The 112,690-nt window shown below is 62.5% G+C and carries 108 protein-coding genes, 3 tRNA genes and 2 pseudogenes (2 of these 113 running past the window's edge); 63 read left to right on the plus strand and 50 right to left on the minus strand.

The annotated features are described in order from the left end of the window. Positions 1 to 824 carry the 5' portion of a zinc-dependent alcohol dehydrogenase family protein gene (locus AC04SF_RS11425; RefSeq protein WP_488477863.1) on the minus strand. The gene continues 217 nt to the left of window position 1, outside the view, so the window shows 824 of its 1,041 coding nt (coding positions 1–824); it begins with the start codon at positions 822 to 824; its stop codon lies beyond the left edge, outside the window. 110 nt (positions 825 to 934) lie between these two features. Continuing rightward, positions 935 to 1,396 (minus strand): winged helix-turn-helix transcriptional regulator, encoded by a 462-nt coding sequence (locus tag AC04SF_RS11430; RefSeq protein WP_488477864.1) that lies wholly within the window; start codon positions 1,394 to 1,396, stop codon positions 935 to 937. 100 nt (positions 1,397 to 1,496) lie between these two features. On the opposite strand from AC04SF_RS11430, the gene AC04SF_RS11435 reads away from it, so the two are divergent. Continuing rightward, a complete protein-coding gene (locus AC04SF_RS11435; RefSeq protein ID WP_488477865.1) occupies positions 1,497 to 2,741 on the plus strand; it encodes an MFS transporter in 1,245 nt (414 codons plus the stop codon). 3 nt (positions 2,742 to 2,744) lie between these two features. On the opposite strand, the gene maiA is transcribed toward AC04SF_RS11435, so the two are convergent. Next, positions 2,745 to 3,395 carry a maleylacetoacetate isomerase gene (maiA, locus tag AC04SF_RS11440; RefSeq protein ID WP_488477866.1) on the minus strand — a complete coding sequence of 217 codons (651 nt, stop codon included), beginning with the start codon at positions 3,393 to 3,395 and terminating at the stop codon, positions 2,745 to 2,747. Between the two features lie 4 nt (positions 3,396 to 3,399). Continuing rightward, the gene (locus tag AC04SF_RS11445) at positions 3,400 to 4,095 is read right to left on the minus strand and encodes a fumarylacetoacetate hydrolase family protein (RefSeq protein WP_488477867.1); all 696 of its coding nucleotides are present in this window, start codon (positions 4,093 to 4,095) and stop codon (positions 3,400 to 3,402) included. A gap of 231 nt (positions 4,096 to 4,326) precedes the next feature. On the opposite strand from AC04SF_RS11445, the gene AC04SF_RS11450 reads away from it, so the two are divergent. Continuing rightward, complete coding sequence (locus AC04SF_RS11450; protein WP_115142973.1) at positions 4,327 to 5,010, plus strand: response regulator; 684 nt, start codon at positions 4,327 to 4,329, stop codon at positions 5,008 to 5,010. Positions 5,011 to 5,132: 122 nt separating this feature from the next. On the opposite strand, the gene AC04SF_RS11455 is transcribed toward AC04SF_RS11450, so the two are convergent. Together AC04SF_RS11455 and AC04SF_RS11460 are read right to left on the minus strand one after the other, a co-directional pair. Continuing rightward, positions 5,133 to 6,473, minus strand: a complete 1,341-nt coding sequence (locus tag AC04SF_RS11455) for a hybrid sensor histidine kinase/response regulator (RefSeq protein WP_488477868.1) — start codon at positions 6,471 to 6,473, stop codon at positions 5,133 to 5,135. 19 nt (positions 6,474 to 6,492) lie between these two features. Next, positions 6,493 to 7,629: an FIST signal transduction protein gene (locus AC04SF_RS11460; protein ID WP_096446853.1), complete on the minus strand. Its 1,137-nt coding sequence runs from the start codon at positions 7,627 to 7,629 to the stop codon at positions 6,493 to 6,495. A gap of 311 nt (positions 7,630 to 7,940) precedes the next feature. On the opposite strand from AC04SF_RS11460, the gene AC04SF_RS11465 reads away from it, so the two are divergent. From AC04SF_RS11465 to AC04SF_RS11480, 4 genes are all read left to right on the plus strand, one after another. Further along, a complete protein-coding gene (locus AC04SF_RS11465; protein ID WP_488477869.1) occupies positions 7,941 to 8,441 on the plus strand; it encodes a (2Fe-2S)-binding protein in 501 nt (166 codons plus the stop codon). Between the two features lie 106 nt (positions 8,442 to 8,547). After that, positions 8,548 to 10,899, plus strand: a complete 2,352-nt coding sequence (locus AC04SF_RS11470; RefSeq protein ID WP_488477870.1) for a xanthine dehydrogenase family protein molybdopterin-binding subunit — start codon at positions 8,548 to 8,550, stop codon at positions 10,897 to 10,899. 12 nt (positions 10,900 to 10,911) lie between these two features. Next, on the plus strand, positions 10,912 to 11,709 hold the full coding sequence (locus AC04SF_RS11475) for an FAD binding domain-containing protein (RefSeq protein WP_488477871.1): 798 nt from the start codon (positions 10,912 to 10,914) through the stop codon (positions 11,707 to 11,709). Positions 11,710 to 11,986: 277 nt separating this feature from the next. Then, the gene (locus tag AC04SF_RS11480) at positions 11,987 to 13,009 is read left to right on the plus strand and encodes an acyltransferase family protein (protein WP_488477872.1); all 1,023 of its coding nucleotides are present in this window, start codon (positions 11,987 to 11,989) and stop codon (positions 13,007 to 13,009) included. 1 nt (position 13,010) lies between these two features. Here AC04SF_RS11480 and AC04SF_RS11485 read toward each other — a convergent pair whose 3' ends face one another. The 3 genes from AC04SF_RS11485 to AC04SF_RS11495 all read right to left on the minus strand — a co-directional run bounded on the left by AC04SF_RS11485 (position 13,011) and on the right by AC04SF_RS11495 (position 14,813). Then, on the minus strand, positions 13,011 to 13,508 hold the full coding sequence (locus AC04SF_RS11485) for an SRPBCC family protein (RefSeq protein ID WP_488477873.1): 498 nt from the start codon (positions 13,506 to 13,508) through the stop codon (positions 13,011 to 13,013). A 61-nt stretch (positions 13,509 to 13,569) separates the two neighbouring features. Beyond that, positions 13,570 to 14,058 carry a GNAT family N-acetyltransferase gene (locus tag AC04SF_RS11490; RefSeq protein WP_488477874.1) on the minus strand — a complete coding sequence of 163 codons (489 nt, stop codon included), beginning with the start codon at positions 14,056 to 14,058 and terminating at the stop codon, positions 13,570 to 13,572. Then, positions 14,055 to 14,813 (minus strand): copper homeostasis protein CutC, encoded by a 759-nt coding sequence (locus tag AC04SF_RS11495; RefSeq protein ID WP_488477875.1) that lies wholly within the window; start codon positions 14,811 to 14,813, stop codon positions 14,055 to 14,057. The genes AC04SF_RS11490 and AC04SF_RS11495 overlap by 4 nt, the downstream gene beginning before the upstream one ends. A gap of 262 nt (positions 14,814 to 15,075) precedes the next feature. Between AC04SF_RS11495 and AC04SF_RS11500 the strand changes: the two genes are divergently transcribed. Continuing rightward, on the plus strand, positions 15,076 to 15,531 hold the full coding sequence (locus AC04SF_RS11500; RefSeq protein ID WP_488477876.1) for a carboxymuconolactone decarboxylase family protein: 456 nt from the start codon (positions 15,076 to 15,078) through the stop codon (positions 15,529 to 15,531). A gap of 93 nt (positions 15,532 to 15,624) precedes the next feature. On the opposite strand, the gene AC04SF_RS11505 is transcribed toward AC04SF_RS11500, so the two are convergent. Further along, positions 15,625 to 16,056, minus strand: coding sequence for a cupin domain-containing protein (locus AC04SF_RS11505; RefSeq protein ID WP_488477989.1), 432 nt, complete (start codon positions 16,054 to 16,056; stop codon positions 15,625 to 15,627). Positions 16,057 to 16,171: 115 nt separating this feature from the next. Between AC04SF_RS11505 and AC04SF_RS11510 the strand changes: the two genes are divergently transcribed. Further along, positions 16,172 to 16,339, plus strand: a complete 168-nt coding sequence (locus AC04SF_RS11510; RefSeq protein WP_202350095.1) for a hypothetical protein — start codon at positions 16,172 to 16,174, stop codon at positions 16,337 to 16,339. A gap of 65 nt (positions 16,340 to 16,404) precedes the next feature. Next, the gene (locus AC04SF_RS11515; protein ID WP_488477877.1) at positions 16,405 to 16,767 is read left to right on the plus strand and encodes a hypothetical protein; all 363 of its coding nucleotides are present in this window, start codon (positions 16,405 to 16,407) and stop codon (positions 16,765 to 16,767) included. Positions 16,768 to 16,930: 163 nt separating this feature from the next. On the opposite strand, the gene AC04SF_RS11520 is transcribed toward AC04SF_RS11515, so the two are convergent. Further along, positions 16,931 to 17,005, minus strand: a tRNA-Asn gene (locus tag AC04SF_RS11520). 234 nt (positions 17,006 to 17,239) lie between these two features. On the opposite strand from AC04SF_RS11520, the gene AC04SF_RS11525 reads away from it, so the two are divergent. Then, positions 17,240 to 17,500, plus strand: a complete 261-nt coding sequence (locus AC04SF_RS11525; protein ID WP_488477878.1) for a hypothetical protein — start codon at positions 17,240 to 17,242, stop codon at positions 17,498 to 17,500. 66 nt (positions 17,501 to 17,566) lie between these two features. On the opposite strand, the gene AC04SF_RS11530 is transcribed toward AC04SF_RS11525, so the two are convergent. Further along, positions 17,567 to 17,794, minus strand: coding sequence for a hypothetical protein (locus AC04SF_RS11530; RefSeq protein ID WP_488477879.1), 228 nt, complete (start codon positions 17,792 to 17,794; stop codon positions 17,567 to 17,569). A 224-nt stretch (positions 17,795 to 18,018) separates the two neighbouring features. Between AC04SF_RS11530 and AC04SF_RS11535 the strand changes: the two genes are divergently transcribed. From AC04SF_RS11535 to AC04SF_RS11570, 8 genes are all read left to right on the plus strand, one after another. Next, positions 18,019 to 18,092 (plus strand) — tRNA-Cys (locus tag AC04SF_RS11535). 91 nt (positions 18,093 to 18,183) lie between these two features. Then, positions 18,184 to 18,852: a protein-L-isoaspartate O-methyltransferase family protein gene (locus AC04SF_RS11540; RefSeq protein ID WP_488477880.1), complete on the plus strand. Its 669-nt coding sequence runs from the start codon at positions 18,184 to 18,186 to the stop codon at positions 18,850 to 18,852. Positions 18,853 to 19,035: 183 nt separating this feature from the next. Next, positions 19,036 to 20,421, plus strand: coding sequence for a TolC family outer membrane protein (locus AC04SF_RS11545; RefSeq protein ID WP_488477881.1), 1,386 nt, complete (start codon positions 19,036 to 19,038; stop codon positions 20,419 to 20,421). Positions 20,422 to 20,712: 291 nt separating this feature from the next. After that, positions 20,713 to 21,609: a PopZ family protein gene (locus AC04SF_RS11550; RefSeq protein ID WP_488477882.1), complete on the plus strand. Its 897-nt coding sequence runs from the start codon at positions 20,713 to 20,715 to the stop codon at positions 21,607 to 21,609. Between the two features lie 243 nt (positions 21,610 to 21,852). Next, a complete protein-coding gene (locus AC04SF_RS11555; RefSeq protein ID WP_488477883.1) occupies positions 21,853 to 24,636 on the plus strand; it encodes a valine--tRNA ligase in 2,784 nt (927 codons plus the stop codon). A 359-nt stretch (positions 24,637 to 24,995) separates the two neighbouring features. Then, positions 24,996 to 26,264, plus strand: coding sequence for an OmpP1/FadL family transporter (locus AC04SF_RS11560; RefSeq protein WP_488477884.1), 1,269 nt, complete (start codon positions 24,996 to 24,998; stop codon positions 26,262 to 26,264). A gap of 290 nt (positions 26,265 to 26,554) precedes the next feature. Continuing rightward, positions 26,555 to 28,279, plus strand: coding sequence for a dihydroxy-acid dehydratase (gene ilvD, locus AC04SF_RS11565; protein ID WP_488477885.1), 1,725 nt, complete (start codon positions 26,555 to 26,557; stop codon positions 28,277 to 28,279). Next, positions 28,266 to 29,117, plus strand: a complete 852-nt coding sequence (locus AC04SF_RS11570) for a tetratricopeptide repeat protein (RefSeq protein ID WP_488477886.1) — start codon at positions 28,266 to 28,268, stop codon at positions 29,115 to 29,117. The genes ilvD and AC04SF_RS11570 overlap by 14 nt, the downstream gene beginning before the upstream one ends. A gap of 50 nt (positions 29,118 to 29,167) precedes the next feature. On the opposite strand, the gene AC04SF_RS11575 is transcribed toward AC04SF_RS11570, so the two are convergent. The 4 genes from AC04SF_RS11575 to erpA form a co-directional block, all read right to left on the minus strand. After that, positions 29,168 to 29,485: a hypothetical protein gene (locus AC04SF_RS11575; protein ID WP_488477887.1), complete on the minus strand. Its 318-nt coding sequence runs from the start codon at positions 29,483 to 29,485 to the stop codon at positions 29,168 to 29,170. A gap of 84 nt (positions 29,486 to 29,569) precedes the next feature. After that, positions 29,570 to 30,364, minus strand: a complete 795-nt coding sequence (xth, locus tag AC04SF_RS11580) for an exodeoxyribonuclease III (RefSeq protein ID WP_488477888.1) — start codon at positions 30,362 to 30,364, stop codon at positions 29,570 to 29,572. A 7-nt stretch (positions 30,365 to 30,371) separates the two neighbouring features. Further along, positions 30,372 to 30,764, minus strand: coding sequence for a VOC family protein (locus AC04SF_RS11585; protein WP_488477889.1), 393 nt, complete (start codon positions 30,762 to 30,764; stop codon positions 30,372 to 30,374). A 4-nt stretch (positions 30,765 to 30,768) separates the two neighbouring features. Continuing rightward, the gene (gene erpA / locus AC04SF_RS11590) at positions 30,769 to 31,116 is read right to left on the minus strand and encodes an iron-sulfur cluster insertion protein ErpA (RefSeq protein ID WP_488477890.1); all 348 of its coding nucleotides are present in this window, start codon (positions 31,114 to 31,116) and stop codon (positions 30,769 to 30,771) included. A gap of 90 nt (positions 31,117 to 31,206) precedes the next feature. Between erpA and AC04SF_RS11595 the strand changes: the two genes are divergently transcribed. From AC04SF_RS11595 to AC04SF_RS11655, 13 genes are all read left to right on the plus strand, one after another. Further along, on the plus strand, positions 31,207 to 32,421 hold the full coding sequence (locus AC04SF_RS11595) for a deoxyguanosinetriphosphate triphosphohydrolase (protein WP_488477891.1): 1,215 nt from the start codon (positions 31,207 to 31,209) through the stop codon (positions 32,419 to 32,421). A gap of 62 nt (positions 32,422 to 32,483) precedes the next feature. After that, positions 32,484 to 34,241, plus strand: a complete 1,758-nt coding sequence (gene argS, locus AC04SF_RS11600; protein WP_488477892.1) for an arginine--tRNA ligase — start codon at positions 32,484 to 32,486, stop codon at positions 34,239 to 34,241. A 103-nt stretch (positions 34,242 to 34,344) separates the two neighbouring features. Continuing rightward, positions 34,345 to 37,737, plus strand: a complete 3,393-nt coding sequence (locus AC04SF_RS11605) for an SPOR domain-containing protein (RefSeq protein ID WP_488477893.1) — start codon at positions 34,345 to 34,347, stop codon at positions 37,735 to 37,737. A 151-nt stretch (positions 37,738 to 37,888) separates the two neighbouring features. Next, the gene (gene nagZ, locus AC04SF_RS11610; RefSeq protein ID WP_488477894.1) at positions 37,889 to 38,908 is read left to right on the plus strand and encodes a beta-N-acetylhexosaminidase; all 1,020 of its coding nucleotides are present in this window, start codon (positions 37,889 to 37,891) and stop codon (positions 38,906 to 38,908) included. Between the two features lie 63 nt (positions 38,909 to 38,971). Beyond that, positions 38,972 to 39,772 (plus strand): segregation and condensation protein A, encoded by an 801-nt coding sequence (locus tag AC04SF_RS11615; protein WP_488477990.1) that lies wholly within the window; start codon positions 38,972 to 38,974, stop codon positions 39,770 to 39,772. Beyond that, positions 39,769 to 40,536, plus strand: a complete 768-nt coding sequence (gene scpB / locus AC04SF_RS11620; protein ID WP_096446766.1) for an SMC-Scp complex subunit ScpB — start codon at positions 39,769 to 39,771, stop codon at positions 40,534 to 40,536. Before AC04SF_RS11615 ends, scpB begins: the two co-directional genes overlap by 4 nt. A gap of 179 nt (positions 40,537 to 40,715) precedes the next feature. Continuing rightward, a complete protein-coding gene (locus AC04SF_RS11625) occupies positions 40,716 to 40,937 on the plus strand; it encodes a twin-arginine translocase TatA/TatE family subunit (RefSeq protein ID WP_010909892.1) in 222 nt (73 codons plus the stop codon). Between the two features lie 30 nt (positions 40,938 to 40,967). Further along, complete coding sequence (gene tatB / locus AC04SF_RS11630) at positions 40,968 to 41,744, plus strand: Sec-independent protein translocase protein TatB (RefSeq protein ID WP_488477895.1); 777 nt, start codon at positions 40,968 to 40,970, stop codon at positions 41,742 to 41,744. Then, positions 41,741 to 42,616: a twin-arginine translocase subunit TatC gene (gene tatC / locus AC04SF_RS11635; RefSeq protein WP_095199903.1), complete on the plus strand. Its 876-nt coding sequence runs from the start codon at positions 41,741 to 41,743 to the stop codon at positions 42,614 to 42,616. The genes tatB and tatC overlap by 4 nt, the downstream gene beginning before the upstream one ends. 102 nt (positions 42,617 to 42,718) lie before the next feature. Then, positions 42,719 to 44,023 (plus strand): serine--tRNA ligase, encoded by a 1,305-nt coding sequence (serS, locus tag AC04SF_RS11640; RefSeq protein WP_488477896.1) that lies wholly within the window; start codon positions 42,719 to 42,721, stop codon positions 44,021 to 44,023. Next, the gene (gene surE / locus AC04SF_RS11645; RefSeq protein ID WP_096446758.1) at positions 44,023 to 44,781 is read left to right on the plus strand and encodes a 5'/3'-nucleotidase SurE; all 759 of its coding nucleotides are present in this window, start codon (positions 44,023 to 44,025) and stop codon (positions 44,779 to 44,781) included. The genes serS and surE overlap by 1 nt, the downstream gene beginning before the upstream one ends. Beyond that, entirely contained in the window at positions 44,778 to 45,431 is a 654-nt protein-coding gene (locus AC04SF_RS11650) for a protein-L-isoaspartate(D-aspartate) O-methyltransferase (RefSeq protein WP_488477897.1), read from the plus strand. The genes surE and AC04SF_RS11650 overlap by 4 nt, the downstream gene beginning before the upstream one ends. Before the next feature lie 179 nt (positions 45,432 to 45,610). Then, positions 45,611 to 47,158 carry a peptidoglycan DD-metalloendopeptidase family protein gene (locus AC04SF_RS11655; protein WP_488477898.1) on the plus strand — a complete coding sequence of 516 codons (1,548 nt, stop codon included), beginning with the start codon at positions 45,611 to 45,613 and terminating at the stop codon, positions 47,156 to 47,158. Between the two features lie 111 nt (positions 47,159 to 47,269). On the opposite strand, the gene AC04SF_RS11660 is transcribed toward AC04SF_RS11655, so the two are convergent. Beyond that, positions 47,270 to 48,160, minus strand: coding sequence for an NAD-dependent epimerase/dehydratase family protein (locus AC04SF_RS11660; protein WP_488477899.1), 891 nt, complete (start codon positions 48,158 to 48,160; stop codon positions 47,270 to 47,272). Between the two features lie 111 nt (positions 48,161 to 48,271). On the opposite strand from AC04SF_RS11660, the gene AC04SF_RS11665 reads away from it, so the two are divergent. Continuing rightward, positions 48,272 to 49,093 (plus strand): helix-turn-helix domain-containing protein, encoded by an 822-nt coding sequence (locus AC04SF_RS11665; protein WP_488477900.1) that lies wholly within the window; start codon positions 48,272 to 48,274, stop codon positions 49,091 to 49,093. Positions 49,094 to 49,099: 6 nt separating this feature from the next. Here the strand turns inward: AC04SF_RS11665 and AC04SF_RS11670 are convergent, their stop codons facing one another. Continuing rightward, positions 49,100 to 49,975 carry an ATP-binding protein gene (locus AC04SF_RS11670; RefSeq protein ID WP_202350107.1) on the minus strand — a complete coding sequence of 292 codons (876 nt, stop codon included), beginning with the start codon at positions 49,973 to 49,975 and terminating at the stop codon, positions 49,100 to 49,102. Positions 49,976 to 50,263: 288 nt separating this feature from the next. Here AC04SF_RS11670 and yajC point away from each other — a divergent pair, with 288 nt between their 5' ends. From yajC to AC04SF_RS11700, 6 genes are all read left to right on the plus strand, one after another. After that, the gene (yajC, locus tag AC04SF_RS11675) at positions 50,264 to 50,605 is read left to right on the plus strand and encodes a preprotein translocase subunit YajC (protein WP_027043763.1); all 342 of its coding nucleotides are present in this window, start codon (positions 50,264 to 50,266) and stop codon (positions 50,603 to 50,605) included. A 51-nt stretch (positions 50,606 to 50,656) separates the two neighbouring features. After that, positions 50,657 to 53,206, plus strand: a complete 2,550-nt coding sequence (gene secDF, locus AC04SF_RS11680; protein WP_488477901.1) for a protein translocase subunit SecDF — start codon at positions 50,657 to 50,659, stop codon at positions 53,204 to 53,206. Positions 53,207 to 53,232: 26 nt separating this feature from the next. Beyond that, the gene (locus tag AC04SF_RS11685) at positions 53,233 to 53,628 is read left to right on the plus strand and encodes an Mth938-like domain-containing protein (RefSeq protein ID WP_488477902.1); all 396 of its coding nucleotides are present in this window, start codon (positions 53,233 to 53,235) and stop codon (positions 53,626 to 53,628) included. A gap of 1 nt (position 53,629) precedes the next feature. Then, positions 53,630 to 54,481 (plus strand): phytoene/squalene synthase family protein, encoded by an 852-nt coding sequence (locus tag AC04SF_RS11690; protein WP_488477903.1) that lies wholly within the window; start codon positions 53,630 to 53,632, stop codon positions 54,479 to 54,481. 78 nt (positions 54,482 to 54,559) lie between these two features. Continuing rightward, positions 54,560 to 54,994 carry a hypothetical protein gene (locus AC04SF_RS11695; RefSeq protein ID WP_488477904.1) on the plus strand — a complete coding sequence of 145 codons (435 nt, stop codon included), beginning with the start codon at positions 54,560 to 54,562 and terminating at the stop codon, positions 54,992 to 54,994. Next, the gene (locus AC04SF_RS11700) at positions 54,994 to 55,944 is read left to right on the plus strand and encodes a sterol desaturase family protein (RefSeq protein WP_488477905.1); all 951 of its coding nucleotides are present in this window, start codon (positions 54,994 to 54,996) and stop codon (positions 55,942 to 55,944) included. The genes AC04SF_RS11695 and AC04SF_RS11700 overlap by 1 nt, the downstream gene beginning before the upstream one ends. Positions 55,945 to 55,949: 5 nt before the next feature. Here AC04SF_RS11700 and AC04SF_RS11705 read toward each other — a convergent pair whose 3' ends face one another. From AC04SF_RS11705 to AC04SF_RS11720, 4 genes are all read right to left on the minus strand, one after another. Then, the gene (locus AC04SF_RS11705) at positions 55,950 to 56,498 is read right to left on the minus strand and encodes a hypothetical protein (protein WP_488477906.1); all 549 of its coding nucleotides are present in this window, start codon (positions 56,496 to 56,498) and stop codon (positions 55,950 to 55,952) included. Positions 56,499 to 56,502: 4 nt separating this feature from the next. Then, complete coding sequence (gene trmFO, locus AC04SF_RS11710) at positions 56,503 to 57,912, minus strand: methylenetetrahydrofolate--tRNA-(uracil(54)-C(5))-methyltransferase (FADH(2)-oxidizing) TrmFO (protein ID WP_488477907.1); 1,410 nt, start codon at positions 57,910 to 57,912, stop codon at positions 56,503 to 56,505. A gap of 569 nt (positions 57,913 to 58,481) precedes the next feature. After that, positions 58,482 to 58,622, minus strand: coding sequence for a DUF1127 domain-containing protein (locus AC04SF_RS11715; protein ID WP_013895120.1), 141 nt, complete (start codon positions 58,620 to 58,622; stop codon positions 58,482 to 58,484). 49 nt (positions 58,623 to 58,671) lie between these two features. After that, positions 58,672 to 58,812, minus strand: a complete 141-nt coding sequence (locus AC04SF_RS11720) for a DUF1127 domain-containing protein (RefSeq protein WP_013531315.1) — start codon at positions 58,810 to 58,812, stop codon at positions 58,672 to 58,674. A gap of 236 nt (positions 58,813 to 59,048) precedes the next feature. On the opposite strand from AC04SF_RS11720, the gene AC04SF_RS11725 reads away from it, so the two are divergent. Beyond that, the gene (locus AC04SF_RS11725) at positions 59,049 to 60,167 is read left to right on the plus strand and encodes a DUF2157 domain-containing protein (protein ID WP_488477908.1); all 1,119 of its coding nucleotides are present in this window, start codon (positions 59,049 to 59,051) and stop codon (positions 60,165 to 60,167) included. Next, complete coding sequence (locus tag AC04SF_RS11730; protein ID WP_488477909.1) at positions 60,164 to 60,748, plus strand: GDYXXLXY domain-containing protein; 585 nt, start codon at positions 60,164 to 60,166, stop codon at positions 60,746 to 60,748. Before AC04SF_RS11725 ends, AC04SF_RS11730 begins: the two co-directional genes overlap by 4 nt. 10 nt (positions 60,749 to 60,758) lie before the next feature. Here the strand turns inward: AC04SF_RS11730 and AC04SF_RS11735 are convergent, their stop codons facing one another. The 3 genes from AC04SF_RS11735 to AC04SF_RS11745 form a co-directional block, all read right to left on the minus strand. Further along, complete coding sequence (locus tag AC04SF_RS11735) at positions 60,759 to 61,229, minus strand: hypothetical protein (protein ID WP_488477910.1); 471 nt, start codon at positions 61,227 to 61,229, stop codon at positions 60,759 to 60,761. Then, complete coding sequence (locus AC04SF_RS11740; RefSeq protein ID WP_488477911.1) at positions 61,180 to 61,548, minus strand: COG3904 family protein; 369 nt, start codon at positions 61,546 to 61,548, stop codon at positions 61,180 to 61,182. The genes AC04SF_RS11735 and AC04SF_RS11740 overlap by 50 nt, the downstream gene beginning before the upstream one ends. 357 nt (positions 61,549 to 61,905) lie before the next feature. Beyond that, a tRNA-Leu gene (locus AC04SF_RS11745) sits at positions 61,906 to 61,990 on the minus strand. A gap of 396 nt (positions 61,991 to 62,386) precedes the next feature. Between AC04SF_RS11745 and tig the strand changes: the two genes are divergently transcribed. The 5 genes from tig to AC04SF_RS11770 all read left to right on the plus strand — a co-directional run bounded on the left by tig (position 62,387) and on the right by AC04SF_RS11770 (position 67,461). Then, entirely contained in the window at positions 62,387 to 63,871 is a 1,485-nt protein-coding gene (tig, locus tag AC04SF_RS11750; protein ID WP_488477912.1) for a trigger factor, read from the plus strand. A gap of 164 nt (positions 63,872 to 64,035) precedes the next feature. Then, a complete protein-coding gene (locus AC04SF_RS11755) occupies positions 64,036 to 64,560 on the plus strand; it encodes a hypothetical protein (protein ID WP_488477913.1) in 525 nt (174 codons plus the stop codon). A gap of 152 nt (positions 64,561 to 64,712) precedes the next feature. Next, complete coding sequence (locus tag AC04SF_RS11760; RefSeq protein WP_488477914.1) at positions 64,713 to 65,093, plus strand: c-type cytochrome; 381 nt, start codon at positions 64,713 to 64,715, stop codon at positions 65,091 to 65,093. Between the two features lie 158 nt (positions 65,094 to 65,251). Further along, on the plus strand, positions 65,252 to 66,190 hold the full coding sequence (locus AC04SF_RS11765; RefSeq protein ID WP_488477915.1) for a heme o synthase: 939 nt from the start codon (positions 65,252 to 65,254) through the stop codon (positions 66,188 to 66,190). A 452-nt stretch (positions 66,191 to 66,642) separates the two neighbouring features. Beyond that, on the plus strand, positions 66,643 to 67,461 hold the full coding sequence (locus AC04SF_RS11770; RefSeq protein WP_488477916.1) for a DUF2189 domain-containing protein: 819 nt from the start codon (positions 66,643 to 66,645) through the stop codon (positions 67,459 to 67,461). A gap of 54 nt (positions 67,462 to 67,515) precedes the next feature. Here AC04SF_RS11770 and AC04SF_RS11775 read toward each other — a convergent pair whose 3' ends face one another. From AC04SF_RS11775 to AC04SF_RS11825, 11 genes are all read right to left on the minus strand, one after another. Then, positions 67,516 to 67,989: an aminoacyl-tRNA deacylase gene (locus tag AC04SF_RS11775; RefSeq protein ID WP_096446720.1), complete on the minus strand. Its 474-nt coding sequence runs from the start codon at positions 67,987 to 67,989 to the stop codon at positions 67,516 to 67,518. Between the two features lie 179 nt (positions 67,990 to 68,168). After that, the gene (locus AC04SF_RS11780) at positions 68,169 to 68,561 is read right to left on the minus strand and encodes a cytochrome C oxidase subunit IV family protein (RefSeq protein WP_488477917.1); all 393 of its coding nucleotides are present in this window, start codon (positions 68,559 to 68,561) and stop codon (positions 68,169 to 68,171) included. Positions 68,562 to 68,570: 9 nt separating this feature from the next. Further along, positions 68,571 to 69,293, minus strand: a complete 723-nt coding sequence (locus AC04SF_RS11785; RefSeq protein ID WP_027043745.1) for a heme-copper oxidase subunit III family protein — start codon at positions 69,291 to 69,293, stop codon at positions 68,571 to 68,573. A 10-nt stretch (positions 69,294 to 69,303) separates the two neighbouring features. After that, positions 69,304 to 70,008, minus strand: a complete 705-nt coding sequence (locus AC04SF_RS11790; protein ID WP_202350124.1) for a cytochrome c oxidase subunit 3 — start codon at positions 70,006 to 70,008, stop codon at positions 69,304 to 69,306. Then, on the minus strand, positions 70,005 to 71,774 hold the full coding sequence (ctaD, locus tag AC04SF_RS11795; protein ID WP_096446716.1) for a cytochrome c oxidase subunit I: 1,770 nt from the start codon (positions 71,772 to 71,774) through the stop codon (positions 70,005 to 70,007). The genes AC04SF_RS11790 and ctaD overlap by 4 nt, the downstream gene beginning before the upstream one ends. A 21-nt stretch (positions 71,775 to 71,795) precedes the next feature. Continuing rightward, entirely contained in the window at positions 71,796 to 72,680 is an 885-nt protein-coding gene (locus AC04SF_RS11800) for a cytochrome c oxidase subunit II (RefSeq protein WP_096446714.1), read from the minus strand. Positions 72,681 to 72,907: 227 nt separating this feature from the next. Then, positions 72,908 to 74,080, minus strand: coding sequence for an NAD(P)/FAD-dependent oxidoreductase (locus tag AC04SF_RS11805; RefSeq protein ID WP_488477918.1), 1,173 nt, complete (start codon positions 74,078 to 74,080; stop codon positions 72,908 to 72,910). A gap of 56 nt (positions 74,081 to 74,136) precedes the next feature. After that, positions 74,137 to 74,919 (minus strand): ABC transporter ATP-binding protein, encoded by a 783-nt coding sequence (locus AC04SF_RS11810; protein ID WP_488477919.1) that lies wholly within the window; start codon positions 74,917 to 74,919, stop codon positions 74,137 to 74,139. Beyond that, positions 74,916 to 75,635, minus strand: a complete 720-nt coding sequence (locus AC04SF_RS11815) for an ABC transporter permease (protein ID WP_488477920.1) — start codon at positions 75,633 to 75,635, stop codon at positions 74,916 to 74,918. The genes AC04SF_RS11810 and AC04SF_RS11815 overlap by 4 nt, the downstream gene beginning before the upstream one ends. After that, positions 75,635 to 76,348, minus strand: coding sequence for an ABC transporter permease (locus AC04SF_RS11820; RefSeq protein WP_096446706.1), 714 nt, complete (start codon positions 76,346 to 76,348; stop codon positions 75,635 to 75,637). Before AC04SF_RS11820 ends, AC04SF_RS11815 begins: the two co-directional genes overlap by 1 nt. Positions 76,349 to 76,520: 172 nt before the next feature. Continuing rightward, the gene (locus AC04SF_RS11825; protein ID WP_488477921.1) at positions 76,521 to 77,363 is read right to left on the minus strand and encodes a transporter substrate-binding domain-containing protein; all 843 of its coding nucleotides are present in this window, start codon (positions 77,361 to 77,363) and stop codon (positions 76,521 to 76,523) included. A gap of 239 nt (positions 77,364 to 77,602) precedes the next feature. Between AC04SF_RS11825 and AC04SF_RS11830 the strand changes: the two genes are divergently transcribed. Continuing rightward, positions 77,603 to 78,508 carry a LysR substrate-binding domain-containing protein gene (locus AC04SF_RS11830; RefSeq protein WP_488477922.1) on the plus strand — a complete coding sequence of 302 codons (906 nt, stop codon included), beginning with the start codon at positions 77,603 to 77,605 and terminating at the stop codon, positions 78,506 to 78,508. A gap of 158 nt (positions 78,509 to 78,666) precedes the next feature. On the opposite strand, the gene AC04SF_RS11835 is transcribed toward AC04SF_RS11830, so the two are convergent. Beyond that, positions 78,667 to 79,347 (minus strand): GntR family transcriptional regulator, encoded by a 681-nt coding sequence (locus AC04SF_RS11835; protein WP_183460182.1) that lies wholly within the window; start codon positions 79,345 to 79,347, stop codon positions 78,667 to 78,669. A gap of 220 nt (positions 79,348 to 79,567) precedes the next feature. On the opposite strand from AC04SF_RS11835, the gene AC04SF_RS11840 reads away from it, so the two are divergent. From AC04SF_RS11840 to AC04SF_RS11870, 7 genes are all read left to right on the plus strand, one after another. Beyond that, positions 79,568 to 80,695, plus strand: coding sequence for a sugar ABC transporter substrate-binding protein (locus AC04SF_RS11840; protein WP_488477923.1), 1,128 nt, complete (start codon positions 79,568 to 79,570; stop codon positions 80,693 to 80,695). A gap of 100 nt (positions 80,696 to 80,795) precedes the next feature. Further along, entirely contained in the window at positions 80,796 to 82,328 is a 1,533-nt protein-coding gene (locus AC04SF_RS11845; RefSeq protein ID WP_488477924.1) for a sugar ABC transporter ATP-binding protein, read from the plus strand. Further along, positions 82,325 to 84,406 (plus strand): ABC transporter permease, encoded by a 2,082-nt coding sequence (locus AC04SF_RS11850; protein WP_488477925.1) that lies wholly within the window; start codon positions 82,325 to 82,327, stop codon positions 84,404 to 84,406. The genes AC04SF_RS11845 and AC04SF_RS11850 overlap by 4 nt, the downstream gene beginning before the upstream one ends. Before the next feature lie 13 nt (positions 84,407 to 84,419). Beyond that, positions 84,420 to 85,226, plus strand: coding sequence for an SDR family oxidoreductase (locus AC04SF_RS11855; RefSeq protein WP_488477926.1), 807 nt, complete (start codon positions 84,420 to 84,422; stop codon positions 85,224 to 85,226). A 10-nt stretch (positions 85,227 to 85,236) separates the two neighbouring features. Beyond that, positions 85,237 to 86,184 (plus strand): 3-hydroxyacyl-CoA dehydrogenase, encoded by a 948-nt coding sequence (locus AC04SF_RS11860; RefSeq protein WP_488477927.1) that lies wholly within the window; start codon positions 85,237 to 85,239, stop codon positions 86,182 to 86,184. Beyond that, positions 86,181 to 87,143 (plus strand): 3,5-dioxohexanoate:acetyl-CoA acetone transferase, encoded by a 963-nt coding sequence (kce, locus tag AC04SF_RS11865; protein WP_488477928.1) that lies wholly within the window; start codon positions 86,181 to 86,183, stop codon positions 87,141 to 87,143. Before AC04SF_RS11860 ends, kce begins: the two co-directional genes overlap by 4 nt. Positions 87,144 to 87,191: 48 nt before the next feature. Further along, positions 87,192 to 88,070 carry an SMP-30/gluconolactonase/LRE family protein gene (locus tag AC04SF_RS11870; RefSeq protein WP_488477929.1) on the plus strand — a complete coding sequence of 293 codons (879 nt, stop codon included), beginning with the start codon at positions 87,192 to 87,194 and terminating at the stop codon, positions 88,068 to 88,070. Positions 88,071 to 88,088: 18 nt separating this feature from the next. Here AC04SF_RS11870 and AC04SF_RS11875 read toward each other — a convergent pair whose 3' ends face one another. The 9 genes and pseudogenes from AC04SF_RS11875 to AC04SF_RS11915 all read right to left on the minus strand — a co-directional run. After that, positions 88,089 to 89,405 (minus strand): M20 family metallopeptidase, encoded by a 1,317-nt coding sequence (locus AC04SF_RS11875; protein WP_488477930.1) that lies wholly within the window; start codon positions 89,403 to 89,405, stop codon positions 88,089 to 88,091. Continuing rightward, the gene (locus AC04SF_RS11880) at positions 89,405 to 90,364 is read right to left on the minus strand and encodes an ABC transporter permease (protein WP_488477931.1); all 960 of its coding nucleotides are present in this window, start codon (positions 90,362 to 90,364) and stop codon (positions 89,405 to 89,407) included. The genes AC04SF_RS11875 and AC04SF_RS11880 overlap by 1 nt, the downstream gene beginning before the upstream one ends. Further along, positions 90,361 to 91,308 carry an ABC transporter permease gene (locus tag AC04SF_RS11885; RefSeq protein ID WP_488477932.1) on the minus strand — a complete coding sequence of 316 codons (948 nt, stop codon included), beginning with the start codon at positions 91,306 to 91,308 and terminating at the stop codon, positions 90,361 to 90,363. The genes AC04SF_RS11880 and AC04SF_RS11885 overlap by 4 nt, the downstream gene beginning before the upstream one ends. Positions 91,309 to 91,354: 46 nt before the next feature. Beyond that, positions 91,355 to 92,341: an autoinducer 2 ABC transporter substrate-binding protein gene (locus tag AC04SF_RS11890; RefSeq protein ID WP_488477933.1), complete on the minus strand. Its 987-nt coding sequence runs from the start codon at positions 92,339 to 92,341 to the stop codon at positions 91,355 to 91,357. 34 nt (positions 92,342 to 92,375) lie between these two features. Next, positions 92,376 to 93,146, minus strand: coding sequence for an ATP-binding cassette domain-containing protein (locus tag AC04SF_RS11895; protein WP_488477934.1), 771 nt, complete (start codon positions 93,144 to 93,146; stop codon positions 92,376 to 92,378). 27 nt (positions 93,147 to 93,173) lie between these two features. Beyond that, positions 93,174 to 93,950 carry a glutamine amidotransferase gene (locus AC04SF_RS11900; protein WP_488477935.1) on the minus strand — a complete coding sequence of 259 codons (777 nt, stop codon included), beginning with the start codon at positions 93,948 to 93,950 and terminating at the stop codon, positions 93,174 to 93,176. Positions 93,951 to 94,009: 59 nt separating this feature from the next. Further along, positions 94,010 to 95,191: a carbohydrate kinase family protein gene (locus AC04SF_RS11905; protein WP_488477936.1), complete on the minus strand. Its 1,182-nt coding sequence runs from the start codon at positions 95,189 to 95,191 to the stop codon at positions 94,010 to 94,012. A 358-nt stretch (positions 95,192 to 95,549) separates the two neighbouring features. Then, positions 95,550 to 96,335 (minus strand): hypothetical protein, encoded by a 786-nt coding sequence (locus AC04SF_RS11910; RefSeq protein ID WP_488477937.1) that lies wholly within the window; start codon positions 96,333 to 96,335, stop codon positions 95,550 to 95,552. A 350-nt stretch (positions 96,336 to 96,685) separates the two neighbouring features. Beyond that, positions 96,686 to 96,850: pseudogene (locus AC04SF_RS11915) on the minus strand (JAB domain-containing protein); the annotation flags it as partial. Positions 96,851 to 97,403: 553 nt separating this feature from the next. Between AC04SF_RS11915 and AC04SF_RS11920 the strand changes: the two are divergent. The 7 genes from AC04SF_RS11920 to AC04SF_RS11950 all read left to right on the plus strand — a co-directional run bounded on the left by AC04SF_RS11920 (position 97,404) and on the right by AC04SF_RS11950 (position 106,081). After that, positions 97,404 to 100,295 (plus strand): ATP-binding protein, encoded by a 2,892-nt coding sequence (locus AC04SF_RS11920; RefSeq protein ID WP_488477938.1) that lies wholly within the window; start codon positions 97,404 to 97,406, stop codon positions 100,293 to 100,295. A gap of 78 nt (positions 100,296 to 100,373) precedes the next feature. After that, positions 100,374 to 100,781 carry a nuclear transport factor 2 family protein gene (locus tag AC04SF_RS11925; protein WP_488477939.1) on the plus strand — a complete coding sequence of 136 codons (408 nt, stop codon included), beginning with the start codon at positions 100,374 to 100,376 and terminating at the stop codon, positions 100,779 to 100,781. A 400-nt stretch (positions 100,782 to 101,181) separates the two neighbouring features. Then, complete coding sequence (locus AC04SF_RS11930) at positions 101,182 to 102,042, plus strand: alpha/beta fold hydrolase (protein WP_488477940.1); 861 nt, start codon at positions 101,182 to 101,184, stop codon at positions 102,040 to 102,042. Positions 102,043 to 102,128: 86 nt separating this feature from the next. Next, positions 102,129 to 103,757, plus strand: a complete 1,629-nt coding sequence (locus AC04SF_RS11935) for a GMC family oxidoreductase (RefSeq protein ID WP_488477941.1) — start codon at positions 102,129 to 102,131, stop codon at positions 103,755 to 103,757. Positions 103,758 to 103,787: 30 nt separating this feature from the next. Continuing rightward, positions 103,788 to 104,612: an alpha/beta fold hydrolase gene (locus AC04SF_RS11940; protein ID WP_488477942.1), complete on the plus strand. Its 825-nt coding sequence runs from the start codon at positions 103,788 to 103,790 to the stop codon at positions 104,610 to 104,612. Positions 104,613 to 104,704: 92 nt separating this feature from the next. Next, positions 104,705 to 105,205 (plus strand): DUF302 domain-containing protein, encoded by a 501-nt coding sequence (locus AC04SF_RS11945; RefSeq protein WP_488477943.1) that lies wholly within the window; start codon positions 104,705 to 104,707, stop codon positions 105,203 to 105,205. Positions 105,206 to 105,301: 96 nt separating this feature from the next. Next, positions 105,302 to 106,081 (plus strand): alpha/beta hydrolase, encoded by a 780-nt coding sequence (locus AC04SF_RS11950; RefSeq protein WP_488477944.1) that lies wholly within the window; start codon positions 105,302 to 105,304, stop codon positions 106,079 to 106,081. A 325-nt stretch (positions 106,082 to 106,406) separates the two neighbouring features. Here AC04SF_RS11950 and AC04SF_RS11955 read toward each other — a convergent pair whose 3' ends face one another. The 3 genes and pseudogenes from AC04SF_RS11955 to AC04SF_RS11965 form a co-directional block, all read right to left on the minus strand. Continuing rightward, on the minus strand, positions 106,407 to 106,820 hold the full coding sequence (locus AC04SF_RS11955; RefSeq protein ID WP_488477945.1) for an oxidoreductase C-terminal domain-containing protein: 414 nt from the start codon (positions 106,818 to 106,820) through the stop codon (positions 106,407 to 106,409). Then, positions 106,804 to 107,061, minus strand: a pseudogene (locus AC04SF_RS11960) (mandelate racemase); the annotation flags it as partial. The pseudogene AC04SF_RS11960 and the gene AC04SF_RS11955, both read right to left, overlap by 17 nt. Before the next feature lie 1,615 nt (positions 107,062 to 108,676). Beyond that, entirely contained in the window at positions 108,677 to 109,138 is a 462-nt protein-coding gene (locus AC04SF_RS11965; RefSeq protein WP_488477946.1) for a cupin domain-containing protein, read from the minus strand. Between the two features lie 126 nt (positions 109,139 to 109,264). On the opposite strand from AC04SF_RS11965, the gene AC04SF_RS11970 reads away from it, so the two are divergent. Together AC04SF_RS11970 and AC04SF_RS11975 are read left to right on the plus strand one after the other, a co-directional pair. Then, complete coding sequence (locus tag AC04SF_RS11970) at positions 109,265 to 110,818, plus strand: winged helix-turn-helix domain-containing tetratricopeptide repeat protein (protein ID WP_488477947.1); 1,554 nt, start codon at positions 109,265 to 109,267, stop codon at positions 110,816 to 110,818. A gap of 450 nt (positions 110,819 to 111,268) precedes the next feature. After that, positions 111,269 to 111,481, plus strand: a complete 213-nt coding sequence (locus AC04SF_RS11975) for a hypothetical protein (RefSeq protein ID WP_488477948.1) — start codon at positions 111,269 to 111,271, stop codon at positions 111,479 to 111,481. A gap of 1 nt (position 111,482) precedes the next feature. On the opposite strand, the gene AC04SF_RS11980 is transcribed toward AC04SF_RS11975, so the two are convergent. Next, positions 111,483 to 112,067, minus strand: a complete 585-nt coding sequence (locus AC04SF_RS11980) for a recombinase family protein (RefSeq protein ID WP_488477949.1) — start codon at positions 112,065 to 112,067, stop codon at positions 111,483 to 111,485. A 420-nt stretch (positions 112,068 to 112,487) separates the two neighbouring features. Here AC04SF_RS11980 and AC04SF_RS11985 point away from each other — a divergent pair, with 420 nt between their 5' ends. Further along, positions 112,488 to 112,690, plus strand: the start of a protein-coding gene (locus tag AC04SF_RS11985) for a DegT/DnrJ/EryC1/StrS family aminotransferase (RefSeq protein WP_488477950.1). The gene runs 928 nt beyond the window's last position; the window shows 203 of its 1,131 coding nt (coding positions 1–203); the start codon lies at positions 112,488 to 112,490; its stop codon lies beyond the right edge, outside the window.

Consider the following 112,690-nt stretch of genomic DNA (forward strand, 5'->3'; position numbering starts at 1 on the left):
ACTTGCGGGCGGGCATGCTCGCCCAGCATCAGGCCGACCTGCACATGGCGGCCGCGCCGGCGCAGATTGGCGATCGAGTTGAACGAGGTGGTCGGATGGCCGAGCGCGTCCATCGACATATGCGCGCCGCCATTGGTGATCTGCTTGACCGCCTTGACCACATTCGGCGTTGTCGACGCATTGATGGTGGCGACGGCGCCGATTTTTTTGGCGAACTCCAGCTTCTCGTCGGTGAGGTCGATGGCGATCACATTGGCGCCCATCGAACTGGCGATCATGATTGCCGACAGGCCGACGCCGCCGCAGCCATGCACCGCCACCCATTCGCCGGGCTTGACGCGCCCCTGGTCGACGATGGCGCGAAACGAGGTGACGAAACGGCAGCCGAGGCTGGCGGCAGTGGCGTATTCCATCTCCTCGGGCAGGCGCACCAAATTGGTGTCGGCATGCTCGATGCCGACATATTCGGCGAACGAGCCCCAGCCGGTAAAGCCGGGCTGCGTCTGGTGCTCGCAGACCTGGTGGTTGCCCGACGTGCATTCGAAGCAGCGGCCGCAGCCGACGGCGAATGGCACCGTCACGCGGTCGCCAGCCTTCCAGCGGCTCACCTGTTTGCCGGCGGCGACGACGACGCCTGCCAGTTCATGTCCCGGGACGTGCGGCAAGGTGATGCCGTCATCATGGCCCATCCAGCCATGCCAGTCGCTGCGGCACAGCCCGGTCGCTTCGACCTTGATGACGACGCCATCGGCAGCCGGCTTCGGATCGGGAACGGTCTGGATCGTCGGCGCTTCGCCGAATTTCTCGAAGACGACGGCTTTCATCGGTCACTCCACCCTGCGTACTGTCTGGGGAAACGATAGCCGATTCCCCGGCCGGTCAAGCGGAAATCGATTCCGCCAGCCTGGCCGGTCCGCCGAACCGGCCAGGGCGCTCAGCTGTTTTCCTGGTTGCGGAAATCGGCGAGCCTTGTGTCGCCGGGAACGAGCAGCCGTCCATCCTCGGCATGCACTTCCAGGCGCCTGATCGGCCGGCCGGTCTCGATGTCGACCATGAAAGTGTAGGGCTCGCCCGGTCCGGAGAAATAGGTTTCGCCCCATTGCCGCAAGGCTACCAGGACGTAGAACAGGCCGCGTCCCTTTTGCGTCAGCACATATTCATGGTGTGCGCTGCCGTCGGGGGCGGGCACCGTTTCCAGTATGCCGTGTGCAACGAGATTGCGCAGCCGCGCCGACAGGATGTTCTTGGCGACGCCGAGGCTCTTCTGGAACTCGCCGAAGCGGCGCAAGCCATCGAAGGCATCGCGCACGATGAGCAGCGACCACCAGTCGCCGATCGCGTCCAGCGGCCGTGCGATCAGGCAATCCGCTTCGTGGTGGCTCGTTCGTTTCACCATGGCAATCGTTGGCCCAGCGTTGTCATTTTGGTTGCAAGATAAAACTGTTCTGTCTATCCAGCAAGTGGTTTCAATTTGAAACCTATTTGCGGAGGGCGACATGAATGTGCTGGTGGTGAACAACGCAGCGTCAGGCGCGGAGCGGTCCGATGGGCCGCCGCAGGTCGCGCCGGCATCACCACCGGGACTGTCGAGAATGACCGCGCTGGTCTTCGCCATTGCCTGTGGCTTGAGCGTCGCCAATGTCTATTTCGCCCATCCGCTGCTCGACGCCATGGCGCATGATTTCGCCATCGCGCCGGCCTCGGTCGGCATCGTGGTGACGGTCACGCAGATCGGCTATGCGCTCGGCCTGTTCTTCATCGTGCCGCTTGGCGACCTGTTCGACCGGCGCAAGCTGATCGCCGGGCAGGCCATCCTTTCCGCGGTGGCGTTGATCGCGGTCGGCATCGCGCCAAATGCGGCGATGCTGCTGGCGAGCCTCGCGGTCGTCGGGTTGCTTGCCGTGGTGGTGCAGGTGCTGGTGGCCTACGCCGCCGACCTCGCTCTGCCGTCTGAGCGGGGGCGGGCGGTCGGCACCGTCACCAGCGGCGTCATAACCGGCATCCTGCTGGCCCGCTTCGTCGCCGGTGTCGTCGCCGACTTTGCCGGCTGGCGCTGGGTCTATCTTGTCTCGGCGGCGCTGACGCTGGTCATGGCGGTGGTTCTCTACCTGATCCTGCCGCGCCACGAGGCGGAGCGGCCACGCACATCCTATCCGCGCCTGCTCGGTTCGGTGGTGCTGTTGTTCGTGCAGGAGCCGCTGCTGCGCGTGCGTGCGGTGCTCGCCATGCTGATCTTCGCCACCTTCAACGTGCTGTGGGCGCCGCTGGTGCTGCCGCTGAGTGCCGCGCCATTTTCACTTTCGCACACCAAGATCGGGCTGTTTGGTCTTGCCGGCGTGGCTGGGGCACTGGGCGCGCGCTGGACAGGCAGCATCGTCGATCGCGGGCGTGGGCAACTGGTCACTGGGCTCAGCCTGGTGCTGATGGCGGCAGCCTGGCTGCCGATCGCCTTCATGGGCATGTCACTATGGCTGCTTGTCGCCGGCACCGTCATGCTGGACCTGGCGATCCAGGCCGTCCATGTCACCAACCAGAGCCTGATTTTTTCGCGCCGCCCGGATGCGCGCAGCCGGCTGGTCGGCGGCTACATGATTTTCTATTCGCTCGGCAGCGCGCTCGGCTCGATCGCCTCGACCATGGCCTATGGCGCCATGGGTTGGAGCGGCGTCTGTATGCTGGGCGCCGGCATCGGCCTGCTGGCGTTGCTGGTCTGGGCGCTGACGCTGCGCGTGGGCCGGTAGGCCTTACTCCGCGTCGATCTGGTTCTGCGGCGCGGCTTTCTGGAAGGCCGGCAGCGCCATGCAGGCGGCGTTGATGCGGGTGATCGTCGGGTAGGGCGTCAGGTCGACGCCGAAGCGGGCATTGCTGGTGATCTGTGCCGCCAGGCAGATGTCGGCGAGCCCAGGCATCTCGCCGTGGCAGAATGTTCCGGTCTGCGGCGACGAAGCCAGGATCTTTTCAAGCGGCTGAAAGCCTTCGTTCACCCAGTGGCGGAACCAGTTGGTGATGTCCTGGTCGCCGGCGCCGAACAGGGTGCGCAGCGAGGTCAGCACGCGCAGATTGTTCACCGGGTGGATGTCGCAGGCGATCATCTGCGCCAGCATTCTCACGCGTGCCCGGCCAAGCGGGTCCTGCGGCAGCAGCGGCGGTTCGGGATGGATCTCGTCGAGATATTCGATGATCGCCAGCGACTGCGTCAAAAGCGTACCGTCGTCGAGCACCAATGCCGGCACCAGCCCCTGCGGATTGACCGCTAGATAGGCCGGTTCCAGATGCTCGCCATGGCGCAGATGATGCGGGACGTAATCATAGCTCAGCCCCTTCATCTCCAGCGCGATCCGCGCCCGATAGGAGGTGGAGGAGCGATAGTAGTTGTGCAGGATGAGTTCGCTCATGCGCTCACTTCGGCTGGCCAATGGTCACTTCGATCGTGCCGATGCCGTCGACACCGCCGGTCATCGTCTCACCCGGCTTGACCGCGCCGACACCGGCCGGCGTGCCGGTGAAGATCAGGTCGCCGGCCTGCAATTCTACGCCCTCGCTGCAGATCGAGACAATGTCGGCGATTGGCCAGATCAGTTCGGTGAGATCGGCGTCCTGCCGGACCCTGCCGTTGACGGCGAGCCAGATGCGCCCTTTCGTCGGGTGGCCGGTCGTTTGTGCGGGCACCAGCGGGCCGCAAGGGGCGGAACGATCGAACGCCTTCGACCAGTCCCAGGGCCGCGCCGCCTTCTTGGCCTCGTCCTGGAGATCGCGGCGGGTGAGGTCGATGCCGACGCCATAACCCCAGACATGCTCCAGCGCCCGCTCGCGCGCAATGCGGAAGCCCGGCTTGCCGATCGCCGCCACCAGTTCGATTTCGTGGTGCAGATTGGCCGTCAGCGGTGGATAGGGGATGTCGGTGCCGGAATCGACCACCGCGTCGGCCGGCTTGGTGAAGAAGAAGGGCGGATCGCGCTCATCATTACCGAACTCGCGCGCGTGCGCCGCATAGTTGCGGCCGACGCAGAAAATGCGCCGCACGGCAAAACGCTCGGCCGACCCGTCGATGGCGACGGAAGGCGTTGGCGGCACGGGGAGGATGAAGGCGGTCATGGTGGTCTCTGTGTTGGATATCGGGTTGCCGGCGGCACCTTCGACCGATTTTGGGGACCGGGCAAGGCGTCGCTTTTCTTAAAGCACGGGCTTTGCCGGGGCTGTATAAGGAATTCAGGGGTTCCATCACTTTTGCAGCAGTGCATCCTATCAATTGGCGATAGACTATTTGCCAATAATCCGGCCATGGTCACAGGACTATGGTGTGGCGGGTAAACCGGAACGAGCCACATGACAGCATCCAACGATCGCGCCCGGTTCCTGATCATCGACGACCATCCGCTGTTTCGCGAGGCGCTGCACAGCGCGGTGCAGATGGCCTATCCGGAGGTCGACACGGTCGAGGCGCGCTCGATCGCCGAGGCGCTCGATCTCCTGGCCGACGCCAAGCCTTTCGACCTTGCGCTGCTCGATCTCTCGATGCCCGACGTGCACGGCTTCGACGGCCTGCTGCAGCTCAGGACCCGCTATCCGCGCCTGCCGGTGGTGATCGTGTCGGGCTATGAGGAGCCCAGGATCATTTCCGAGGCCTTGTCCTATGGCGCCGCCGGCTTCATCCCGAAATCGGCGCGCAAGAGCGATCTGGCCGCCGCCATCCGCTCGGTGATGGACGGCGCGATCTATGTGCCGGAAACCTATGAGGGCCAGCCGGCCGACGCCGACAGCATCGACCGCGCCGACATGGTCCAGCGCCTGTCCAAGCTGACGCCGCAGCAATTGCGCGTGCTGCAAATGCTGCGCCAGGGCCTGCTCAACAAGCAGATCGCCTACGAGTTGCAGGTCGGCGAGACCACGGTGAAGGCACACGTCTCGGAGATATTGCGCAAGCTCAATGTGTACAGCCGCACGCAAGCGGTGATCGAGGTTTCGAAGCTGGATAATGCCGAGCTTTTCAGGGATCAGGCGGGGTTTTGATTTTTACCCTCCCCCTTGTGGGGAGGGTCGATCCGCGAAGCGGAGCGGGGTGGGGGAGCTTGGCGCCGCACCCCACCCCGGCGCTGCGCGCCGACCCTCCCCATCAAGGGGAGGGTAAGCCCCTAAGCCAGCAAATGCGCCAGCAGCGCGCGCAGTTGCGCCGGCTTCAGTGGTTTGCGCATCAGTTCGATGCCGCCGGCGCGGGCTGCCTTGGCGACGGCCTCGGAACTGTCGGCGGTGACGATCAGCGCCGGCACGGCGCGGCCGAGATAGTCGCGGACTTCCGATATGGTCGCGGTGCCGAGATCGCCGCCGTCGAGATGCTGGTCGGCAATGACGATGTCGGGGACCCAGTCGGTGTCGCCGAGCAGGTCCAGCGCGTCGTCGGTCGAGGTCGCGGACCGCACCAGGCATTGCCAGCGCTCGAGCAGGAAGGTCATTGCCTCCAGCACCTCAATGTCGTTCTCGACCAGCAGCACCTTGGTGCCGAACAGGCCATAGCCCCGCGACCGTTCCAGGCTGGTGGCGCTGGCGATGGCGTCGGCGGGCGCGCCGATGCCGACGGGCACATCGATATGGAAGATCGTGCCGCGCCCGACCTTCGATGAGAAGGACACGGGGTGGCCGAGCGCGCCGGCCATGCGCCGCACGATGGCGAGCCCGAGCCCAAGACCGCCGCCGTCCGACTCCGCATTGGACGACGGAGTGCCGCGGTGAAATTCCTCGAACACCGCCTCGCGCTGGTCCTCGGGAATGCCGCAGCCGGTATCGGCGACATCGATGCGGATGGTGTCGCCGCGGTGCCTGGTGCCGACAAGCACGCCACCCGAGCGTGTATAGCCCAGCGCGTTGGACAGGATGTTCTGCAGAATGCGGCGCAGCAGCGTGCGATCGGAGCGGACCACGGCATTGACCGGCCGGAATTTCAGCGACAACCCCTTGATTTCCGCGACCGGCTGGAAATCCGAGCGCAGCGACGAAAACAGCGCCTCCAGGCTGACGTCGCTGATATCGGGCTGCACCACGCCGGCGTCGAGCTTGGAAATGTCGAGCAGCGTGCGCAGCAGGTCCTCCATCGTTTCCAGCGAGCGCTCGACCTGGCGCACCAGCTTCCTGCCTTCGTCGCTGGTCTGCACCTCGGCGAGCGCCGAAACGGAGAGGTGGGCCGCGTTCAGCGGCTGCAGCACGTCATGGCTGGCGGCCGCCAGAAACCTTGTCTTGGAGAGGTTCGCCAGCTCGGCATTTTCCTTGGCGGCGATGAGATCGATGTTCGACTGCTCCAGCCGCCGCAGCGTTGAGTGCAACTCGTCGGTGCGCGTGCGCACGCGGTTTTCCAGCGAGATCGCGGTCTGGAACAGCGAGAAGGCATTGCCTTGCTGGTCCATCGACCGCTCGACGCGGCTGACAAGGGCGGCGTTGATCTTCTTCAGCTTTTCGAGGTCGTTTATGTCCTTGAGCGGCATTTTGTTGTTCCGCGGCCCCCTATTCCGCCGCTTGCCGTTCGCCAAAGGCAATGCCGGTGAAGGTCTGGTTCAAATGCATCGACCGGTACTGTTCGCCATAAGTGCCGAAGCCGACGACATTGTTGACCCGGTATAGTTCCGAAATGTCACGAAAGACCTGCCGGTTGCGCGCATCGAGCCGGCGCAGCACGCAGTCGAAGCCGAGGATCAGGTCGATGCCGCCGAGGCGCTCCTCGACCTCGCGCAGGGCGGCGCGTGTCGATTCCACCATGTCCTTTGGCTGGGCGATCGACAGCACGACGCCATCGTCGATGGCGCAGAAGAACGACAGCGAGCCGTCGGCATGCATTCTCTGGATCGAGCGGCAGTAATATTCGCCGCCCACCTTCACCACCACCGGGTGCGAGGCGAAGCTCAACGGCGTCAGGGTCTGCGGAACGATGCCGACGGAGGCGGCATATTCCTCCGCCGCATTGGTGGCGTTGAACTCGCGCACGATGCGGTGATCGGCATCGGACGCCGTTACCACCAGCTTTTCGTCGGTCGGAACGAAATTGTCGGTCTTGAAGACGTGGAACGGAATTTCCGTGGCGATCAGCACGATGATGGCGCTGTCCGAGGTGACCCTGCCGTTCGAGATCAGGCGCGTCGTCTCGAATTTCAGATCGTCGCCGGCCGAGCCGCCGAGCAATGGTATGTCGTCAAGACCCCAGTGGATGGCCGAGCTGACCGCTTCCTCAGCATAGGATAGCCCGTCAATGAAGCAGAGCGCGAAGGTGTTCGTGGCCTGCTCGCCGCCCACCCGGACGCGCAGCCTGCGTCGCAAGGCCTCGACCTCGCCGGTGATCCTGTCCATGCCCGACGAGGACAAATTGTCGACCATGGCGCTGACCGCGGTAAAGGCGGCCGAGGGGAGCAGCATCGCCAGCATATGGCCTTCCTCGAGCCCCTGCGGCGTAATCTCGCCGGCGGTGGAGCAGCCGGCATGGTGCAGCCCCGGCGCGTAGGCTGAGAGTGCCCGCGACAGGGCGCCGGCCTCGACAAGGCTCTGGGAAAAGAACACGAGGGCAAAGCCGGCATTGATTGCGGCGGCCTCGCTGGCCACCGCGCGTGCGAAAACATCCGGGTCGGGCTCGTCCGTGGTAAGCGCCGACAAGCCGCAGGCGTAGCGCGTCCGTGAACTGGTCAGCGGCGTTCTCCCGCGTTTCCTCCGACGCTGTTTTTGTGCGCTGTTTTTGCAAGGCTTCTGGCGCGCGGGCGTCGAAGGATATTGTTGCTTTCAATCGGCGTTTTGGCAATGGGGCGAGGGGACTGCACCTTTGGCCCTGTCATGACCGAAAGTACAATGATCCGTCTTTTCCGTCGCGCTGTTTTTTGCAAGTTGTGCGGTGTACGAATAACGCATGGCCGAAGTGCCAGCGGCGCGTCGGCAGCGTGATGACCAAGGTTGATACCCAGGGAGGATTCATGTCGGACGTTTCGTTGATGGTGAATGGGAGGCGGGTCAGCGGGACCGCCGAGGATCGAACGCTGCTGGTTCACTTCCTGCGCGAGAATCTCGGCTTGACCGGCACGCATGTCGGTTGCGACACCTCGCAATGCGGGGCCTGCGTCGTCCATATCGACGGCAAGGCGGTCAAGTCCTGCTCGATGCTCGCTGTCCAGGCCTCAGGGTCGACAGTCGTGACCATCGAGGGTCTCGCCAACGGCGCCGACCTGCATCCCGTGCAGGCAGCCTTCAAGGAACATCACGGCCTGCAATGCGGCTTCTGCACGCCAGGCATGATCATGACGGCAACCGACATGATCGCCCGCCATCCCGAAGGCCTCGACGAGGCGACGGTGCGGGCCGAGCTGGAAGGCAATATCTGCCGCTGCACCGGTTACCACAACATCGTCAAGGCGATCCTCGCGGCATCGAAGACGATGGCGAAGGTGTCGAAGGGCAAAGCGAAACAGGCGGCGTGAGAAAACCAGTGAGCAGTGAGTAGTCAGTAGTCGGTCTCAACCGTCGACGATCCTCACTATTCACCTACTCACTACTTCCTACTCACTATTTCGGGAGGAATTTCTGATGGGCATTGAAGGTGTTGGCGCTCGGGTCGCGCGCAAGGAAGACAAGAGGTTCATCACCGGCGCGGGCCGCTATGTCGACGACATGGTGGTGCCTGGCATGAAGCATGCGGCCTTTGTGCGCAGCCCGCACGCGCATGCGCAGATCAAGAAGATCGACGTCAAGAAGGCTCAAGCCATGCCCGGCGTCATTGGCGTGCTGACCGGCAAGGAGCTCAAGGCGGACGGCATCGGCAACCTCATCTGCGGCTGGATGATCCATTCCAAGGACGGTTCGCCGATGAAGATGGGCGCATGGTCGCCGCTGGCCTTCGACAAGGTGCGTTATGTCGGTGACGCCGTCGTCATCGTCGTGGCCGAAACCAAGGGCCAGGCGCGCGACGCGGCCGAGGCGGTCGAGATCACCTATAAGGAATTGAAGGCTGTCGTCGACGCGACCAAGGCGCTCGAAAAGGGCGCACCGCAGATCCATCCCGAGGCCGAGAACAATCTCATCTTCGACTGGGAGATCGGCGATGCCAAGACGACCGACGCGGCGATCAAGGCGGCGGCGCATGTCACCCGCATGAAGATCGTCAACAACCGGCTGGTGCCGAACGCCATGGAGCCGCGCGCGGCGCTCGGCCATTACGACAAGGCCGAGGACCACTACACCTGCTGGACGACATCGCAGAACCCGCATGTCGCGCGGCTGGTGATGAGCGCCTTCTACAATGTCGCTCCGGAAAACAAATTGCGCGTGATCGCGCCCGATGTCGGCGGCGGCTTCGGCTCCAAGATCTACATCTACCCGGAAGAGATCGTCTGCCTGTGGGCCTCCAAGAAAACCGGCGTGCCGGTCAAATGGGTCGCCGACCGCACCGAAAGTTTTCTCTCCGACGCGCATGGCCGCGATCATGTCTCGACGGTGGAAATGGCCTTCGACAAGGACAACAGGATCACCGGGCTGAAGGTCGACACGATCGCCAATCTCGGCGCCTACATGTCGCTGTTCTCGTCCTGCGTGCCGACCTATCTCTATGCGACGCTTTTGTCGGGCCAGTATGACATTGCGGCCATCCACGCAAATGTGCGCACCGTCTACACCAACACGGCCCCTATCGATGCCTATCGCGGGGCAGGTCGGCCGGAAGCCACCTATCTCCTGGAACGCACGATGGAAGCGGCGGCGCGCGAGCTCGGTGTCTCGCCAGCCGAATTGCGGCGCAAGAACTTCATCACCTCCTTCCCGCACCAGACGCCGGTGATCATGAATTATGACGCCGGCGACTACGGCGCCTCGCTCGACGCGGCGATGAACGCTTCGGACTATGCCGGCTTTGCCAAGCGCAAGGCGGCGGCGGCCAAGAAGGGATTGCTGCGCGGCATCGGCATGAGCTGTTACATCGAGGCCTGCGGCATTGCGCCGTCGGCGGCGGTCGGCTCGCTCGGCGCCGGCGTCGGCCTCTGGGAATCGGCCGAGGTGCGGGTCAATGCCGTCGGCACGATCGAGGTGCTGACCGGCTCGCACAGCCATGGCCAGGGTCACGAGACGACCTTCGCGCAACTGGTCAACCAGCGGTTCGGCGTGCCGATCGATTCGGTTTCGATCGTCCATGGCGACACCGACAAGGTGCAGATGGGCATGGGCACTTATGGTTCGCGCTCGGGCGCGGTCGGCATGTCGGCGATATCAAAGGCGCTCGACAAGGTCGAGGCCAAGGCCAAGAAGATCGCCGCCCACCTGCTCGAGGCCGACGAGGGCGACATCGTCATCGAGAACGGCGCGCTGAAGGTCGCCGGTACCGACAAGAACGTGCCGTGGTTCCAGGTGGCGCTTGCCGCCTATACCGCCCACAATCTGCCGGCAGGGATGGAACCCGGGCTGAAGGAAACGGCCTTCTACGATCCGTCGAACTTCACCTTCCCGGCGGGCTGCTACATCTGCGAGGTCGAGATCGATCCGGAGACCGGCACGACCGAGATCGTCCAGTTCGTGGCGGCCGACGATTTCGGCAACATCATCAATCCGATGATCGTCGAGGGCCAGGTGCATGGCGGCATCGCGCAAGGGATCGGCCAGGCGCTGCTGGAGGGCGCCCATTACGACGCCGGCGGGCAGCTTTTGACGGCGAGCTACATGGATTACACCATGCCGCGGGCGGACGACCTGCCGTCGTTCAAGGTCTCGACCTCGAACACGCCATGTCCGGGCAATCCGTTGGGGATCAAGGGCTGCGGCGAGGCCGGCGCCATCGGTTCGCCGCCGGCCGTCATCAACGCCATCACCGACGCCATCGGCATCGCCGACATCGCCATGCCGGCTTCGCCGGCCACCGTTTGGGCCGCGATCCGCACCGCGACGAAGCACTGAGGAGGAACAACCATGTACTCGGTCAACTATCACCGTGCCTCCTCGGTCGCTGACGCCGCCAAACTCGTGAAGAGCGGCGACGCCAAGCTGCTCTCCGGCGGCATGACGCTCATCCCCGCCATGAAGACGAGGCTTGCGGCCCCTTCCGATCTCGTCGATCTGTCGCGCATCAAGGAAATGCAGGGCATCAAGGTGTCGGGAAAGACGGTCACCATCGGCGCCGCCACCACCCATTTCGACGTCTCCAACGATGAGAAGCTGCGGAAGGCCTGCCCGGCGCTTGCCCATCTGGCGTCGCTGATCGGTGATCCGGCGGTGCGCCACAAGGGCACGATCGGCGGCTCGATCGCCAACAACGATCCGGCGGCGGACTATCCCGCGGCACTTTTGGCACTGGGCGCCACCATCGTCACCAACAAGCGCGAAATATCAGCTGACAAATTCTTCAAAGGGCTGTTCGAAACGGCATTGAAGGATGGCGAGATCATCACGGCGGTCAGCTTCACGGCTCCGGCAAAGGCTGGGTACGAAAAATTCCGCAATCCGGCCTCGCGCTACGCGATCGTCGGCGTGTTCGTGGCCAAGGGCAAGGACGGCGTCAGCGTTGCTGTCACCGGCGCCGGTGACGATGGTGTCTTCCGTTCGAAGGAGATCGAGGCGGCGCTTGCCAAGAGTTTCGACGCTGCCTCGCTCAATGGCGTGAAAGTGCCGGCGAAGAATCTGATGACCGACATCCACGCTTCCGCCGACTACCGCGCCAACCTGATCGCGGTAATGGCCAAGCGCGCCGTGGCGGCAGCCAATGCCTGACGCGCGTTGGCGGTTGTGGACAAGGAAAGGGGCCGTCTCGGCCCCTTTTTCGTCCATGGCCGCCTATAGCGGCCCAGTTCCCTATAGAATCAGCGTAGCGCGTGATCCCTTTGCTTGAAGCAATTCCGGTCCGTGCTCGCCGGGAAACTGCGTCGGCGGCAATCTCGCACTTGCACAAACTTATATTGCACTGCAGTATGGGTTGGGGCGGGAATGCGAGCTGGGTTCGGACTGCGTACCGCCGTGCCCCTTCGCATGCCAATGCGAAGGGATCGGCATGTCCGAAATTTCCGCGACCCAGATGGTTCCGTCACGATCCGTCGTCGACAGATCGGCCCGGACAAGACTGGCCTATCTCGATGGTTGGCGCGGCCTGTCGATCGCCCTGGTGCTGATCGGCCATTTTTTCCCGGTTCCCGGAATCAATCTCGGCGTGCTCGGCGTTGAATTCTTCTTTGTGCTCAGCGGCCGGCTGATGGCCGAAATCCTGTTCATCGAACGCTACCCGCTGAAGAAGTTTTTCAAACGCCGCTTCTCGCGCATCTATCCGGCGCTTCTGGTGTTCGTCGTCATTGCCATGGTCGCGCTCTCCGGCACGTTCATCGCCTTCAAATGGAAGGCGGCACTGACGGCACTGACATTCACCTACAACTATGCCGGAATTCTCGTCACCCGCGCCGGGGCGCTGGACCATATCTGGTCGCTCTGCGTCGAGGAGCATGCCTACATCATCCTGGCGTTGATCAGCGCGCTCGTCTCCAGCCGTAACCGCGTCATTCCGCTGCTGCTGGTGCTGGCCTTGCTTGCCATGGCCAATGGCGCGATTTCGTACTGGGTGTTCAAGCTGGACTACGAGGCCACTTACTGGCGCACCGACGTGCACATCGCCTCGATCCTGCTGTCGGCCTCGATCTGCCTGCTCAAGGCCGAAGGCCGGCTGCCGGCGGTGTTGAAGGGGCCCTATGTCGCCCTGGCAGCGGCGGCTGGCGCGGTTCTGCTGTTCATCGACCCGGTGCCGACGCCGATCCACTATCTCCTGGCGGTGCCGCTGCTGGCGCTCGCCGTCAATGCGCTCGATTTCAGCACGCCGATTTTTTCCAGTTTGCTGTCGTCCTGGCCAATGGCGACGTTGGGTCTGTGGTCATACTCGCTCTATCTGTGGCAGCAGCCTTTCTACAAATTCGTCTACGAGCAAGGCAGCAACCCATGGCCGATGCTGGCCGCGGTGTTTGCCTGCGCGCTCTGCAGCTACTACCTCATTGAGCGGCCGGCGCGTGAATGGTTGAACCGCAACTGGTGATTCATGCCTCATCGCGCCGAGACACTGTTGTTGCGAGCCTGAGATAACGACGTAGGCCGGCTTCGCCGCGCGGCGTTGTCCAGCGATGGTTCCAGGCGAAGGCCGGCCGCAGCAGCGGTGCGAGGAATTTGAGGATCGGCCGCTCGACCGTGACCTGCCATGTCAGTTGGACGCGGGTGCCGGTGCCCGACGGCGACAGTTCGGCCCGCCACAGCCCGTCGAAGTCGCCAAAGGTTTTCACCACGACCAGCCGGCCAGGCTCGAGTTCGGCGGCCTCGATGATGAAGTTCAGTTCATAGGGCAGGGCGCCGCGCGCCCGTGCCCTTGCCCGTGAGCCGACCGATCGCTTGCCCTTGCCGTTGATCGGCACCACTTCCTTGTAGACATCACCCCACCACAGCGGCAGCAATTCGGCATCGGAGAGCACATCCCACACTTGTCGAGGCGTGCCCTCGGGAATGTCCCAGCTTTCGTCGAAACGGAAGACGTTGCTTGGCATCGCGGTTCCTCCATTTGGTGGAACGCTTATATTAGAGGTGTCTTCTTTATGTGACCAGCAATCAACCGACGATCTGCTTGACGTAATAACGCACCGCTTTCTTGCCGCCGTGGATCACCGCGTCGCCGACCTCAGTGAAGCCCAGTGCGGCGTGGAAGGCATCCGAGGCGGGGTTGGGCGGATCGGCGTTGACCTCGCAGGTGACCAGCGTGTGGCCGGCGCGTTCGGCATGCTCGAACAGGTCCTGATAGAGCCGGCGCGCATGGCCACGACCCCTTGCGTGAGCCGCCACGACAACGCGGTCGACATAGATAAAGCGTTCGTAGCGTTCGCAAAACCAGAGGAAATTCGGGCTGTCGTAGTTGGCCTCCTGGTCGAAGGTCATGATGAAGGCTTCGAGATCGCCGATGCGGCGCGCGTAGAATGCTTCGCCAAGCAAGAAAGACAGCCGGTCGGCTTCGAGCCAGGACAGTTCCGCTGCATGCTCGTTGTTGAGCGCCAGTATGTCCGCTTCGTCGCTCTGCACTATGCGGTCTATCGGAGAGGTCATGCCTTGGCTGCCGTGATCGTTGCCGCCACCAGCGGTGTGTCGGTCAAAGTGTTGCGGTACTCGCGGTCGAGATCGGAACCGCCCATGCCCACCTTGGGATTGCGGTAGCGCATGGCGCTCGGCACGTCCTTCAGCGCCGCGAAATGCATTTCGGCCAGCCCGGTCTTTTGGCGCACCTGAGCGATGTTGGCGAGATCGAGCCCGCCGCAACCGAGGATGATGATGCGGTCGCCAGCCTGCTTTACCAGATCCGCCAGTAACGGCAGGCCTTCGACCGCGGTGTCGCGCTGGCCGCTGGTCAGCACGCGGCCGACCTTGCAGCGGATCAGCACTTCCAGCGCCTCGGCCGGATCGCGCGTCATGTCGAAGGCGCGGTGGCAGGTGACATTCAGGGATCCGGCGGCCTGCGTCAGTTCCCCCATGCGCTTTTCGTCGATGGTGCCGTCGGCGTTCAGGCAGCCGAACACCACGCCGGGCACGCCGATATCGCGCAGCGCCGCGACGTCGGCGAGCATCGAGCGGTATTCGGTCTCGCTGTAGAGAAAATCACCGCCGCGCGGCCGCACCATGACGTGAAACGGCACGGTCGCCTGGTCCAGCGCTGCGCGCACCGTGCCGAGGCTCGGCGTGATGCCGCCTTCGACAAGGCTGGCGCAGAGCTCGACCCGGTCGGCGCCGGCCGCCTGCGCGGCGAGCAGGCCATCGATGCCTTCGACACAGATTTCGATCAGCGGCGGGCGGGTTTGTGTGGTCAAGGGTTCATCCAGTCCATGATATTACTCAAAGCCCTAGCACCGGGGCGGCTGGCGCGAAAGCGTGAACGGAGCACCGCCATTTGGACCAGACGACATTTCCCGGCTTGACAATCTTATAACCATATAGTTATGAATCAACCCATAGCTGTTGGGTTATTGATTGGCCGTTAATATCGCGGCGGCAGCCGAAAATTTCGTCGAACCAAACCTGGATGCGCTGCATCCGGGCTCGGCTAAACACGCCTCAAAAGGAGAAAAGACCATGCAAGCGAGAATCAAGAATCCGGTGATGCTCATCCCTGGCGCCCTGCAGGCGCTGCTGGCGCTGGACAAGTCGACGGAGGCGGCCGACGTGCCTTATGTGACGCGCAAGCTCATCCATCTGCGCGCCAGCCAGATCAATGCCTGCAGCCTCTGCGTCGACATGCATGCGCGCGAACTGAAGAAGGCCGGCGAGAAGGACGAGCGCATCTTTGCTCTCGCCGCATGGCGCGAGACGCCATACTTCACCGAAGCCGAACGGGCAGCCCTGGCGCTGGCTGAGGCCGGCACGAGGCTCGCCGACCGCCCCGATGCCGTGCCGGACGATGTCTGGGACGAAGCCGCTCGGCACTATGACGAAAAGGCGCTTGCCGCTCTCGTCGTCCAGATCGCCCTGATCAACGCCTTCAACCGGCTGAACGCGACGACACGACAGATGGTCGGCGCCTGGGGTTGAGCGCTTGGGGCAGGGTAGTCGTTCGCGAATGAACGGGAAGGCGGGGGCGGCACACGGCCTCCCGCCTCCTGGGCGCGAGCGTCGCCCAATTGGCTACTGCCGTAATTCCGTATTTTTGGCGCCCTCTTCGACCTGATCAATGACCAGGAGCTTGACCGGGCCATCGCCGATATTGGTGGCCTGATGCCACTGCCCGATCATTTCGATGATGAAATCGCCTGTCTTGTAGATGTTGCTGTTGCCGGTCTCGACATTGGTGACCTTCAGCGTTCCGGCCTCGACATAGGCGTAGCGCGGGAAGGGGTGCCGGTGCACCGGCAAGGTCGCGCCCACCGCGATGTCGTAGGTCGACACCAGCACCTGCACGTTCTTCTGCGGCAGCGTGATCGGCTGGCCGGAGGCGGTGGTCGTGCGCGATGCCAGCGGCGTCACGACGACAGGCGTGCTGCCGCTGTCGAGTGCCAGGGCGCAGTTTGCATAAAGTGCAGCCGCGGCCAGCAGCGCCGATACCAGGATTTTGCGCATGAGTCCTCCCTGAACCGCCGCATCTATCGCGCGGCGGACATTCGCGCGCAAGCGGCAGCGGCGCGCGACATTGCGATGAATGGCTCCATCGATCCACCGGCCGAAGTCCTGCTTCATGCTCCACCTGCTCCGCTTCGAGCAAGTTCGGATCACCTTCATGGCGGCGATCGCGCGGCCAGGCGGCGAGCGTTCGATGGTTTTCGACCAGCGAGCGACCGAGTTCGGTCGGCTTATCCGTCATAGTCCGGAGGCAATGCCGGCTTTCGACGTTGCCGAAATTTGACGCAAGACAATGCGCTACCGGATCGCCAGTCCTACAGAATTGCCCTCAGTCGTAGGAACTCGGACATGATGTTTGATGCAATGACCAGACGTACGGTGGTGGGCACGACGGTCTCCTTTGCGCCGATGGGAGCCGCTGCAGCGGAAAAGATTCTTGCCGCAAACTCCAACGAAAGTCCCGTTCTGGCGGGTTTTCGGCGCTGGGAGGCACTGATGAATTCGATCTCCCTGAACATTTCCGACCGCGATCTGAAACGCGTTTATCAAGACATGTCGGAGATCGTGAAGGCCATGCTCGCCATCCCGGCTGCAAATATGCACGAGTTCGCGGCGCAGTTCCTGGTTGTTTGCAGCGGTGACGCGATCGAATACCGGCGAGCCGCCCAACAACTCCATGATCATGCGCAAAGCATTGTCGGTATCGCGTAAGGGCGCTCCACCGGATGGTATCGCACGTGCGCCCAAATCCTGAACGCGCCGGAAGGGCGCCACCGAGAAATGGTTCCAATACGACCTGCAGGCTGCCAGAAGCGGTTGGCCGTTCGGGCAAACGGGCCGCAGGCCCATCATGTTGCGAAGCGTTTGGAAATATTGGCTCCCCGGGCCGGATTCGAACCAGCGACCAACCGGTTAACAGCCGGTTGCTCTACCACTGAGCTACCGGGGAACGGAGGCTCTTTGAGCAAGTGGCGCAGCCTATAGCAAACACCTTTCGGCTTTGCAAAGAAGCATTTCGCTTTTTTCCGAGACTTTTTCGCTCAGGCGTTTCTCGCAATCGGTCGCCTCCGTCATCATATTAGCCGTCTTGGCGACGGGCGCGGAACCGAAAGGGTGGTTGCGGCTTTCATAAACAGGCATTTTCGAGCCACGAGACAAGCGACTATACAGGCAGCCATTGGCGATGACCGCAGCAGACGAAAACCGGATACCGGCACGAAGGATCTCGATTTTCGGGCGCGAATTCGCCATGCCGCAATCGCGCGGCCTCAGAATCACGATCGGCATTCTTTTGACCATCGGCGGCATTCTCGGCTTTCTGCCGATTCTCGGCTTCTGGATGGTTCCGATCGGATTGCTGGTGCTTTCCTATGAATTCGCCATGGTGCGGCGCCACCGGCGCCGCTTCGTTGTTTGGTGGGAGCGGCGGCGGCGACCAAATTGAGTGACAGGCGCCAAGCCGGATCGCTGACCGAGCCGTCCTTCCGTTCCGTTATGCCGTTGTTCGGGTTTAGGATTTTTGCGTATCCGCTTTTCGGCCCGCACTTCTCTCCAGATCCTCGCGGATTTCCTTGAGAACGGCGGCAGCCGAGGCAAGGCGCGCACGGTCGCGCGGCGAAAGCCTGGCGGTGCCGTCTATCGCCAGACAGTCGATGGCATGGCGCAGCAGCGCCTCGCATCCCGATCGCGACAAGCCGTCCCACGCGTTCGTTCCATTGCTCGTGCCTGCCGGCCGCATGGCGCACTCCTCCACGTTTCTCAGCGGTTGCCGGGGCGTGGAGTTTCTTATGGTGTCCTGCTATACTTAACGCTCTGCTAATATGTGTTGTGGCCAATATGGCTGCGACGCTCGATGTGGAGGGTTGGATTCTTGCAGAGGAAACCGCGTGGAATGCGTGGTGGCCGCTTGACGCCATTTTCGCCGCAACCTATTGGAACCGGGTGGAACGCCGGGAGCAACGAGGCCTCGTGGCGGAGTGGTTACGCAGAGGACTGCAAATCCTTGCACCCCGGTTCGATTCCGGGCGAGGCCTCCAATGCCCCGGGCTCCCGCGCGCAAGCGCCGGAGCCTGAAGTTCCAGTCGAAATGAGCCGCGGTTCTGGCGCGGCAGGCAGATTGGTTGGGACATGAGCGCTGATTTTTCCGAGCTTCGCGTCAAGATGGTCGATGGTCAGGTTCGCACCACCGATGTGACCAGCGCCCCGCTGCTGGAAGCCTTGCTTTCCGTACCGCGCGAGGTTTTCGTCAGCGACCGCCAGCGCGATCTTGCCTATATCGACGCAGACGTACGCATTGCCGACGGCACCCATGGCGCGCGTTATCTCATGGAAGCATCGCCATTGGCCAAGCTGATGCAGCTGGCTGAGATCAGCCCAACCGATTCAGCACTCGATGTCGGCTGCGGCAGCGGCTATGCCTCGGCCATATTGTCGCGGCTGGCGAGATCGGTCGTGGCGCTCGAAAGCGATTCGGCCCTTGCGCAAACCGCGGCGTCGACCCTTTCCGGCCTTGGCTGCGGCAATGTGACCGTGGTCCAGGGCGCACTGGCGCAAGGTCATGCGGCCAAGGCCCCCTATGACGTCATCTTCGTCGGCGGCAGTGTCGAGAACGTGCCGGCGCCGCTGCTCGATCAGCTCGCCGAAGGCGGTCGACTCGTGGCGGTCGAAGGGCAGGGCAATTCCGGCGTGGCGCGACTTTTTTTTAAGGCTGGGGGGGTTGTAACCGGGAGACGGGCATTTAATGCGGCAATTAAGCCACTACCCGGCTTCGAACGTGAGCATGCCTTTGAATTCTGAATGATTTGGCCTTGCAGCAAAGGCTTTGTCATGGTCGCTTGGACTTGAACAATCGTTGCTGATCTCAGACTGGGGGCACTTTGGGACCGAGCGACAGGGAACATAACAACACGCCACTCCGGCTCCTTTAGCGAGAAGCCGGCGCGGCGCGGTTCCCATGGAAAACGAATGAGGGATATACCCGTGCCGTCTGTATCCAAGACCCTTTTTGCCGCCATCCTCGTTTCCGCGACCGCGCTGTCGCCCCTGACCGCCTCGGCGGAGACCATCACCGGCGCGCTCGCCAAGGCCTATCAGTACAATTCCACGCTCAATTCGTCCCGCGCCGGTGTGCGCGTCACCGACGAAGGCGTGGCCATTGCCAAGTCTGGCTGGCGCCCGACCATCACGGGATCGGCCAACATCGACTACACAAACACGCGGCAAGCAAATGGCGGCGGTAACTCGAAGCTGACGAGTGGCAGTTACGGCATCGTCATCAACCAGAGCCTGTTCGATGGTTTTCAGACCAGGAACAATGTGGCGGCCGCGGAAGCCCAGGTGAAGGCGTCGGTGGAGAGCCTGCGTAACACTGAAGAGAACACGCTGTTCAATGCGGCGAGCGCCTATATGGACGTGATCCGCGACCGGCAGATCGCCGTGCTGACCGAACAGAACCTGCAGTTCCTGACCGAGCAGGCGCGCGCCGCGCGCTCGCGTTTCGAGGTTGGCGAGGGCACGCGCACCGACGTCGCGCAGGCCGATGCGTCGCGCGCCTCGGCTGTGGCTTCTCTCAGCGCCGCCCGCGCGCAGGCATTGGCGAGCGCTGCAACCTATCACCAGGTCGTCGGCGACGAGCCGGGCAAGCTCAAGCCGGCTGCGCCGCTGGCGAAGCTGTTGCCGTCGAGCCTCGAATCGGCGATTGCGATTGGTTCGGCCGAACATCCGGCCATTCTCTCCACCCAGCATCTCGTCGACGCTGCCGCGTTTTCAGTGAAATCGTCTGAGGGCGCGCTGTTGCCGCAGCTGTCGGCGTCGGCCGGCATTTCGGAAAACTACCGCAATGCCATCCCCGACTCGACGGGTTCCAACGGCAATTCGACCTCGGCCAATATCGGCGCCACGCTGACCGTTCCGATCTATTCCGGCGGCCGGACCTCGGCGCTCGTGCGGCAGAGCAAGGAATCGTTGGGTGAGGCCCGCATCCAGGTCGATGTCAGCCGTGACCAGGTGCGCCAGGCCGTTGCCACCGCATGGTCGCAATACACCGCCGCGCAGCAGAGCGTTTCGGCCAACAAGCAGGTGATCGACGCCGCGCAACTGGCACTGAACGGCGTTATCGAAGAGCGCAATGTCGGCCAGCGCACCACGCTCGACGTGCTCAACGCGCAGGCGACCGTCATCACAGCCAAGATCAACCAGGCCAATTCCGAACACGATGTGGTCGTGGCGAGCTATGCCATCCTGTCGGCGGTGGGTCGCCTGTCGGTCGACCGGCTGGGCCTGGCGGTGACCACATACAAGCCCGAAGAGCACTATAACGCCGTCAAGGACAAGTGGATCGGCGTGCGCACGCCGGACGGCCGCTAGGCGCCGACAGCGACTTGTGGAGCGGGACCTTCGTTGAGAAATGGTCCTGCTTCGATTTCCTGCTCTAATCTCTTTGTATTGACGCAATTCCCAAGGGAAAGCGCTGTGCGCTTTTCCCGGGAAAGCCGTTTCACACTTTTCCTGGAATTGCTCTAATCTGTTGAAATCCCACATGTCCCCAGATTGGGGATTCTCGTGCGGCGATCCGTCGGTTACGCTGTCGCCATGATTCGAATCCGGCTTGTGCCGGAGCGGAAACCCACAGGGGTCACAAGGGCGGCGGATGTGACGATGGCCACGGCAAGCAGCGCACAGCGCGAACCTTCCATGGAAGAGATACTGGCTTCCATCAGGAGGATCATCGAGGACAGCGACAACGGTCGCAAGCAGCCGGGCGAGGCCGAAGAGTTGCGGCAGGATCTGGAGCCATCGCCGAGCGAGGCGCCGGCAGCAGACGTCGATGCGTTTCGTGCCGAGCTGCATGCCGCCCCCGAAGTCAGAAAGCCGGTCGCGCTCGCGGAAGTCCAGGCGCCTTCGCCCGAGCCGGTGATCGCGCGCATGGAAGCGCAGACGCGTGCCGATCCCGTGCCGGTCAAGCCGTCGATGACGCTTGCCGAGGTCAGCGCCAGGATCGCCGCCGAACCGGTGCCTGTCGTCAGGACCGACGCGCCAATGGTCCCGAAGGCTGGGGTCCCACAGGCTGAGGCGGCGCAGGCCAGCGCGACAAGCGATACCATCGTTGCCGATTGGCGGCGCGAGATCGCGGCGGTCGGAGAGCAGGCGAAAGCGATACCGGACAGGAGCGTCCGCAGGCCGGTCGCCCAGCCCGAGGCGCCCCAGCCCGAGGCGCCAACGAGCGAACCGATGGCGGAGCCGGCGGTGGAGACTGCGTTCGAGCGGCCTTCTTCAAGCGACGCGTCGGCAGCCGCCGCTCAGGCACGTGCGGCGGCAAATGAAGCGCCCACGGCGCGCCCGGCGATCCTGTCCGAACATACGGGCCGCCAAGTGGCAGCGGCCTTCGGCGAGCTGTCGGATGCCTTCGCCAGCCGCAGCAAGAAGACATTCGACGAGATGGCCGAGGAGATGCTGCGGCCGATGCTGCAGGACTGGCTGGACAACAATCTGCCGACGCTGGTCGAAAGGCTGGTGCGCGAGGAGATCGAGCGCGTCGCGCGCGGCGCGCAGTAGGGTTCACATATCGGCCATGGATGAAAACGCCGCCGTGGAAGGCGGCGTTTTTCGTTTACGGCGTCCACCTGACACCCGAGGGCGAAGTTTTGCGCCGAGTGCGGACACGGCATTCCGTTGAAATAAGCAGGGTCACGCCTATTTGCTTCTCATGAAGCGAGGCGGCCCTTGCGGTTGACTTGGCCAAGACCTTCCGATTTACACCGAACCAGCAAAAATCCCGACAGCGCGGACCATTTTCCCATGCTTGAAAAGACCTACGACGCCAAGACCGTCGAGCCGAAGATCGCCAAAGTGTGGGAAGAGGCCGACGCGTTTCGCGCCGGCGCAGGCGCCGAGGAGGGGGCCGAGGCCTTCACCATCGTCATCCCGCCGCCCAACGTCACCGGCTCGCTGCATATGGGCCACGCGCTCAACAACACGCTGCAGGACATTCTGGTGCGCTTCGAGCGCATGCGCGGCAAGAACGTGCTGTGGCAGCCGGGCATGGACCATGCCGGCATCGCCACGCAGATGGTGGTCGAGCGCCAGCTGATGGAAAAGCAGATCCACCGCCGCGATCTGACGCGCGAGCAGTTCATCGAGAAGGTTTGGGAGTGGAAGGCCGAATCCGGCGGCGCCATCTTCAACCAGCTGAAGCGCCTCGGCGCGTCTGCTGACTGGTCGCGTGAGCGCTTCACCATGGATGAGGGTCTGTCCAAGGCCGTTATCGAAGTCTTCGTCACCCTCTACAAGGAAGGGCTGATCTACAAGGACAACCGCCTTGTGAACTGGGACCCGAAACTGCTGACCGCGATCTCCGATCTCGAGGTTGAGCAGCAGGAGGTCAACGGTAATCTCTGGCACTTCCGCTATCCCGTGGAAGGCGAGACCTTCGATCCGGAAAATCCGAAAACCTTCATCACGGTCGCGACCACACGCCCCGAAACCATGCTGGGCGACACGGCGGTGGCGGTGCATCCGGACGACGAGCGGTACCGGCACCTGGTCGGCAGGAACGTGGTGCTGCCGATCGTCGGCCGCAAGATACCGGTGGTGGCGGACGAGTATTCCGACCCCGAAAAGGGCTCGGGCGCGGTCAAGATCACGCCGGCGCATGATTTCAACGATTTTGAAGTCGGCAAGCGCCACAAGCTGCCGGCGATCAACATCCTGACCGTCGAAGCCGCCATCAAGTTGAAGGACAATGAGGATTTCCTCGCCGGCCTCGATGTGACGCCGGAACGCCAGGCTGTCTGGGACGACCTCAACGGCCTCGACCGTTTTGTCGCGCGCAAGAAGATCGTCGAGCTGATGGAAGCCGGCGGCTTCCTCGAGAAGATCGAGCCGCATCGCCACGCCGTGCCGCATGGCGACCGCGGCGGCGTGCCGATCGAGCCGTTCCTGACCGAGCAGTGGTATGCCAATGCGGCCGAACTCGCCAAGCCGGCGATCGCCTCGGTGCGCGAAGGCCGCACCAACTTCGTGCCGAAGAACTGGGAGAAAACCTATTTCGACTGGATGGAGAACATCCAGCCCTGGTGCATCTCGCGCCAGCTGTGGTGGGGCCATCAGATTCCGGCCTGGTACGGACCGGATGGGCGCGTCTTCGTCGAGAAGACCGAGGAAGAGGCGCTGGGTGCCGCGATCGAGTATTATCTGGCACTCGAAGGGCCGTGGAAGGCCTGGGTCGAGGACAAGCTTGAGAATTTCAAGCCGGGCGAGATCCTGACCCGTGACGAGGATGTGCTCGACACCTGGTTCTCCTCGGCGCTGTGGCCGTTCTCGACCCTGGGCTGGCCGGACCAGACGCCGGAGCTGAAGACCTACTACCAGACCGACGTGCTGGTGACCGGCTTCGACATCATCTTCTTCTGGGTTGCCCGCATGATGATGATGGGCCTGCATTTCATGGACGAGGAACCGTTCCACACCGTCTATGTGCATGCGCTGGTGCGCGACAAGAACGGGCAGAAGATGTCGAAGTCGAAAGGCAACGTCATCGACCCGCTCGACCTGATCGACGAGTTCGGCGCCGACGCGCTGCGCTTCACGCTGACGGTGATGGCGGCGCAAGGACGCGATGTGAAGCTCGACCCGGCGCGCATCGCCGGCTACCGCAATTTCGGCACCAAGCTGTGGAACGCGACGCGCTTCGCCGAGATGAACGAAGTCGCGCTCAATGACGATTTCTGGCTGAATGACGCCAAGCTGGCGGTCAACCGCTGGATCCTGACGGAGCTGACGCGGGCCGCGCGGGAGATCACGGACGGCATCACCTCATACCGCTTCAACGAGGCCGCTGGTGCTGCCTACCGCTTCGTCTGGAACCTGTTCTGCGACTGGTACCTGGAGCTGCTGAAGCCGGTGTTCATGGGCACGGACGAGGCGGCCAAGGCCGAAAGCCGCGCCTGCGTTGCCTTCGTGCTCGACGAAATCTACAAGCTCTTGCACCCGATGATGCCGTTCATGACGGAAGAGCTGTGGGCACAGACGGCGGGTGAGGGCAAGGAGCGCGAGTCACTGCTTTGCCATGCCACCTGGCCGTCGCCGGACTTCGAGGACGCGGATGCCGCCGCGGACATCAACTGGCTGGTCGATCTCGTCTCTGGCATCCGCTCGGTGCGCTCGGAGATGAACGTGCCGCCGGCGGCGATCGCGCCGCTGGTCGTGGTCGGCGCCAACGATTTGACGCGCGAGCGGCTGGTTCGCGAGGAACAGGCGATCAAGCGGCTGGCACGCGTCGGCGACATCTCGTTGGCTGACACGGCACCCAAGGGCTCGGCGCAGATCGTCCTCAACGAGGCAACCATCTGTCTGCCGCTCGGCAACCTGATCGACCTCGCCGCGGAGGCCGCCCGGCTGCAGAAGGAACTGGCCAAGGTGACCGAGGAGATCGCGCGCCTGCACAAGAAGCTGTCCAACGAACGGTTCGTCGCCAGCGCGCCGGCCGAGATCGTCGACGCCGAGCGTGAAAAGCTCGCCGAATACCGCGACGCGCAGGACAAGCTTTCGGTGGCGTTGACCAGGGTTCGCGACGCCGGCTGAGGATAGATTCGAAGGCTTTAGCTGTCTCTAAAATGACGGTCCTTTTGCCTCGAAAGCAGGCATTCCGTTGCGTTAATGTTGACGTAAACGGAAGTTTTAGCCCCATTGTTGCCATAATGTAACAATGGGGCCGAACCACCCTGAAAAGTGGCTGTTTTTGAGCCTTTTCGGGCGAGTTTTCCTCATTTTCTGACCGGATAGGCACGCCTGGGGCCGTTTTTCGGCCTTGCGGTGCCTGTCTGCATTTTGTCGAAAATGCGCTTGGCAAGCATGTACATGTACGCCCCAGGAATTCGTTGTTGCAGCGTTAACCCGAATTGGTTCTAGCTTGATGCACTAGTTATTCGGGGAGGACATCCATGAACATTATGCGTCTGAAAGCACTGCTGGGGGCGGGGTGCTTTTCGCTGGCTTTGATGGGCTCCATCGCCACTCCGGCTCATGCTGGCGGCCTTGAGCGCGGTTGGTACGATATCGACCTGCTGTTCGATCCGGCTCAGGTGACCGGTGAGGTTTCAGGCACTTACGTGATGCCGCAGCGGGATCTGAAGAATGTAAAGGACGCGGACCCGTCAGACGGCAACTTAACCGCGCTGGGCAGATCCAGCACGGCTCGCGATACGGAAAGCTATTGGGTGCCCAACGCCGGCATCAAGATCGGCATGGGACCCATCGATTGCTTGGGCGACTACACCCAGCCGATCGGTGCCTCGAGCAATCCTGGTGCGAACTGGGCGGGTGCACAGGGCAATGTCGACACGCAGGTGAAGAGCGAAGCTTTTGGAGCGACCTGCTCGTACAAAATGGACCTCGGCAAGGGTCAGTTTCGTTTCATCGGCGGCGTGTTTCATGAAAATGTGTCGGGCTTCAAGGAGCAGCTGGTCGCGCCGATTCCGTCCTTCCTGGGTACAGGCATCGGCCGCCTTGATCTTGAAGGTGATGGTTGGGGTTGGCGCGCCGGTGTTGCTTACGAAATCCCGGATATCGCGCTTCGCGCAAGCTTGGTTTACAACTCAGCAGTCAAGCTCGACAATCTGGATGGAACGCTCGATCTGACCCAGGTTCCCGGCCTTATCAATCCGGCCAATCCGTTCCTGGGCAGAGTCACCAACGTTAGTGGTTCCTCCGAGGTTCCGGATTCCGTAGAGCTCAAGCTCCAGTCAGGCATAGCTCCCGGCTGGTTGGCGTTTGGATCCATCAAGTGGATCAATTGGAGCGAGCTGCAGAGCATTCCTTTCTGTCCGACCGGCACAGCTTCCTGCACGACGACGAGCCCTTTAAGGCTGACCTCGCTTGATTTGCTCTATCGGGACGGCTGGACGGTTTCCGGTGGTATCGGCCACAAGTTCAACGACCAGTGGAGCGGCGCGGCGGTTATTACATGGGATCGCGGGACGACGACTGGCCTGAGCGCCCAGACCGACACCTGGACCCTTAGCGGCGGTGTGGCCTATACGCCAACTCAGAACATCGAGCTTCGCCTCGGCGGCGCTGTGGGCGTGATGACCAGCGGATCGATACATTCCGTCGTCGGCAGCGATGGTGTCACTTATGGCACCGACTACACTGCGGACTTTGGCAATGATCTTGTTACAGCGATATCGACTTCAGTGAAGGTTAAATGGTAACCGACTGAAATTGAACAAAAAAGGCCGGGCATTGCCCGGCCTTTTTTGTTTGTGCCGGCGTTGCCGCCGGCTCCGGTATCCAAGCTGCGTTGCATATAAGCCGCACTGGGATCGCCTCGTGCGATTGTGACGTTTCGGCAACACTTTCTGAACAACCCCTGCGCTACAAATCCGCCTGAGGAAATTGCCCATTTCCCGCCATAAACCCGGCGCACCTCGAAATGGTCTCGGGACACGCGCCAAAAGGCTCGGCGATGGGACAGGCCGCACCGCCCGCGGCAAGGATGAGAATGGACGCCAAGGTCATTTCAAAGGCTAAGCTCCCTAGCCGCCACGTGACTGTCGGTCCGGCGCGCGCGCCGCACCGTTCCTATCTCTATGCCATGGGCCTGTCGGCGGCCGAGATCGCGCAGCCGCTGGTCGGCGTCGCCTCCTGCTGGAATGAAGCGGCACCCTGCAACATCTCGCTGATGCGCCAGGCGCAGGTGGTCAAGAAGGGGGTCGCGGCGGCCAACGGCACGCCGCGCGAGTTCTGCACCATCACCGTCACCGACGGCATCGCCATGGGCCACCAGGGCATGAAGTCGTCGCTGGTGTCGCGTGAGGTCATCGCCGATTCGGTCGAGCTCACCATGCGCGGCCACTGCTACGATGCACTGGTCGGCCTTGCCGGCTGCGACAAGTCGCTGCCCGGTATGATGATGGCCATGGTACGGCTCAACGTGCCGTCGATCTTCATCTATGGCGGTTCGATCCTGCCCGGCAGCTATCGCGGCCGCCAGATCACCGTGCAGGATGTGTTCGAGGCGGTCGGCCAGCATTCGGTAGGCACGATCGGCGATGCCGAGCTCCTCGAGATAGAGCAAGCCGCCTGTCCGTCGGCCGGTTCCTGCGGCGCTCAGTTCACCGCCAATACCATGGCCACCGTCGCCGAGGCGATCGGTCTGGCGCTGCCCTATTCCTGCGGCGCGCCGGCGCCTTACGAAATGCGCGACCGTTTCAATTTCGCCTCGGGCGAAAAGATCATGGAGCTCATCGCGAAAAACATCCGGCCGCGCGACATCGTCACGCTGAAGGCGCTGGAGAACGCGGCGACCGTGGTTTCCGCCACCGGCGGCTCGACCAATGCCGCCCTGCATCTGCCGGCGATCGCGCATGAGGCAGGCATCAAATTCGATCTCTTCGACGTCGCCAAGATCTTCGAGAAGACGCCCTACATCGCCGACCTCAAGCCAGGCGGCAAATATGTCGCCAAGGACATGTTCGAGGCCGGCGGCATTCCGCTCTTGATGAAGACACTGCTCGACCATGGCTATCTGCATGGCGATTGCCTGACGGTCACTGGCCGTACTTTGGCCGAAAACATGGAGCATGTTGCCTGGAATGAGCATCAGGATGTGGTCCGCCCGGCCAACAGACCAATTACCCAAACCGGCGGTGTCGTGGGGTTGAAGGGAAACCTTGCCCCCGAAGGCGCGATCGTGAAGGTCGCGGGCATGGCGGAGTTGAAATTCTCCGGCCCGGCGCGCTGCTTCGATTCGGAAGAGGAATGTTTCGAGGCGGTGACGCATCGCAACTACAGGGAAGGTGAGGTCCTCGTCATTCGCTACGAAGGACCGCGCGGCGGTCCGGGCATGCGCGAGATGCTGTCGACGACGGCGGCACTCTACGGTCAGGGCATGGGCGGCAAGGTGGCGCTGATCACCGACGGCCGCTTCTCGGGCGCGACGCGCGGCTTCTGCATCGGTCATGTCGGGCCGGAAGCGGCGGTTGGCGGCCCGATCGGTCTCATCCGGGATGGCGACGTGATCTTGATCGATGCGGTGAATGGCACGATCGACGTGGCGCTGTCCGAGGCCGAACTGGCGGCGCGGGCCAAGACTTGGAAGGCGCGCACGACCGACTACCAGTCGGGCGCGATTTGGAAATACGCACAGACGGTCGGGTCTGCCCGCGACGGCGCGGTCACCCATCCGGGCGGTGCGAAAGAAACACACTGCTATGCGGATATCTGAGTTGTTGAAGTCAACAGCAGAGTTGTTGAGGTCATCTGTCCTTCCGGCACTGGTCGCTGTCGCGATCTTTGGCGCCGTGGGCCAGGCTTTGGCCTTCGACGACAAGGTGTTCGACGACAAGACTGGCGTGAAGCCGCAGTCGAGCCCCTGGGCGGTGTTCCAGTTCGGCTTCTCCGCTTACAAGAACGGCCACAAGGAACAGGCCGCCGAAGCCTATAAATATGCCGCCGAAAACGGCCAGATCGGCGCCACCTGGAAGCTTGCCCGCATGTATGCCGAGGGCGACGGCGTGGCGCGCGACGACTATGAGGCATTCAAGTTCTTCTCAGAGATCGTCGACCAGGATGTCGAGCCCGGTTCGCCCGAGGAAAGCTACGTCTCCGACGCGCTGGTGGCGCTTGGCGATTATCTGCGCACGGGCATTCCCGGCAGCCCGGTCACCGAGAACGAGGTGGCGGCGCAGGAATACTACATGCGCGCCGCCGCCAACTACCGCAACCCGAACGCCCAGTTCGAGATGGGGCAGATGTTCCTGAAGGGCGAGGGCGGCGTGAAGGCCAGCGTCAAGCAGGCCGGGCGCTGGTTCCAACTCGCCGCCGAGAAGGGCCATGCCGGCGCGCAGGCGACGCTTGGCCATCTCTTGTTCCAGAGCGGCAAGATCGTTCGTGGCCTGGCGATGATGACCGCGGCACTCGAACGCGCGTCGCCGACCGACCAGCCCTGGATCCGCGGCATGCAGGAAGAGGCCTTCGCCGCCGCCGGCGAAGCCGACCGGCGCACGGCGATTTCACTGGCCGACGACATCCTCACCAAGGGCACCGCCAACACGGACCAGTAAGGTCGTCTGCCGGCATCTCCCCACAACGGGAGATCGGCTAATGGGCAAAATCAGTTCTCGGTCGGCTCTGTCGGCACCATGCTTGGCGCGGGCGTCGAGATCGGGGTGACGTGCAGATGCGGCGCCATCGTGTTTTCGGGGCAGCTGTCGCCGACCTTCGTCCAGGATGTGTTGTTGAGCACTATCTCGCAGCGCGCCAGATGGCTCTGGTCGGCAACCGTCAGGCAGGCGACCTGGCCGACCGGATAGGATTTTCCATTGGCAAGACATTCCGGGGCGGCGAAGGCCGGCAACATGGCGGCCGTGGCAAATGCCACGCCAATCGGACAAACAACAAATCGAATGGTCATGGGAACCCCGGCCGCCATGATGATCTCCCATCATGCGCCTGAATGTGGCGATATGAGGTCCAGCATCGGCATGCCCGGCCGCGGGCCGCAGGGGCCTTTCCGTCAGGCCGGCTGCAGCGCGAGGTCGATCGCCACCGGCACGTGATCGGATGGCTTTTCCCAGGCGCGCACATGCTTTTCGATCGAGGCCGAAGAGAACCGGTTGGCGGCTTCCGGCGACAGCAGCAGATGGTCGATGCGGATGCCGTTGTTCTTCTGCCAGGCGCCGGCCTGATAGTCCCAGAAGGTGTAGGTGTCGGGCGCATCGGTGACCGCACGCACCGCTTCGGTGAAGCCGAGATTGAGCAGTCGCCGGAAGGCCTGCCGCGTCTGCGGCTGGAACAGCGCATCGCCCAGCCAGTTCTCCGGAAAGCGCGCGTCGATCGGCTCGGGAATGACGTTGTAGTCGCCGGCCAGCACCAGCGCCTCTTCCAGCCTCAGCCGCTCTTCGGCCCAGCGCTCCAGCCGCGCCATCCAGGACAGTTTGTAGGGGAATTTCTTGTCGTCATCGATCGGGTTGCCGTTCGGCAGATAGAGCGAGGCGACGCGAAGTGCGCCCTTGTCGGTCGAGAACACGCCTTCAATGAAACGCGCCTGCTCGTCGGTGTCGTCGCCCGGCAGGCTGCGATTGACTTCGTCGAAGCGCAGCTTCGACAGCAGAGCGACGCCATTAAAGCCCTTCTGGCCATGGGTTTCGACATTGTAGCCAAGCGCCTCGATCTCGGCGCGCGGGAACTGCTCGTCGACCGTCTTGATCTCCTGCAGGCAGACGATGTCGGGCGCGCTCTCGGTCAGCCAATGGGTGAGGTTACCGATGCGGGCGCGCACGCCGTTGATGTTCCAGGTGACGATTTTCATGACGGTCTTATTCTTCCTGCGGCGGGTGGCGTTCGACGAGGCCGATCGTATTGCCTGCCGGGTCCTTTAGGAAGGCCATCCACTCGCTTTCCCCCGCCGGGCCGAATCGGCCTTCGGTGTCGCGATGCACGAGCGTCGGCGGCGCGGTGAAGGGGACGCCAGCGGCTTTCGCCTCGGCGTGGAAGGCTTCGAGGCCTGTTATGTCAAGATAGACCGTGCCGGCCGGTATGCCGTCGGTGAACAGCAGGCGCACACCGCCGGCCATGATGAAGGCGATACCGGGAGGATCGTAGCGGGCGTGAACACCCATGCCGAGCACGTCACGCCAGAAGGCCAGCGTCGAATCGAGATCGCGTCCGGCCGACAGCGCGACCTGACGGACCGCGCCGATGGCAGGCATGCCGCTAGATGGAGAAACTGGTGCCGCAGCCGCAGGAGGCGACCGCATTCGGGTTGCGGATCTGGAAGGACTGGCCCATCAGATCGTCGACGAAATCGATCACCGAGCCGCCCATATAGACTAGCGACAAATCGTCGATCAGCACCGTGGCGCCATCCTTCTCGATGGCGACGTCGTCGTCGTTGCGCGAGTCGACCAGGTCGAACTTGTAAGAAAAGCCGGAGCAGCCGCCGCCTTCGACGGACACGCGCAGCGCCGTCTTGCCGGCCTCGCCAGAGACAATCTTGGCGATCCGCCTGGCGGCGGCTTCGGTCATGTCCACTTTCATGGCGGTCTTGGCATCAGCGCCCATGGGCGTCACCTTGCTTTCGGTTTCACATGATAGGTATGAAGCGCGAGGGGCCAAGTCAACTAGATCAAGTCAACTGCGGCAGCATCAGCCATGACCAATGAGTTGGGCGACATCGGATTCGGCTATCGGCCGCGCGCGGCCTATGCCACGGATCCGGCGCGCTCGCGCGGCCGGCTATTCGACGAGGTCGAGAGCCCGACTCGCACGCCGTTCCAGCGCGATCGCGACCGCATCATCCACTCGACGGCGTTCCGGCGGCTCAAGCACAAGACGCAGGTCTTCATCGCGCATGAAGGCGACCATTATCGCACGAGGCTGACCCATTCGATCGAGGTGGCGCAGATCGCGCGTGCGCTGGCGCGGGCGCTGCGCGGCGACGAGGATCTCGCCGAAGCGGTGGCGCTGGTGCATGATTTCGGCCACACGCCCTTCGGCCACACCGGCGAGGACGCGCTGAACGACAAGATGGCGGCCTGGGGCGGTTTCGATCACAACGCGCAGTCACTGCGCATCGTGACGCGGTTGGAGGCGCGCTACGCCGAATTCGACGGACTGAACCTGACCTGGGAGACGCTGGAAGGCCTGGTCAAGCACAATGGCCCGCTGACCGACGCCAGCGGCAAGGGCCTGAAAGGGCCGGTGCCGCAGGCGATCCGCGATTATTCGGAGCTGCAGGATCTCGAACTCGACCGGTTCGCCGGCATCGAGGCGCAGTGTGCCGCGATCGCCGACGACATCGCCTACAACACGCATGACATTGACGACGGGCTGCGGTCAGGGCTGCTGACGCTCGACATGCTGGAGGCGGTTTCGCTGCCGGGGAAGATCCTGGACGGTGTGCGCCAACGCTATCCCGGGCTCGATGACGTGCGCACCGGCCATGAACTGATGCGGCGGCAGATCACCGCCATGGTCGAGGATGTCATCGTCTGCGCGACCGCCAATCTGGAGCGTGTCGGGCCGCAGAGCGCCGACGCGGTGAGGGCGGCGGGGGAGACGATGGTGACCTTTTCCGCCGAGATGGGCGCAGCGGAGAAGGAATTGAAGGCGTTTCTCTACAAGCACCTCTACCGGCACGAGGAGGTGATGCGGGTGCGCGCCGGCGCCGAGCAGATCGTCAGGGACCTGTTCGACGTCTATTTCGCCGATCCGCGCGCCATGCCGGATGGCTGGCGCGAGGGGCTGGACCGGGCCGACGATCGCATCAAGGCGCGCAGTGTGGCCGATTTCCTGGCAGGGATGACCGACACCTACGCGCTCAAGGAACACAGGCGTTTGTTTGACCGCACCCCGGATTTGAGCTAGGGCGGGCGCGATTTTGCCGGCCAACGAGCCGGATTCGCAATAAAGCCGCCAGAGCAATACCCATGAACATCTTCGCCGATTTCACCGCGCGAGTCACAAAGGCTGTCGAAGCGCTCGATCTGAAAGACAAGGACGGCGTTTCGCCGGACCTGTCGCGCATTGCCGTCGAACCGCCGCGCGACGCCAGCCATGGCGACCTCGCGACCAATGCGGCGATGGTGCTGGCCAAGCCCACCGGCCAGAATCCGCGTGCGCTGGCCGAGAAGCTGGCGCTGGCGCTGCGCGACGACAAGGATGTCGCCGCCGCCGAGGTCGCCGGCCCTGGCTTCGTCAATCTCCGGCTCAAGGACGGCTTCTGGCAGGCGCATCTGTCGGCGCTGCTGGGCGAGGGCCGCAATTACGGCCGCTCGAAGGTCGGCGCCGGCCGGAAAACCAATGTCGAATATGTCTCGGCCAACCCGACCGGCCCGATGCATGTCGGCCATTGCCGGGGTGCGGTTGTCGGTGATGCGCTCGCCAATCTGATGGCGTTTGCCGGCTACGACGTGACCAAGGAATATGTCATCAACGATGCCGGCGGTCAGATCGACGTGCTCGGCCGCTCGGTCATACTGCGGTATCGGGAGGCGCTAGGCGACGAGATCGGCGAGATTCCGACCGGCCTTTATCCTGGCGATTATCTGGTTCCTCTCGGTCAGGCGCTGGCGAAAGAGTTCGGACGCAGCCTGCTCCAGATGCCGGACGATGAGGCGCTGGCCATCGTCAAGGACCGTGCAATCGACGCGATGATGGCGATGATCCGCGAGGATCTGGCGCTGCTCAACGTGCATCACGACGTGTTCTTCTCCGAACGCACGCTGCATGCAGACAATGCCAAGAAGATCCGTTCGGCGATCAACGACCTGACGCTGAAGGGCCATATCTACAAGGGCAAGCTGCCGCCGCCCAAGGGCGAGAAGCCTGACGACTGGGAGGATCGCGAGCAGACGCTGTTCCGCTCGACCGCGGTCGGCGACGACATGGACCGGGCGCTGGTCAAGTCCGACGGGGCGTTCACCTATTTCGCCGCTGACGTGGCGTATCTGAAGGACAAGGTCGATCGCGGCTTCGTCGACCTGATCTACGTGCTTGGCGCCGACCATGGTGGTTACGTCAAGCGGCTGGAGGCGCTGGCGAGGGCAATTGCCGGCGATGAGGTCAAACTCACCGTCCTGTTGTGCAATCTGGTCAAGCTGTTTCGCGATGGCGAGCCCGTCCGCATGTCGAAGCGGTCCGGCGATTTTGTCACGCTTCGGGAAGTGGTGGAGGAGGTTGGCCGCGACGCCATCCGCTTCATGATGCTTTACCGCAAGAGCGATGCGCCGCTCGACTTCGACTTCGCCAAGGTGACCGAGCAGTCCAAGGACAATCCGGTGTTTTATGTGCAGTACGCCTCGGCGCGCTGCCATTCGGTGTTCCGGCAGGCAAGCGAGCAATTGGGCGAGGCGAATTTCGATCGCAAAAGCCTGGCTGCCGCGGCGGCTTCGCTGACCGACGAGGGCGAAATCGGCCTGATCCGCAAGCTCGCGGAATATCCGCGCCTGATCGAGTCCGCAGCTCTTGCGCTGGAGCCGCATAGGCTGGCATTTTATCTCTATGATCTGGCTTCCAGTTTCCACGGACACTGGAACCGGGGCACGGATAATCCGGACTTACGTTTTGTTAAGGTTAACGACCGACAATTGACGCATGCCAGACTAGGGCTGGTGCAGGCTGTTTCGGACGTTCTAACGTCCGGCCTGACGCTGATCGGGGCCGCCGCGCCCACCGAAATGCGTTAGGTTTGACTAAAAAACCTGTCACCTTTTGCCCACATTGCGCTGGTAAGGGCCAACCCTGCGCGACGTCCATGGCGTCCGAATGAGTGCGAGTTCGGGAACAATAATGGCAGACAGAACCCAGCTGAGAGTAGCCGACAACAACGACATCGCTGACGATGATCCGTTCGCGGAACTGACCAGGATCATGGGATTCGACCCACGCCAGCCGGTCAAGCAGCAGGCGCGGGTCGAACCGCAGGTCGCTGCCGCCAGTCAGTCCGTGCAAGAGGACGATTTCGATATCGACCTCGAAAAGGAACTGATGGGCGACTTCGACGCTGGCGTTGCCGCTCCAGTTGTCGAGGCTCATGAGCCGACATTCGAAACGGCGGCCGTGCATGCGGCTGACGACGATCTTGCGCTGTCGCTCGACGACGATTTCCATCTGGACTTCACCGGTGCCGATGACCAGGCGGTCGTCGCCAGCCATGCCGATCTCGGCGCGGCCGAAGCCGCCCCATCCGTCGAACCCGCCTTCGACGCCGATTTCGACAATGCCGTCGCCAGTTCGCTCGAAGACGTTTCGCCCTTCGAAGACGATCTGCGGATTGATGACGAGCTTGCCGCGTCGCTCGATCAGGATTTCCACATCGAGGACCATGCCGTCGAGATCGAGGACGAGGCCGTCGAGCCTCAGCACGCCGTTGCCGAAGTGCCGGTGGCTGTCGAGCCGGCCCCTGAGCATGAATTCGACGATGCGGTCGCGCTTTCGCTCGAAGACGAGCTGATGCTGGACGGCCATTCGGCGGATCAGCGCCCTTTGGCTGCGGCCACGGTCGACGATCCGGAGCCGGTGCTGGCCGCCGCGAGCGAGGCTGAGGCGATTTCCGACGAGGATTTCGACGGTCGCTTCGAGGCCGCCATGGCGGATGTCGATATGGATTTCGACGTTCATGCGGACGAGCCGGTGGCCGGCGATGCGGCGCAAGCGGACGATGCGGTCGCCGATGCTGAGGACACAAGGGAAGAGTTCTCGAGCTCCGAAGCCGCTTCGGAAGATGATTTCGATCTGAACCTGGACGACGCGTTCGCCGCGCCTGCCGAAGAGCCGGTCGCCGAGGTTGCGGCTGCCCCGGTCCAGCCGATAGTGCCGGCAACTCCGGCAGCCATCATGGCCGAGCCGGCGCCGGCCCCCGTGGCGGACGAACGAAGCCTCGAAGACGAGCTGAACGCGCTTCTGGGCGCCATGACGGCGCGCACGGGGCCGTCGGCCAAGGAGCCTGTCGTGGCTCAGCCCGCCGTCGTTCAGCCCGCCGTGGCTCAGCCGGCTGCCGCTCCCGCTCAGTCGTATGCTACTCCATATGCTGTCGCGCCTGCAAAAGCCCTCGAGGAACCGGCCGATCTTGTCGGCGATCTCGACTGGGATCTCGACGAACAAGCGCCCGAGGATCTGCATGCCTCCAATGCCGCTCACGATGCCGATCTCGACAATCTGCTGCTGGACGAACTTCAGGGCCAGGATCCTGGTTCGGATGCCGCCAATCATCTCGATGTCGATTTCGACGATGATGCGTTCGACGCGGCCCTGGCCAGGAGCCTCGATCCGCGCGACGAGGCTGCCTCCCGGCAAGATCAGGCCGATTCCCTCGATTGGCTGGCCGAACGCTCCGCGCCGACGGAGCCGACCCGTTCGTGGAGCCGCGTGACACCGGTTCCCCAGCAGCCGGCATTTGCCGCGCAGCCGGCCGCTTCGATGGCGGCCAGGACTGCTGCGCCGGAAATGACCCCAGCAGTGGCAGTTGTGCCGCCCTACCATGCGCCCGAGCCGGTTGCGGCTGCTCCCTATGCAGCCCCTGCATCCGCGCCGCCGCCGCGACAGTCCCCGCGCTATGAAGAGATGCCCGATGTCGAAACGGTCGATGTGCCGGAGCGCGTCGTGGCGCTGGCGGACGATCTCGACATTCCGGAACTGCATTTCGAGGAAGACGAGCCGGCCACGGCTGGTTATGACGATCTCGATGCTGAATTCGCCAGCCTTCTGACGGAAATGAATTCGGTGGAGGTTGCGCCGGCTCCAGCCGCTCCCGCAAGCAGCGCTGCCTATGCCGACGATTCCTACAATGCCGGATTCACTTCGGGCTATCAGGCACCGGCATATGAAGCGCCCAAGCCGGCCTTCCAGCCGGAAGCACGGACCTATGCGGCGCGGCCGGCGGAAATGCCGGCGCGCACAGCGGCGAACACAGGCTATGCCGACGCCGCCGACGGCTTCGATCTCGACAATTTGCCCGGCAGCCAGCCGGTCTCGCAGGCCGACGATTTCACCGTCGATGAACTCGACTACGATCCTGAGTTGGACGAGGCGATGTCCGTTCCGGGTCTCGGCGAGCGGCAAGCGGCCAGGCCGTCGGGCCGGCGCGGCCTGTTCATCGCCGCCATCGTCGGTGCCGTGGCGGTCGCAGGCGGTCTTGGTGCCTTTGCCCTGTCCTTCGGCGGCAAGGGCGGCAGCGAAGCCCCTGTCATCGTCAAGGCCGACAATTCGCCGATCAAGGTCAAGCCGGAAAACCCGGGCGGCACCGTGGTGCCGAACCAGGACAACAAGGTCTACGACGCCGTGGTCAAGGGCGCGAAGCCCGCCGAGCCGGTGCAGCAGAAGCTTGTCACCAACACCGAAGTCCCTGTGGATGTGCAGGCGAAGGATCCGGCCCGTGCCGTTGATCTTTCTGCCGACCAAGGTGCTGCCGTCGGCGGCGCCGATGACGGCAATGCCACGCCGACCGCCAGTGCGGCGCCCGCTGACAATGCCGCACCGACCGCCAATGCGGCGGCGCCCGCGCCCAAATCCGAGGATCGCATCGCGCAGGTGCTCCAGGATGCCGACAAGGGCACCAATACCGATGTCGTGGCCGTTGCGCCGCGCAAGGTGAGGACCATGGTGGTCAAATCGGACGGCTCGCTGGTGCCGCGCGAGGATCCGGCGCCGGCCGCACCGCAAGTGGCGGCCGCCGAGCCGACCGATCCGGCGCCGCAGCATGTCGCGCCGTCGGCCGATGCCGACCAGACCGGCACCGTGGCGCCCGCCGCCGCCCAGGCGGATGACGAGCCGGCCCTCAAGCCGGCGGCCAAGGCTGAGGCCAAGGCGCAGTCGGCCAACACGCCGGCCAAGGTTGCGATCGCGCCGCAGCGTCCGTCCGACCAGCCGGTCGACGTCGTCGGCGAGGTCAAGCCCGATCAGGTCGCGTCCATCGATCCGGCAACGACTGCGACCGGTGGCGGTTCATGGTCGATGCAGGTTGCTTCGCAGCCGACAGTGGAAAGCGCCCAGTCGACCTACCAGGATCTGCAACGCCGCTACGGCAGCGTGCTTGCCGGCCGCACCGCCAACATCGTCAAGGCCGAGATCGCCGGCAAGGGCACGTTCTACCGCGTCCGCGTCGTAGCCCAGTCGCGCAACGATGCGATCAATCTGTGCACCAGCTACAAGGCTGCCGGCGGCAATTGCTTCGTGTCGCGTTAGACGACGTTCAACCAATCAAAGCCGGCGCGGCCCCAGGCCGCGCCGGCTTTTTCATGTGCCCAGCGTTTTTCATGTGGAAGCATTTCAGGCGTTGGACCGCATGTAACCCCAGACGATTCCCTTTGGCCGCGCGAAGCCCTAGACTCCTGATATGACCGAATCAAAATCCATGATCCTCGGCTGTGCCGGGAAATCGCTCACCCGCGAAGAAATCAATTTCTATCGCAATGAATGCCCGTGGGCCTTCATCCTGTTTGCCCGCAACATCAGCGAGACCGAGCAGATCCGCGATCTGGTTGCCGAGATGCGCGATTGCATCGGACGCCCCGACGCGCTGGTGTTCATCGACCAGGAAGGCGGCAGGGTGCAGCGCCTGCGGCCGCCGCTGGCGCCGAACTATCCGGCCGGCGGCGCGCTTGGCGCGCTGTGGCGCGACGATCACGACGCCGGCGCCCGTGCAGCCTGGCTGATGGCGCGCCTGCATGCCTTCGACCTGCTGCGCTACGGCATCACGGCGGATTGCCTGCCGGTGCTCGACGTGCCGATCGAAGGTGCCAGCGATGTCATCGGCGCGCGCGCCTATGGCAAGGAGCCGCGCGCGGTCATCGAACTCGGCCGCGCCGCCGCCGAAGGCCTGATGTCGGGCGGCGTGCTGCCCGTGATGAAGCATATTCCCGGTCATGGCAGGGCCTTCGCCGACACGCATTTCGAACTGCCAACAGTCGACGCCTCGCTCAGCGATCTGCAGCGGCATGACTTTGCCCCGTTCCGGGAGCTTAACGACCTGCCGATGGCAATGACGGCGCATGTCGTCTATAGCGCCATCGACCCGAAGAACCCGGCGACGACATCCGGCAAGGTCATCGACGAGATCATCCGCCGCGACATCGGTTTTGACGGGCTGTTGATGAGCGACGATACCTCGATGAAGGCACTTTCTGGGGATTTCCCGACAAAGGCGGCCTCGATCCTTGCGGCGGGCTGCGATCTGGTCCTTCACTGCAACGGCGTTTTCGAGGAGATGGCGGGCATTGCGTCGCGCACCACGGGGCTTGAGGGCAAGTCGCTGGAGCGTGCAAAGCGGACCCTGACCTATATAAAGAAGCGCGATGCGGTCGAGGAGACCGAGATACGCGCGGAATTTGCCACCTATTTCGATGCGGTGGCCTAACGAAGAGGAAGTGACAGGGCTGTGGCGGAAACATTGGAAAGCAAGGCCGCGAAGGCCGCACCGATGGACCGCCTGTGGGCCGAGAATGACGATTCACGCGTCACCGGCGACCCCTCGCTGGTCGTCGACGTGGCCGGCTTCGAAGGTCCGCTCGATCTCCTCTTGCATCTTGCCCGTACCCAGAAGGTCGATCTGGCGCGAATTTCGATCCTGGCGCTGGTCGAGCAGTATCTGACCTTTGTCGAGACCGCGAGGGCGCTGCGGCTCGAACTCGCAGCCGACTATTTGGTGATGGCGGCGTGGCTCGCCTTCCTCAAATCGAAGCTGTTGATCCCGAAGCAGCCGGGCGAAGAGGGCGAAAGCGGCGAGGAACTGGCGGCGGTGCTGCAATTCCGGCTGAAGCGGCTGGAGGCGATGCGCGACGCAGCGGCGCGTCTGGTCAACCGCAACCGGCTCGGCCGCGACGTGTTCGCGCGCGGCATGCCGGAAATGGTCATCATCGAGAAGCGCAACGCCTATTCGGCGTCGCTTTATGATTTGCTGACCGCCTATGCCCAGCAGCGGCAGAAGCAGGCGATCAACAATGTGACCATCGCCAGGCGTGGTGTCTGGTCGCTCAAGGATGCGCGCGACATCCTGACCCGCCTGGTCGGGGCTGTCAGCAACTGGACGACGCTGGAAAGTTTCCTGATCGTGTACATGACCAGTCCCGAGGAAAGGCGCACGGCGATCGCCAGTTCCTTTGCGGCAACATTGGAACTGGTGCGCGACGGCACGATGGATGTGCGCCAGGATCAGACGTTCGCGCCGATCTATCTGCGCGGCCGCGCACCGGCAATCAAGGCAGTCGAGGTGGCATCATGAGCGAACGCGCCAACGCTTCGGTCATTCCCTTCAAGGTGGATGACGGGCCGGAAGAGGGCGAACTCGACCAGGCGTCCGTCCAGAACCCGGCACAGAACCCGGCCGAGCGCCTGCATATGGCGGAGGCCGTGCGGATGGCCGAGGCGATTGTCTTCGCCAGTGCTGAACCCGTCAGCGAAAAGCAGCTTGCAGCGCGCCTTCCCGACGGCATCAACATCGCCCTGGCCATGGCGGAACTGCAGCAGGTCTACGCCCGGCGCGGCGTCAATCTGGTGCGGGTCGGCGACGCTTGGGCGTTCCGCACCGCTGGGGATCTCGCCTTCCTGATGAGCCGCGACACAGTGCAGCAGCGCAAGCTGTCGCGCGCGGCGCTCGAAGTGCTGGCGATCATTGCCTATCATCAGCCGGTGACGCGCGCCGAGATCGAGGATATCCGCGGTGTCGAGACGTCGAAGGGCACACTGGACACCCTGCTCGAGACGGAATGGGTGCGCATGCGCGGCCGCCGCAAAACGCCAGGCCGTCCCGTTACCTACGGCACCACCGAAACCTTCCTCGACCATTTCGCGCTCGAGGAAATCCGTGATCTCCCCGGCATGGAGGAACTGAAGGGGGCCGGCCTGCTTTCGGGCCGCATGCCGTCGAATTTTTCGATCCCGCAGCCGCCGGCCGACCCCGACGTGCTGACCGAGGACGAGGATCCGCTGACCGATATCGATCTCGAGGAACTCGGCCTTTTGACGCCGCGCGTCACGGAAGATTGACCGCGGGCGTCTGTCAAAAGCGGCTTTACGCCTTTACATGCGCCGTTTGGTAGCGGGCCGGCTTGCCGAAAATGCGTGACATCCGCCAGCCTTTCATAAACTCTGTCGCTGTTGTGTTTGAATCCCAACGCGAAAACGCATAGATCATCGCCAGGGAAAACATTCGAGAGAGATTTGCTATGGGTTCATTTTCGATTTGGCACTGGATGATCGTGCTGGTGATCGTGCTGCTGGTGTTCGGCCGCGGCAAGATTCCGGAACTGATGGGCGACATGGCCAAAGGCATCAAGAGCTTCAAGAAGGGCATGGCGGACGATGACGTCGCCGACGACAAGCGCACCGTCGAACACCGTGCCGACGAGACCGTTTCGGCCGTGAAGGAAAAAGCCAGCAAGAGCTGAGCCAAAAAGTTCTAGTCGGAACAGAGTGCCATGTTTGAAGTCGGCTGGACCGAAATGCTGGTGATTGCGATCGTCATGATCGTGGTCGTCGGGCCGAAGGATTTGCCCAATATGCTGCGCACCTTCGGGCGCACGACGGCGAAGCTGCGTGCCATGGCCGCCGACTTCCAGAAACAGTTCAACGAAGCGCTGAAGGAAGCCGAGCTCGACGACGTCAAGAAATCGGTCGACGAGCTCAGGGGCCTCAGCCCCGTTGCCGAAATCAAGAAGCAGCTCAATCCGTTCGAGCAGGCGGCCGCCGATGTGCGCGCCGGTGTCGACGCGGCGATGAAGCCGAAGCCGGCGGCCGATCCCTCGGCACCCGCTGCTTCGACCCCACAGGCGGCCGAGCCACTGAAGAATGGCGCGACGGAAATGCCTGGCGTCAGCGGGCCAGAGGTCGCGCCGCCAACGCCGATTTTCCCGGCGATGACCGATGAATCGGTGGTGGCGACACCCACGGAACCCGCCGTGGCGCCGAAGGCATCCGCGGCCAAGAAAGCCGTCAAGACGGCGCCGGCGGCGAAAGCGCCGTCCAAGGCCGTGACTTCGGCGAAGGTGGTGACGGCAAAAGCCGCACCCGCACCTAAAACGTCGACAAAGGCCGCGACGGCGGCAAAGCCTGAAGCCGCCGCCTCGACGAAGTCCGCCGCCGCCAAGGCGGCTGCTACCAAGGCAACTGCCGCAAAGACCGGGGCGAAAGCCGAACCGAAGCCTGCCGCGGTGAAAAAGCCGGCGTCCAAGAAGACGGCGGGAGCCGCCAAGTGAGCGTTTCGGACAAGGAAAAGGACGAGATCGAAAAGTCGTCGGCGCCATTGATGGAGCACCTGATCGAGTTGCGCAGGCGGCTGATCTGGTCGCTCGGTGGTTTCTTCGTCGCCTTCCTGGTTTGCTTCTTCTTCGCCAAGAGGCTGTTCAACCTTCTGGTCGTCCCCTTCAAATGGGCGACGAAGTGGGCGGGTCTCGATCCGCACAAGGTCGAACTGATCTACACCGCGCCGCAGGAATTCTTTTTCACGCAGGTCAAGCTCGCCATGTTCGGCGGCATGGTCATCGCCTTTCCGCTGATCGCCACGCAGATCTACAAGTTCATCGCGCCCGGCCTCTACAAGAACGAGCGCAACGCCTTCCTGCCGTTCCTGATCGCGTCGCCGATCCTGTTCCTGATGGGCGCCTCGCTGGTCTATTTCTTCTTCACGCCGATGGTGATGTGGTTCTTCCTCGCCATGCAGCAGGTCGGCACCGACGACCAGGTGCAGATTTCGCTGCTGCCGAAAGTGTCGGAATATCTCAGCCTCATCATGACGCTGATCTTCTCCTTCGGCCTGGTGTTCCAGCTGCCGGTGGTGACCAGCCTGATGACGCGCGTCGGCATGCTGTCGTCCAAGGCGCTGGCGGAAAAGCGCAAATGGGCGATCGTCATTGCCTTCATCGTTGCGGCCGTGCTGACGCCGCCCGATCCGATGAGCCAGATCGGCCTGGCCATTCCGACCATCCTTCTCTACGAGGTCTCGATCTGGGCCGCGCGTTGGATCGAGCGGGACCAGGAAAAGCAGCGGCTGGCACGCGAGAAGCAAGAGGCCGGGGAAACCGTGGCCGATAAAACGCCGGACGAGCCTCCAGCGCCGGCTGCTTCGTAAAACAACAGGCAGCGTCGGAAAGAGACAGTCGCTGCCCGGTCTATCTTGCATCAATCAAGGATGCGGTTTACGCCCTCTCGCATAGCTGAGGACGGATAAACCATGCTTGACATCAAATGGATTCGCGACAACCCGAAGGCCCTTGTCGAGGCGCTGGTGAAGCGCTCGTGGTCGGCGGCTGAGGCGCAGTCCACCGTCGATGGGCTGATCGCCAGGGACGAGGCGCGGCGCGAACACGTCACCGAGCTGCAGACCAAGCAGGAGCGCCGCAACGCCGCCTCCAAGGAGATCGGCAACGCCATGCGTTCGGGCGATGCGGCGCTCGCCGAAAAGCTGAAGGCCGAAGTCGGCGAGATCAAAACCTTCATCCAGAATGGTGAGGCGCGCGAGCGCGAACTCGACAAGGCGCTGAACGACGCGCTGGCGGTGCTGCCCAATGTGCCGCTCGAAGACGTGCCTGTCGGCAAGGACGAGCATGACAATGTGGTCAAGCACATTTTCGGCAAGCTGCCGACGCGGCCGAACTGGGTGAAGGAGCATTTCGAGATCGGCGAAGCGCTCGGCATGATGGATTTCGAGCGGGCGGCAAAGCTGTCGGGCTCGCGCTTCACTGTGTTGAAGAGCGGGTTGGCGCGGATGGAGCGCGCGATCGGCCAGTTCATGCTCGACCTGCACACGACCGAGCATAGCTATGAGGAAGTGATCCCACCGCTGATGGTGCGCGACGATGTGCTTTTCGGCACCAACCAGTTGCCGAAATTCGAGGAGGACCTGTTCTTTGTGAAGCACGGGGAGGGCAGGCTTGGCCTGATCCCGACCGCCGAAGTGCCGCTCACCAACCTTGTGCGCGAGGAAATCACCGCGCATGAAAAGCTGCCGCTGCGCTATACCGCACTGACGCCGTGCTTCCGCTCCGAGGCGGGCTCGGCCGGGCGCGACACGCGCGGCATGCTGCGCCAGCACCAGTTCTACAAGGTCGAACTGGTGTCGATCACCGACCAGGAATCCTCACTCGCCGAGCATGAGCGGATGACGCAATGCGCCGAGGAAGTGCTGAAGCGGCTGGAATTGCCGTTCCGCACCATGGTGCTGTGCACCGGGGACATGGGCTTTGGCGCACGCAAAACCTATGACATCGAAGTCTGGCTACCCGGCCAGAACGCCTATCGCGAAATCTCGTCCTGCTCGGTCTGCGGCGATTTCCAGGCGCGGCGCATGGACGCCCGCTACAAGGACAAGGATGGCAAGGGCAACCGTTTCGTCCATACACTCAACGGTTCGGGCACCGCTGTCGGCCGCGCTCTCATTGCTGTCATCGAAAACTACCAGAATGAGGATGGCAGCGTAACCATTCCTGAAGTGCTGCGGCCTTACATGGGCGGTCTGGCAAAGATCGAAGCGAAGTAATGCGCATTCTTCTGACCAATGACGACGGCATTCATGCCGAGGGCCTGGCGTCGCTTGAACGCGTCGCGCGCACACTGTCCGACGATGTCTGGGTGGTGGCGCCGGAGCAGGACCAGTCCGGCTATGCGCATTCGCTGTCGATCTCCGAGCCGTTGCGGCTGCGCAAGATCGGCGAGAAGCATTTCGCCGTGCGCGGCACGCCGACCGATTGCGTCATCATGGGCGTGAAGAAGATCCTGCCCGGCGCGCCTGACCTGATCCTGTCCGGCATCAATTCGGGCGCCAACATCGCCGACGACGTGACCTATTCGGGAACCGTCGCCGGCGCCATGGAAGGCGCGCTGCTCGGTATCCGCTCGATCGCGCTCAGCCAGGGCTACTCCTATGTCGGCGAGGATCGCGTCGTGCCTTACGAGACCACCGAGGCGCTGGCGCCGGCACTGCTGAAGAAGCTCGTCGCGACGCCGCTGCCGGACGGCGTGCTGCTCAACGTCAATTTTCCCAACTGCCTGCCCGAAGAGGTCGCCGGCACGGTGGTCACCACGCAAGGCAAGCTCGTGCACAGCCTGTGGGTCGACGAGCGCCGTGATGGGCGCGGCCTGCCTTACTACTGGCTGCGCTTCGGCCGCGAGCCGGTTGAGGGCAAGCACGGCACCGACCTCTACGCGCTGCGCAACCGCCTGGTGTCGGTGACGCCGTTGCAACTCGACCTCACCGCGCATGAGATCCGTGACCAGCTGAGCAAGGCGCTTGCATGAACCTGCCAATCGATGACCGCGAAGGATTTGCCGCTTTCCTGTTGCGCCTGCGCGGCAGGGGAACCGTGCCGAAAGCGCTGATCGCGGCTTTCGAGGCGACACCACGGCGCGGTTTCCTGGCGCCCCACTTCCACCAGATCGCCTGGTCCGACCGCATGCTGCCGATTGAGTGCGGCGAGGCGATCGAAGGCGCCGACATGCAGGCGGCGGTGATCGCGGCTCTTGCCATCGAACCGGGAAACCGCGTGCTCGAGATCGGCACCGGCTCCGGCTATACGGCGGCGGTGATGTCGCGGCTGGCGGCGCGGATCGTCACCGTCGATCGCTACAAGACGCTTGTCGAGCAGGCCAGGCAGCGTTTCGAGGCGCTCGGCATCGGCAACGTCATCGTACGCCAGACGGACGGCTCCGGCGGCTTGCCGGCCGAAGGGCCGTTCGACCGCATCGTCGCCTGGGCGGCTTTCGACAGCCTGCCGCGCTTCCTGCTCGACCAATTGTCGAGCGGCGGCATCGTCATCGCACCGATCGGGCCGGAGGAGGGCGAGCAGGTGCTTGCCAAGCTCACCAAGGTCGGCAGCCGTTTCGAGCGCGAGGATATCGGCCTCGTGCGGCTGCAGCCGATCCTGCGCAGCGTCGCCGCGGTGATCTAGTTTCCGGCAGAGCACTGATCCGCGGTCGAACACCTGTTCGGCCTCATGATCCATGCCTCCAGCTATCCCCAAAATGTTTTAAGAAAATTTTCGTCGGATTCTAATGGGTTAACCGCCCAGTAACATTAACGCGCTTTAATCCTGTCTCAGTTGGTGCAGAGTTTGTGCGGGTTAGTGCGATGCAACTCAGTGTTTTGAAGACAAATAGTCGCAATCTGGCGCGGGGCTGCGCTGTTCTCATGATTGCGGGCGCGGCCGCCGGGTGCAGTTCCCAGGCTTCGCGGTTCAACAGTGTCGACGATGTCTTCACTTCCTCGACCAACAATCAGCGCGCCATCATCAACAAGCAGGATGCCGTGCAGCCCTATCCGGGCGATGTGTCGGCCGCGCCGCTTGACGGCAGCCACACGCAGTCGGTCAGCCGCTCCAGCCTTGAACCGGTTTCGAGCCGGCCGTTGCCGCCGCCCGTTTCTGCCCAGGCGCAACCCGCGCCGGCTCTCGCGCCCGCCGCCAATCCGGTGCGTGTTGCGTCGGCACCCGCCATGGTCCGGCCCGCTCCCCATGTCGACAGGACAACAACCGGCACTGTCGAGCCTGCCGCCAAGCCATTCAAGAATGCCCAGCCCGACGCGCCGAAGGTGGCCGAGGCGGGCAGGCCGCACGCGACCGAAATCGTCGTCAGGGACGGCGAGACCATTTCCGGCTTGGCCGCGCACTACAAGGTTCCGGCCGATGTCATCATGAAGGTGAATGGTCTCAGCCCGACCAAAGGGCTGAAGACCGGTCAGAAGATCGTTATTCCGGCCTATGCCTATTCGAGCAAGGCCGAGCCGAAGGTCGCCGACGCCAAGCAGTTGAAGGACGGGTCGGCGAAGGATGGCAAGCGCGATTTGCCGGCCACCGCGCCGGACAAGGTCGCCGTCCTGCCGCAGCAGCCCAAGCTCAAGGAGGGCAAGGCCGCCGCGCAGGTCGATGCGTCGGCCGCCGCGAGCCAGCCCAAGGAGCCCAAGCCGGCGCAGGTCGCCAAGGCAACCGGCGCCCCCGGCACGTATACGGTCCAGTCGGGCGACACGATGTCCTCGATCGCCAGGAAGACCGGCGTCGGCGTCGTTGCGCTGAAGCAGGCCAACGGCATGAAGGATGGCCTGCTCAAGATCGGCCAGACCCTGAAGGTGCCGGCCGGCGGAACCGCGACGGTCGCCAGCGCCAAGCCGGCGAAGGTCGATCCGGTGACCACGGCAACCACGCAGCCCCCGGCAAAGGCCACGCCGTCGGAAACGCTGGCATCCTACACGCCGCCGAAGAAAGACGCGAAGGTCATCCAGCAGGCTGAGGATGACGAGGCGGTGGCGCCGGATGCCACCGGCATCGGCAAGATGCGCTGGCCGGTGCGCGGCCGGGTGATCTCCGGTTTCGGATCCGGCAAGGACGGCGTCGATATCGCGGTGCCCTCGGGCACGCCGATCAAGGCGGCCGAGAACGGCGTCGTCATCTACGCCGGCGACGGGCTCAAGGAATTCGGCAATACGGTGCTGGTGCGCCACGAGAACGGCCTGGTCACCGTCTATGGTCATGCCAGCTCGATCGAGGTGCAGCGCGGCCAGAAGGTCAAGCGCGGCCAGGAAATCGCCTTGTCGGGCATGAGCGGCACGACGGACTCGCCGAAACTGCACTTCGAAGTGCGCAAGAACTCGGCGCCGGTCGATCCCTCGACCTATCTCGAATAGAATAAAAAAAGCGATTTGCGGGCCGTCTGACCTCCAGTCCGGCCCGCCGGCTCAGCCCGCCCCGAAAGGAGCGGGCTTTTTCAGTTTGTGCAAAAAGCCCGCCTGCGGGATTCACAGATGATCGCGCAGCGTGTCGGTGATCATCTCCTCGAGGCTACTGGCCTTCACCCCCAGAAGCGCCTCGGTGTCGGAGGCATCAACCAGCAAGGGGCTCTCGAAAAGATAGCTCATCTCGATGAGCTCATGCATGCCCAAGGCTTCCATCTCGGCGACGGAATAGGAGCGTATCGCTGGAACCTCTTGTCCGAGCATCACCGCGGTTTTCTGGATGAGTTCCCTGGGTGAGGCGTATTGCGAGGGAACGTGAAATGCCCGGTCCCATTCATCCTTGTAGTGAGCGGCCGCAACCAGCGTGCTCGCGACGTCCTTGGTGAAGGTCCAGGCATGAGTCACGTCGAGGTCTCCGATAAAGGCGGTGGGCTTGCCCTCGATGATGGAGGGCAGCGCGACCAGCGAGAAGTAGCTGATGGCGCCATGTCCGAGATAGTCGCTGGAGCGTATTTCGATGGCCGGTACATCGGCACGGACCGCCCGCTGCCACATGATCGTCCTGGCCGTTCCCTTTCTCGACGTCGGGTCCAGGGACAGATCCGAGCGAAGCGGGCTGTCGGCATTTTCCCCATAACCATAGAGGTTCCCGAGCACGATGAGCTTCGCGCCGACCGCTTCGGCCGCGCGCACGGTGCCGTCGATGATGGGGAAAAAGTCGGTCGGCCACCGATGATATGCGGCCATGGCGCACATGAAGATGGCATCGGCGCCTCGGCAGATACGCGACAGTTCCGAGGCGTCCGTGGCATCGGCCTGTATGGTCCGCACGTTCTGCAACGCATTCGAACCGACGCTTCGGCTGGTGAGAACGACATCATGTCCTTGTTCACCGAGAAGGCGGGCGGTCTCGCGTCCAACCGGGCCTGCGCCGACAACAACATAGAAACTCATGGCAACCTCTCTTCCAAGCTTGATGGAGAGGCGTGCGTACAGGTTCGCGGCATTGAAAATCGCGCGGGAATTGCCAAATCTTGAACAGGTTTCGCCATGAATCGAGAGAGCATGCGTCCGCAATTCGCTCCGGCCCGATCTCCATCCGACGTGACAATGGTTTCCCGGCATATCGAGGCGGGCGTCCATCGCCTTGCCCGGGCACCACACCATCGCATCATGGTGCATGCCAGCGCGGCGACACGCTCCTACTGCAATCAGGTTGGGCGCTATTTCGTCAGGCGTGCCGGCGATATCGACCTGGTGCCGGCCGGCGAGGAGGGCGGCTTCGAGGCTGAAACTCCCTTCGACACGGTCGAGATTGTCTTGCAGCCAGCCTTGATGGAAAGGGTGGCGGCGGAACTTGGCGGCAGGGCGCCGGCGTCGCGGCTCGACACACGCCATTTGCTTCGTGACCAGCGCATCGAGCATCTTGCTCGCGCACTCCAGAGCGATCTCGATTTAGGCGCGCCTAGTGGCTCATTGTTTGCGGACAGCATTGGCGCCGCGCTCGCGGTCAGGCTGCTTAGCCTCGATGATATAAAGATCGAGCAAACGAACCGCTTGTCGGATACCCAACTCAAGCGCGTTCTGGAGCACATTGAAGCTGCTCTGCATGAGCCGCTCTCGATCGATCGACTAGCCCGGGCTGCCGGCGCGAGCAGTTCGCATTTGCGGACATGGTTCAAGGTGGCGACCGGCGTCACCCTGCATCGGTATGTGTTGCGACGCCGCGTCGAACGCGCGCGCGTCCTGCTGCAGCAAGGCGATCTCAGCACAAGCGAGGTGGCGGAATTGACGGGCTTCGCGCACCAGTCACATCTAGCGCATTGGATGCGCCGCGAGATTGGCCAAACGCCGCGCGACTTGCGACGAGCGCGGCCACCCGAGTGAGACGCCTCAATCCTTCAGCGGCTTGCCAAGCCTGCCGGCCAAATCCTGCGTGAACTGCCAGGCGACGCGGCCTGAGCGGCTGCCGCGCGTCGTCGCCCATTCCAGCGCCTCGGCGCGCAGCTGCTCGGGGTCGATGTCGAGGCTATGGTGGCTGGCATAGCCGTTGACCATCTCGAGATATTCGTCCTGCGAGCATTTGTGGAAGCCGAGCCACAGCCCGAAACGATCGGACAGCGAGACTTTTTCCTCGACCGCTTCGGACGGGTTGATGGCGGTCGAGCGCTCATTGTCGATCATGTCGCGCGGCAGCAGGTGGCGCCGGTTGGAGGTGGCGTAGAAGATGACATTGGCCGGGCGGCCCTCGACGCCGCCTTCAAGTGCCGCCTTCAGCGACTTGTAGGAGGTGTCGTCATGATCAAAGGACAGATCGTCGCAAAACAGGATGACGCGGAAGGGGGCCGCCTTCAGCAGACCCATCAGTTTGGGCAGCGTGTCGATGTCCTCGCGGTGGATTTCGATCAGCTTGAGCGGCAACTCCGACTTAGCCTTGGCATTGATCTCGGCATGCACGGCCTTGACCAGCGACGATTTGCCCATGCCGCGCGCGCCCCACAACAGCACGTTGTTGGCGGCAAAGCCGGCGGCGAAGCGCTCGGTGTTGTCGACGAGGATGTCGCGGACACGGTCGACGCCGCGGATCAGGCCGATGTCGACGCGGTTGACCTTGCGCACCGGCTCCAGATAGCCGGGATCCGCCTGCCAGACGAAGCAGTCGGCCTCGCCGAGGTCGGTCTCAGGCACCGGCGGCGGGGCGAGGCGGCTGACAGCTTCGATCAGGCGGTCGAGTTTCTTGTTGAGGGCGTCGATGGTGCTGTCGGTCATTTCGGGTCTTTTGGTTCGTTTCCTGGGCGGGCAGGCGGGACCCATTCGAATCCGTCGGGTTCGAAACCGGTTCCAACCTTTTGTTCGAGCGTGATCTTTTCGGAAAACCGGCTCGCGCTTTTCGCGATCATGCTCTAACACGGCCCGACAGGCCGGAAAAGCAGCCGATTTGCCCGGCCGCGCAGTTGCATTGACAACTTTACCGACTATATTCCGGCCAAATTTCAAGGGGCCGCCAAACTCCGCAGGACGGTTGGCGGCTGTTTTCAAAATTCAGGAGTACTCTCGATGTTCGTGACACCGGCATACGCCCAAGGCATCGGCGGCGCCTCTCCCGATATGTTGATCAGCATTTTGCCGTTTGTCCTGATTTTCGTGATCATGTATTTTCTGATCATCCGCCCGCAGCGCACGCAGCTGAAGAAGCGCGGCGAGATGCTGGCGGCGGTCCGTCGCGGCGACACGGTCGTCACCGGCGGCGGTTTCGTCGGCAAGGTGACGAAGGTGATCGACGACAACGAGCTCGAGATCGACCTCGGCGGTGGCACCAAGGTGACGGCGCTGCGCTCGACGATCGCCGATGTGCGCGTCAAGGGCGAGCCGGTGGCCAACCAGAACGCCAAGAAATAATCCAATTCCAGGCGGAGCGATCCGCGGACACGCTCTGACGGACGACGCCATATGCTGTATTTTTCGCGCTTCAAGATGATCCTGATCTGGGTGGCCGTTGCCATCACAGTGATCCTCGCCGCGCCCAATCTGTTCCCCGCCAGCACGCTGGCCCAGTTGCCGAGTTGGGTGCCGAAGCGGCAGATGACGCTCGGCCTCGACCTGCAGGGCGGTTCGCACATCCTGCTGGAGATGAACCAGAACGACCTTATCAAGGATCGGCTGGAGACGACGCGCGACGAAATCCGCACGCTGCTGCGCGACGCCAAGATCGGCTATACCGGCCTTGGCGGCACTGGACGGACCTTGCAGGTCCGCATCACGGATCCAGCCCAACTCGACGCCGCGAAGACGGCGTTGAAGACCCTGACCGATCCTGTTGCCGCCGGCCTGTTCACGGGTGGCTCCATCCAGGAAATGTCGCTCGACGATTCCGAGCCCGGCCTGCTCAAGTTCACCGTCACCGACGCTGGCATCAAATACCGCACGTCGACCGCTTTGGCGCAGTCGATCGAAGTGGTCGAGCGCCGCGTCAACGAACTCGGCACCACCGAGCCTATCGTGCAGCGTCAAGGCGACGACCGCATCCTTGTCCAGGTTCCAGGCTTGCAGGATCCGCAGCGGTTGAAGGAAATCCTCGGCCAGACCGCAAAGCTGACCTTCCAGATGGTCGATCAGTCGATGCCGGTGCAGGACGCGCTCAAGGGGCGCCCGCCCGCGGGCTCCTCGGTGCTCTATTCGCAGGACGATCCGCCGGTTCCGTATCTGATCGAAAACCGCGTCATCGTTTCGGGCGAAAACCTGGTCGACGCCCAGGCGACGTACAATTCGCAGAACAACGAGCCGGTGGTTTCATTCCGCTTCGATTCGAAGGGCGCTGCCCGCTTCGGCCAGGCGACCTCGCAGAATGTTGGCAAGCTGTTCGCCATCATCCTCGACAACCAGGTGATCTCGGCGCCGCAGATCCGTGAACCGATCCTCGGCGGCACCGGCCAGATATCGGGCAATTTCACCGCCCAGAGCGCCAACGATCTGGCTGTGCTTTTGCGTGCCGGTGCGCTGCCGGCGACATTGACGGTTATCGAAGAGCGCACTGTCGGTCCGGGCCTTGGCCAGGATTCGATCCATGCCGGCAAGGTCGCCGGCATTATCGGCTCGATCCTTGTCGTTGCCTTCATGTTCGTCGCTTACGGCTTCCTCGGTTTCCTCGCTAACATCGCGCTGGCGGTGCACGTGGCGATGATCGTCGGTGTGCTGTCGCTGCTTGGGGCGACGCTGACCTTGCCTGGTATTGCCGGTATCGTGCTGACCATCGGCATGGCGGTCGATTCCAACGTGCTGATCTACGAGCGTATACGCGAGGAGCGACGCGCCGGCCGCTCGGTGATCCAGGCGATCGACACCGGCTTCTCGAAGGCGCTGGCGACGATCGTCGATTCCAACGTCACCTCGCTGATCGCCACCGTGGTGCTGTTCTATCTCGGCACCGGCCCGGTCAAGGGCTTTGCCATCACCTATGCGATCGGCATCCTGACCACGGTCTTCACCGCTTTCACCTTCACGCGCTTGCTGGTGTCGATCTGGCTGCGTCGGGCTCGCCCGAAGGAATTGCCGAAGGCGCCGGTGACCTTCATTCCGCCTGGCACCAAAATCCCCTTCATGGGCATTCGCCGCTGGACGTTCGCGCTGTCGAGCTTCCTGTCGGTGCTGTCCGTGGTTCTGTTCATGACGGTCGACATCAACTACGGCATCGACTTCAAGGGCGGCTCGATGATCGAGGTGAAGGCCAAGAGCGGCGATGCCAATATCGGCGATATCCGCAGCCGATTGATGGAGCTCAACATCGGCGAAGTGCAGGTGCAGCAGTTCGGCGCACCGAATGACGTGCTGATCCGCGTCGGCACGCAGGATGGCGGCGAAAATGCCGAGCAGACGGTCATCGACAAGGTGCGCGGCGAGTTGCAGGACCAATATGATTTCCGCCGCGTCGAAGTGGTGGGACCGACGGTTTCCGGTGAACTGGCCAAGCAAGGCACCATCGCCATGCTGGTCGCGTTGGTCGGCATCCTGGTCTATGTCTGGTTCCGTTTCGAGTGGCAGTTCGCGGTCGGCGCCATCGTGGCGACGGTGCACGATGTGGTCATGACGCTCGGCTTCTTCGTCATTACCGGGCTTGAATTCAACCAGTCATCGCTGGCGGCGATCCTGACCATTATCGGCTATTCGCTGAACGATACGATCGTGGTCTATGACCGCGTCCGCGAGGATCTGCGAAAATACAAGCGAATGCCGCTGCCGCAGCTGTTGAACAACGCCATCAATGAAACGCTGTCGCGAACGACGCTCACCTCGGTGACCACGATCCTGGCCTTGCTGGCACTGGTGCTGTTCGGCGGCGAAGTCATCCGCTCCTTCACCATGGCGATGCTGTTCGGCGTCGTGTTCGGCACCTATTCGTCGATCTTCATCGCCGCACCGCTGCTGATCCTGTTCAAGCTGCGGCCGCAGGCTTCGGCTGACGAGGAGAAGCCGGTCAACGGCGGCAAGGCGGTCGCGACCTGACGCGCGGCCCCGAAGGGGTGACGAAAGTGGCGACCGGGAAAGGCATCGTCATCCGCGAGGCGCATTTCCCCGGCCGCGCGCCGATCGAGGCCTACGGCAATGGCGGGTTCCGTTTTGCCGACATGTCGCATCGCGGCTCGCTGCTGTGCCTGCCCACAGGCATCCATGGCTGGGAGCCGGCGGACGCTTCAGCGCTGACGGTGGCGGACTTCGAAAAACTTCTGGCCGAGGCCGACAAGGTTGAGATCCTGCTGGTCGGCATGGGCAAGGATTTGCGGCCATTGCCGGCGGCGCTGCGGTCGGCGCTGAAAGATGCGGGCATTGCCTCCGACCCGATGTCGACCGGGGCCGCCGTGCGGACCTACAATGTCCTCTTGGCGGAAGACCGCGCCGTGGCCGCCGCACTCATCGCCGTCGATTGATATGCCCGAAAATGCCAAAATCGTCATGGACGCGGTGCGCGCCGCCGACCATGACCGCTACCTCACGGCGCTCTACGCACCGGCCGACAAGCGCGATGCGCTGTTTTCGCTCTACGCTTTCAATGCCGAAATCGCCGGCATCCGCGACCGCATCCACGAAGCGTTGCCGGGCGAGGTGCGGCTGCAATGGTGGCGTGATCTCATCGCCGCCGGCAATGAGGATGCAGCCATCGGCCATCCCGTCGCCGACGCGCTGAAGGCGACGATTTCCCGCTACCGCCTGCCCAAGTTGGCCTTCGACAACATGCTCGAAGCGCGCATCTTCGATCTCTATGACGATCCGATGCCGTCGCGCACCGATCTCGAAGGCTATTGCGGCGAGACGGCGGCCGCGCTCATCCAGCTTGCCGCAATGGTTCTCGATCCCGCCGAGGCGCCTCGCTTCGCCGAATTGGCGGGCAGGGCGGGCTGCGCGCAGGCCATGACGGGCCTGCTGCTTCTGCTGCCGCTGCACCGCAAGCGCGGGCAGTGTTTTATCCCGGCCGACATACTGGCAGCCGCGGGTTCGTCGCCGGAGGAGTTTGTTGCCGGCGATGGCGGGCCCGGAGCGCAGCCCGCGGTAGCGGCGATGACCGCGCTGGCACGCGAACATCATGCTGCTTTCGAGCAGGGCGCTGCCGCACTGCCGGCGTCGTTGCGCCCGGCATTCCTGCCGCTGGCACTCTCGCGCGCCTATCTCGACAAGATGGAAGGCTCACGCCATTCCCCGCTCGACGGCATCGCGCGGCTGTCCGCCTTGCGCCGGCACTGGCTGCTGTTGCGGCGGGCGAGCAAGGGCTGGCCGGCACTTTGACGTAAACGTCAATCGTGCTAAGGATTCGGCCGCGCCGGAACTGTCGCCGAAGACGACAGGCCGGCCCGGAGGAAATCCATGAGCTTGCCCGTTCTGGTCGCGATCGTTGCCTTTGGCATAGCGCTGTCGGTTGCCGCTGTGCATTTCACCGGCGGCAGCAAGACGGCCACGCTGACCGATGTGGATCAGGCGTTGCGCCGTTTCGCCGAGGATTTTCCAGATGAGGCGGTGCAAGCAATCCGCCTGACGGCTGATGCCAAAACAGCATTTCTGGACCTTGGACGAGGGCGCATCGGCATCGTCCACAGCGTCGGCGACTGCTTTTTGACCCGCATCGTCACGGCTGACGACACAAAGGTGTCCAGCTCTGACGAGGGCAGCACAATTCTGATGCGGCTGACGGACTTCACCTGGAAGGGCGGCCGCTTCCGCTTTGCCGATGCCAGCGATGGCCAGGCCTTGCTGAAGGCTCTTGAACCACGCCATTCAGATATCGCCAGGGAGGCCGCGTGATGGACAGCTATGATTTTCCGCAGGTCACCCAGCTGGCCATTCCGTTTTTCGTCGCGGCCATCCTGATCGAGCTCTGGCTGGTGCGCACCGGCCGCGCCAAAGGCTCGTTCGAGACGCGCGACACGCTGACCAGCCTGATGATGGGCACCGGCAATGTCGTCGCCGGATTGCTGCTTGGCGTCGTCTCCTACTGGGCGCTGCTGTGGCTGTGGCAGTTCCGCGTCTTCAATCTCGGCCTGTCGGTCTGGGTGTTTCTGGTCGCCTTCCTGCTCGATGATCTGCGCTACTACATCTATCACCGCATCGCGCACCGGGTGCGTTGGGTGTGGGCCGAGCATGTCAACCATCATTCAAGCCAGCACTACAATCTGTCGACGGCGCTGCGGCAAAGCTGGACTGGGCTGTTCACCTTCATGTTCGTGCTGCAGGCGCCGCTGGTGCTGCTCGGCTTCCATCCGGCGGTGATCGCCTTCACTTTCGGCTTCAATCTGGTCTGGCAATTCTGGATCCACACCGAGACGATCGGCAAGATGTGGGGCTGGTTCGAGTTCATCTTCAACACGCCCTCGCACCACCGCGTCCACCACGCCACCAATCCGCGCTATCTCGACGCCAATTATGCCGGCACGCTGATCATCTGGGACCGCATGTTCGGCACCTTCGTCGAAGAGCTGGAAGAGGACCGGCCGCGCTATGGCATCGTTAGGAATCTCGGCACCTTCAATCCGCTGAAAGTGGCCTTTCACGAGTGGATCGGCATGTTCAGGGATGCGTTTTCGCCGGGCCTGACGCTCGGCGATCGGCTGAATTACCTGATTATGCCGCCGGGCTGGAGCCATGACGGCTCGCGCGATACGTCGGAGAGCCTGAAGGCGGCTTATGTCAGGCGAAATCCCGGCGAAGCAGGCAAGCCGGGGCTGCCGGCTGTGAGTGCAGAGCCGGCGGAGTAGCTCATCTATCGTGATCCGCCAGGTTCAGAATCACCGCCGATACGTTGACCCGTCCCGAGGTAGCGTCCGGATTCACCACCCATGGCGTCCGTGAAACTGCCCTCCAGCTCGACCATTGCATCGACAACTGCCGGGGCCTCCGGAGCTGTCTCTCGTTCAAATCGCGCGTTGACGTACACACCGTGAGGATGTGACGGATCAAGGCGGGCTTGGATGGTCCAATAGGGCGACAGCGAATAGAGCGTCTTCATGAAATCAACGAGGAATCGGTCGTTGTACGGGCCGTTTAGACGCTGCAGAGCAACGATCCTTTGCAAGCTTCGATCGCGGTCCTCGTCGTAGTCTTCGTTTTCAAGCAGCCAGCCCTTGCCTCCATGGGGCTTGCCGATCAGCACTTCAAGCGCCGGTATATGGATCTCGCGCAACTTCCGCTTGTTGTTGCAGCGGATGTAGATGCTCCAGTATATCTCGTAGTCGCCAGCGAACGGTTCCTTGTTCTCCCGCAAGCCGGGTGGCAGAAGCTGGGGGATCGTGCGGAATCCGGATCCAGGCACGCGGCTATTCCGCAGCTTGCGCCTGCGCCGGCAGCCCCAGCCATTGCCGGCAATCGCCCAGCGCGCGCGAGGTGATGGCATGGCGCTTGGCGACCGTCTTGTCCTTGCCGCGCAGACGCTTGCCTTCGATCTTCACCGCTTCCGCCGGGGGGAACAGGCCGAAATTGACGTTCATCGGCTGGAAGGAGCGCTTTCCCGGCTCGTCGTCGGAGACGATGTGGCCGCCGGTGATATGGTTGAGCAGCGCTCCGAAGGCCGTGGTGAGCGGCGGCAGCGACGGCGCGTGGCCGAGCCGCTCGGCGGCGGCGAAGCGGCCGGCAAGCAGGCCGATGGCGGCGCTTTCGACATAGCCTTCGCAACCGGTGATCTGGCCGGCAAAGCGCAGGCCGGGGCGCGACTTCAACTGCAGCGAGGCGTCAAGCAAGGTCGGCGAATTGATGTAGGTGTTGCGGTGCAGGCCGCCGAGGCGGGCGAAATCGGCGTTTTCCAGGCCAGGAATGGTGCGGAATACCCGCACCTGCTCGGCATGCTTGAGCTTGGTCTGGAAGCCGACCATGTTGTAGAGCGTGCCCAGCGCATTGTCCTGCCGCAGCTGCACGACAGCATAGGCTTTCACCGTCGGATTGTGCGCATTGGTCAGCCCCATCGGCTTCATCGGCCCATAGCGCAGCGTCTCGACGCCGCGTTCGGCCATGATCTCGATCGGCAGGCAGCCGTCAAAATAGGGCGTGCCTTCCCACTGCTTGAACTCGGTCTTCTGGCCGTCGACCAGCGCCTGCACGAAGGCCAGGTACTGCTCCTTGTCCATCGGGCAGTTGATGTAGTCCTTGCCGGTGCCGCCGGGCCCGACCTTATCGTAGCGCGACTGGAACCAGCAAATGTCCATGTCGATCGTGTCGAAATGGATGATCGGCGCAATGGCGTCGAAGAAGGCCAGCGCATCGGCGCCGGTCGCTTCGGCGATCGACTGGGCTAGGGACGGCGCGGTCAGCGGCCCGGTGGCGATGATCGCCTGGTCCCAATCCGCTGGCGGCAGGCCGGGAACTTCTTCGCGCTGGATGCTGATCAGCGGATGCGCTTCGAGCTTTTTCGTCACGGCGTCGGAGAAACCGTCGCGGTCGACGGCCAGCGCGCCGCCGGCCGGCACCTGGTTGGCGTCGCCGGCGCTCATGATCAAGGAGCCGGCCAGCCGCATTTCGGCGTGTAGCAGGCCGACCGCGTTGTTCTCGGCGTCGTCGGAGCGGAAGGAATTTGAACAGACGAGTTCGGCCAGGCCATCGGTCTTGTGCGCGTCCGTGCCGCGAACCGGGCGCATTTCATGCAGCACCACGGGAACGCCAGCTTGCGCCGCCTGCCATGCGGCTTCCGAACCGGCGAGACCGCCGCCGATGATGTGGATAGGGTTTTTGCTCATGAGCGCCGGAATAATCGCTTGCCGCCGCGATTGCAATTGTCGCGCGGCGGTAATGGGAGAACGCTTGATCGGGAAAGCCTGCCCTGAAAACAACAACCCCCGCCGGGGGAGGAGGTCCGGCGGGTGTCGTTTTGGGGGTCGATCCTCGGGAGGAGGTGAAGATCGACCGTATTCGTCATCGCCGGGGAGGAGGTCGGCTTTGACGAAATCTCTTTCGCATTTTGAAAAGGGGCGAAACCCTTTGGAGCAAATTCATTTTGCCCGGGGGAAACAACGCCCGCCGCGGGAGGAGGTGCGGCGGGCGCCGTTTGGTTGGCCAACCCTCGGGAGGAGGTGAAGGTCGGGCCTATTCGTCATCGCCGGGGAGGAGGTCGGCTTTGACGAAATCTCTTTCGCGTTTTGAAAGGGGCGAAACCCTTTGGAGCAAATTCGTTTTGCTCCGGGGAACAGCGCCCGCCGCGGGAGGAGGTGCGGCGGGCGCCGTTTTGGTGGTCAACCCCCGGAGGAGGATAAGGGCTGACCGTTCGCTGGAGGTCGGGGAGGAGGTCGACCCCAGCGAAATTCCGTCGTTAGATCGCCCGGCGGGCGACGATCTTGATTTCGTCGCGGACGATACCAAGGTCATGCAGCTGGCGGTTCGAAAGGCGACCCAGCTCGGTAACCGTCTCGCGATAAACGCGCCAGTTACGATAGTTGCGGATCAGGTTCATTGTCGTTCTCTCTTTAGAATCTTGTTCGGACCATTTGCGGTCCGAAGGATTAGACCGCCTTGCGAGCGACGTAAGGAATGTCGCTGCGGCTGATGCCGAGGTCGGTCAGTTCACGGTTGCTCAGGCGGCTCAGCTCGGACACGGTGTCCCTGTAGCGGCGCCAGTTGCGGTAGTTGCGGATCAGGTTCATGGTAGTTCTCGTTTCGTCTTTCTTGCGGATCATTCCGTTTGTGTACGAACCATAAGTAGGCGGGGTCATATCGATTTAAAAGCGCTATGGCTGCATGGCAGCAATGCAAATTGTGCAATGCAACATTAACGCACCTTCACGGACCTGACACAAAGAAGCCTGAATCGGAAAGTGCCGTGACGTCAACGGTTTGGCTGGTTCGGCTGAAAGAAACGACCTAGCGGGGGAGGCAGGACATGGCGGGCTATTCGACACGGGTCAGGTCCGACATCGCGCGGTGGCTTCAGGCAGGCCTGATCGATACCGTGACAGCCGATGCCCTGACGCGTGACGTCGAGGCCAATGCGCGCAAATCACTCAGCTTCGGTTCGATCCTGGCGATGATGGCGGCGCTGCTGTTTGGCGCCGCCATCCTGATCTTTGTCGCCGCCAACTGGGAAGCGATCCCGCGGCTGGCGCGGGTGGCCGCGCTGTTTGCCATCATCCTTGGCGGCTATGTCGGCGGCGCGGTGCTGAAGACGCGCGACCATGCGGCGATCGGCGAAGCTCTATGGATCGTGGCTGCTGCTGCCTTCGGCGGTTCGATCGCGCTGATCGGCCAGTTGTATCATCTGTCGGGCGACGAGGCTTCCGCGCTCGTCACATGGGGCGCCGGCACGGCGCTCGCGGCGGTGGCGTTGCGGTCGAACCCGCTGACCGTCGCTTCGGTCGGCATCGCCGATGCATGGCTGTTCCTGAAAGGGTTCGATTATTACAGCCGTAGCAACTTTCCGCATGCCTTCGTCGTCATGGCGATCGTGCTGTTTGCCGTCTCGTTCTGGACCCGCAGCCAGCCGGCGCGGCATCTCATCATCCTGTCGCTGCTGTTCTACCTGGTGCTGTTGGCCGGGAATCACGCCACGCTGCCGGTGGCGATCCCCCTGGTGGTTGCCTCCGCAGCGCTTTTCGCGGCTGCCGTTTTCGCACCAGAGCCGGTCGACCGGATCGTGCAACTCGGCGGCCGCTTGCCGCTGCACGCGCTGCTCGGCTTTCTCACCGGCCTCGCCATCATCCAGTTCGAACTGGCCGACGAAAGCACTTACAACAGCGGTTTCACCATTGCTTCGGTCGCAGGACTCGCCGGCATTGTTGCGGCCATCGTGCTCGCGGGGCGTGATAGCCCAGGCCTGCGCTGGCTTGCCTATCTCGGCTTCGCCTTCGAACTCGCCATGGTCTATGTCGTGACGCTGCAGACGATGCTTGATACGGCCGGCTTCTTCCTAGTCGCGGCGGTGCTGCTCGGCATCCTGGCGATCATCATCATCCGCGTCGAAAAGCGCATGAAGGGTCCGGCCACCGGAGGAGCAACGGCATGATGACCGGAAAGCGGCTTGTTATCTCGGCGCTGGTGCTGGCGCTCGTCCAGATAGGCTTCCTGAGTTGGATCATCGCCGGCCGGGCGGCGATCCTGCGCAATGGCAAGGAAGTGCTGTTGAAGATCGAACCCGTCGATCCGCGCGATCTGCTGCGCGGCGACTATATCATCCTCGGCTACAACATCTCGCGCATACCAGTGAAGATGATCGCCAACATTCCCGCCGGCAAGTTCTCCAGCGACGACACCTCGATCGTGGTCAGGCTGAAGAAGGGCGCCGACGGCTATTGGACGCCGACCACCGCTTGGTTCGGCAAGGCGCCGATGCCGGCCGCAGCCGACGAAGCCGACATATCAGGCCATGTCGCAGCGGGCTGGGATCTTCGCGAGGAAGGAGCGTCAATCGCACCGGATTACGGCATCGAACGCTTCTACCTGCCGGAGGGCGAGGGCATGGCGATCCAGAACGACATGCGGGTGCGCCCGTTCGGGATACGCTTGGCACTCGCCAGCGACGGCACCGCGCAGATCAAGGCGCTGGTCGACGGCGACAGGACGCTGTTCGAGGAACCGCTTTATTAACGGCGGATGCTCAACGCTGGACCTTGCTCGTTTCGGCGATAATTTTGGGGTTGGTGCCAATCGCTATCGTGTAGCTGAAGTTTGCCACGCCTTTTGCCTGTTTGTGTCTCGGCAGGCTGCGCACAATCCAGTCGTAGGTACCTGACACCATGCACCGATCATTAGCGCAAGTGACCATAACGCTGTTGTCGCGGACGTTGTAACCCCGCTCAGGCCATCGCTGGAAGTAGGTTCTCTTGTCCTCGATGATCGCATTCAGGTCCGTCAGTTTGCCATAGTAGTTCACGGTTGGCGCGTAGGACGTCTGAACTTCAGCCAGAGCCATTTCGGCGTTGTCGCCATGGTGTTCTATCAGTCCCTTGATGAAGGTAACCGCAGCGCTCTCAAGCTGTTGCTTGGCGTTGGCGTCGAGTGCGGGCAGGGGATCGGGCCTAGTCGGTACCTGTGAAGGTGTCCACTGATGACTGCGACACTGCGACATTGGTCACCCGCAAATCTGTCATTTCGCTGGCCGACAGATACCTCATGTCGGACTTGTCATAACTCAAGGCCAATTCCATGAGTTTGGGGTCCACTCCCATCTCACCCAGATAAGACATGATCTGTGCTGTTCCGGCTTGAACACGAGCCACCGCCTCGTCGGTCGACATTCCGCTATCCGGCGTAAATGATGACCGATGAACGCCAATGGAGCCCGGATCGGCAACACGGCGGACGCCACCGATAAATGCAAGTGAACAGGCCGACACGCACTGCAACTGGCGAACCTGAAGTGTATCCAGCCCGGCTGCGCGAATCATACGCCCCAACTGAATTGCGCTGCCGACATTACCGCCAGGGGAGTTGAAAACGACTACTCTGGCTCCGCTGCTTGCTATAGCGCTGGCGAAGGCGCTCAGAGGTTCACTGTCGCCGAACTCACCGGAGACGACAAGGAATGGCTGCTGCCCTGGAGACGAAACAGGCGTGTATTCTAGGGCCTCAACCTGAGATGTTGACGCCGCGACAATTAATCCTACCGCCAGAACTGGAGAAATTACACGCACAACTGACAGAGCCCCAACCTGCCTGCCGCAAGTAAGAACCTGTCAACGAGCTATTTCAAGAGCCTTCTTTGAAAGTTGGATTTCGTTGGGCGCGGCCATTCGCCGAAAAATTGGTGCGGATGAAGGGACTCGAACCCCCACGCCTTTCGGCACTGGAACCTAAATCCAGGGCGTCTACCAGTTCCGCCACATCCGCATCGCCCGGCAATCCCATGTAGTCATCATTCTGTCAATGTCAGGTTCAAGATGTTGGGTCATGTCCAAAATGTGGGGTGAGGACCAAAATGCCGGGTGAGGGCCAAAATGTTGGTTATTCGCCTAAGCGCGAAGACTGTTGAAAATTAGCCTCGCCTGTGACAAAAGGCGTGTCAAATGTGACGGGACGCGACGATCCGCTTCTACAGAATGTGATAAGAAGTAGGAAAAACAAGAACTTATTCACATTTTGGAACGCAGTTTGGGAGAGTTTGAGCCGTAATTTCGGTCAAATCGCCAGGTTCCGTACCAAAAGCCATTCCCGGCAAGATTATACCGGCAGGCTGTAAACGGCAGAGGCCGTGGCAGTCTCATTGGTGAAAACAAAGGTTTTACGATGCAGGTCACCGAAACGCTCAACTCCGGTCTCAAGCGCGAGATCAAGATCACCGTGCCGGCCGGTGACATGGAAGCCAAGCTGATGGCGCGGCTGTCGGACGCCCGCAACAAGGTTCGCATCAATGGCTTCCGGCCGGGCAAGGTGCCGGTGCAGCACCTGCGCAAGGTCTACGGCAAGTCGTTCATGGCCGAAGTGGTCAACGAGATCCTCAACGATTCGACCCGCTCGATCATCACGGGCCGCGGCGAAAAGGCCGCCATGCAGCCCGAAGTCATCATGACCGAGGACGAGAAGGAAGCCGAAAAGATCCTGGCCGGCGGCACCGACTTCGAGTTCCGCCTCAATTACGAGATCATTCCGGCGATCGAGATCAAGGATTTCTCCGACATCAAGGTGACGCGTCAGGTGTTCGACGTGCCGGACTCCGAGATCGACGATCAGGTCAAGCGTGTCGCCGAATCGGCGCGCAGTTACGAGCCGAAGACCGGCAAGGCCGCCGAAGGCGACCGCGTCAGCATCGACTATGTCGGCAAGATCGACGGCGAGGCCTTTGCCGGCGGCGCCGGCACCGATCAGCCACTGGTGCTGGGCTCCAAGGAGTTCATCCCGGGCTTCGAGGACCAGCTTATCGGCTCCAAGGCAGGCGACGAGAAGCAGGTCACCGTGACCTTCCCGGAAAACTACCAGGCGGCGCATCTGGCCGGCAAGGAAGCCACCTTCGACGTCACCGTCAAGGAAGTGTCGAAGCCGGGCGAACTGGAAATCAACGACGAGACCGCCAAGAACCTTGGCCTGGAATCGTTGGAGCGCCTGCGTGAGATCGTGCGCGGCCAGATCGAGAACCAGTTCGGCTCGATGACTCGCCAGAAGGTCAAGCGCCAGTTGCTCGACCAGCTCGATGCCGCCTATTCGTTCGAAGCGCCGTCGAAGCTCATCGACGCCGAGTTCAACAACATCTGGGCTCAGGTCAATCGTGACCTGGAAGCCGCCGGCCGCACCTTCGCCGATGAGGAGACGACCGAAGAAGAAGCCCGCGCCGAATATCTGCGTCTTGCCGAGCGCCGCGTGCGCCTCGGCCTGGTGCTGGCCGAGATCGGCGAGAAGGCCGGTGTCACCGTATCGGACGAGGAATTGCAGCGCGGCCTGTTCGAGCAGGTTCGTCGCTTCCCGGCCAACCAGCAGCAGGAAGCCTTCGAGTTCTACCGCAGCAACCCCGAGGCGCTGAATGCACTGCGCGCGCCGATGTTCGAGGAGAAGGTGGTCGATCACCTGCTCGGCCAGATTTCGGTCACCGACGTCAAGGTCAGCAAGGAAGAGCTGATGGCTGACGACGAGGACGCGGAAACCACGACCAAGGCGAAGCCGGCGAAGAAGGCCACGGCCAAGAAGGCTGAAGCCAAGGCGAGCGAAGCCGGTGACGAGGCTGAAGAGCCGAAGAAGAAGGCCACGCCCAAGAAAAAGGCAGCCAAGGACGCCGAATAAGGTCCCGGGCTTGATGGAATCGACGAAGGCCGCCCTCGGGGCGGCCTTTTTCGTTGCGAAACTGCAACAGCCGATTCGCTTCGCGGGAGGCGGCACTTGGCTAAACCAAGCGCTAATCACTATCTGCGCTGTTGCTGCAAACCGTATGGTTCCTGGAGGGGGCGTTGAGCCTATTCTTCGAAACGAGGCGTGCCATCGCCCTGGCGCTTGTTCTGGCCTTCGCCTGTGATCTCGCGCAAGCCGACGCGCTTGCCGGCGACTGGCGCTTCGGCACGGACGACGATGGCCTTGTCACCGCTTCGCTTCATGGCACCAACAAGCTGATCACGGGTGGCGGTGCCTTGAGCTACAGCCCGGTGCTGACCATCGCCTGCCGGGCAGACGGCGAACCGCGCTGGACCGAATGGCTGCAATTGAATGACGGGGTTTCGGCCAGCCGCAAGATCACCATGTCGGTCACCGTCGACGGCGGCGGCAAGTTCGACGAGAGCTGGTCGGTCGGGTCGCGCGGCCGAATGCTGGTGCGCGACGGCGCCGACGGCATCAAGCGCCTTGTTCCCGCAAGCCGGCTGTCGCTTTCCTGGCGATTCGGATTGTTGTCCGGCCGCGGCCAGGCGGATTTCGACCTTGCCGGGCTCGAAGAGGCGGTCGAGCAGATCGCCGGAACCTGCCGGACCGCTCCTCCGTGAGCGCGCCGAGGTTCTAAACCTTCGCAATGCTTGGCTTTTTCTACCCGCCGCCTGGATTCCATGGTATGTAAGTACTGCAATTCCACCGGGGAGAGATATTCTGCCCAGGCGCGATCGTCCGAGGCATAAATGGCGATCAGGGAGGAAATGCCATGCGCGCTATAACGTTTTTCGCTGTGGTCTCCGTTACGATCTTCATCGCGCATCCGTCGCGGGCACAGGATGCCGCGGCTGGTGAGAAGGTCTTCACCAAATGCCAAGTCTGCCACATTGCAAACGAGGACAAGAACAAGATCGGTCCATCGCTGCACGGCGTCATCGGCCGCACGGCCGGTACGCATCCGGATTTTAAATATTCCGACGCCATGATCGCGGCAGGCAAATCCGGCATCAAATGGGACGAGCCAACGCTGACGACCTACCTTCACGATCCCAAGGCCATGGTCAAAGGCACCAAGATGACGTTTCCCGGCCTCAAGAACGATGCAGACGTGGCCAACGTCATTGCCTATCTGAAAACGTTCTCCAAGTGACCTGGCCCCTCCGCCATTCGTCTAACGCCTTGTTTCGGCGTGTTCTTATTGGAATCAAAGGGACAGCGTAGCAAAAACAGGGTTCAGTTTTCGCCCTCGCGGGCGTTCAGTTCGGGATCATGGCCCAGCTTGCCCGCTTCCATCGGTGGTCGCCTGCAATGTCGACTAAGGAAAGCCACCTCGAAGACAACACCGGCGTCCGTCTCTCGGAAGCGATGGCCGCCGATTTCTTCGCGCTGCTAAAGCCGCGCGTCATGGCGCTCTCCATCTTCACCGCTTTCGTCGGCCTGATGGTGGCTCCCGTTGCGATGAATCCGGTCATCGCCGTGATCGCTATCGGGGCGATTGCGATCGGGGCAGGGGCGGCCGGGGCTCTTAACATGTGGTATGATGCGGACATCGACGCACTGATGTCACGTACGTCAAAGCGGCCGGTTCCGTCCGGCCGTGTCATGCCGGGCGAGGCGCTCGGCTTCGGCCTCGTGCTTGCCGGTCTTTCGGTCATGACGCTCGGCTTGTTGGTTGGATGGCTCGCCGCATCGCTGCTGGCCTTCACCATCTTCTTCTACGTCGTCATCTACACCATGTGGCTGAAACGCTCGACGCCGCAGAACATCGTCATCGGCGGTGCCGCCGGCGCTCTTCCTCCAGTCATCGGCTGGGCGGCGGCCACCGGCGCCGTCGGCGTCGAAAGCCTGGTCCTGTTCCTGATCATCTTCCTGTGGACGCCGCCGCACTTCTGGGCGCTGGCGCTGTTCAAGGTCGGCGACTACGCCGCCGCCGGCATTCCAATGATGCCGAATGTGGCCGGCCCGGCTTCGACGAAGAAGCAGATCCTTGCCTATGCGCTGCTCCTAGCGCCCGTCGGCGTGCTGCCTTGGGCCTTCGGATTTGCCAGCATTTACTACGGAATTGTCTCGGCCGTGTTGGGCGCGGGTTTCATCTGGCATGCGCGGAAGGTCCTGGCCACTGCCGAAAAGGAGTTGAAGCCCGCCAAGGCGCTGTTTGCCTATTCGATCTTCTATCTTTTCGCGATCTTCGCCGCGCTGCTTGCCGACACCGTCATCATGCGCGCGCTGGTTTCAGCCGGCGCTTGAACGGTTGGCAAGTGCCATGCTGCAGACCGCACGCTGATCCGTCACGATGGCAGCGCACAAAATCCCAACAGCAGCAGAATGACTATGCCGAGGCCAAGTATGAGAACCGTCCTTGCGTCCATGATCTTCACCTTCGACCTGGCGCATGGTTGCGAAACCGGCTCGATTTCCGCTTCGCTGACCTCCGGCCGGGAGATCATGCGCCAATCAAAAGTGCCTGCAGCGTCCCGGGCGCGCCAAAAAGGGGCGCGCGGCACTGTATGAGAATATCGAAGAAAGACTTCCGGGGCCAGCGTCCCGCCCGCCACCACCAACCCCTTACCAACAAGGCGACAAGTCCCGCACAAGAGAGTATGCTGGGGGCAGTGCAGGTCGCGTTTGCGTGGCCAGCCATGCACATCGGTGGCACCGTGAACCCCCGACCTTGCCGGACCTGATCTGGAGGAACGGTCATGGCGAGCTTTCACGTGATTGCAGGTGCCAGCGAGACGCTGGAGCATATGAGAATTCGAAAGATCGGTGTTTCTGACCTCTTCGACGCACTCAGGCGCGGCGTCGACGATTTCATGGTCAAGCCCTCGCATATCGTCTTTCTCTGCCTGATCTACCCGCTCGTCGGCGTCGTGCTCGCCGCCTGGACATCGGGCGCCAATGCGCTGCCCTTGCTGTTTCCGCTGGTGTCCGGCTTTGCGCTGATCGGCCCGTTCGCGGCGATCGGCCTCTATGAGATCAGCCGCAGGCGGGAGGCGGGGCTCGATACGTCCTGGCGGCACGCTTTCGAGGTCAGGAATTCCCCGGCTTTGCCGGCGATCGCGGCGGTCGGGATCATGCTGTTTGCGATCTTCATCGCGTGGCTCCTGACTGCGCAAATGTTCTACCAATATCTGTTTGGCCCGGCGCCGCCGGAATCGATATCCGGCTTCATCAATCAGATATTCGCCACCGGGCGCGGCTGGACGCTGATCATCCTCGGGCACGCCATCGGCTTCCTCTTCGCCGTCGTGGTGTTGTGCACGACGGTCGTCGCTTTCCCGCTGCTGCTCGACCGCGATGTGGGCGCCTACGAGGCCATCCACACCTCTGTTCGGGCGGTGATGGCGAATCCGATCACCATGGCTGTCTGGGGATTGATCGTCGCTGTCGCGCTGATCATCGGCTCCGTGCCGGTGTTCGCGGGACTGGCGGTAGTGCTGCCGATCCTCGGTCACGCTACCTGGCATGTCTATCGCAAGGTCGTGGAGCCGCCGGCCTCCGCCAGACCGGCGAACTGAGCACGTTCCAGCCTTTGTCGCGTCGGCGCCGGCGCCGGCGCGACAGGATCAGCTTCAGTAGGCAGCGTGGCTGAAGCGGGCCTGGCGTGCATCCCTGGTCAGATTGCGGAAGTCCTTGCCGCTTACATGCACCAGCGTCCTGTGGTCGCCGCCCTCGAAATAGATGTCGGCGGCGTCGCCGAGGCTTTCATCGAGGATCACCGGCACATCGTAGGCAGCGCCGATCGGTGGGATGGCGCCGATGTCGCAATCGCCGAAGAGGGAAACCACTTCATCTTCGGAGGCGAGGCCGAGGCGTCTGTCCATGACGTCCTGCAACCTGCCGAGCTCGATCCTGTGCGTGCTTGGAACCACGGCGAGCGCATAGCCAAGTTCGTGGTGAACGACCACTGACTTGGCCATGATGCTGCCGGGCACATGCGCGGCTATTGCCGACTGCCTGCTGGTGGATGTGCGATGGTGCGGGACGGTGTCGTAGGAAATTCCCTTGCCGTCGATAAATTCCCTAAGTCTGTTTGCGATGGTCATTTTTGGCGTCCCTCTTGCTTGAGTTCGCGACGCATGCGGAAACGAGAGCAATTCGTTCCTCCTGTCGTTTCCGGTACCAGGAGAAATGCACCAGCGGCCGCTTGTTTCAAGGCCGCCGACTGGCAAGCGGCGCGGGCGATTTCCGGCCGCGGATGTCGCCGGCCGACCCGGAGTGCCGGTCAGGGGCCAGCGCCGAAAAACGTCATCCGGGTCAAAAGCGTGTAATCGGCCTCGAAGAGCATCATCGCCACGAACACCAGCACCAGTATCGGCGGCAGGATGATCGCATAGGCGAGCGCCAGCCTTTCCCAGGCCATATGCATGAAGACAGCGACAATCAGCCCAGCCTTGAGGATCATGAAGATCAGGATCAGCGACCATCTGAGATAGCCGTGCAGGCCGAAATAATCGACCAGATAGGAGCAGGTGCTGAGGATGAACAGCCACGCCCAGACCACCAGATAGAGCTTGATCGGGTGCTCCTGGTGAACTTCGGCATGGGCGGCCGCCACCGGCGCATCATGTGCGTGAAGTGTGTGTTGCCCGAGGCCGTTTGCGGTTGCTTCAGCCATATCTGCCTCTCACCAAAGATAGAAGAAAGCGAAGATGAACACCCAGACCAGATCGACGAAATGCCAGTACAGCCCCATGATCTCGACGTTCTCGTAGCGGCCCTTGCGGCTGGTGAAGAAGCCGGGCCGCCCGGTGTCATAATCTCCGCGCCAGACCTTGCGCGCCACGATGATCAGGAAGATCACTCCGATCGTCACATGCGTGCCGTGGAAGCCGGTGATCATGAAGAAGCATGAGCCGAATTGCGCCGCACCCCAGGGATTGCCCCAGGGCCGTACCCCTTCGGTGATCAGCTTGGTCCATTCGAAGGCCTGCATGCCGACGAAGGTCGCGCCCAGCGCAGCCGTCAGAAGCATCAGGATCGCGGTTTTGCGGCGGTCGCGGCGATAGCCGAAATTCACCGCCATCGCCATGGTTCCACTGCTCGAGATCAGCACGAAGGTCATGATGGCGATCAGGATCAGGGGAATTTCCTGGCCGCCGATGCGCAGCGCGAAGACCTCGCTCGGATTTGGCCACGGCACGCGCGTGGAGATGCGCGCGGTCATATAGGAGAGCAGGAAGCAGCCGAAGATGAAGGTGTCGCTGAGCAGGAAGATCCACATCATGGCCTTGCCCCAGGACACGTTCTTGAACGCGCGCTGGTCGGAGGCCCAGTCGGCGGCAATGCCATGCCAACCAGTTGGTCTTGGTCCCATTTGGCCGGTATGCGTCACGGTCGTCTCGGCCATCCCTATCTCCCTAGGTCAGCAGTTGCCGGCAAATATCGATGAACGTCGCAGCCCAGCCGGCCAAAAGAGCGAAAATGGCCAGCCAGACGAAAAGCAGGAAATGCCAGTACATGGCGCAGAGCTCGACGCTGAGGCGCAGCCGCTGCGGCCGCACCCCGTTCCAGGCGCCGGCGGTCGTCCTGCCGAGACCGATCAGACCGCCCAGTATGTGCAGGCCATGCATTCCGGTGATCAGGTAGAAAAAGCTGTTGGCTGGATTGGCGCTCAGCAGGTAGCCGTCTTCGGTTAGTTGCTGCCACGCCACGAGCTGTCCGACCAGGAAGGCGAGCGCGGTCAACCCGGCCGTGGCAAGGCCGAGCCGGACGTTGTCGATCTGGCCTTTGCGCGCGGCGAACACGGCGCATTGCAACGCGACGCTGCTCAGAACCAGCACGCCGGTGTTCAGCCAGAGCAGGCGCGGCAGCGGCAGCGGCTGCCAGTCCGACAGGCCCATGCGCATGAAGTAGGCGCTGGTGAACAGCGAAAACAGGCAGCCGACGACGGCGAGGAAAACGCCGAGGCCGATCTTGGCGGTGGGCAGCGCCGAACGGTCGAAGCCGACAATGTCGCTGGCCAGACCTTGTTCGAGCCATGGCTTCGTTGTTAGCCGCTGGTGCGAAAGCCACCAGCCGGCAAAGCCGGCGATCACGAGCAAGAAGACCAGGATGACACTCATGCCGGCTCCCTGGAGGGGGCGAAGGCGCCGGGCACGTTCTGCGGGATGAAGTCCTCCTTGGCGCCCGGCACGCTGTAGTCGTAGGCCCAACGGTAGACGATCGGAAGGTCCTTGCCGAAATTGCCATGCGCCGGCGGTGTTTGCGGCGTCTGCCATTCCAGCGTCGTGGCCCGCCATGGGTTGCCGCCGGCCTCGCGGCCATGGCGGATGCTCCAGATCAGATTGAATAGGAAGACCATCTGGGCGAAGCCGACGATGAAGGCCATGATGCTGATGAACGAGTTTAGGTGATGGGCCGACTCCGTCATTATGGTCATGTCGGTCAGTTCGGCATAGCGCCGCGGCACGCCCATCAGGCCGAGATAGTGCATGGGGAAGAAAATCAGGTAGGCGCCGAGGAACGTGACCCAGAAATGGAACCGGCCCAGCGTCTCGTTGAGCATGCGGCCGGTGACCTTCGGGTACCAATGGTATATCGCGCCGAACACCACGATGATCGGGGCGACACCCATGACCATATGGAAATGGGCGACGACGAACATGGTGTCGGACAGGGGAACATCGACGACGACGTTGCCGAGAAACAGCCCCGTCAGCCCGCCATTGACGAAGGTGACGATGAAGGCCAGCGCGAACAGCATCGGTATGGTGAGATGGATGTCGCCGCGCCACAGGGTCAGCACCCAATTGTATACCTTGATGGCGGTCGGAACGGCGATGATCAATGTCGTGGTGGCGAAGAAAAAGCCGAAATAGGGGTTCATGCCGCTGACATACATGTGGTGCGCCCAGACCACGAAGCTCAGCGCGCCTATGCCGACGATGGCCCAGACCATCATCCGGTAGCCGAAGATGTTCTTGCGCGCATGGGTGCTGATCAGGTCGGATACGATGCCGAAGGCCGGCAGCGCCACGATGTAGACTTCGGGATGGCCGAAGAACCAGAACAGATGCTGGAACAGGATCGGGCTGCCGCCATTGTGCGGCAGTTGCTCGCCCATTTCGGAGATCGCCGGCATGAAGAAGGAGGTGCCGAGCGTGCGGTCAAGCAGCATCATCACGCAGGCGACGAACAGCGCCGGAAAGGCGAGCAGCGCCATGACGGTCGCGGTGAAGATGCCCCAGACCGTCAGTGGCAGGCGCATCATTGTCATGCCGCGCGTGCGGCCCTGCAGCACCGTCACGACATAGTTCAGGCCACCCATAGTGAAGCCGATGATGAACAGGATCAGCGAGGAGAGCATCAGGATGATGCCCCAGTCCTGGCCACCGGGCGTGCCGCTCATGATGGCTTGCGGCGGGTAGAGCGTCCAGCCGGCACCTGTCGGTCCGCCCGGTGCGAAGAAGCTCGACACCAGAACCAGGACGGCGAGCAGATAGATCCAGTAGCTCAGCATGTTGACATAGGGAAAGACCATGTCGCGTGCGCCGACCATCAGCGGGATGAGATAATTGCCGAAGCCGCCGAGGAAGAGCGCGGTGAGCAGGTAGATCACCATGATCATGCCGTGCATGGTGATGAACTGGTAGTAGGCCTCCGGGGTGATGAAGTCGAACGTGCCGGGAAAACCGAGCTGCAGCCGCATCAGCCAGGACAGCACCAGCGCCACAAGGCCGATGGACGTTGCCGTCGCCGAATACTGGATGGCGATGACCTTGGCGTCTTGCGAGAAGACGTATTTCGTCCACCAGCTGTGCGGATGGTAGAGTTCCACTTCCGCGACTTCGGCCGGCGGGATGCCATCTGCAGGGGTGATGTCGACCATAGGAACACCTCCGTGTTCTTTTCAGCGAGACCCGACCGTTTCGAGCTGTGCTGCAACCTTTAAACCCGACGGCATCGTCCTGCCCGGCGTCTGGTCTGCCGAGCCTGTTTTCTGGGGCGCCGACAGTTGCGCGAAAGTCTGCTGCTGGCCGAGCCAGGCCAGGTAGTCCTGTGCGGTGTCGACCATGACCACGCCGTGCATCAGGGGATGGCCCTGGCCACACAGTTCGGCACACAGGACCTGGAAGCTTCCGGTCCTGGTCGGGGTGAACCAGAAATAGGTGACCGAACCCGGGATCATGTCCATCTTGGCGCGGAATTCCGGTATGTAGAAATCGTGCAGCACGTCGATCGAACGCAGCAGCACCTTGACCGGCTTGCCGACCGGCAGATGCAGGTCCGCCGCTTCGACCACGACATCGTCCTGGCCGTTGGGATCGCCGGGGATAACACCGAGCGGGTTTTCAGCTGATACGTCGCGGGTGTCCGACGTGCCGAGCTTGCCGTCCTTGCCGGGCAAGCGGAAGCTCCACTGCCATTGCTGGCCGATGACCTCGATCTCGGTGGCGTCGCTCGGAACGTTGACGAAGCGGCTCCAGACGAACAGGCCAGGCACCAGCAAGGAGGTTACGCCGACCGCGGTGACGATCGTCAGCCACGATTCCAGCCGCTTGTTCTCCGGTTCATAGGCCGCGCGGTTGCCTTCCTTGTGCCGGAAGCGGAACACACAATAGGCCATGAAAAGAACGACGGCGGCGAAGACGGCGCCGGTGATCCAGAACGTGATGATGATGGTGTTGTCGATATAGTCCCAGTTCGAGGCAATCGGCGTCCACCACCATGGGCTCAGGAAGTGGAACAACACCGAGCCCACAACGATCAAAACGAGTACAAGCGCAATGGCCATGTCCCGTTCCTCCGGATATTTCGCGGCGCGCGAAGCAGGCCTGCGAAATACCAAGCCGCATCATGCTCGCTTTCCGGTTGAAATTCCAGAGCCGTCTATTCGATGTGCAAAACGTTGCTTTTCACCGGCCGGTGCCTGACGTCGATTTTGGCACGGCGGCACTTCGAGGGTGTATTTCGACGGCCTCGAGCAGGGTGGCGGCCAATAGAGGCAATTGGAAGCGACGCCTAGTAAGAAGGCGGCGCTCGAAACCGTTTTCCCGAGAAGACCTTGAGCGCCTGCGGCTTTTCACCACCGACGATCCAGTCCGTCAGGTATTTGGTGAAACCAAGGGCGATGGCGAAGCCATGGCCGGTCCAGGCAAACCCATAGATGGTGTTGTGCAAGGCAGCAGGCGTATCGACGATCGGGATGCCGTCGACCGCACAGCTCTCGACGCGGGAAGCATCCACCTTCAGGAACGAGGACTCGTCGATGAAGGGCAAGGTCGCGATGGAATCGGTCAGGCCGAGCGCTATCGAGCTGAGCGACCCCTTCCAGCGGCCTTCCGGCGTATAGGCGACGCTCTGGCCGCCTGAAAGCATCAACGTGCCATCCTGGATCTGCTTCACCGACAGCTTGCGGTGGGCATGGCCGAGAAGATGATTGATATTCTTGCCGTGCGGGTTGGTGACGAACATCATCTGCGGCATCAAGGTGATGACGGGCATGATTTCCTGCGGCTGGAGAACCGGTTTCAGCAGCGGCAGCACGCCCTTGTTGGCCAGGAGAACGAGTTTCTCGCCAACCGGCACGACTTCGCCGCTCGCCAGTCTCACTCCTGTTGCCCTCCCTTTGTCGTGGAGGATTTCGGTGACGCGCGCGCCGGTGCGCAAGGTCGCTCCGGCCTTGCGGGCCTGTTCGGCGAAGGCCCGCGTGGCAAAGGTGTGATCGCACACGCCGTCATTCGGGCAGTAGATCGAACCGATCAGGTCCCCCGACAATTCCGGCTCACGCTGCAGCGTTTCGTCGCGATTGAGAAGCTGGGACGGAACGCCAAGCGCGTTCTGTGTCATGGCCATGGCTTCCATGGTACCGCGCACTTCATGCTCGTGAGCGCCGTGGGGGATGTTGAAAAGATGAAGCCCGCCGATCCGGCGGTAGCCGACGCCGCCTTCGAACTGTTCCTGATATCTGGCCCAGAGCGGGAAGCTGACCGTCGCCATCGGCAGTTCGCGCAAGTCGCGGCCGTTTGCCCGCACGCCCCGTTCGCCGGAGCCGCCCGATGCGCCGGCCGCGATGTCGTCGGCTTCGAGCAGCGTCACAGTCTTGCCGGCCTGCGTCAGTTCATAGGCGAGGCTCGCACCATAGATGCCGCCTCCGACGATCACGATTTCGGACGCGGTGGCCTGTGTGGTCATGCAGTCAGTTCCTTCTCGAATATTTTCGCGTGTATCGCATGCGTGGGAAAATTGGCTTACTTCAAGCCGTTGCCGCCCGACAAAAATTGCCGGAAGCAGTCGGACCGGCCGGCAACGAACATGTCGCGCGGAGAGCCTTGCGCCTCGACCGCGCCCTTGTGCAGGAACACGATCTTGCTGGAGACGTCCCTGGCGAAGCCCATTTCGTGGGTAACGACCAGCATCGTCCTGCCTTCCTCTGCGAGCGCGCGCATGACACGCAGCACCTCGCCGACAAGCTCCGGGTCGAGTGCGGAGGTCGGCTCATCGAAAAGCATGACTTTCGGGTGCTGGGCCAGTGCCCGGGCGATCGCCGCCCGCTGCTGCTGGCCGCCGGACAGATGGGCGGGATAGTGATTGCGCTTCTCGGCAATGCCGACCTTTTCCAGCAACGCTTCAGCCTCCTCCACACAATCGGCGCGCGAACGCTTCTGGACGTGGATTGGGGCCTCGATCAGGTTTTCCAGGATGGTCAAATGAGACCAGAGATTAAAGTTCTGAAACACCATGCCGATGCTTGCGCGCATGCGCTGCAACTGGTGTCTGTCGGCCGCCCGCGTCCTGCCGCCCACCTGCTTCAACTGGATGGTCTCCCCGCCGACCTCGATCTGCCCGCTATCGGGCGTCTCCAGCATGTTGATACAGCGCAGCATCGTGGACTTGCCGGAGCCGGAGGAGCCGAGGATGGAAACGACATCGCCTTCCATCGCCTCGAGCGAGATGCCTTTCAGCACCTCGAAGGCGCCGAAACTCTTGCGCAGCGCCGTCAGGTGCACGGCCCGATTGATCTGGTCTGTCATACCGTTCCTCCTTGCCCTGATGTGGCAGCCGGCGGCGGCCTCAGTTCGGCACTCAGCGCGTATTCGACCCACTGAACGAGGCGCGTGACGATGAAATTCATGGACAGATAGATCGCGGCCGCGACGATCAGGATTTCGATGGCGCGGAAGGATTCGGAAATGAGCTGCGCCGCTAGGCCGGTCACCTCCATCAGCGTGATGATGGAGGCCAGCGCCGTCGATTTGATCATCAGGATGAATTCGTTGCCGTAGCCCGGCAGAGCATGGCGCAAGGCAAGCGGGAAGACGATGCGACGGTGGAGTGTGAAGTTCGACATGCCGCAGGCCCGCGCGGCCTCGATCTGGCCTGATGGAACCGACAGCAATGCACCGCGAACGATCTCGCAGGAATAGGCCGCGGTGTTCAAAGTCAAGGCGATGAGCGCGCACCAATAGGGTTCGCGCAGGAGAGGCCAGAGAAAACTCGCCCGCACCGCATGGAACTGGCCGAGACCATGATAGATCAGGAAAATCTGCACCAGCAGCGGCGTGGAGCGGAAGATGAAGACGTAGAAGGATGCGGGCCAGGCCAGGAGCCGCAAGCCGGATAACCGCGCCAAAGCGAGCATGACGGCCAGAATGGCGCCCAGCCCGACGGAGGATACTGCGAGCTGCAATGTCAGCGGCACCCCGATCAGCAGTTTCAGCAATGTCTGGTACAGGAACGGAATATCCATCAGGCCCGTCTCGCGCCAAGTGCGAGCCGCTCCTCGGCCTGTCGTAGAAGCCATGTCGAGAACGACGATATGGCCAGATACAGGACAGCGGCGGCGAAGAAGAATGTGAAGGGCTGGCCGGTCGATCCGGCGCCGATCTGCGCCTGCCGCAGGATTTCCACGAGGCCGGTGACCGAGACCAGTGCGGATTCCTTGAGCACCAGCTGCCACACATTGCCGAGACCCGGCAGGGCGTGCCGCAGCACCAGCGGTGCGATGATGCGGCGAAACATCGTCAGGCGGGACATGCCGGCGGCGATCGCCGCTTCGATTTCCCCGGGCGAGACCGCGCGATACGCGCCGCGCATGATCTCGGCCTGATAGGCGCCTGACACCAGCCCGATCGCCAGCGCACCCGCCATGAAGCCCGGCAGGCTGACGAAACCCGAAATACCGAACAGACCGGCCAGCGGCGTGAGGACCGCGCTTGAACCGAAGTAGAAGAGATAGATGACGAGGATGTCGGGTATGCCGCGAAGCACGGTGGTGTAGGCGTCGGCGATCAATCGCGGAAGAGTGCCGCCCTTGATCTTTGCCCATGCGCAGAAGCTGCCAACCAGGAGGCCGAAGGCGTAGCCGGTCAATGCGACGGCAAGCGTCATCATCGCGGCCTGAAGCAGTGCGGTTCCCCAACCGGCTTCGCCAAATCCCAGAACAAAATTGGATGCAGTCATTGCGGTGGCTCTTCGCGCAGAGCGCAGCAGCGTGGGGCAGGGGTCATTGGAGGCTCAAATCCCTGAAACAAGCAGCATGAGAGATGTGCAGGGCGCCCCAGCGCGCCGGGTCGCTTGTCCCGCCAGGGGCGATAATCGCGGAAAAACCCGGCGCTGCTCGCGCTTGTCCGGTTTAATTCTTCACGGAGATATCGACGCCGAACCATTTTTCCGTCAGCGCCTTGTTGAAACCGTCGGCGTTGACCGCGTGGATCGCGGCGTTGAACCTGTCCTTCAGCGCCGTGTCGCCCTTGCGCAAGGCAACGCTTGTGCCGCTGGCCAGGAGAAAAGTTGGCCCCACGAGTTGTGCCTCAGCCATATCAGGCTTTTTCAGCGCCTCGGCGAGAACCGTGATGTTGGCCATTGTGAGATCTATGCGACCGGCCAGAAGATCGAGATTGGCTTCGTCCTGCGTCTTGTAAGATCTGACCGTGACCGCGTCCTTCAGATACTCGTCGACAAATTTACCCGCCGTCGTCGATCCCTGGATGCCGAGGACTTTTCCCTTGAGTGCTGCGTCGAGCTTTTCGACAATGTCCTTTGATCCGGAAGCCTTGTCTCGAAGATCGAATTTGTCATGCCAGGGCAGAGCCTTAGCCAAACCGCTGCCCTTCAGCGCCAGGAAAGCGTTGGGCGCGGTGGAATAGGGGTCCGAAAATGCGGCCACTTCCGCTCGCTCGGGGGTGACGCCCATGGAGGCGATGATCGCATCGAATTTTCCGGCGTTCAGCGCCGGCAGCATTCCGTCCCAGTTCTGCGCAACGATCTCGCATTGCGCCTTCATGCGCTTGCACAATTCCTTGGCGAGATCGATCTCATAGCCGGCAAGCGTGCCGTCCGGCAGCGTATAATTCCATGGCGCATAGGCGCCTTCGGTTGCGATGCGGATGTGGAGCGCGTCCTGCGCTAGGACCTCACCACAGGGATAAAGGCCAGCCAGCGATAACGCTGCCGCCAGGATGATATTTCTGATCATGCGAAGCTCCCATTCTTGTTTTTGAAACGCCCGCAGCCTCATCGCCGACAATAGGAAAAACCGATATCATCAGATGAGGGATCGATTTTCCCACTTTCGGCGAATGCCCATCCAGGATTGAATGGAGCGGGTTATTCGTTCGACTAGAAAGGAAACTTCCGACGCATTCCAATATGAAATGTTGCGCGGAATATAGCTTTTTCCTATAGATTTTGCCTCACCCGAGCCGGAGATCGCCGATGAACTACAAGCAGCTTGAAGCGTTCCGGGCGGTCATGGAGGCAGGAACGGTCACCGGTGCGAGCGAGATTCTGCATATCGCCCAGCCTTCGGTCAGCGCACATATCTCGAACCTCGAACATGCGCTGAAAATCCCGCTCTTCATTCGTCGGGCGGGACGTCTCGTTCCGACGGCGGAAGCCATGCTTCTCAACGAAGAGGTCGGGCGGATCGTCAAGGGAATGGCGAGGATACGGCGCCTGGCCGGAGATATCAGGCAACTGGAAGCCGGGCGGCTGATGATCGGCGTCTATCCGGCGCTTGCCAGCATCGTCTTGCCGCGTTTCCTGAAGTCATTTGCCGGGCATCATCCGAAGGCGCGCATGAGCATCTTTCCGGCGGCCTCGCTGCGGATCGCGGAATTGACGGCGAACAAGGAGATCGATCTCGGCCTCATTCAGATGCCGGTGGTGGATCCGGCCGTCGCCTGCGATCTGATTTTCCAGACGGAATGCGTGTGCGTGGCGCCGCTCGACCATGCCTTCGCCAATGACAGCGTGATTTTCGCGCCCCAGCTCGAAGGGCAGGAATTCATCGCGCTTGGCCGCGAGGACCGCACGCGGCAGGATATTGAGCGCGCGCTGGATAATGCCGGCGTTGCCGTCGACCACCGTTTCGAAACACCGTTCGCCGATACGGCATGCGCCCTGGTCGCGCAGGGCCTCGGCGTGTCGATCGTCGACCCGTTCTCGGCGGCGCGATGGGAAGGCAAATTGACGATACGTCCCTTCAGTCCTGGTCTTCTCTGCGACATCTACATGGTCAGAAACAGAGCCCAGGTTTCATCCATGCTGCAGCAGGCGTTCGAGCGGGAATTCCGGACCGCGCTCGAGGAGAATTTGAGCAGAGGCACGCGCTTGTTTTAAGGTGTGTTGATATTCAGGTGATGCCGGCCTGCAAACGGCTGATACCTGCGCTTCCGGTGCTCACGTACGAAAAGTACGCTCCGCTCCGGTTCTCGGTATCAACCATTTTCGGCTCGGCCTGACCTGAATCTCAACACACCTTAGCCGGCTTTGCAGTCCTATTTCAGCAGGTCGACCAGGACGTCGAAGGCGGCGTCGATGTCGGCGCGGATGGCTTGGCGGACGGCTTCGGCATCGCGGTTGCGCAGCGCCGCATACATCGCCTGGTGGTGCTCGTTGGCGGTCGAATAGTTTCCGGAATCATGCAGCATGTTGAAATAGGGGCTGATCTGCAGCCACAGATTTTCGATGATGTTGAGGATGTTTTCCGAGCCCGCCGCCCGGTAGATGGAGAAGTGAAAGGCGTAATTGGCGCGCAGATAGGATTTGACGTCTCCCGCCGCATTGGCCTGTTCGAGCGCGGCCAGGTGTTGGCCCAACTGCGCAATGCCCTGGTCGTCGATACGCTCAGCCGCCCATGCGGCGGCGATCGCCTCGATTTCGAAGCGGACATTCCTGAGATCGACGAGGCGCGCGCGGCTGAGTGCGGGAATGCCGATCGAGCGGCCTGAAACGACCATCAAGGCATTGGCCGCGGTAAGCCGCCGCAACGCTTCCCTGACCGGCATCGGGCTGACCCCGAAGGCGTCGGCGAGACTCTGCACCGTCACCATCTCGCCAGGGACGATGCTGCCGTCGAGGATCAGTTCGGTGACGTGGCGATAGACCCTGTCCTGCAGGGTCTCCCTGGACAGGGGCACGATCTCGACACCAGGCTTCCTGAACGCCGCTCCGGCCATCTCCCAATCAACCTTTCCGCGCAAAGGCCGCGCCACAACTTGTTCCCGGAATGCAGGGTTCCAGCTGCCGCGTCAAGCGTATGCGACCGGAGGCTTGGTATAAAGATATTTCATCATTGATCTTTGATCAAATGCTGTTAGGGTTATCGACATCGGATGGCGAGGGTCACGTTTCGTGCTCTCGGGAGGCATTCGGTCGTTCGTTTCGGGAGGAATTCACATGGGTATCGGATTGAAAGTCCGGCGGCTCGCGCTGCTGGCGGGCATGGCTGCTTGCGCCTTTGGCATGTCGGCCGCCGAGGCAGCCGAAAAGCACAAGATCTTTCTCAGCATGAGCTACATCGGCAATGACTGGCAGGCCGAGGCGGCGAACATGGTCAAGGCCATGGCCGCACACAAGAGCCTTGCCGACAAGGTCGACCTGCAGGTCCAGGTCGCCGGGCCCAACGCACAACGCCAGATCCAGCAGATCAACGCCATGGTGCAGAGCGGCGCCGAGGCGATCGTCGTCTATCCGATCTCGCCGACCGCGCTCAACCAGGTCGTCAAGAACGCCTGCGACAAGGGGGTGAAGGTCTTTGCCTATGACGCCGAGATCACCGAACCTTGCGCCTACAACGTCCATATCGACCAGCTGGAAGCGGGCAGGGTGACCGCCGAATGGCTGGTGAAGAAGCTCAATGGCAAGGGCAACATCATCGCCATCACCGGTGTTCCCGGAACATCCGTCGACGACCAGCGCACCAAGGCCGCCAAGGAAGTCTTTGCCAAGTATCCCGACATCAAGATCGTCGGCGAGGCCGTCGGCATGTGGAGCCAGGCGGTCGCCCGCACCGAACTCTCCAAGATCCTCGCCACGCGCAGTTGGGGCGATATTAACGGGCTGTGGATGCAGGTCGGCTGCTTCACCGCAAACTCCATGCAGTTCGAGGCCGGCAAGAAGGCCAGCGAACTCCTGCCTTGCGCGGGCGAGGGCTCCAATGGCGGCCGCATCCAGATGCTGCCGGAGGGTACCGACGTCGAGGGTTCGGCTCCGCCCTACGCACCGGCGGGCGCGCAACGCATCTCCTATGCCTCGCCGCCTTATTCCGGTGCGCTGGCGCTGAAACTTGCCGTCGAGGCGATCGAAGGCAAGGATGTGCCGAAGACCACGATCCTGCCGCTGCCGGTCGTCACCAATGAGACGATCAAGCTGTGCGACGAAGGTACCTGGGCGGAAATGAAGGCCGGTTGCAACGTCTTCAAGCCGTCGCTGGTGTCCAACCCCGGCTGGTTCGCCTCGATCTTTTCGGACCAGACGCCCGAGATCGGGCTCAACGCCGCGCTCGTCGGACAGCCGGAGAACTGAGCCTCCCCTGCAAATCGCGACGATGCACGGACCTTGCCCGTGCATCGTCGATCCGCGCTAGTGCGTGGCGTCCCAAAGTGCGCAGCCTGCGATCGAGGATATGACAGAACATTCCGCGCCTTCCGCCATCGAGATCGACGGCATCAGCAAAGCGTTCGGCGCGACCGTGGCGCTGGACGGCGTGTCGTTCCGTATCGCCCCCGGCAGTGTCCACGCGCTGCTGGGTGAGAATGGCGCCGGCAAGTCGACGCTGGTGAAACTTCTGTCGGGACTGGTGCGGCCGAGCGCCGGTCATATCAGGGTTTTCGGCAAGGAGATCGGCTACGGCGCGCCGCGCGCGGCGCATGCGCTCGGCGTGCAGACGGCTTTCCAGGAAATGACCCTGGTGCGCGATCTCTCCGTCCTCGACAATATGCTGCTACCCTACGCGCCCGTTGGCATCTCGGGGCTGATCAGGCGCAGTGCCGCGCGCAAGGCTGTCCGCCGCCACATCGATGAGCTCGGCTTCTCCGTCGATCTCGATGCCGAGGTGGGCGAACTCGAGCTTTCGGTGCGCCAGAAGATCGAGATCGCGCGCGCCGTCTATCGCAAGCCGCGCATCCTTCTGCTCGACGAGCCGACCTCGACGCTTGCCGGTCGCGACGTCGACTGGCTGGGCGACATCATCACCAGGCTGAAGGCGGTGGGCACCACCATCGTCTTCATCACCCATCGCATGCGCGAGGTGCGCGCCTTTTGCGACACGCTGACGATCCTGAGGAACGGCCGGCATATCGTAACCGCGCCGGTCGCAGATGTTTCCGACGCCGACGTCATCGAAAAGATCATCGGCCGCTCCATCGAGCAGACCTTCCCGCCCAAACCCGACGGCGCCCAGGCTTTTGGGCCGCCGGTGCTGGGCGTGCGCGACCTCAAGGTCGGGCGCAAGCTTGACGGCGCGCGCTTCGACCTGCGCCGGGGCGAGATCCTCGGCATTGCCGGACTGCAAGGCATGGGCCAGCAGGACCTGTTCCTGGCCTGCTTCGGCATGGCCGAAATCACCCGCGGCGACGTGCTTGTCGACGGCCGCAATGTCTGGCTTGGCTCGCCGGCGGATGCGCTGCGGCCCAACATGGCGATCGGCCTGGTGCCGGAAGACCGCAAATCCGAAGGCCTGTTCCTGAAACTCTCGGGCGGCCAGAACGCCACGCTGCCCGTGGTGTCGCGTTTCACGCGCTTCGGCCTTGTCGACTCGCAGGCCGAGACTCGTTCCGTCGAGGAAGCATTCGCCACCGTCGAGGTCGACCGCCGAGCGCTGTGGACGCGGGCCGGGGCGTTTTCCGGCGGCAACCAGCAGAAGATCGCCATTGCCAAATGGCTGGTGGCGCAGAGCCGCATCCTGCTTCTGTTCGATCCCACACGCGGCATCGATGTCGGCACCAAGCATGAGCTCTATGTGATGATGCGAAACTACGTCGCCGCCGGCGGCTCGATCCTGCTGCACTCGACGGAAATTCCCGAACTGGTCCACCAATGCGACCGGGTCCTGGTTCTCTATGACGGTCGCATCGCGGCCGAGCTCGAAGGTGACGCCATCACCGAACCCGCCATCATGCGGCCGGCGCTCGGCCATGCCGGGGAAGAAGCCGCATGAGCAGCGCTGCAGTCTCATCCCCTGTTTCGGCTGGCTTCGGCCTGCGCCGTGCGCTGATGCGCCATCGCGGCGCGCTGATCGCCGCCATCGTTCTGGCGATCCTGCTTTTCATCGTCGACTGGATCAGTGCCGGGCCGCTGACCTATTTCGACGTGTCGTTCCTGTCGAGCGGCGGCGCGACCTCGGCGCTGGCGGCAATCGGCCAGACCATCGTCATCCTGTCGGGCGGCTTCGACCTGTCCGCCGGCGCGGTGATCTCGCTGGTCAATGTCGTGCTGGCATCGAGCATGGACCCGATGGCGCCAGGCGCGAGCATCCTTTTGTGGACGGCCGTCGGCATCGGCGTCGGCATGGCGGTGGGCGCTTTCAACGGCTTCTTCATCGCCGTGCTGCGCATGCAGCCCATCGTGGTGACGCTCTCCACAATGTTCATCCTGCAAGGCGTGACGCTCTTGGTGATGGACAAGCCCGGCGGCTTCGTGTCGCCCGATCTCGGCACATTCTATCTGGGCGACGCCATCACCGGCTGGCTGCCGATGCCGCTGGTGGTGATCGGCGTGGTCCTGCTCGCCTGGTTCTGGCTGAAGGGAACCCGTTTCGGCACCGCACTCTATGCCGTCGGCAGCGATCCGGATTCGGCCGCCGCCGTCGGCGTCAATGTCGTGCTGGTGCGCTTTGCCGTCTACGTCATCGCCGGCGGCTGCTACGGCCTTGCCGGCGTGTTCATCAGCGCGCAGACCGGCAGCGGCGACCCGCTGGTCGGCAATCCGCTGCTGCTGTCGATGTTCGCGGCGGTGGTGGTCGGTGGCACGCGCCTTGGCGGTGGGCAGGGTGGTCCGGTGGGCACCGTCTTCGGCGCCTATATCCTGATGATGGTGGTGAACATCCTGCTGGTGCTCAATGTATCGGCTTACTATTCGACCATCGCGGAAGGTACCATTCTGGTGCTGGCGGCTCTTGCCGGATCCTTGTCGCACGCATCGGTGCTTGCCGTGCAGCTGCGCGCGGCGCGTGCCCGGCTCGCCGCCTGGCGCGCCGGCATATTGCCCTCGCAGCTTGAGCCGATCGACCGGCGGCTGAAGATCGCCGGGCCTTCGCAAGGCCAGCGCGGTCCCGCATCACCGCGCCCGGTCTTCCGCCTGCGCAACGCCGAGACGCTGCGCTATGCGCTGCCGGCCTATGTCTGCCTGCTCATTATCGTTGTCGTCACGCAGGTCTGGCTCGGCCACGCCATCCTCAATCCGGGTTACTGGAACTCGCTGCTGGTGCTGTCATCCTTCCTCGCTGTTCTTGCTTTGGGGCAGGGAACCGTCATCCTGACCGGCGGCCTCGATCTTTCCGTGCCGTGGACGATCGGCATTTCCGGCATCATCCTGGCCGGCATGGTCAATGGCTCCGATACCGCGCTACTCTACGCCCTCCCGGTCGTGCTGGTGATGGCCTGCGCCATCGGCTTCGCCAATGGCTTCGGCATCGCCTATCTCGGCATCTCGCCGATCGTCATGACGCTTGCCACCAACGGCATTCTGCAGGGTTTTGCGCTGATCTATTCGCAGGGTACGCCGGCCGGGTTCTCCTCGCCGATGCTGCGCTGGTTCATGACGGCCAAGCTCGGTTTCGTGACACCGGTCGTGCTGCTGATGGTCGTCTTCGTCGTCGGGGCGGTGCTGCTGCTTGGACGCACGCCGTTCGGGCGCCGGGTCTACGGCATCGGCAACGGGCTGCGCGCGGCGCGCCTGTCCGGCATCGGCGTCGAGCGCACGCTGATCCTGGTCTACATGTTGTCGGCCGTTTGTGCCGCTGTCGTCGGCATCATGCTGACCGGCTTTTCCGGTCAGGCGAGCCTAGGCATGGGCGACGATTATCTGTTGCCGTCGATCGCGGTCGTGGTGGTCGGCGGCGCGCTGATCACCGGCGGGCGCGGCCACTATCTCGGCATGCTCGGCGGCGTGCTGCTTTTGACGGCGCTGCAGATGCTGCTGGCCGGCACCACGCTGCCCTACGCCACCAGGGCAATTCTTTACGGGCTGGTCGTTCTCGGTGCCGTCATGGCGCTGCGCGAACGGCGGCTGCAATGAAAAGGACAGGACGATGAGCGCAAAGGCACCCGTATCGGCGGACGAATTTCTGGCCGGGCTGAAAGGACAGCGCGTGCTGGTGACCGCGGGCGCTGGCGGCATCGGCTTCGCCATCGCCGAAACGCTGTCGCGGCTCGGCGCCCGCATCGTCGTCTGCGACGTTTCCGATGAGGCGCTGGCCGCCGCTCCGGGCAAGATCGACCTGGTTGCAGCGGTCAAGGCGGATGTCTCGCGAGACGATGACGTAGACCGGCTGTTCGAGACGGTCGAGGAAAAGCTCGGCGGGCTCGATGCGCTGATCAACAATGCCGGCATTGCCGGGCCGACCGGTGGTGTCGACGAGATCGAGCCGGACGACTGGCGGCGCTGCATCGATATCTGCCTGACCGGCCAGTTCCTATGCGCGCGGCGCGCCGTGCCGCTGATCAAGGCAGCCGGCGGCGGCTCGATCGTGTCGATGTCATCGGCGGCCGGCCGTCACGGCTACGCGTTCCGCACGCCCTATTCGGCGGCCAAGTTCGGCGTCATCGGTTTCACGCAGAGCCTCGCCAAGGAGCTTGGACCGCACGGCATCAGGGTCAATGCCATCTTGCCCGGCATCATCGAGGGGCCACGTATCGAGGGCGTCATCGCGGCACGCGCCAAGCAAGTCGGCATCAGCCACGAAGAGATGACCGGGCGCTATCTGCAGAACATTTCGCTGCGCCGCATGACCAGCCCCTATGACGTGGCCTCGATGGTGGCGTTCCTGCTCTCCGACGCAGGCATCAACATTTCGGGCCAGTCGCTCGGCGTCGACGGCAACGTCGAAACACTTTGAGGACCAATCCATGGCCAATGTCGCGATTGTCGGAAGCGGGTTCATCGGGCGGGCCTGGGCGATCAGCTTCGCCCGCGCCGGTCATGAGGTGCGCATGTGGGACCAGTCGCCGGCCGCGACGAGTGGTGCCCGCGACTACATAGAAGGTGTGCTCGGCGATCTCGCCGCGAACGACTTGCTGCGCGGGCAGTCCGTCGACACAGTGCTGGGCCGCATCGCCATGGTCGCCGAACTGGCGGAGGCGCTGGCCGACGCAGCCCATGTCCAGGAGAACACGCCTGAAAACCTCGATCTGAAGCGGGAAGTATTCTCCCTGATCGACAGGCTTGCCGGTCCGCAAACGGTGATCGCCAGTTCCACCTCGGCGCTGTTGCCGTCGAAATTCACCGACCATCTGCCGGGGCGGCACCGTTGCCTGGTCGTGCATCCGATCAACCCGCCGTATCTCATTCCGGCGGCGGAGGTGGTGCCGGCGCCGTGGACCTCCGCCGAGACGCTGGAAAGGACGCGCGTCTTCCTCATCGATGCCGGCCACGCACCGCTGGTGATGAAGCGCGAGCTCGACGGTTTCATCATGAACCGCTTGCAAGGCGCCTTGCTGGAAGAGGCTTTTAGGCTTGTCGCCGACGGCTACGCCAGCGTCGAGGATGTCGATATCGGCATCCGCGACGGCTTGGCGCTGCGCTGGTCCTTCATGGGACCGTTCGAGACCATCGACCTCAACGCGCCCGGCGGCGTGCGCGATTATGTCGATCGCTACCAGGGCATCTATTCCAACATTTTCCCGCAGATGCTGCGCCGCGTCGACTGGGCGGGCGAAGTCATGAAAACCGTCGAGGCCGAGCGCAGCAGGCGCTTGCCAAGGGAGAGCCTGGGTGAGCGGCAGGTCTGGCGGGATCGCCGGCTGATGGCGCTGGCGGCGCACAAGAAGAAATCGGATCAGGAGTTCGGACAATGAAAGAAACCAGCCGCAAATCAGGCGCATCGGCGGTCATGGGTAAGGTCATCATCACCTGCGCGGTGACAGGCGCGATCCATACGCCGACCATGTCGCCCTATCTGCCGATCACCCCGGATCAGATCGCGTCGGAGGCGATCGCCGCGGCGGAGGCCGGCGCTGCGATCCTGCATCTGCATGCAAGAGACCCGGAAACCGGCAAGCCCGACCAGACGCCGGAGGCCTTCGCCCGCTTCCTGCCGCGCGTCAAGCAAGGCACCAATGCCGCCATCAACATCACCACCGGCGGCAGCCCCTACATGAAGGTCGAGGAGCGCGTGCGCCCGGCCGCCCAGTTCAAGCCGGAGGTCGCCTCGCTCAATATGGGCTCGATCAATTTCGGCCTCTATCACCTCGCCGACAAATACGAGACCTTCAAATTCGATTGGGAAAAGCCGCATCTGGAGGCGACGCGCGACCTCGTTTTCCGCAACTCGTTCAAGGACATCGAGTACATCCTTGCGACCTGCTACGACAATGGCACGCGCTTCGAGTTCGAGTGCTACGACATTGCGCACCTCTACAACCTTGCCCATTTCGCCGATCGCGGGCTGGTGAGGCCGCCGTTCTTCGTGCAGTCGGTGTTCGGCCTGCTCGGCGGCATCGGCACTCATCCGGAAGACGTCGCCCATATGAAGCGCACCGCCGACCGGCTGTTCGGCGACCAGTTCCGCTGGTCGGTGCTTGGCGCCGGCGCCAGCCAGCTGCGCATCGCCGCGCAATCGGCCGCACTCGGCGGCAACATCCGGGTCGGGCTGGAGGACAGTCTCTGGGCCGGCAAGGGCAAGCTCGCCAAGTCGAACGCCGAGCAGGTCGTGCTGGCGCGCAAAATCATCGAGGGACTTGGCATGGAGGTGGCGACGCCGGACGAGGCGCGCGAAATCCTGTCGCTGAAGGGCGGCGACAAGGTCGCCTTCTGACGCGCCCCGATAATCGCCGCACGGGATGCCAATACACAGGAGGATGGCATGAAGATCGAAGTCGTGGTGGACGTGAAGACGACGCTGGGCGAAGGCCCGCTATGGGACGTCGAACAGGAGCGCCTGTACTGGATCGACAGTTTCGACGGGCGCGTGTTCCGCGCCACCGCCGACGGGCGCGAGATCCGCTCCTGGGACGTGCCGATGAAGATCGGCTCGATGGCGCTGCGCAAGGATGGCAGCGGCGCGGTGGTCTCGCTGCAGCGCGGCTTCCATCTGCTCGATTTCACCTCTGGCGATGTGACCTTGATCCATGATCCCGAGCCAGACAGGCCGATGAACCGCCTCAATGACGGCAAGGTCGACCGGCGCGGCCGCTTTTTCGCCGGCTCGATGGACACGATGGAGGAGGGGCCTTCCGGCGGGCTCTACCGGCTCGATCCTGATTTCTCCGTCACCAGGATCGATTCCGGCATCATCTGCTCCAATGGTCCGTGCTGGAGCCCCGACAACCGCACCTTCTATTTCGCCGACACCTGGACCGGCGAGATCTGGGCCTATGATTACGACATCGCCACCGGTGCCGCCACCAACCGCCGCACCTTCGTGCGCGTCGACACCAGCCAGGGCGGTGCGGCCGATGGCTCGACCGTCGATGCCGAGGGCTACCTGTGGAATGCGCTGGTCTATGACGGACGCCTGGTGCGCTATGCGCCGGACGGCAGCGTAGACCGCATCATCGACATGCCGGTGAAGAAGATCACCAGCGTCATGTTCGGCGGGCCGAAGCTCGACACGCTCTACGTTACGTCGATGGCCAAGCCACCGCTGCCGCGCTTTCCCGGCGACGGCGTCCTGCGCGGCAGCCTTTTTGCCATCACTGGCCTGGGTGTGGTTGGCGTTCCGGAGCCGCGGTTTGGCGGGTGACTTCAGCCCGCTGCGAGTTCAGCGGCACCATTTCTCGATGGCAATCGCAATCGCCTTCGTGCAATCGACGAGATCGCGCACCGAAACGCGCTCGTTCGGCTGATGCGCCTGAGCCGGGTCGCCGGGGCCGAAGTTGACCGTCGGCGTGTTGCCGAGGCCGGTCGGGAGGCCGATGTCGCTGTGCGCGCCAAAACCGCTGAGGATTGGCGACAGGTTGGCTTCCTCGACCGCCTGCTGAAAGACGCCGACGAACGGATTGTCCGATCGGATCTCGGCGCAGTCCGCGTCGAGAATCCACTCGATGCGGGCCGGGTGCTTTCGCAGATAGGGATCTGCCTGGCAGACGTTGGCGATATGCTCTTCGATTTCGCGCTTGACGTTGCCGCCCAACCTGAACTCGTCATGCTCGCTCGGCAGGTATTGGGCGTCGATGATGATCTCGCCGCGTCCTGCCATGGAGGAGGGGTGTTCGCCGGCATTGATCTGGGTGACGATGATCTGGTTGGGCAGATCCATCAGCGGATGGTTCTTTCGGGGGTCGAACATCCAGCGCCGGTTGAGAATGTCGATGCCGTCGAGGATTTGCCGGCAAAGCTGGACGGCATCGACCGGGCCGCTGGAATACCAGGCATTCGGCGTGAGTTCGGCATGGCCGCCTATGCCGTCGATGATGATCCTGCCCCACAGGATGCCGTGGCAGAGCGGCGCGATCTTGTTCGCCGTCGGTTCAGTCATGATGCCGGCGTCGGCGTGGAAGCCGCGATCGACCATGGCCAGCGAGCCCATGCCGCCGATCTCCTCATCGACGACGGTGGTGAAGACGATGTCACCGGACAGGGGAATGTCGAGCTCCTTCAGGATCTCGACGGCCATCAGCATGCATGCGACGCCGCCTTTCATGTCGACCGTGCCGCGGCCGTGCAGGAATCCGTCCTTGAGGACGGGCTGGAACGGGTCGGTCGTCCAGTGGCTGGCGGCACCCGGTGGCACGACATCGATATGGCCGGTGAGCATGATGGAGCGTCCGCCGCCCGTACCCTTCAGGACGCCGCCGAGATTGGGCCGGCCTTCAAAAGTCCTGCCCTTGTTGGCGCCGGCGCGTCCCTTGTATTTTTCGTAGAGCGCGGGGCCGTCCGGATCCCACAGATCGGTCGTGAAGCCGAGCGCTTTAATGCGTTCTTGCAGATAGAGCTGGCAATCACGTTCACCGGGGCCAGCCTCCTTCGGATTGGATTTCACGATGGAGGGGAAGGCGACGAGATCGCTCAGCGTTGCGACGATGCGGTCGGCGGCTGCCTCGACGCGCGCGGCGATGATCTCTTCTTTGGACGGCATCATGATCTCCAACGTTGGGAAAGTCGGTCGGCGAGAAGGACGAAAACCAGAAGGGCGCCGACAATCCCCACCTGCCAAACCGTGTTGATGTTCAATTGCAGAAGGCCGGTCTTCAACGTGACCAGCAGCAGGACGGCCGCGAACACGCCGCCGACGCCACCGCGACCACCGGTGATGACGATGCCTCCGAGCATGGCGGCGGTCAGCGATTCGAGTTCGAGGTTCTGGCCAATATTGGGCCTGCCGCTGCCGAGCCAGGCCAGCGAAACCAGACCGGCGGCACCAGCGAGCGCGCCGCTCAAGCAATAGAGAATGAAGCGCACGCGATCGACCGGAATACCGACCAGTTTGGCCGAGCGTTCATTGAAGCCCATGGCATAGATCCAGCGCCCCCAGGCCGTCGAGATCAGCACCAGGCCGGCCAGGACGAAGCAGGGGATGGCAAGTGTGAGAAAGGGCATGGGAATGCCCATGACGACGCCACGCCCCCAGACAAGCAGCCATGTGGGCACACCTGCCTGGGCGGCGCCGCCGGTGACGGCAAGTGCCGCGCCGGAATAGACGAAGAATGTGCCGAGCGTTGCGATGAAGGGGAGCAGGGCGAGGCCAGTCACCAGCCATCCGTTCAACGCACCGAGCAAGGCTCCGGCCAGGATGCAGACGGCCGGCAGCAGGACAGGTGGCAGGCCCAGCTTGATGCAAAGCATGGCAAGGATGGCCGAGAGCGAGACCGCGCCGCCGACCGACAGGTCTATTCCGGCGCCGCCAGCCAGGATGACCAGCGCTTGGCCGAGGCCGACCAGCGCCAGGATGGTCGAGAACTGAAGGATGGTGGTGACGGTGCCGAGATTGAAGACCGAAGGCCTAAGCGCCAGCAGGCCGACAATCACGATCAGCCAGAGCGCGCACAGCAATGCCAAGGTGAGGGCTGGGCCCTGCAGATTGCGGAGCGTCTTCATGCGCGGGCTCGCTGTATCAGGCCAAGCGGCAACCGGTTGGAGACAGCCTCGAAGCCGAGCACGCCGATGATGAGAACGCCAGTGACGACGGGCTGCCAGAGCGAGGGGACGCCGATCAGCAGCAGCCCGTTCTGGAGGATTCTCAGAAGCAGCACGCCGAGCACGGTGCCGATCAGGCTGCATTTGCCGCCCAATATGCTGGTGCCGCCGAGAATGACCGCGGCAATGGCATCGAGCGCCAGCGTGCTGCCGATCGTCATTTCGACATTGCGGTACGTGGCGACATAGAATGTGGCGGCAATGCCGGTCAGAAGGCCGCTGATGAGGAAGGTCATGAAGCGGGTCTTGATGACCGGGATGCCCGACAGCCGCGCCTTTTCCTCCGAATTGCCGATCGCCAGCAGATGCAGCCCATAGGGCGTTCGCCGCAACGCCAGCCAGACGATGAGATAGGCCATGGCGATCACCAGGGCAGGAACCGGGACACCAAGTATGGTGGTTGCAAGAAGGTTGGTCAGGCTCGAGGGCAGGCCGGAAAGCCATTGTCCGCCGAGCAGGACGAAGACGGCGGTGCGGTAGACGCCAAGCAGGCCGAGCGTTCCGACGATGGCCGGAACGCGGCCGAGGACGACGACAGTGGCCGTCACGCATCCCAGCAAGGCGCCGACCAGCGGGCCGATAATGATCGCCAGCACCGGATTGCCGTCGGCACCGAGCACGCGGCCGATGGCGATGGCCGCGAGCCCCATGATGATGCCGACCGACACATCGATACCGCCCATGGCCAGAAGCAAGGTCATGCCAAGGCCGATCAGCAGCAGTTCGACGCTGTTGCGCAGCACCGTCGCCGCATTGCCCGCGGTGGCATAGTGGGGCGATGCGACAGAGAAGATGACGATCGCCAGCAAACAGGCGACAAGCAGAGACCACTCGCGTCCGTTCATGGAGAAAACACCGTTTGCAGACTGTCGCACCGCGCTCATGTCAGGCTCAGAAGTTGAACTTGTCGACATTGTCCTTGGTGAAGACAGCCGGCGGCCCAAGCAGCAGGATGCCCTTGGCGGCGTCATAGGTGACGGGCTTTTCCAGGCCGGCGATCTTGTTCTCCGCCTCGAAGGCCTTGCCGTCGATCAGCTGCTTGCCGGCCCACACCGTGAGATAGCCGAGCTGCTCGGGATCCCACAGCACGGTGAAGCCGAAGGCGCCGCTCTTCAGGTAGGAACGCGCGGTGTTCGGGCTGCAATAGCCGGCGCCGATGACCGAGCCGATCTTGCCGGCGGTCTCAATGGCCTGGGCGACACCCGGGCAGGTCGAGGACGCGACGGCGATGATGGCCTTGATATCAGGGTTGGCGGCCATGAGATCGCCGGAGATTTGCGCGGCACGTTCCGCTGTCCCGCCGGCGAATTGCGGCGCGAGCAGCTTCAGCTTCGGATATTTGGCGGTGGCTTGCTTCTGCATGAAGCCGATCCAGGCGTTGAGGTTGGACGCCGTCGCCTCGCCCGAGACGATGCCGATCGTTGCGTCCTCGCCGACGCGCTTGACGAGTTCGTCGATGATTGTCGTGCCAAGGCCTTCGTCGGTCGCCTGCGCCACATAGACCGCGCGGCCGCTGTCGGGCGCATCGCTGTCGCTGGTGAACAGTTTGATGCCCTTCGCCTTGGCGGCCTCGACGACGGGGGCGATGCTGGAGGCATCGAGCACGCTGACCGAGACCGCCTCGACGCCCTGGTCGATCAGGTTCTGGACGATCTGCAGCTGGTCGACCGGATTGGTGTCGACCGGGCCGGAATAGATGAAGTCGACGCCGAGATCCTTGGCGGCACGATTGCCGCCGGCTTCCATGGCGTTGAAATAGGGGATGCCGATCAGCTGCGGCACAAAGGCGACCTTGTGCTTGTCGGCGGCATGGGCGGCCGTTGCGACAATAAGGGAGAGCGCGGAGGCGGCGAGCACTTTCTTGAACTGTGAAAGCATTTTGGTTTGATCCTCTCTGGAAATGACGTGCGTTTCAGTTTGTTTTTTCGAGCGCCCGCACGTCGGGATGAGCGCCTGTTATGAGCGAAACGACTTCCTCGTGATTGGTCTCGGTGGCCAGCCGCTCGGCCACCTTGCGGCCGCGCCGGAACACGACGATGCGGTCGGCGACCTCGAAGACTTCGGAAATGTTGTGGCTGATGAGGACGACGGCGCAGCCGCGCGCGGCGAGCCGCCGTGTCAGCGCCAGCACCTTGCGGGTCTCGGCGACGGCAAGGGCCGCCGTCGGCTCGTCCATGATGACCAGCTTGGCATTCAGATTGAGCGCCCTGCAGATGGCGACAGCCTGGCGCTGGCCGCCCGACAGGCTGCCGACAGGCGCTTCCGGATCGGAGATGTGGGCGTCGAGCTCCTTCAGCAGGCCGTCGACGCGCTGGCGCATTTCCTGGCGCTTCAGAAACGGAATGCCCAAAATGGAGCGTTTCAATTCGCGGCCGAGAAAGACGTTTTCGGCGATCGACAGGTTCTCGGAAAGCGCCAGTTCCTGGAAGATCGTTGCGATCCCCGATGACGCTGCATCCTTGGGCGAATGAAAGGCAACCGGATTGCCCTCGATGACGAGTTCGCCGTCGCTGGGCGGATGGGCGCCTGCCAGGATCTTGATGAAGGTTGATTTGCCCGCGCCATTGTCGCCGAGCAGCGCCAACACCTCGCCCGAGCGGATTTCCAGGTCGACATCTGAAAGCGCCGTCAGCGCGCCAAAGCGCTTGGCGATGTTTCTGGCGACAAGAAACGGTTCTGTCATGGCGGGTCCCCGGTGACTGCGGATTGGCTAGACGGCCTTGCTCACCCAGCGCAGCACATTGGTCCAAAGGCGCGCATAGCCGGGCCATTCGACGAAGCTGTTGGGCAGCCAGTGCGGGCCGATATCCGACGTCCAGACCAGGGTGCGACCCTCGCCATGACGCCCGGTGACCAGCAGCGGGTGGCCGCCCTGGTCCTGCGGCAGCCGCGCCAGGACTTCGACATCGTCCCGGTCGCGGGCAACGACCTCGTTGGCGCCGAGAAGAATGGGCCACTCGCCGTCGATGCCGGCAAAGAGCGGGTGATCGCTGGGGCCGGTGATCTCGGGCCGAAAGCCCTCGGGGATTTCCAGGCGGTCATCGTTGGGCAGGCAGGTCACCGGCAGCGCATCCTCGACCGCCGTGCGGTGCCAGCGGGCCTTGCCGTCGATGCCCTGGAAGGAGAAGTAGCCGCCGATCATGATCAGGCCGCCGCCGGCCAGCGTCCAGTCGCGCAGCAGCTTGAGCCGGTTGGGGACCGTCTTGCCGTGCAGCCAGACATCGGGATGGAGCAGCAGCGAGTTCGCGCCGATGTCGGAAAGTATGATCGCCTTGTATTGCAACAGGCCTTCCATGGTGAAAGGCAGCTTTTCGACAGCCTCATGGGCCGGCATGTAATCAAGATCGAACTCGCTGGCCTTCAGGGCTGCAACGAGCGGTGTTGCGCCGAGATGGAAGGTGACGCTGCCGAACTGGTCGAAGCCCTTATAGTGGGTCGCCGAACTCATCCAGCTCTCGCCGACCAGAAGGACTTTTGCTTTCGCCATGATCATATTCTCCTGATTTCGCCCGATGGGGGATGTCCAGAAATCGATAAGTCTTTGATTTAAATTGCCATCACAGTGTCATTCGCCAAGGCGGTCGCCTTCAGGGTGGCAAAATCCGCGATGTAGCCCTGCGCGCCTTCGACCGTTGTCGTCAGGCTTGCGCCGATCGCGGCATAACGGGCGGCGGCATCCAGCGACGCGCCATGCAGCCACAGGCTCAGGAAGATGCCGGCGAAGCTGTCGCCTGCGCCGGTGGCATCGACGCGGTTGACCGGAAGCGCCGGCACCTCGATCTGTGGGCCGCCGCCAGCCGGGAAGACGACCGCGCCAAACTCGCCAAGGGTGAGCACGACGGTTCCGCGCGGCTTGATGCGTGACAGCATCAGCCGCACCTCTTCGATCATGCTCGCCATCCCGGTGCGAAAGCCGAAAATCCCCCGCATCATCACGTCGTTGATGAAGGTCAGGTCGATCTGCCTGACCATCTGCGCGAAGGTTTCCGGCGTGCGAGCGCTTTTGGGCAAGCCGGCCGAATGCAGGCTCACTTTCCAGCCTGCCTGATGAAAGCGCGCGATGGAGGCGGTCATCGTCTCATAATGAAAGCCTTCGATATGCAGGCAGGCCGGGCGCTGCTCGGGCTGGATGTCCAGATTGGCGGTCAGGTCGACCTCGCCAAGCTCGAACGGTTCGCTGATGATGGTGCGGCTGCCGTTGCGCTCGATGATGACGATCGCCTGCGAAAGCCGGTTGTTGGGCGTGCTGCGAATCGGCAAGGCGTGGACACCCAGTTTGGCGAGCTCGCCCAAGGCCCAGTCGCTCTCGGCGTCCCTGCCGACCGCCGTCGCCAGTTCCACGTCAAGCGCGTAGGGCGCGCCAACGCCGGCCGCGGCAACCGCGAGATTGGCGGCGGGCCCGCCCAACGCCTTTTCGATATGGCTGGCGGTGATGCGGTCGTCGCGATGCGGCAGCACGTCGACGCGGCACAGGAAGTCGACGCTGACGCGGCCGGCGACCAGAAGCCTTGGCAGGTGATCGAGGTTTTTTGGCCTGCGGGGCGCGCGGCCGGGCAGGGACCGGGCAAAGGAACTCGGCCGATACATCAGCGCGGCGACCGCCTTCTCGATGCGCTCGCGTGTGTCTTCCCTGAGGCCGGCGGTGCCATTGATGAAGTTCGACACCGTGCCGATGGAGACACCGGCGGTCCGTGCGACATCCGCTATGGTAGGGCGCTTGCGTTGCAATTGCCTGGTTCCGATTGAAGCGTTTCAAACGGTAGCAGTGGAAACGCGGCGCCTCAACGAAACTGTTTTCCAAAAAACTGGAGATCGCACCTGTTCATTGGAAGATTGATCCAATCAGGCTGGGATGACTGGATTGCTCTTTCCAGGATTGAACGATTTTCAAATTTCCATATTTCGTTCGAACCGCAACGCGGGATCGGACGCTGATCTCAGCGCCTTCCTGCAACTCAGCGAGTAGCTGTTGCCCCGAAATGGCCGTGGGGCATTTTTCTGCTACGGCCAGAAACAGCTATGCCGCCGGGCGGACCCGACGGCATTGTCTCGGATAAATCAGGATACTGCAGTTTTTCTCGACGCCTTAAGGTGTCGTCTCCGCTTCGATCTTGGTGGCCATCTGGTCGATCTTGCCGGCAAGGACGCCCTCGGCCCAGGCCGTGACGTCGGCGTCGACGGGCTTGTTGGCCATGTCAGCCAGCGCGGCATCGAGCGATGCCGGATCGGTCCCGACGGTCGCCGCCGTAGCCGCCGCCGCCGCCTCGTCGGCCGCTGCGTTATCGGCGTCGACAACAGCCTGCTGAGCAGTGATCTGGTCTTGCACAGCCTGGATCTGCTCAGGCGTAGCGGTCGGATCCGCCTGCAGCGCGGTGAGCTGCGCATTCAGGGCATCCAACTGGGTTTGGGCGGCCGCGGCTGCGGCGGCTGCCTCGTCTGCCGCGGCCTGGGCGACCTTGGCTTTCGCCGACTGCGTCACAAATGCCTGGATGGCAGCGAACTTCTTGCTCTTGGAATTCATATAGGCGTTGATGTTGCGCTGCAGCGAGTTCAGCCGGCCGAGCTTGGCATGGATGTTCTTTTCCTTGGGCACGGACGCGACCTGAGTGGTGTCGACCGTGGTGTCGGTTGTCGTGTCCGACTCCGCCTTGGACACATGTCCTGGGGCCGACGCAGACTTGCCATGCGACGCGCCGCTGTTGCCGTTGCCATTACCGCCGGCATTGCCGTTGCCGCCAGCATTGCCGCCGCCGTTGCCACCGCCGTGCCCATTGCCGCCGCCGTGCCCGTTGCCGCCGGCTCCAGCGAGCGCCGGAGACGCCAGAAGCGCCAATGCGGCAAGCGCCGCGAACAGAGTTTTTCGGTTTGTCATGGTGTCTCCTCGGGGAATCGCCGCCTCCGCCCCACCGCTAGAGCAAACGTAATATGAGAAACCCCTAATTGTACGGAGTAAACTTTAGACAAATGCGGTCGCAATGCGCGATCTCGATGATGGCTAGTGGCGTAACTATTTGATATTTCATGAAAATAAACACCACCAGGTCGCTGTGCTACTGAAGTCCCATGTCGGCCAGACCATGGTCCTAGCTGCCGCCCAGTGTCGCCGAGCGATTGGTCAGAAACGCGCTGGAATGTGGGAAGTCGATGACGAAAGCCTTGTCGGATGCGTGACGCGAGAAACGCTGTTGCTTTCCTGTCGGCAAAGGCGAATTGGTCGACGCCCTAGATCAGCAACAAACCCTTCATGCTCGCGTATCCCTTGCGCCCGATGATGATGTGGTCGTGCACGGCGATGCCCAGCCGTTTGCCCGCCTCGATGATCTCTTTCGTCATCTCGATGTCCGCGCGCGACGGCGTCGGATCGCCCGAAGGATGGTTGTGCATCAAGCTACAACTGCCATATTCGCCATATTTATCAAGCACTTGTGACCAGCTTCCGGAAGGTGGTGCCGTTAACTGGGGCAGGTGTCGAGTGACTACCTGTGATCTTTCACGTTGGCGCATGATCACATTTGCAAGGGACTCTAACGTCCCGATCAGCCACGGATTTCGAAATCTGATCTTTCAAGCCAGCGTCCGGAGCGGATGGACGGCGGGTACCATGGAACTGGCGGCCTCGGGCAGGACGCCGAACCGATCCGCGTCGAAACCGGAGCCGAACCGCTCGATATCGGCAAGCCCGGCAACGCTTAACCGTTCACCTATCATGGTAAAGGCGATTTACGCTTCACATCCGTCAGTCCTTGACGAATGATCATGGTGTCTGGGTCGCGAGGATAAGGTGCGGAAGCCAACACCCGGTCGTACGTCGTTAGGGCGGGCGCTCGAGATCGACAAAAACCGACATTTTACAAAGCGCGAATGCAAGGGTAATTCAGATGGAAACTTCGGGCCGATGGATGTGGGCCGGCACGCTTGATTGTTCTTTTGTCAGGGCTCCATGGCTTCTGGTGACGTCATCTCGTTCGGACCATACCGCCTGATCCCGGCGCAGCGCCTCCTGTTGAGGGGCGAGGAGGCGGTCGATGTCGGCAGTCGAGCGATCGATGTCCTCATCGCGCTCGCAGAGGCAGCCGGTGAGGTCGTTGGGCAGCGCCAATTGATGGCCCGAGCCTGGCCGAACGTCGTGGTCGGCGAAGGTAGCCTCAGGGTGACGATCGCGGAACTGCGTAAGGTGCTGGGCGATGGCCAGAACGGTGGCAGGTACATCGCGAACGTGACGGGGCGTGGTTATTGTTTCGTCGCACCTGTTGATCGCGCTGCAGCGCAGCCGCCGATGTCGCTTCCATCCGAGCCTCACCTGGTTCCGAAGCACAAGCTTCCGGCGCGCTTGGCGCGCATGATCGGCCGTGACGGCGCCGTCGAGGCGTTGTCGATGTTGCTTATCTCGCGGCGTTTCGTCAGCGTGGTGGGTCCGGGCGGCATGGGCAAGACAACCGTGGCCATCTCCGTCGCTCATACCCTTCTCGACGAGTTCGACGATGGTGTTTATTTCGTTGATCTCGGCGCCGTCACGGACGCTGCACTTGTTCCCTGCGCTGTGGCCGCTGTGCTGGGTGTCTTCGTACAGGCACAAGATCCTCTGCCCGGTCTCCTAGCCTTTCTGGCAGGGCGCCGGCTTCTGCTGGTCCTCGACAACTGCGAGCATGTCATCGACGCGGCGGCCTTGCTGACAGAGTATCTCCACCGCGAGGCGCCGCAGGTTCACATCCTCGCAACCAGCCGCGAGCCGTTGCGCGTGGAGGGCGAGCATATCCACCTGCTGGCGCCGCTGGATTATCCGACAGCCAGGGACGACTTGACTGCGGCCGAAGCCCTGGCTGCACCCGCGGTACAGTTGTTCATGGAGCGCGCTTTCGCCAGCGGCCACAGCTGCGAGTTGACAGACGCCGATGCGCCCACCGTGGCGGCCATCTGCAGCCGACTGGACGGCATAGCGCTTGCCATCGAACTCGCAGGCAGCCGGGTCGGCGCCTATGGGCTCCGGGGTGTCGCCGACCTTCTGAACAATCGCTTCAGACTCTATTGGCAGGGTCGCCGAAGCGCTCCGCCCCGCCACAAAACACTGGCCGCGATGCTGGACTGGAGCTTCAATCTCTTGTCCGACCGGGACCGGCGCGTGCTCGGCCGCCTTTCGAAATTCGTTGGCCTGTTCACGCTGGAGGCAGCCCAGGCCGTTGCGGCCGACGGCCAACTGGATGGAATGGAGGTTGCGGACGCGATCGCCAGCTTGGTCGACAAATCGCTGATCTGGCTCGCACCGATCGATGGCGCCGCGCACCATCGGTTGCTTGACCCGACCCTGGCGTATGCGGCCGAAAAGCTGGCACAAACTGGCGACGCAAACGCCGTCGCCAAACAACATGCCCTCTACTACGCACAATATCTTTCGAGCCGCGCAGGCAAGGGGGTTGCAATCACCATCGAAGACGTGGCGTTTGCCGGGCCGTACGTGAGCAATATTCGCGCGGCCCTGGAATGGGGCTTTTCCGGCGCCGGCGAAGCAGCGGTCGGCGTGCGGCTGGCAGCGGCAGCGGCGCCATTGTTCTTTGATCTTTCCTTGTTCGTCGAATGCCTTCGCTGGTGCGAACAGGGACTCGCTGCATTGCCCGAAGGCGACGAAGGGAGCGCGACCCACCTGACGCTGCAGGCGTTCCTGGCAGCTTCGGTGATGCTGACCCGAGGCAATGGCGACGAAGTGCGGAGAGCCATCGAGGATGCGCTGAGCTTGGCCGATGCACGGGGCGACAAAGAGTATCAAACGCACCTTCGGGCCGGCCTTTGTATCTTCCTGACCCGGATCGGCGATTTCCGGGGCGCTCTCGCTGTCGCGCAAGGCAGCATCGCAATCACCCAGTCTACCGGCTCGCCTGGCGTGATCGCCGCGGGAGAGTCGATGTTGGGTGTGGCCTACCACTTTATTGGAGACCTGATAGGCGCTCGGCGCCACTGCGAGCGCGGCTTGATAAAAGCTGAGTCTGCGGGTGGCGCGCGGGTCGCCTTCTTTGGCTACGATCATGAGATTCGCGCGCTGGTTGCGCTAGCGCGCTGCTACTGGCTGATCGGGTTTCCGGATCGTGCGGCAAAGACCGCGCGGTGGGCGATCGAAGTGGCGACCAAGCGCGATCACCCGGTCAATCTGTGTATGACTTTGATCTTTGCGGCAACCGTGTTTCTCTGGCGCGGCGACCTCGATGAGGCGGAGCAGCTTATCCGACGCCTCATTGCTCACGCTGCGCGACATTCACTTGGCCCCTACCATACGGTCGGTATGGCGCTGAGCGGCGAACTATCCGTAGCGCGCGGCAATCCGGCGGAAGGGGTGGCGCTTTTGCGGCGTGCTCTCGAAGTGCTGCAGGCAGCGAAACATCGCTCCCTGACGCCGGCCTTTCATGTGGCTCTAGCCGAAGGACTCATGAACGCGGGAGAGGTTGATGAAGCTGCGGCGGGGGTCGAAACAGGCTTGGTCCTCAGCGAGGCCTTCGGCGAAATCTTGAATGCACCCGAGTTGCTGAGAGTCCGTGGGGAGATATGGCTCCATACGACGCCCGCTGACCCCGTGGCTGCGGAGCGGGCGTTCCAACTCTCCCTGCAGCAAGCAAAGGAGCAATCGGCCATCAGCCTTGAGCTGCGGTCGGCTACCAGGCTTGCCCGACTGTGGTCCAGCCAAGGCAAATCCACGGACGCCGCTGACCTGCTGGAGACCAGCTATCGGCGGTTTGGGGAGGGGTTCCAGACAACCGACTTGGTGCTTGCAGGTCAGCTCCTGGCGGAACTCGGACGGCACGTCACTGTCATGGATATGCGAGCGGACCGGCCTGACCGGCAATAACGGCATTTAGCAACAGATAACGCGTGCTCCTCGGCCATCTCAGGCTCTATTTCGGTAGAGTCGAGGGAGGATAAATCATTGGCTGACAAGCAGCGAGATCCCGGGGCCCGGACGGACCCTGCTGATGTGATGATTGCCGGACTGCCGCCGCCTGTGGCCGCCTACATCCGAGCGGGAAATCTTTATGATCTCGACGCGCTGTTGGAGACATTCGCGGATGACGCCTTGGTCAATGATCAGCTTGTTGACTACTGGGGCAGGGAAGCGATCGCTGCTTGGGCCGCTCGTGACATCATCGGCGAGCGGTTGACGCTGAAGGTCGTCAAGGCCGTCCAGCACTATGGACATTCGATCGTCACTGCCCATGTGGACGGGTTGTTCGACAAGCGCGGGCTACCGAATCCGCTAGTCTTGGTCTTCTATTTCTCATCCTGCGGCAACAAAATCATTCAGCTCATCATTTTGCGAAATCAGTTCGGCATCTGATGAAAGCCCTGTAGCTGCTCTGAGCGTCCCTGGGGCGCGCCGCCTTGGCGCTCCAGGGATCAGGATTGTTGAGATAGGCAACCGGAAGCCCGGGCTGCCCCGGTGCAGGACAAGCAGGCGGGCCCACCATCTACGGCGCCACACTCGAGGGTGTCGATCCACGCTACGAGAGCGTCACCGCCTTCGGGATCGGACCAGTCAGGGCGCTCAAGAACGTCGCATCACAGACGCTTTAGATAGGTCCGGTTGCCCCACCCACCTACGCTCGATCATTCCAGCCACTCAGGTAACAAGGCTTTGCACCGTCTTACGCCTCCTAACATGCGATCCATTTGCCGTCGTGCCATCCCTTGCCTGCCGATCTGAACGGACGGTTTTCTCAGAGCGCCTGGAGGGTGACATGAACGAACTCACGACCGCGAACCGCGAGGTCGCAACGCTGGAGACAGCGCCCACCCGTTACGTCGAAGGCAAAGGCATCCGTTTCGCCTATCGTCAGCTCGGCCCATCGACCGGAACGCCGCTGGTTCTTCTGCAGCACTTCTCAGGCAACATTGATGCGTGGGACCCCGCCGTCGTGAACGCCCTGGCGACTGATCGTCCCGTGATCGCCTTCGACAACGCCGGCGTTGGCCGCTCGACGGGCCAAACCCCCGACAACATTGCGGACATGGCTCGCGACGCCGTCACCTTCATCGAGCTGCTCGGTTTCTCGAAAGTCGACCTGCTCGGCTATTCCCTCGGCGGTTGCGTTGCACAGCTGGTGGCGGCCGAGCACGCCCCTCTGGTCCGCAAGCTGATCCTCGTCGGCACCGCGCCGCAGGGGGGTGAAGAGCACCTGCTGGCGGTTCTCAAGGATGCCTTCTCACGAACCGAAACGCCGGATCCGCGGCTGCCGCTGTTCTTCACTCGATCGGCCGACAGCCAGGCGGCCGGCAAAGCATTTCTGAACCGTGTCTATGCCCGCAAGGAAGATCGAGACACCGACAGCGGCAGCGCCGTAACCGATCCGCAGGCCAAGGCGCTGATCACCTGGTGCGCCACGCCCGATCGCGAACATGCCATCTTGCGTGCCATCACCCACCCAGCCCTCGTGGTCAGCGGCAGCGACGACACCATGCTGCCGGCGGACAACGCCTACGCGATGTTCAAGGCTATGAGCAACGCTCAGCTGCTCCTGTATCCCGACTCCGGCCATGGTGCTCTCTTCCAACACCACGCGCTGTTCGTGAGTCACGTCCGCACCTTTCTGGACGCCTAGGCGAGAGCGCCAGCGCTTGGCCGAGCCACCACATTACCGGATCGTACGGCGCAGACGGGCGCGGAAATCCTTTTTTGGAGTGAAACATGAGCAAAACATCATCTCATGAAAGTCTCGACGCGGAGTTCGCCCGCGAGGTGGAAGAAAACCAGCTTCGACTTCGCGCATCGCTTCGAGCGACCTACGACTTCATCGTGTGTGGATCCGGCTCGTCCGGTTCGGTCGTGGCGCGGCGTCTGGCGGAAAATCCGGACGTCTCTGTGCTGCTGATAGAAGCCGGGGGGAGCGACATCGCTCCCGAGGTGGAGATGGCGGCGGCGTGGCCGCTGAATCTGGGCAGCGCGCGCGACTGGGGTTACACGGCGTTGCCCAATTCACACCTCAACGGGCGCGCCATCCCGATGAGCATGGGCAAGGTGTTGGGGGGCGGATCGAGCATCAACGTCATGCTCTGGGCTCGCGGCCACAAGAGCGACTGGGATTATTTTGCCGATCAGGCTGGCGATCCTGCCTGGAACTATGAATCGGTTCTGGGCATCTATCGCGAAATCGAAAATTGGCAGGGCACGCCAGACCCGGTCCGCCGCGGGCGGAATGGCCTCCTTTATATCACGCCCCCGATCGAGCCGAACCCCGTCGCGGCCGCGATGCTCGACGCAGCCACCGAACTTGGCATCCCTGTCTTCGACGATGTGAACGGCTCTATGATGGAAGGGCCTGGCGGCGCTTCCTACTTCAACCTGCGCATTCGCGACGGCCGGCGGCAGTCGATCTTCCGTTCCTACACCTTCCCGCTGATGAACCAGCCGAACCTGACAGTACTGCCGGGAACCTTGGTCACGCGCGTGATCATCGAACGGGGCGCGGCGATCGGCGTGGACTGCACTCTTAACGGTCGGAGCCACCGTTTCCTCGCCTCGCGTGAGGTGGTTCTGTCCCTGGGTGCCATCCAGACCCCCAAGGTATTGATGCAGTCCGGCATTGGCGACGCTGAAGCGCTGGCATCATTGGACATCCCGGTGATCCAACACCTTCCTGGAGTGGGCGCCAACTTCCAGGACCACATCATGGTCTCAAGCTGCGTCTGGGAATATCCGGAGCCGCTGCCTCCCCATGGCAACGGAGGCGAAGCCACCATTTTTGCGAAGAGCGCGCCGGAGTTGGACAGCCCCGATATCCAATTGCTTCAGATCCAATTTCCCGTCGTGACCCCCGAGCTCGCTGGGCGCTACACCATCCCGGCCGGATCCTGGGGGATCTTTCCGGCGCTGCTGCGCCCGCACAGCGTGGGGCGTCTGCGCCTGACCGGTGCCAAACCCGACGATCCGATCCAGATCGATTCACAAATCCTATCCGATCCGGCTGACCTGACCGCGTTGCGGCGGTGCGTGGAGCTTGCGCGGGAGGTTGGCAACTCCCAGGCGCTTAAGGGCTTTGTGAAGCGCGAAATCATGCCGACGGCATTCACCTCCGCCGCCATGGATGACTTTATCCGCGATGGCGTTACGACCATTTGGCACCAGAGCTGCACAGCCAAGATGGGGCAGGACGACATGTCCGTCGTGGACAGTCGCCTCAAAGTCTACGGCGTCGATCGACTCCGTGTCGCCGACGCCTCCGTGATGCCCCGCGTTCCTCTGGCTAACACCATGGCGCCCAGCGTCATCATTGGCGAGCAGGCGAGCAGGGCAATCGCCCGTCAACATCGATTTTAATCCCATCCTTCAAATCAGAGGAACCTGTCCATGAAACTCATAGCTCATTTTACGCAGGCGGCATTTGCCGCGCTCCTGGCTCTCGGCGCCATCGGCATGTTGATCATGCCAGTGGGTACAGCTTCGGCTGCCACGCTCGAATCGACGAAGCCCACCATTGTCCTGGTCCACGGTGCGCTGGCAGACTCATCCAGCTGGGGTGGTGTAGTCTCCAAGCTTCAGGCCGACGGATATACGGTCATCGCCGCTGCCAACCCGCTGCGCAGCCTCAAGAGCGACTCGGACTATGTCTCCGGCATTGTCAAAAACATCAAAGGGCCGGTGGTCATGGTCGGCCACTCCTATGGAGGCTCGATCATCACGAATGCCGCGATGAGCGCCGACAATGTCAGAGCCCTGGTCTATGTGGCGGCCTATGCTCCGGAAGCCGGCGAGAGCGCCTTCGACCTTACGGGAAAATTCCCGGGAAGCATTCTCCCGGGCGCGTTGGCCCAGCCGATTGCCGTGGCCGACGGCGCGCACGACCTCTACGTCCAACAGGACAAGTTCGGGCCTGTATTCGCCGCGGACGTTCCTGAGAAGCAGGTCAAGCTCATGGCGGCGATACAGCGTCCCGTGACGGATGCGGCACTCAAGGGAGCGTCCGACGCACCGGCGTGGAAGTCCATTCCGTCCTGGTTCGTTTATGGCAGCGCCGACAAGGTCATCCCGCCGGCTGCACATGCCTTCATGGCGCAGCGCGCGGGTGCGAAAGAAGCCCTCGTCGTGAAAGGCGCTTCCCATGTCGTGATGGTCTCTCATCCATCAGTTGTGGCCAATCTCATCGAAAAGGCCGCGGCAGCGACCGCGAAGTGAAGAGTAGCGCAGCCATGTCGAACTGCCCCTGGCCGACGCCGAACAGATCCCGGTCGGCCAGGGGGCTACCAGCAAGCCAAGAGGAGGCATCCATGATCGACAGCTTTACCGTTCAGCACTGTGAGCATGTAAGCCGGCGTTCCTTTGAGGACGTCGTCGCCGCCTTCGAGGCCGAACTCGGTGACTTCGGGGACCCCACCATCATTGCGCGCGAAGTCGCCGCGGCGACCAGCCCAGCCGACTTCGAGTCCCGCATCCGGGCCTATGAAGGTCGAAGCGGCTTCATGCGCTTCCTGACGAACGACCATGGCGCCTGGATGGCCAGGGTGGGTGAGAACGCCAAGATTCGATCTTACATCATCGGCAACCCGATGGTGGCCAAGACCATGATCACGCATGACCCGGGTGTAGGCCTGAATGTTCCGGTGAGGGTCCTGATCTTTCAGACGGCAACCGGCCAGGTGCGTTTGGCATATGATTTGCCATCGTCTCTGATGAGCCGGCTCGGCAACGATGACGTGTCCGCCGCGGCAATCATGCTGGACGCAAAGCTTCGCGCCTTGGCGGAACTCGCAAGTGGGGCGCCCGCCTGATCCGGGCGGATCGCCTTTCGATGGTGATCCCGCCGTCACTGTAATGACACCGCGGGAATTTTGCCAGGAACTCATGCAATGAAAGGAAGACAGCTCATGATCAACAGGCGTACCTTCTCGACCACGGCGGTTGCCGCCGCCGTCGCTTCGCTCATCGTTACGCGCGGAATGGCCGCGACCCCGGCCGCGCCCGTGAAGGCGCGCAACATCGTTCTCGTGCACGGTTTGTTCGCTGACGGCTCCTGCTGGTCCGAGGTGATCGCGCGACTGCAGGCGACGGGACTCAATGTCGCCGCCGTGCAGAACCCCCTCACGACGTTACCCGAAGCGGTCGCCTCCGCGCAGCGCGTGTTGGCGAGGCAGGATGGCCCGACCGTTCTGGTCGGGCATTCCTTTTCCGGGATGATTGTCACGGAAGCAGGCATGCATCCCAACGTCTCGGCGCTCGTCTATGTGGCGGCGCGGGCGCCGGACGCGGGCGAGGATTACACGGCGTTGGCCAAGACATTTCCGACACCACCCGCGTCCGCCGGCATCATCTTCGACGGTGATGAAGGGCGCTTGAGCGAGGCCGCTTTCCTGCGCGATTTCGCTGGGGACCTGCCGGAAGAGAAGGCGAAAGTGCTCTATGCGATCCAGGAACCATTCCACAAGGCGCTGCTCATCGGCAAGACCACACAGGCGGCTTGGCGCTCGAAGCCAAGTTTCTACGCCGTTTCAACGGAAGACCGGACAATCAACCCCGATCTCGAACGCTTCATGGCCAAACGCATGGGCGCGAAAACCATCGAAGTGAAGTCAAGTCACCTGTCGTTGATCTCCCACCCCGACGAGATCACGAACCTCATCCTGGAGGCCGCCGGGCAGCCTGCTTAGCGTGTGGCTGGCCGAAAAAGACAATTGCCCTGAAGCTGCCACCACGACAACGCAAGGACGAGGAACCATGAAACGTTTTGGATCCGCCACCTGAGGCTCCAATCTGCGTGACCTTGCGCCCAGTTTTTATCCAGTTTTGAGTTCATTTCCGACGCATCACGCAGCTGGTCGATGGCAACAAGGGCGTCCACATGATGCTCGACAAATCCATCCTTGAACCCAATGGCGATGCTGCTGGGGCAAAGCGGAAAATGCAACGTTGACGCCGGGGTTCACAATGCCACCAGGCGAACAGGATGCTGTCGCCGCCAGTCTCTAAGGCTATTCAGCTCGTTCTTAGAAGAGCCTTGAGCTTGATTTCTGGATCGAGCAGAACTTCGATCGAGGGTGACGCCCTGCGCTCGATAAGCCTTTCGAGTACAGCTATATCACCGGCAATTTCGTTTTGGCGGACGATGCCGGCGACCGCAGAAATACCACTATCGAGCGCGAGTTGAAACACTATCCTTTTATCGGGTGAACTCGGCCGTTGGTAAATGGTGCTGGTCATATCGAAAAGTCCTACGACTTGTAGGGTCATATTGAACTGATCCGACCAGAACCGTGGTACTTTGTTGTATTCGCGCGCTTTTCCCATCATGCACGCGGAGACATGCGCACCTTGATCCCGGGCCGTTTTCCAACTTTCAAGCCGGATGCTGGCTCCCCACCATTCAAAGCAGCAGGTTGTCGTTCTCATGGTCGATCAGCGTTTCGGGATCAGCCTCAAGGACGCGCGCGAGAAAGCGGTCGCGCATCAGCGCGCCCTGCCCATAGCGGCCATTCGAGTTGAAACCGTAGCCAACCACCGGCTTGCCGTCACGCACGACGTCGGTGATCACGGCGACGGCCGGGCAAGTCATCTTCGAGAAATCGATCTAGGCGTTGGCGATGGGGGAGGCGATCGAGACCGTCTTCTCCCTGATGTCGACGATGCGCATGCTTGGTCGATCCTTCGAGTAACCTCTACGCGCCGGCAGCGCGGCTGCGATATCGCTGGCTCAGCTTCGTGAATCGAGCCGTTTCGACTGGCTTACCAGATTTTCGAAAGTCTGATGGGGTCTCGCCCCGCTCTCAAGCCTTGACTGTCCGGCGAGCCCACCCTGGTTGGACTTGGTCCTGCTTGGCGAACTCTACCGCCGCCTCGACGAGTGGCTACATGCCGCCGGCAAGAGTGCGGGCTTTTCTGGATTTTGTTCAATGGATCGCGGCGGCATAGTGCGTGGCATTCTTGCCGCACGGCCCTGGCTGTCCGCTGGAAAAATGCTTGCCGCCTCGCATGATGGTGTTGCATATCAGTCATACGAGCCGACGGGGCGCCGCTCACGCCATGCATCGAACGGCCGATGCAATCGGCGCCTCAGCCGCTGGATATCATCGCCTGGCTGGCGGGTGATGGCGTGACGGATGATACGCGTAAAGCGGAAACTGCTCCTCGGACCATTCTGCCAGGAACGTCGTGAGCGCATGCTACAGCTTTGACGAGGGGCACATGGTCGAGCAACTCGGCGACCGCCTTCGCACGCGGGGGACATTCGCGCCCAGGCAATTGCCTCTGGTTTTGGATAGGATGTGAGCTTTCCATAAGACAACGGCGCGCCTTCATTGAAAGCCGTTGCGCCGCTGTTGCCTTGCGGCCCGCAGCAACTTGAATGAATAGGCTTTTGGGTCGATCCGGCGCTATGCGGCTCGGCAGCGTCGGAAGCGGTGGTTGAAGTCACCTGTCGCTTAACGGCAGCAAACTGATCCTCGGCGCACGACGGAAGCGGCCCCATTTCAGTCGTCGCGATCGCAGGCGGGGCGTGAAAATCCGCATTGAATTTTGGGTGCAGGGAAGGGCGCATTTCGTTCCCAAGGGCGCCCTCGCAGCGCAACTAGCTCCTTTTGCTTTCTAGCACCCGTCGCGCACCAGTTTGGCACGCGCGACAGAGAGGCTCACGCCACGCATTTCAAAGGGAATCTTGACTATAGCGTGACCCAGCATGGTCCAGCATGCCCGACGGGTATGCAGCGGGATCATTGTGCATCAACACACCAAGGACGGAATCATCAGATTTATCAAATGCTTGTGTGCCAATCTTGGCGGGCAGGGGTCGTTAACTGGGGTGTGTGCCGAGTGACCACTTATGATCGTCCACGCTTGGTAATGGTCGCATTTGCTCAGTACCCCGAGGTCCCGATCAACCACGGATTCCGAACGCTCATCTTTTCTCGCTAGCGCCACCTGGGACGGCTGAACGGCCTCCATGCTACTCCGGTGGAGACGCCTTTTCGAGCGGTAGTTTACGTGTGGGCCCGCAGACAACGAGGAGCGATTTGTCCCAGCGATCGAGCTTGCTGCTCGGGCAGAGGATTGCTTTTGTCGATTTTGAGGAACGATGGCCCGATGCGCATGCAGCGCCAGTTGCCAAGCGTCCGTTCGCTCAGCTGTCGGCGGTAGCGAGCGATGACTGCGGGGCGCCATCACCGCAGACTTTTCGTCGTGACCCGGTGCTGCCGTGCTTGGTGTCGACGATGCGCGGCGTTGCGCCATAACCCGATACCGCAAATCAAAGCCTACGCTTTTGTTGTCAGGGTCGAGAACTGGTCAGTGTCGTAACGGTCCCGCAAGTCGGCAAGCGCTTTCGGATCCGGAGAGCCGTGTGCAGCCAACTTGGCAAGTTCTTCGAAATAGTGCTCATGCCCAGGCGGAGAGACGGTCATCAGCACCCGCGCGCGCTTTTCGCTGATATTGGTGATATTGTGCGGCACCCCCGGTGGAATGAACAGGAAAGTACCTGGGGTCGCGTGGATCGTCTTGTTCCCAACATGCCACACGCATTCGCCCTCAAGCACGTAGAAGGTTTCCTCTTGCACGCGATGCACATGAAGGCCGGTGGCGAATCCGGCCGGGATCGTCCAGTCGAACATACTCGTGTGTTTCGTATCCTCGCCAGTGACGAGGAACACCATTGGATAGCCACGTAGCATGACCCCCTTGTTCTCTTCGGGCATGCGAATGACGGGAGCGACGCTCATCTGATCCTCCATCGGCTCGGTGCTACTTCCGCAAGCACGGGCGCAAGATGCGCTCCCCGTTTCGGCGAGTCGTGAAGCCGTTCCGAAATCGTTGCGAAAAATTCACAAACGGTATCTTCTTCGGCAATGCCGACAACCGTTGCATTTGGCCCATTTCGCCTCGACACCGATGCCGGAATTCTATTCCACGGCGCCGAGCCGACGCCACTCGGCCAGCGGGCGGTCGCGCTGCTCGCGCTGCTTGTGGAACAGGCGGGCGCGCCGGTTCCGAAGGAAACGCTGATCGAGGCGGCGTGGCCCAGACAGGCCATAGAGGACAGCAACCTGACGGTCCAGATTGCGGCAGTGCGGCGGCTCTTTGAGCAGTTGGCGGGCGGCGCATGCTGGATCGAAACGCTGCCGCGACGCGGCTATCGCTATGTCGGGCCGGCGGTCACAGCCGGTGGCCGTGATCCGGCAGCAGACGCCGCACCACCGGCAAAGCTGGCGTTGCCGGACAAGCCCTCGATTGCGGTTTTGCCGTTCTCAAACCTAAGCGGCGATCCGGATCAGGATTATTTCGCCGACGGGATGGTTGACGATATCATCACCGGCCTGGCGCGCATCAACTGGCTGCTCGTCATCGCGCGAAATTCGACCTTTACCTACAAGGGCCGCGTCGTGGACGTGAAACAGTTCGGTCGCGAGCTTGGCGTCCGGTATGTACTCGAAGGCAGCGTGCGGAGAGCCGGCGGCCACGTGCGCGTGACCGGCCAGATGATCGATGCATCGACCGGCGCTCATGTATGGGCCGAGCGGTATGACCGCAGCTCCGACGATATCTTCGCGCTTCAGGATGAGATCGCCATTTCGGCCGTCGGCGCAATCGCACCGAGCCTGCGGCGTGCCGAAATCGACAGGGTGAAGCGCAGGCGTCCCGATAACCTGGATGCTTATGACCTTGTGCTTCGGGCCCAGCTTGACGTTGATTCCGGAATGCCAGAGCGGGTGACGCGAGCGCTCGTGCTGCTCGAACGCGCCATCGAACTCGATCCGGCCTATGCGCTGGCGCACGGCAACGCTGCGATGTGCCACCATTGCCTCTTCCTCCGCGCCGGCATGCTGGAAGCCAACCGTGCCGCTTCAATCCGCTATGCCCGCTCCGCCATCCTCCATGGACAGGACGATGCGTCAGCATTAACTCTCGCTGGATTTTCCCTCGGCATGGATGGTCATGACCGCAGTGCTGCTTTGACTGCAATGGAAGCCGCGCTCGCGATCAGCCCGTCATCGGCGCTGACCTACATCCTCGGCAGCGTCGTCCTCGGATGGAGCGGAGAAGCAGAGCGAGCCATCGAGTGGAGCGAACGAGGCATGCGGCTAAGCCCATTTGACCCTTGGGCCTTCGCCGCTTTCGACGCACAGGCGATGAGTCATTTGCTGCGCGGCCGCTACGAGGAAGCCCGTCGCGCCGCTTACAAGTCCGTTCAGGGAAATCCCGCACACAGCATCACTTATGTGCAATTGGCCGCTGCCCTTGCCAAACTCGGCCGGTTGGAAGAAGCGAGGGCAGCTGCCGCGCGGGTGCTCGAACTGCAACCAACGTTCCGTTACAGCCGCCAGTTTGCGGGCGTGAACTGTGCTCCAGCGCTCGCGGAATGCCTTGGTGGTGCGCTGCGTGCGGCCGGGCTGTCAGAGTAGCGCGAGACGATCTCATGAATCTGTTCTCGACACGGATCTAACAGGATCCGTACGTGCTGCCAGGCGGGGCCTTGGCGGCCTGGGAGAAGGCCGCTTGCAGGTCAAACCATGTCGCGCAGGTTAAGGTCTCGAACGACAGGACGGGGCAGGACTCAGGTTCAACAATAACGGTCGTTGACTCGAAGAACCGTGCGTGAAGGAGAGCCAGTAAGACCGCATAGCCTTCGCGCCCCTGCCTCACACGTTCGGCCTTTCGCCGTCGCCAGTCGTTGCCGTTTTGATGTTGTTCAACAGCGACTTCACCAGCGCGGTCGGTGTAGCTTTGAAAACCGCACAACACGGAAAATCGATGGTGAGGAGCAACCAGATCCAAGGTTTGGAGTTTATTGGCATCCAGTGACCACCAGCCGGGCGATAACCCGTTCTGTATCGCTTTTGAGAGAGGATACGATGCCTCAACTGGTAGCTTTTGTCATCAAGAACCTAGCGATCGGAGCGTTGATCGGGCTAGCGGTAGCATGCCGGTTTTTGGCTACAGGTGCCATTGGCAGCCATTTGCCATCTGGCAGTGACGCCTATATCGCCATTGGAATGCTCGCATATTCAATGGCGACAACATTTGCCCTCGGGTTTTTGGCAACCGCACTACTGCTTTTTGAATAGACTAGCTTGCAGGCGTTGCCTCGGCGTGTTCCGCGAGTATCCGAAAAACACTGGCCCTGCTGATCCCCAGTGCAGCCACAGTATCGCTAACAGATTTCCCCTCCGCCCGCATCTTCAACACGTCCAATGCCTTTGCACGGGCCGTGGGCTGGCGTCCAGCGTACTTGCCGTTTGTCTTTGCCCTTGCGATCCCCTCGCGTTGCCTCTCAAGCATTAGCTCCCGTTCGAACTCTGCGATTGAGCCCAGCAAGTTCAACATCAGTTTTCCCGTGGAAGTGGCGGTGTCGAGGTTCATTGCTAGGATGCGAAGGCCTACCCCCTTTGCTTTCAAGGCCGCTGTGATTGACACGAGGTCGGCCACAGAGCGAGCTAGCCGGTCAAGCTTCGTGATAATCAATGTGTCACCCTCGCGTACCCATTCGAGGACGGCGGCAAGCTGTGGACGATAAGTCGCCACTGAGGAAATCTCCTCACGGAAAACCTTAGTGCATCCGGCTTGCTCAAGGTCGCGGAGCTGGGATTCAAGGCCTGCCTTTTGGTCCGTGGTGGAGGTGCGGGCGTAGCCGACTGATGCTGACGTGGACATGTGACATAGATCTCCCATTGGCGTTCATGTGACACCATTATGCGAGACTGCCTGACAGCATGTCGAGAGACCATTCATGTGAGGCTGCCTAGTGCACTATACAAGAGAGTCACATGGGCTTGCTCTATTGAGACTAGATGACCTCGTTCAGACTTGATGATCTCGTCAGACAGGGGCGCACCACAGGCGCCATGATCGGCATCAGCATGTTTTGCTGCGCGGCAGGGGTTCCAACGCTCCAGCAAGTCCCGCGATCCCTAGGGGCGCCCGCCGCTGCCGTGAATGGGGCGGCGGGTTCCGAGGGGGCAAAAGATGGGCACCCAGCCCAATTATTGTGCAAGATAGGTGATTTACCTTGTGCCAATGCGGTTACGGCTTTACCGCTGTCAATATTAGGCGGAAGCGGGAGACAGTATTCGGATGAACAACACGCTAGCACAAGCTATGTTAGCGGATGCCGACATAGGCCGTATTCCGGTATATGAGCCTTATTTGGCCGGGAATGTATCTCGCTATGTGAACGAATGCCTCTCTACGGGTTGGATTTCGTCCCGGGGCGGATTCATAGCGAAGTTCGAGACGGCATTTGCAGAATTTGTCGGCGCGGATGACGCAATAAGTGT

The organism is Mesorhizobium sp. CNPSo 4671, assembly GCF_057784245.1.

Coding starts and splice junctions, on each gene's coding strand:
- AC04SF_RS11430 (WP_488477864.1), bottom strand. CDS start 1,396: ATGGTGAAACGAACGAGCCACCACGAAGCGGATTGCCTGATCGCACGG.
- AC04SF_RS11435 (WP_488477865.1), top strand. CDS start 1,497: ATGAATGTGCTGGTGGTGAACAACGCAGCGTCAGGCGCGGAGCGGTCC.
- maiA (WP_488477866.1), bottom strand. CDS start 3,395: ATGAGCGAACTCATCCTGCACAACTACTATCGCTCCTCCACCTCCTAT.
- AC04SF_RS11445 (WP_488477867.1), bottom strand. CDS start 4,095: ATGACCGCCTTCATCCTCCCCGTGCCGCCAACGCCTTCCGTCGCCATC.
- AC04SF_RS11450 (WP_115142973.1), top strand. CDS start 4,327: ATGACAGCATCCAACGATCGCGCCCGGTTCCTGATCATCGACGACCAT.
- AC04SF_RS11455 (WP_488477868.1), bottom strand. CDS start 6,473: ATGCCGCTCAAGGACATAAACGACCTCGAAAAGCTGAAGAAGATCAAC.
- AC04SF_RS11465 (WP_488477869.1), top strand. CDS start 7,941: ATGTCGGACGTTTCGTTGATGGTGAATGGGAGGCGGGTCAGCGGGACC.
- AC04SF_RS11470 (WP_488477870.1), top strand. CDS start 8,548: ATGGGCATTGAAGGTGTTGGCGCTCGGGTCGCGCGCAAGGAAGACAAG.
- AC04SF_RS11475 (WP_488477871.1), top strand. CDS start 10,912: ATGTACTCGGTCAACTATCACCGTGCCTCCTCGGTCGCTGACGCCGCC.
- AC04SF_RS11480 (WP_488477872.1), top strand. CDS start 11,987: ATGTCCGAAATTTCCGCGACCCAGATGGTTCCGTCACGATCCGTCGTC.
- AC04SF_RS11485 (WP_488477873.1), bottom strand. CDS start 13,508: ATGCCAAGCAACGTCTTCCGTTTCGACGAAAGCTGGGACATTCCCGAG.
- AC04SF_RS11490 (WP_488477874.1), bottom strand. CDS start 14,058: ATGACCTCTCCGATAGACCGCATAGTGCAGAGCGACGAAGCGGACATA.
- AC04SF_RS11500 (WP_488477876.1), top strand. CDS start 15,076: ATGCAAGCGAGAATCAAGAATCCGGTGATGCTCATCCCTGGCGCCCTG.
- AC04SF_RS11505 (WP_488477989.1), bottom strand. CDS start 16,056: ATGCGCAAAATCCTGGTATCGGCGCTGCTGGCCGCGGCTGCACTTTAT.
- AC04SF_RS11510 (WP_202350095.1), top strand. CDS start 16,172: ATGCTCCACCTGCTCCGCTTCGAGCAAGTTCGGATCACCTTCATGGCG.
- AC04SF_RS11515 (WP_488477877.1), top strand. CDS start 16,405: ATGATGTTTGATGCAATGACCAGACGTACGGTGGTGGGCACGACGGTC.
- AC04SF_RS11525 (WP_488477878.1), top strand. CDS start 17,240: ATGACCGCAGCAGACGAAAACCGGATACCGGCACGAAGGATCTCGATT.
- AC04SF_RS11530 (WP_488477879.1), bottom strand. CDS start 17,794: ATGCGGCCGGCAGGCACGAGCAATGGAACGAACGCGTGGGACGGCTTG.
- AC04SF_RS11540 (WP_488477880.1), top strand. CDS start 18,184: ATGAGCGCTGATTTTTCCGAGCTTCGCGTCAAGATGGTCGATGGTCAG.
- AC04SF_RS11550 (WP_488477882.1), top strand. CDS start 20,713: ATGGCCACGGCAAGCAGCGCACAGCGCGAACCTTCCATGGAAGAGATA.
- AC04SF_RS11555 (WP_488477883.1), top strand. CDS start 21,853: ATGCTTGAAAAGACCTACGACGCCAAGACCGTCGAGCCGAAGATCGCC.
- AC04SF_RS11560 (WP_488477884.1), top strand. CDS start 24,996: ATGAACATTATGCGTCTGAAAGCACTGCTGGGGGCGGGGTGCTTTTCG.
- ilvD (WP_488477885.1), top strand. CDS start 26,555: ATGGACGCCAAGGTCATTTCAAAGGCTAAGCTCCCTAGCCGCCACGTG.
- AC04SF_RS11570 (WP_488477886.1), top strand. CDS start 28,266: ATGCGGATATCTGAGTTGTTGAAGTCAACAGCAGAGTTGTTGAGGTCA.
- AC04SF_RS11575 (WP_488477887.1), bottom strand. CDS start 29,485: ATGGCGGCCGGGGTTCCCATGACCATTCGATTTGTTGTTTGTCCGATT.
- xth (WP_488477888.1), bottom strand. CDS start 30,364: ATGAAAATCGTCACCTGGAACATCAACGGCGTGCGCGCCCGCATCGGT.
- AC04SF_RS11585 (WP_488477889.1), bottom strand. CDS start 30,764: ATGCCTGCCATCGGCGCGGTCCGTCAGGTCGCGCTGTCGGCCGGACGC.
- erpA (WP_488477890.1), bottom strand. CDS start 31,116: ATGGGCGCTGATGCCAAGACCGCCATGAAAGTGGACATGACCGAAGCC.
- AC04SF_RS11595 (WP_488477891.1), top strand. CDS start 31,207: ATGACCAATGAGTTGGGCGACATCGGATTCGGCTATCGGCCGCGCGCG.
- argS (WP_488477892.1), top strand. CDS start 32,484: ATGAACATCTTCGCCGATTTCACCGCGCGAGTCACAAAGGCTGTCGAA.
- AC04SF_RS11605 (WP_488477893.1), top strand. CDS start 34,345: ATGGCAGACAGAACCCAGCTGAGAGTAGCCGACAACAACGACATCGCT.
- nagZ (WP_488477894.1), top strand. CDS start 37,889: ATGACCGAATCAAAATCCATGATCCTCGGCTGTGCCGGGAAATCGCTC.
- AC04SF_RS11615 (WP_488477990.1), top strand. CDS start 38,972: ATGGACCGCCTGTGGGCCGAGAATGACGATTCACGCGTCACCGGCGAC.
- scpB (WP_096446766.1), top strand. CDS start 39,769: ATGAGCGAACGCGCCAACGCTTCGGTCATTCCCTTCAAGGTGGATGAC.
- AC04SF_RS11625 (WP_010909892.1), top strand. CDS start 40,716: ATGGGTTCATTTTCGATTTGGCACTGGATGATCGTGCTGGTGATCGTG.
- tatB (WP_488477895.1), top strand. CDS start 40,968: ATGTTTGAAGTCGGCTGGACCGAAATGCTGGTGATTGCGATCGTCATG.
- serS (WP_488477896.1), top strand. CDS start 42,719: ATGCTTGACATCAAATGGATTCGCGACAACCCGAAGGCCCTTGTCGAG.
- surE (WP_096446758.1), top strand. CDS start 44,023: ATGCGCATTCTTCTGACCAATGACGACGGCATTCATGCCGAGGGCCTG.
- AC04SF_RS11650 (WP_488477897.1), top strand. CDS start 44,778: ATGAACCTGCCAATCGATGACCGCGAAGGATTTGCCGCTTTCCTGTTG.
- AC04SF_RS11655 (WP_488477898.1), top strand. CDS start 45,611: ATGCAACTCAGTGTTTTGAAGACAAATAGTCGCAATCTGGCGCGGGGC.
- AC04SF_RS11660 (WP_488477899.1), bottom strand. CDS start 48,160: ATGAGTTTCTATGTTGTTGTCGGCGCAGGCCCGGTTGGACGCGAGACC.
- AC04SF_RS11665 (WP_488477900.1), top strand. CDS start 48,272: ATGCGTCCGCAATTCGCTCCGGCCCGATCTCCATCCGACGTGACAATG.
- AC04SF_RS11670 (WP_202350107.1), bottom strand. CDS start 49,975: ATGACCGACAGCACCATCGACGCCCTCAACAAGAAACTCGACCGCCTG.
- yajC (WP_027043763.1), top strand. CDS start 50,264: ATGTTCGTGACACCGGCATACGCCCAAGGCATCGGCGGCGCCTCTCCC.
- secDF (WP_488477901.1), top strand. CDS start 50,657: ATGCTGTATTTTTCGCGCTTCAAGATGATCCTGATCTGGGTGGCCGTT.
- AC04SF_RS11690 (WP_488477903.1), top strand. CDS start 53,630: ATGCCCGAAAATGCCAAAATCGTCATGGACGCGGTGCGCGCCGCCGAC.
- AC04SF_RS11695 (WP_488477904.1), top strand. CDS start 54,560: ATGAGCTTGCCCGTTCTGGTCGCGATCGTTGCCTTTGGCATAGCGCTG.
- AC04SF_RS11700 (WP_488477905.1), top strand. CDS start 54,994: ATGGACAGCTATGATTTTCCGCAGGTCACCCAGCTGGCCATTCCGTTT.
- trmFO (WP_488477907.1), bottom strand. CDS start 57,912: ATGAGCAAAAACCCTATCCACATCATCGGCGGCGGTCTCGCCGGTTCG.
- AC04SF_RS11715 (WP_013895120.1), bottom strand. CDS start 58,622: ATGAACCTGATCCGCAACTATCGTAACTGGCGCGTTTATCGCGAGACG.
- AC04SF_RS11720 (WP_013531315.1), bottom strand. CDS start 58,812: ATGAACCTGATCCGCAACTACCGCAACTGGCGCCGCTACAGGGACACC.
- AC04SF_RS11725 (WP_488477908.1), top strand. CDS start 59,049: ATGGCGGGCTATTCGACACGGGTCAGGTCCGACATCGCGCGGTGGCTT.
- AC04SF_RS11730 (WP_488477909.1), top strand. CDS start 60,164: ATGATGACCGGAAAGCGGCTTGTTATCTCGGCGCTGGTGCTGGCGCTC.
- AC04SF_RS11735 (WP_488477910.1), bottom strand. CDS start 61,229: ATGTCGCAGTGTCGCAGTCATCAGTGGACACCTTCACAGGTACCGACT.
- AC04SF_RS11740 (WP_488477911.1), bottom strand. CDS start 61,548: ATGATTCGCGCAGCCGGGCTGGATACACTTCAGGTTCGCCAGTTGCAG.
- tig (WP_488477912.1), top strand. CDS start 62,387: ATGCAGGTCACCGAAACGCTCAACTCCGGTCTCAAGCGCGAGATCAAG.
- AC04SF_RS11760 (WP_488477914.1), top strand. CDS start 64,713: ATGCGCGCTATAACGTTTTTCGCTGTGGTCTCCGTTACGATCTTCATC.
- AC04SF_RS11765 (WP_488477915.1), top strand. CDS start 65,252: ATGTCGACTAAGGAAAGCCACCTCGAAGACAACACCGGCGTCCGTCTC.
- AC04SF_RS11770 (WP_488477916.1), top strand. CDS start 66,643: ATGGCGAGCTTTCACGTGATTGCAGGTGCCAGCGAGACGCTGGAGCAT.
- AC04SF_RS11775 (WP_096446720.1), bottom strand. CDS start 67,989: ATGACCATCGCAAACAGACTTAGGGAATTTATCGACGGCAAGGGAATT.
- AC04SF_RS11780 (WP_488477917.1), bottom strand. CDS start 68,561: ATGGCTGAAGCAACCGCAAACGGCCTCGGGCAACACACACTTCACGCA.
- AC04SF_RS11785 (WP_027043745.1), bottom strand. CDS start 69,293: ATGGCCGAGACGACCGTGACGCATACCGGCCAAATGGGACCAAGACCA.
- AC04SF_RS11790 (WP_202350124.1), bottom strand. CDS start 70,008: ATGAGTGTCATCCTGGTCTTCTTGCTCGTGATCGCCGGCTTTGCCGGC.
- ctaD (WP_096446716.1), bottom strand. CDS start 71,774: ATGGTCGACATCACCCCTGCAGATGGCATCCCGCCGGCCGAAGTCGCG.
- AC04SF_RS11800 (WP_096446714.1), bottom strand. CDS start 72,680: ATGGCCATTGCGCTTGTACTCGTTTTGATCGTTGTGGGCTCGGTGTTG.
- AC04SF_RS11805 (WP_488477918.1), bottom strand. CDS start 74,080: ATGACCACACAGGCCACCGCGTCCGAAATCGTGATCGTCGGAGGCGGC.
- AC04SF_RS11810 (WP_488477919.1), bottom strand. CDS start 74,919: ATGACAGACCAGATCAATCGGGCCGTGCACCTGACGGCGCTGCGCAAG.
- AC04SF_RS11815 (WP_488477920.1), bottom strand. CDS start 75,635: ATGGATATTCCGTTCCTGTACCAGACATTGCTGAAACTGCTGATCGGG.
- AC04SF_RS11820 (WP_096446706.1), bottom strand. CDS start 76,348: ATGACTGCATCCAATTTTGTTCTGGGATTTGGCGAAGCCGGTTGGGGA.
- AC04SF_RS11825 (WP_488477921.1), bottom strand. CDS start 77,363: ATGATCAGAAATATCATCCTGGCGGCAGCGTTATCGCTGGCTGGCCTT.
- AC04SF_RS11830 (WP_488477922.1), top strand. CDS start 77,603: ATGAACTACAAGCAGCTTGAAGCGTTCCGGGCGGTCATGGAGGCAGGA.
- AC04SF_RS11835 (WP_183460182.1), bottom strand. CDS start 79,347: ATGGCCGGAGCGGCGTTCAGGAAGCCTGGTGTCGAGATCGTGCCCCTG.
- AC04SF_RS11840 (WP_488477923.1), top strand. CDS start 79,568: ATGGGTATCGGATTGAAAGTCCGGCGGCTCGCGCTGCTGGCGGGCATG.
- AC04SF_RS11845 (WP_488477924.1), top strand. CDS start 80,796: ATGACAGAACATTCCGCGCCTTCCGCCATCGAGATCGACGGCATCAGC.
- AC04SF_RS11850 (WP_488477925.1), top strand. CDS start 82,325: ATGAGCAGCGCTGCAGTCTCATCCCCTGTTTCGGCTGGCTTCGGCCTG.
- AC04SF_RS11855 (WP_488477926.1), top strand. CDS start 84,420: ATGAGCGCAAAGGCACCCGTATCGGCGGACGAATTTCTGGCCGGGCTG.
- AC04SF_RS11860 (WP_488477927.1), top strand. CDS start 85,237: ATGGCCAATGTCGCGATTGTCGGAAGCGGGTTCATCGGGCGGGCCTGG.
- kce (WP_488477928.1), top strand. CDS start 86,181: ATGAAAGAAACCAGCCGCAAATCAGGCGCATCGGCGGTCATGGGTAAG.
- AC04SF_RS11870 (WP_488477929.1), top strand. CDS start 87,192: ATGAAGATCGAAGTCGTGGTGGACGTGAAGACGACGCTGGGCGAAGGC.
- AC04SF_RS11875 (WP_488477930.1), bottom strand. CDS start 89,405: ATGCCGTCCAAAGAAGAGATCATCGCCGCGCGCGTCGAGGCAGCCGCC.
- AC04SF_RS11880 (WP_488477931.1), bottom strand. CDS start 90,364: ATGAAGACGCTCCGCAATCTGCAGGGCCCAGCCCTCACCTTGGCATTG.
- AC04SF_RS11885 (WP_488477932.1), bottom strand. CDS start 91,308: ATGAACGGACGCGAGTGGTCTCTGCTTGTCGCCTGTTTGCTGGCGATC.
- AC04SF_RS11890 (WP_488477933.1), bottom strand. CDS start 92,341: ATGCTTTCACAGTTCAAGAAAGTGCTCGCCGCCTCCGCGCTCTCCCTT.
- AC04SF_RS11895 (WP_488477934.1), bottom strand. CDS start 93,146: ATGACAGAACCGTTTCTTGTCGCCAGAAACATCGCCAAGCGCTTTGGC.
- AC04SF_RS11900 (WP_488477935.1), bottom strand. CDS start 93,950: ATGGCGAAAGCAAAAGTCCTTCTGGTCGGCGAGAGCTGGATGAGTTCG.
- AC04SF_RS11910 (WP_488477937.1), bottom strand. CDS start 96,335: ATGACAAACCGAAAAACTCTGTTCGCGGCGCTTGCCGCATTGGCGCTT.
- AC04SF_RS11920 (WP_488477938.1), top strand. CDS start 97,404: ATGGCTTCTGGTGACGTCATCTCGTTCGGACCATACCGCCTGATCCCG.
- AC04SF_RS11930 (WP_488477940.1), top strand. CDS start 101,182: ATGAACGAACTCACGACCGCGAACCGCGAGGTCGCAACGCTGGAGACA.
- AC04SF_RS11935 (WP_488477941.1), top strand. CDS start 102,129: ATGAGCAAAACATCATCTCATGAAAGTCTCGACGCGGAGTTCGCCCGC.
- AC04SF_RS11940 (WP_488477942.1), top strand. CDS start 103,788: ATGAAACTCATAGCTCATTTTACGCAGGCGGCATTTGCCGCGCTCCTG.
- AC04SF_RS11945 (WP_488477943.1), top strand. CDS start 104,705: ATGATCGACAGCTTTACCGTTCAGCACTGTGAGCATGTAAGCCGGCGT.
- AC04SF_RS11950 (WP_488477944.1), top strand. CDS start 105,302: ATGATCAACAGGCGTACCTTCTCGACCACGGCGGTTGCCGCCGCCGTC.
- AC04SF_RS11955 (WP_488477945.1), bottom strand. CDS start 106,820: ATGAGAACGACAACCTGCTGCTTTGAATGGTGGGGAGCCAGCATCCGG.
- AC04SF_RS11965 (WP_488477946.1), bottom strand. CDS start 109,138: ATGAGCGTCGCTCCCGTCATTCGCATGCCCGAAGAGAACAAGGGGGTC.
- AC04SF_RS11970 (WP_488477947.1), top strand. CDS start 109,265: ATGCCGACAACCGTTGCATTTGGCCCATTTCGCCTCGACACCGATGCC.
- AC04SF_RS11975 (WP_488477948.1), top strand. CDS start 111,269: ATGCCTCAACTGGTAGCTTTTGTCATCAAGAACCTAGCGATCGGAGCG.
- AC04SF_RS11980 (WP_488477949.1), bottom strand. CDS start 112,067: ATGTCCACGTCAGCATCAGTCGGCTACGCCCGCACCTCCACCACGGAC.